Source organism: Nonomuraea sp. NBC_00507 (genome assembly GCF_036013525.1).
Lineage (GTDB): Bacteria > Actinomycetota > Actinomycetes > Streptosporangiales > Streptosporangiaceae > Nonomuraea.
On the sequence record NZ_CP107853.1, the window covers coordinates 1,513,695 to 1,627,899 of the forward strand.

At 66.9% G+C, this 114,205-nt stretch carries 106 protein-coding genes and 7 pseudogenes (1 of these 113 running past the window's edge); 55 read left to right on the top strand and 58 right to left on the bottom strand.

Translation table 11 applies throughout. The features are described from left to right. The first annotated feature begins 487 nt into the window (after window positions 1-487). From OHA25_RS07755 to OHA25_RS07790, 8 genes are all read left to right on the top strand, one after another. A complete protein-coding gene (locus tag OHA25_RS07755; RefSeq protein ID WP_327586898.1) occupies window positions 488-1,147 on the top strand; it encodes an NAD(P)-dependent oxidoreductase in 660 nt (219 codons plus the stop codon). Window positions 1,148-1,217: 70 nt separating this feature from the next. Beyond that, window positions 1,218-1,820 (top strand): PadR family transcriptional regulator, encoded by a 603-nt coding sequence (locus tag OHA25_RS07760; protein ID WP_327586899.1) that lies wholly within the window; start codon window positions 1,218-1,220, stop codon window positions 1,818-1,820. Between the two features lie 305 nt (window positions 1,821-2,125). Next, window positions 2,126-3,094 carry a hypothetical protein gene (locus OHA25_RS07765; RefSeq protein ID WP_327586900.1) on the top strand — a complete coding sequence of 323 codons (969 nt, stop codon included), beginning with the start codon at window positions 2,126-2,128 and terminating at the stop codon, window positions 3,092-3,094. A gap of 912 nt (window positions 3,095-4,006) precedes the next feature. Next, a complete protein-coding gene (locus tag OHA25_RS07770) occupies window positions 4,007-5,530 on the top strand; it encodes a hypothetical protein (RefSeq protein ID WP_327586901.1) in 1,524 nt (507 codons plus the stop codon). 353 nt (window positions 5,531-5,883) lie between these two features. Beyond that, window positions 5,884-7,623, top strand: coding sequence for a histidinol-phosphate aminotransferase family protein (locus OHA25_RS07775; protein ID WP_327586902.1), 1,740 nt, complete (start codon window positions 5,884-5,886; stop codon window positions 7,621-7,623). Beyond that, on the top strand, window positions 7,620-8,423 hold the full coding sequence (locus tag OHA25_RS07780; protein ID WP_327586903.1) for a phosphatidate cytidylyltransferase: 804 nt from the start codon (window positions 7,620-7,622) through the stop codon (window positions 8,421-8,423). Before OHA25_RS07775 ends, OHA25_RS07780 begins: the two co-directional genes overlap by 4 nt. Window positions 8,424-9,123: 700 nt before the next feature. After that, the gene (locus tag OHA25_RS07785; protein WP_327586904.1) at window positions 9,124-9,495 is read left to right on the top strand and encodes a transposase; all 372 of its coding nucleotides are present in this window, start codon (window positions 9,124-9,126) and stop codon (window positions 9,493-9,495) included. 5 nt (window positions 9,496-9,500) lie between these two features. Next, window positions 9,501-10,403 carry an IS3 family transposase gene (locus OHA25_RS07790; RefSeq protein WP_327586905.1) on the top strand — a complete coding sequence of 301 codons (903 nt, stop codon included), beginning with the start codon at window positions 9,501-9,503 and terminating at the stop codon, window positions 10,401-10,403. Here OHA25_RS07790 and OHA25_RS61185 read toward each other — a convergent pair. From OHA25_RS61185 to OHA25_RS07815, 6 genes are all read right to left on the bottom strand, one after another. Continuing rightward, window positions 10,333-10,833 carry a GNAT family N-acetyltransferase gene (locus OHA25_RS61185; RefSeq protein WP_442942075.1) on the bottom strand — a complete coding sequence of 167 codons (501 nt, stop codon included), beginning with the start codon at window positions 10,831-10,833 and terminating at the stop codon, window positions 10,333-10,335. The genes OHA25_RS07790 and OHA25_RS61185 overlap by 71 nt on opposite strands. Then, a complete protein-coding gene (locus OHA25_RS07795) occupies window positions 10,722-11,156 on the bottom strand; it encodes a VOC family protein (RefSeq protein ID WP_327586906.1) in 435 nt (144 codons plus the stop codon). Before OHA25_RS07795 ends, OHA25_RS61185 begins: the two co-directional genes overlap by 112 nt. A 123-nt stretch (window positions 11,157-11,279) precedes the next feature. Next, complete coding sequence (locus tag OHA25_RS07800) at window positions 11,280-13,037, bottom strand: ABC transporter ATP-binding protein (protein ID WP_327586907.1); 1,758 nt, start codon at window positions 13,035-13,037, stop codon at window positions 11,280-11,282. Further along, the gene (locus tag OHA25_RS07805) at window positions 13,034-14,863 is read right to left on the bottom strand and encodes an ABC transporter ATP-binding protein (RefSeq protein ID WP_327586908.1); all 1,830 of its coding nucleotides are present in this window, start codon (window positions 14,861-14,863) and stop codon (window positions 13,034-13,036) included. The genes OHA25_RS07800 and OHA25_RS07805 overlap by 4 nt, the downstream gene beginning before the upstream one ends. Window positions 14,864-15,055: 192 nt before the next feature. Beyond that, window positions 15,056-15,418, bottom strand: a complete 363-nt coding sequence (locus OHA25_RS07810) for a hypothetical protein (RefSeq protein ID WP_327586909.1) — start codon at window positions 15,416-15,418, stop codon at window positions 15,056-15,058. A gap of 599 nt (window positions 15,419-16,017) precedes the next feature. Further along, on the bottom strand, window positions 16,018-16,590 hold the full coding sequence (locus OHA25_RS07815) for a CGNR zinc finger domain-containing protein (RefSeq protein ID WP_327586910.1): 573 nt from the start codon (window positions 16,588-16,590) through the stop codon (window positions 16,018-16,020). Window positions 16,591-16,643: 53 nt separating this feature from the next. Between OHA25_RS07815 and OHA25_RS07820 the strand changes: the two genes are divergently transcribed. Next, complete coding sequence (locus OHA25_RS07820; RefSeq protein ID WP_327586911.1) at window positions 16,644-17,873, top strand: MFS transporter; 1,230 nt, start codon at window positions 16,644-16,646, stop codon at window positions 17,871-17,873. A gap of 168 nt (window positions 17,874-18,041) precedes the next feature. Here the strand turns inward: OHA25_RS07820 and OHA25_RS07825 are convergent, their stop codons facing one another. From OHA25_RS07825 to OHA25_RS07850, 6 genes are all read right to left on the bottom strand, one after another. Continuing rightward, window positions 18,042-18,857, bottom strand: coding sequence for a helix-turn-helix domain-containing protein (locus OHA25_RS07825; RefSeq protein WP_327586912.1), 816 nt, complete (start codon window positions 18,855-18,857; stop codon window positions 18,042-18,044). Window positions 18,858-19,148: 291 nt separating this feature from the next. Continuing rightward, a complete protein-coding gene (locus OHA25_RS07830) occupies window positions 19,149-19,496 on the bottom strand; it encodes a DoxX family protein (protein WP_327586913.1) in 348 nt (115 codons plus the stop codon). Between the two features lie 307 nt (window positions 19,497-19,803). Then, window positions 19,804-20,091 carry a hypothetical protein gene (locus OHA25_RS07835; protein ID WP_327586914.1) on the bottom strand — a complete coding sequence of 96 codons (288 nt, stop codon included), beginning with the start codon at window positions 20,089-20,091 and terminating at the stop codon, window positions 19,804-19,806. A 39-nt stretch (window positions 20,092-20,130) separates the two neighbouring features. Further along, window positions 20,131-20,796, bottom strand: a complete 666-nt coding sequence (locus OHA25_RS07840; RefSeq protein WP_327586915.1) for an RNA polymerase subunit sigma-70 — start codon at window positions 20,794-20,796, stop codon at window positions 20,131-20,133. Then, entirely contained in the window at window positions 20,796-21,149 is a 354-nt protein-coding gene (locus OHA25_RS07845) for a dihydrofolate reductase family protein (RefSeq protein WP_327586916.1), read from the bottom strand. The genes OHA25_RS07840 and OHA25_RS07845 overlap by 1 nt, the downstream gene beginning before the upstream one ends. Window positions 21,150-21,176: 27 nt before the next feature. Next, window positions 21,177-21,395, bottom strand: a complete 219-nt coding sequence (locus OHA25_RS07850; protein ID WP_327586917.1) for a hypothetical protein — start codon at window positions 21,393-21,395, stop codon at window positions 21,177-21,179. Window positions 21,396-21,770: 375 nt separating this feature from the next. Here OHA25_RS07850 and OHA25_RS07855 point away from each other — a divergent pair, with 375 nt between their 5' ends. The 5 genes from OHA25_RS07855 to OHA25_RS07875 all read left to right on the top strand — a co-directional run bounded on the left by OHA25_RS07855 (window position 21,771) and on the right by OHA25_RS07875 (window position 29,695). Further along, window positions 21,771-22,187 carry a nuclear transport factor 2 family protein gene (locus tag OHA25_RS07855; RefSeq protein ID WP_327586918.1) on the top strand — a complete coding sequence of 139 codons (417 nt, stop codon included), beginning with the start codon at window positions 21,771-21,773 and terminating at the stop codon, window positions 22,185-22,187. A gap of 474 nt (window positions 22,188-22,661) precedes the next feature. Beyond that, complete coding sequence (locus tag OHA25_RS07860; protein ID WP_327586919.1) at window positions 22,662-23,891, top strand: metal-dependent hydrolase family protein; 1,230 nt, start codon at window positions 22,662-22,664, stop codon at window positions 23,889-23,891. After that, entirely contained in the window at window positions 23,891-25,960 is a 2,070-nt protein-coding gene (locus tag OHA25_RS07865) for a prolyl oligopeptidase family serine peptidase (RefSeq protein ID WP_327586920.1), read from the top strand. Before OHA25_RS07860 ends, OHA25_RS07865 begins: the two co-directional genes overlap by 1 nt. Further along, window positions 25,960-27,909, top strand: coding sequence for a S9 family peptidase (locus tag OHA25_RS07870; protein WP_327586921.1), 1,950 nt, complete (start codon window positions 25,960-25,962; stop codon window positions 27,907-27,909). Before OHA25_RS07865 ends, OHA25_RS07870 begins: the two co-directional genes overlap by 1 nt. 484 nt (window positions 27,910-28,393) lie before the next feature. Beyond that, the gene (locus OHA25_RS07875; protein WP_327586922.1) at window positions 28,394-29,695 is read left to right on the top strand and encodes an NAD(P)/FAD-dependent oxidoreductase; all 1,302 of its coding nucleotides are present in this window, start codon (window positions 28,394-28,396) and stop codon (window positions 29,693-29,695) included. Here OHA25_RS07875 and OHA25_RS07880 read toward each other — a convergent pair. Beyond that, entirely contained in the window at window positions 29,692-30,906 is a 1,215-nt protein-coding gene (locus OHA25_RS07880) for a PucR family transcriptional regulator (protein WP_327586923.1), read from the bottom strand. The genes OHA25_RS07875 and OHA25_RS07880 overlap by 4 nt on opposite strands. Before the next feature lie 542 nt (window positions 30,907-31,448). Between OHA25_RS07880 and OHA25_RS07885 the strand changes: the two genes are divergently transcribed. From OHA25_RS07885 to OHA25_RS07910, 6 genes and pseudogenes are all read left to right on the top strand, one after another. Then, a complete protein-coding gene (locus tag OHA25_RS07885) occupies window positions 31,449-32,435 on the top strand; it encodes a hypothetical protein (protein ID WP_327586873.1) in 987 nt (328 codons plus the stop codon). A 1,540-nt stretch (window positions 32,436-33,975) separates the two neighbouring features. After that, window positions 33,976-34,131: a hypothetical protein gene (locus tag OHA25_RS07890; RefSeq protein ID WP_327586924.1), complete on the top strand. Its 156-nt coding sequence runs from the start codon at window positions 33,976-33,978 to the stop codon at window positions 34,129-34,131. 881 nt (window positions 34,132-35,012) lie between these two features. Further along, a complete protein-coding gene (locus OHA25_RS07895; protein WP_327586925.1) occupies window positions 35,013-35,570 on the top strand; it encodes an RNA polymerase sigma factor in 558 nt (185 codons plus the stop codon). Window positions 35,571-35,971: 401 nt separating this feature from the next. Further along, window positions 35,972-36,147: pseudogene (locus OHA25_RS07900) on the top strand (transposase); the annotation flags it as partial. Between the two features lie 253 nt (window positions 36,148-36,400). Next, window positions 36,401-36,691, top strand: coding sequence for a hypothetical protein (locus OHA25_RS07905; RefSeq protein ID WP_327586926.1), 291 nt, complete (start codon window positions 36,401-36,403; stop codon window positions 36,689-36,691). A gap of 1 nt (window position 36,692) precedes the next feature. Further along, a complete protein-coding gene (locus OHA25_RS07910) occupies window positions 36,693-37,355 on the top strand; it encodes a hypothetical protein (RefSeq protein WP_327586927.1) in 663 nt (220 codons plus the stop codon). A gap of 845 nt (window positions 37,356-38,200) precedes the next feature. Here the strand turns inward: OHA25_RS07910 and OHA25_RS07915 are convergent. Together OHA25_RS07915 and OHA25_RS07920 are read right to left on the bottom strand one after the other, a co-directional pair. Beyond that, complete coding sequence (locus tag OHA25_RS07915; protein ID WP_327586928.1) at window positions 38,201-38,407, bottom strand: hypothetical protein; 207 nt, start codon at window positions 38,405-38,407, stop codon at window positions 38,201-38,203. A gap of 245 nt (window positions 38,408-38,652) precedes the next feature. Continuing rightward, window positions 38,653-38,898 carry a hypothetical protein gene (locus OHA25_RS07920; RefSeq protein WP_327586929.1) on the bottom strand — a complete coding sequence of 82 codons (246 nt, stop codon included), beginning with the start codon at window positions 38,896-38,898 and terminating at the stop codon, window positions 38,653-38,655. 1,984 nt (window positions 38,899-40,882) lie between these two features. On the opposite strand from OHA25_RS07920, the gene OHA25_RS61190 reads away from it, so the two are divergent. Next, a complete protein-coding gene (locus tag OHA25_RS61190) occupies window positions 40,883-41,671 on the top strand; it encodes a transposase (RefSeq protein WP_442942174.1) in 789 nt (262 codons plus the stop codon). A 460-nt stretch (window positions 41,672-42,131) separates the two neighbouring features. Here OHA25_RS61190 and OHA25_RS61195 read toward each other — a convergent pair. Continuing rightward, window positions 42,132-42,944, bottom strand: a pseudogene (locus OHA25_RS61195) (ISL3 family transposase); the annotation flags it as partial. Here OHA25_RS61195 and OHA25_RS61200 point away from each other — a divergent pair. Continuing rightward, the gene (locus tag OHA25_RS61200; protein ID WP_442942076.1) at window positions 42,922-43,335 is read left to right on the top strand and encodes a hypothetical protein; all 414 of its coding nucleotides are present in this window, start codon (window positions 42,922-42,924) and stop codon (window positions 43,333-43,335) included. The pseudogene OHA25_RS61195 and the gene OHA25_RS61200 sit on opposite strands and share 23 nt — an antisense overlap. A 25-nt stretch (window positions 43,336-43,360) precedes the next feature. On the opposite strand, the gene OHA25_RS07945 is transcribed toward OHA25_RS61200, so the two are convergent. Continuing rightward, window positions 43,361-43,756, bottom strand: coding sequence for a hypothetical protein (locus tag OHA25_RS07945; RefSeq protein ID WP_327586933.1), 396 nt, complete (start codon window positions 43,754-43,756; stop codon window positions 43,361-43,363). Window positions 43,757-43,869: 113 nt separating this feature from the next. Between OHA25_RS07945 and OHA25_RS07950 the strand changes: the two genes are divergently transcribed. After that, a complete protein-coding gene (locus OHA25_RS07950) occupies window positions 43,870-44,502 on the top strand; it encodes a TetR/AcrR family transcriptional regulator (protein WP_327586934.1) in 633 nt (210 codons plus the stop codon). Here OHA25_RS07950 and OHA25_RS07955 read toward each other — a convergent pair. From OHA25_RS07955 to OHA25_RS07980, 6 genes are all read right to left on the bottom strand, one after another. Further along, window positions 44,472-45,167, bottom strand: a complete 696-nt coding sequence (locus OHA25_RS07955) for a hypothetical protein (RefSeq protein WP_327586935.1) — start codon at window positions 45,165-45,167, stop codon at window positions 44,472-44,474. The two genes, OHA25_RS07950 and OHA25_RS07955, sit on opposite strands and share 31 nt — an antisense overlap. Then, a complete protein-coding gene (locus OHA25_RS07960; RefSeq protein ID WP_327586936.1) occupies window positions 45,164-47,584 on the bottom strand; it encodes a hypothetical protein in 2,421 nt (806 codons plus the stop codon). Before OHA25_RS07960 ends, OHA25_RS07955 begins: the two co-directional genes overlap by 4 nt. Continuing rightward, window positions 47,581-47,922 (bottom strand): helix-turn-helix domain-containing protein, encoded by a 342-nt coding sequence (locus OHA25_RS07965; RefSeq protein WP_327586937.1) that lies wholly within the window; start codon window positions 47,920-47,922, stop codon window positions 47,581-47,583. Before OHA25_RS07965 ends, OHA25_RS07960 begins: the two co-directional genes overlap by 4 nt. After that, the gene (locus OHA25_RS07970; protein WP_327586938.1) at window positions 47,922-49,043 is read right to left on the bottom strand and encodes a tyrosine-type recombinase/integrase; all 1,122 of its coding nucleotides are present in this window, start codon (window positions 49,041-49,043) and stop codon (window positions 47,922-47,924) included. Before OHA25_RS07970 ends, OHA25_RS07965 begins: the two co-directional genes overlap by 1 nt. Before the next feature lie 61 nt (window positions 49,044-49,104). Next, the gene (locus tag OHA25_RS07975) at window positions 49,105-50,043 is read right to left on the bottom strand and encodes a tyrosine-type recombinase/integrase (protein ID WP_327586939.1); all 939 of its coding nucleotides are present in this window, start codon (window positions 50,041-50,043) and stop codon (window positions 49,105-49,107) included. After that, the gene (locus tag OHA25_RS07980; RefSeq protein WP_327586940.1) at window positions 50,040-51,269 is read right to left on the bottom strand and encodes a site-specific integrase; all 1,230 of its coding nucleotides are present in this window, start codon (window positions 51,267-51,269) and stop codon (window positions 50,040-50,042) included. Before OHA25_RS07980 ends, OHA25_RS07975 begins: the two co-directional genes overlap by 4 nt. Window positions 51,270-51,733: 464 nt before the next feature. Between OHA25_RS07980 and OHA25_RS07985 the strand changes: the two are divergent. Further along, a pseudogene (locus tag OHA25_RS07985) lies at window positions 51,734-51,949 on the top strand (IS256 family transposase); the annotation flags it as partial. Window positions 51,950-51,982: 33 nt separating this feature from the next. On the opposite strand, the gene OHA25_RS07990 reads toward OHA25_RS07985, so the two are convergent. Beyond that, the gene (locus OHA25_RS07990) at window positions 51,983-52,387 is read right to left on the bottom strand and encodes a pyridoxamine 5'-phosphate oxidase family protein (RefSeq protein ID WP_327586941.1); all 405 of its coding nucleotides are present in this window, start codon (window positions 52,385-52,387) and stop codon (window positions 51,983-51,985) included. Window positions 52,388-53,025: 638 nt separating this feature from the next. Then, window positions 53,026-54,132 carry an IS110 family transposase gene (locus OHA25_RS07995; protein ID WP_327586942.1) on the bottom strand — a complete coding sequence of 369 codons (1,107 nt, stop codon included), beginning with the start codon at window positions 54,130-54,132 and terminating at the stop codon, window positions 53,026-53,028. A gap of 621 nt (window positions 54,133-54,753) precedes the next feature. Here OHA25_RS07995 and OHA25_RS08000 point away from each other — a divergent pair. Next, window positions 54,754-54,876 carry a hypothetical protein gene (locus OHA25_RS08000; RefSeq protein ID WP_327586943.1) on the top strand — a complete coding sequence of 41 codons (123 nt, stop codon included), beginning with the start codon at window positions 54,754-54,756 and terminating at the stop codon, window positions 54,874-54,876. 849 nt (window positions 54,877-55,725) lie between these two features. On the opposite strand, the gene OHA25_RS08005 is transcribed toward OHA25_RS08000, so the two are convergent. Then, a complete protein-coding gene (locus OHA25_RS08005) occupies window positions 55,726-57,096 on the bottom strand; it encodes a DHA2 family efflux MFS transporter permease subunit (protein ID WP_327586944.1) in 1,371 nt (456 codons plus the stop codon). Between the two features lie 219 nt (window positions 57,097-57,315). Here OHA25_RS08005 and OHA25_RS08010 point away from each other — a divergent pair, with 219 nt between their 5' ends. Next, window positions 57,316-57,891: a TetR/AcrR family transcriptional regulator gene (locus tag OHA25_RS08010; RefSeq protein WP_327586945.1), complete on the top strand. Its 576-nt coding sequence runs from the start codon at window positions 57,316-57,318 to the stop codon at window positions 57,889-57,891. 438 nt (window positions 57,892-58,329) lie between these two features. Here OHA25_RS08010 and OHA25_RS08015 read toward each other — a convergent pair whose 3' ends face one another. The 5 genes from OHA25_RS08015 to OHA25_RS61205 all read right to left on the bottom strand — a co-directional run bounded on the left by OHA25_RS08015 (window position 58,330) and on the right by OHA25_RS61205 (window position 60,664). Next, entirely contained in the window at window positions 58,330-58,560 is a 231-nt protein-coding gene (locus OHA25_RS08015) for a hypothetical protein (RefSeq protein ID WP_327586946.1), read from the bottom strand. Between the two features lie 112 nt (window positions 58,561-58,672). After that, a complete protein-coding gene (locus tag OHA25_RS08020; RefSeq protein ID WP_327586947.1) occupies window positions 58,673-59,662 on the bottom strand; it encodes a tyrosine-type recombinase/integrase in 990 nt (329 codons plus the stop codon). Further along, a complete protein-coding gene (locus tag OHA25_RS08025) occupies window positions 59,659-60,258 on the bottom strand; it encodes a tyrosine-type recombinase/integrase (protein ID WP_327590945.1) in 600 nt (199 codons plus the stop codon). The genes OHA25_RS08020 and OHA25_RS08025 overlap by 4 nt, the downstream gene beginning before the upstream one ends. Then, the gene (locus tag OHA25_RS08030; protein WP_327591240.1) at window positions 60,189-60,440 is read right to left on the bottom strand and encodes a hypothetical protein; all 252 of its coding nucleotides are present in this window, start codon (window positions 60,438-60,440) and stop codon (window positions 60,189-60,191) included. Before OHA25_RS08030 ends, OHA25_RS08025 begins: the two co-directional genes overlap by 70 nt. Further along, the gene (locus OHA25_RS61205; protein WP_442942175.1) at window positions 60,437-60,664 is read right to left on the bottom strand and encodes a tyrosine-type recombinase/integrase; all 228 of its coding nucleotides are present in this window, start codon (window positions 60,662-60,664) and stop codon (window positions 60,437-60,439) included. The genes OHA25_RS08030 and OHA25_RS61205 overlap by 4 nt, the downstream gene beginning before the upstream one ends. Here OHA25_RS61205 and OHA25_RS08035 point away from each other — a divergent pair. The 4 genes and pseudogenes from OHA25_RS08035 to OHA25_RS08045 all read left to right on the top strand — a co-directional run. After that, window positions 60,588-61,034 (top strand): hypothetical protein, encoded by a 447-nt coding sequence (locus tag OHA25_RS08035; protein ID WP_327586948.1) that lies wholly within the window; start codon window positions 60,588-60,590, stop codon window positions 61,032-61,034. The genes OHA25_RS61205 and OHA25_RS08035 overlap by 77 nt on opposite strands. Window positions 61,035-61,662: 628 nt before the next feature. Then, the gene (locus OHA25_RS08040; RefSeq protein WP_327586949.1) at window positions 61,663-62,007 is read left to right on the top strand and encodes a hypothetical protein; all 345 of its coding nucleotides are present in this window, start codon (window positions 61,663-61,665) and stop codon (window positions 62,005-62,007) included. A 146-nt stretch (window positions 62,008-62,153) separates the two neighbouring features. Then, window positions 62,154-62,429: a DUF6355 family natural product biosynthesis protein gene (locus tag OHA25_RS61210; RefSeq protein WP_442942176.1), complete on the top strand. Its 276-nt coding sequence runs from the start codon at window positions 62,154-62,156 to the stop codon at window positions 62,427-62,429. Window positions 62,430-62,720: 291 nt separating this feature from the next. Continuing rightward, window positions 62,721-63,201 (top strand): annotated as a pseudogene (locus tag OHA25_RS08045) (IS256 family transposase); the annotation flags it as partial. 783 nt (window positions 63,202-63,984) lie between these two features. Here the strand turns inward: OHA25_RS08045 and OHA25_RS08050 are convergent. Next, window positions 63,985-65,335: pseudogene (locus OHA25_RS08050) on the bottom strand (ISAzo13 family transposase); the annotation flags it as partial. A 50-nt stretch (window positions 65,336-65,385) separates the two neighbouring features. Between OHA25_RS08050 and OHA25_RS08055 the strand changes: the two are divergent. Both OHA25_RS08055 and OHA25_RS08060 read left to right on the top strand, forming a co-directional pair. Next, window positions 65,386-65,520: pseudogene (locus OHA25_RS08055) on the top strand (transposase); the annotation flags it as partial. 587 nt (window positions 65,521-66,107) lie between these two features. Continuing rightward, window positions 66,108-66,935 (top strand): alpha/beta hydrolase, encoded by an 828-nt coding sequence (locus OHA25_RS08060; protein ID WP_327586950.1) that lies wholly within the window; start codon window positions 66,108-66,110, stop codon window positions 66,933-66,935. On the opposite strand, the gene OHA25_RS08065 is transcribed toward OHA25_RS08060, so the two are convergent. Beyond that, entirely contained in the window at window positions 66,932-68,110 is a 1,179-nt protein-coding gene (locus tag OHA25_RS08065; RefSeq protein WP_327586951.1) for a helix-turn-helix domain-containing protein, read from the bottom strand. The two genes, OHA25_RS08060 and OHA25_RS08065, sit on opposite strands and share 4 nt — an antisense overlap. A gap of 263 nt (window positions 68,111-68,373) precedes the next feature. Between OHA25_RS08065 and OHA25_RS08070 the strand changes: the two genes are divergently transcribed. The 8 genes and pseudogenes from OHA25_RS08070 to OHA25_RS61215 form a co-directional block, all read left to right on the top strand. Beyond that, a complete protein-coding gene (locus OHA25_RS08070; RefSeq protein WP_327586952.1) occupies window positions 68,374-68,691 on the top strand; it encodes a hypothetical protein in 318 nt (105 codons plus the stop codon). Window positions 68,692-68,942: 251 nt separating this feature from the next. After that, a complete protein-coding gene (locus OHA25_RS08075; protein ID WP_327586953.1) occupies window positions 68,943-69,221 on the top strand; it encodes a hypothetical protein in 279 nt (92 codons plus the stop codon). A gap of 353 nt (window positions 69,222-69,574) precedes the next feature. Then, window positions 69,575-69,727 carry an FxLD family lanthipeptide gene (fxlA, locus tag OHA25_RS08080; protein WP_327586954.1) on the top strand — a complete coding sequence of 51 codons (153 nt, stop codon included), beginning with the start codon at window positions 69,575-69,577 and terminating at the stop codon, window positions 69,725-69,727. Between the two features lie 95 nt (window positions 69,728-69,822). Beyond that, window positions 69,823-72,924 (top strand): lantibiotic dehydratase, encoded by a 3,102-nt coding sequence (locus OHA25_RS08085; RefSeq protein ID WP_327586955.1) that lies wholly within the window; start codon window positions 69,823-69,825, stop codon window positions 72,922-72,924. After that, window positions 72,921-74,195: a lanthionine synthetase C family protein gene (locus tag OHA25_RS08090; protein ID WP_327586956.1), complete on the top strand. Its 1,275-nt coding sequence runs from the start codon at window positions 72,921-72,923 to the stop codon at window positions 74,193-74,195. Before OHA25_RS08085 ends, OHA25_RS08090 begins: the two co-directional genes overlap by 4 nt. A gap of 25 nt (window positions 74,196-74,220) precedes the next feature. Then, on the top strand, window positions 74,221-76,308 hold the full coding sequence (fxlM, locus tag OHA25_RS08095) for a methyltransferase, FxLD system (protein WP_327586957.1): 2,088 nt from the start codon (window positions 74,221-74,223) through the stop codon (window positions 76,306-76,308). A 5-nt stretch (window positions 76,309-76,313) separates the two neighbouring features. Next, entirely contained in the window at window positions 76,314-77,459 is a 1,146-nt protein-coding gene (locus OHA25_RS08100; protein WP_327586958.1) for a hypothetical protein, read from the top strand. Further along, a pseudogene (locus OHA25_RS61215) lies at window positions 77,456-77,818 on the top strand (hypothetical protein); the annotation flags it as partial. The gene OHA25_RS08100 and the pseudogene OHA25_RS61215, both read left to right, overlap by 4 nt. A 28-nt stretch (window positions 77,819-77,846) precedes the next feature. On the opposite strand, the gene OHA25_RS08110 reads toward OHA25_RS61215, so the two are convergent. The 22 genes from OHA25_RS08110 to OHA25_RS08215 form a co-directional block, all read right to left on the bottom strand. Then, window positions 77,847-78,170: a hypothetical protein gene (locus OHA25_RS08110; RefSeq protein ID WP_327586960.1), complete on the bottom strand. Its 324-nt coding sequence runs from the start codon at window positions 78,168-78,170 to the stop codon at window positions 77,847-77,849. A 298-nt stretch (window positions 78,171-78,468) separates the two neighbouring features. Next, on the bottom strand, window positions 78,469-78,756 hold the full coding sequence (locus OHA25_RS08115) for a hypothetical protein (protein WP_327586961.1): 288 nt from the start codon (window positions 78,754-78,756) through the stop codon (window positions 78,469-78,471). Window positions 78,757-78,975: 219 nt separating this feature from the next. Next, entirely contained in the window at window positions 78,976-79,362 is a 387-nt protein-coding gene (locus OHA25_RS08120) for a hypothetical protein (RefSeq protein ID WP_327586962.1), read from the bottom strand. Window positions 79,363-79,568: 206 nt separating this feature from the next. Continuing rightward, a complete protein-coding gene (locus OHA25_RS08125) occupies window positions 79,569-79,940 on the bottom strand; it encodes a hypothetical protein (RefSeq protein WP_327586963.1) in 372 nt (123 codons plus the stop codon). Window positions 79,941-80,486: 546 nt separating this feature from the next. Then, on the bottom strand, window positions 80,487-80,717 hold the full coding sequence (locus OHA25_RS08130; RefSeq protein WP_327586964.1) for a DUF3040 domain-containing protein: 231 nt from the start codon (window positions 80,715-80,717) through the stop codon (window positions 80,487-80,489). 14 nt (window positions 80,718-80,731) lie between these two features. Beyond that, the gene (locus tag OHA25_RS08135) at window positions 80,732-81,421 is read right to left on the bottom strand and encodes a zf-HC2 domain-containing protein (protein WP_327586965.1); all 690 of its coding nucleotides are present in this window, start codon (window positions 81,419-81,421) and stop codon (window positions 80,732-80,734) included. Then, window positions 81,405-81,917 (bottom strand): RNA polymerase sigma factor, encoded by a 513-nt coding sequence (locus OHA25_RS08140; protein ID WP_327586966.1) that lies wholly within the window; start codon window positions 81,915-81,917, stop codon window positions 81,405-81,407. The genes OHA25_RS08135 and OHA25_RS08140 overlap by 17 nt, the downstream gene beginning before the upstream one ends. 24 nt (window positions 81,918-81,941) lie before the next feature. Beyond that, window positions 81,942-82,460, bottom strand: a complete 519-nt coding sequence (locus tag OHA25_RS08145; protein ID WP_327586967.1) for a hypothetical protein — start codon at window positions 82,458-82,460, stop codon at window positions 81,942-81,944. Between the two features lie 27 nt (window positions 82,461-82,487). Then, on the bottom strand, window positions 82,488-82,850 hold the full coding sequence (locus OHA25_RS08150) for a hypothetical protein (RefSeq protein WP_327586968.1): 363 nt from the start codon (window positions 82,848-82,850) through the stop codon (window positions 82,488-82,490). Between the two features lie 142 nt (window positions 82,851-82,992). Next, window positions 82,993-84,153: an RCC1 domain-containing protein gene (locus OHA25_RS08155; protein WP_327586969.1), complete on the bottom strand. Its 1,161-nt coding sequence runs from the start codon at window positions 84,151-84,153 to the stop codon at window positions 82,993-82,995. A 641-nt stretch (window positions 84,154-84,794) separates the two neighbouring features. After that, window positions 84,795-86,963: a BTAD domain-containing putative transcriptional regulator gene (locus tag OHA25_RS08160; RefSeq protein WP_327586970.1), complete on the bottom strand. Its 2,169-nt coding sequence runs from the start codon at window positions 86,961-86,963 to the stop codon at window positions 84,795-84,797. Next, the gene (locus OHA25_RS08165; protein ID WP_327586971.1) at window positions 86,960-87,409 is read right to left on the bottom strand and encodes a pilus assembly protein TadG-related protein; all 450 of its coding nucleotides are present in this window, start codon (window positions 87,407-87,409) and stop codon (window positions 86,960-86,962) included. The genes OHA25_RS08160 and OHA25_RS08165 overlap by 4 nt, the downstream gene beginning before the upstream one ends. Then, window positions 87,406-87,828: a TadE/TadG family type IV pilus assembly protein gene (locus OHA25_RS08170; RefSeq protein ID WP_327586972.1), complete on the bottom strand. Its 423-nt coding sequence runs from the start codon at window positions 87,826-87,828 to the stop codon at window positions 87,406-87,408. Before OHA25_RS08170 ends, OHA25_RS08165 begins: the two co-directional genes overlap by 4 nt. Continuing rightward, window positions 87,825-88,232, bottom strand: a complete 408-nt coding sequence (locus tag OHA25_RS08175; RefSeq protein ID WP_327586973.1) for a TadE/TadG family type IV pilus assembly protein — start codon at window positions 88,230-88,232, stop codon at window positions 87,825-87,827. The genes OHA25_RS08170 and OHA25_RS08175 overlap by 4 nt, the downstream gene beginning before the upstream one ends. Window positions 88,233-88,237: 5 nt before the next feature. After that, window positions 88,238-88,429, bottom strand: a complete 192-nt coding sequence (locus OHA25_RS08180; RefSeq protein ID WP_327586974.1) for a hypothetical protein — start codon at window positions 88,427-88,429, stop codon at window positions 88,238-88,240. Between the two features lie 24 nt (window positions 88,430-88,453). Beyond that, window positions 88,454-89,344, bottom strand: a complete 891-nt coding sequence (locus OHA25_RS08185; RefSeq protein WP_327586975.1) for a type II secretion system F family protein — start codon at window positions 89,342-89,344, stop codon at window positions 88,454-88,456. Beyond that, window positions 89,341-90,216, bottom strand: coding sequence for a type II secretion system F family protein (locus OHA25_RS08190; RefSeq protein WP_327586976.1), 876 nt, complete (start codon window positions 90,214-90,216; stop codon window positions 89,341-89,343). The genes OHA25_RS08185 and OHA25_RS08190 overlap by 4 nt, the downstream gene beginning before the upstream one ends. Beyond that, window positions 90,213-91,367, bottom strand: a complete 1,155-nt coding sequence (locus OHA25_RS08195) for a CpaF family protein (protein WP_327586977.1) — start codon at window positions 91,365-91,367, stop codon at window positions 90,213-90,215. The genes OHA25_RS08190 and OHA25_RS08195 overlap by 4 nt, the downstream gene beginning before the upstream one ends. A gap of 257 nt (window positions 91,368-91,624) precedes the next feature. Beyond that, window positions 91,625-92,299 (bottom strand): hypothetical protein, encoded by a 675-nt coding sequence (locus OHA25_RS08200; protein ID WP_327586978.1) that lies wholly within the window; start codon window positions 92,297-92,299, stop codon window positions 91,625-91,627. A gap of 38 nt (window positions 92,300-92,337) precedes the next feature. Beyond that, window positions 92,338-92,952, bottom strand: coding sequence for an SAF domain-containing protein (locus tag OHA25_RS08205; protein WP_327586979.1), 615 nt, complete (start codon window positions 92,950-92,952; stop codon window positions 92,338-92,340). 80 nt (window positions 92,953-93,032) lie between these two features. Continuing rightward, on the bottom strand, window positions 93,033-93,365 hold the full coding sequence (locus OHA25_RS08210) for a hypothetical protein (RefSeq protein WP_327586980.1): 333 nt from the start codon (window positions 93,363-93,365) through the stop codon (window positions 93,033-93,035). A gap of 524 nt (window positions 93,366-93,889) precedes the next feature. After that, complete coding sequence (locus OHA25_RS08215; protein ID WP_327586981.1) at window positions 93,890-94,387, bottom strand: hypothetical protein; 498 nt, start codon at window positions 94,385-94,387, stop codon at window positions 93,890-93,892. 999 nt (window positions 94,388-95,386) lie between these two features. On the opposite strand from OHA25_RS08215, the gene OHA25_RS08220 reads away from it, so the two are divergent. The 8 genes from OHA25_RS08220 (at window position 95,387) to OHA25_RS08255 (ending at window position 106,149) form a co-directional block, all read left to right on the top strand. Beyond that, window positions 95,387-97,777, top strand: a complete 2,391-nt coding sequence (locus OHA25_RS08220) for a BTAD domain-containing putative transcriptional regulator (RefSeq protein WP_327586982.1) — start codon at window positions 95,387-95,389, stop codon at window positions 97,775-97,777. A 350-nt stretch (window positions 97,778-98,127) separates the two neighbouring features. After that, window positions 98,128-98,538, top strand: coding sequence for a hypothetical protein (locus OHA25_RS08225; protein ID WP_327586983.1), 411 nt, complete (start codon window positions 98,128-98,130; stop codon window positions 98,536-98,538). A gap of 88 nt (window positions 98,539-98,626) precedes the next feature. Then, window positions 98,627-100,219: an outer membrane protein assembly factor BamB family protein gene (locus tag OHA25_RS08230; RefSeq protein WP_327586984.1), complete on the top strand. Its 1,593-nt coding sequence runs from the start codon at window positions 98,627-98,629 to the stop codon at window positions 100,217-100,219. Then, entirely contained in the window at window positions 100,216-101,088 is an 873-nt protein-coding gene (locus OHA25_RS08235) for a hypothetical protein (RefSeq protein ID WP_327586985.1), read from the top strand. Before OHA25_RS08230 ends, OHA25_RS08235 begins: the two co-directional genes overlap by 4 nt. A 248-nt stretch (window positions 101,089-101,336) precedes the next feature. Further along, on the top strand, window positions 101,337-101,645 hold the full coding sequence (locus tag OHA25_RS08240; RefSeq protein WP_327586986.1) for a hypothetical protein: 309 nt from the start codon (window positions 101,337-101,339) through the stop codon (window positions 101,643-101,645). Between the two features lie 574 nt (window positions 101,646-102,219). Continuing rightward, a complete protein-coding gene (locus OHA25_RS08245; RefSeq protein WP_442942078.1) occupies window positions 102,220-103,191 on the top strand; it encodes a tyrosine-type recombinase/integrase in 972 nt (323 codons plus the stop codon). Between the two features lie 258 nt (window positions 103,192-103,449). Continuing rightward, window positions 103,450-104,712 (top strand): AlbA family DNA-binding domain-containing protein, encoded by a 1,263-nt coding sequence (locus OHA25_RS08250; RefSeq protein WP_327586987.1) that lies wholly within the window; start codon window positions 103,450-103,452, stop codon window positions 104,710-104,712. A gap of 111 nt (window positions 104,713-104,823) precedes the next feature. Next, window positions 104,824-106,149 carry a pentapeptide repeat-containing protein gene (locus OHA25_RS08255; RefSeq protein ID WP_327586988.1) on the top strand — a complete coding sequence of 442 codons (1,326 nt, stop codon included), beginning with the start codon at window positions 104,824-104,826 and terminating at the stop codon, window positions 106,147-106,149. Here OHA25_RS08255 and OHA25_RS61220 read toward each other — a convergent pair. Continuing rightward, on the bottom strand, window positions 106,118-106,297 hold the full coding sequence (locus OHA25_RS61220) for a transposase (protein ID WP_442942079.1): 180 nt from the start codon (window positions 106,295-106,297) through the stop codon (window positions 106,118-106,120). The two genes, OHA25_RS08255 and OHA25_RS61220, sit on opposite strands and share 32 nt — an antisense overlap. Before the next feature lie 764 nt (window positions 106,298-107,061). On the opposite strand from OHA25_RS61220, the gene OHA25_RS08260 reads away from it, so the two are divergent. From OHA25_RS08260 to OHA25_RS08290, 7 genes are all read left to right on the top strand, one after another. Further along, window positions 107,062-107,865 carry a hypothetical protein gene (locus OHA25_RS08260; protein WP_327586989.1) on the top strand — a complete coding sequence of 268 codons (804 nt, stop codon included), beginning with the start codon at window positions 107,062-107,064 and terminating at the stop codon, window positions 107,863-107,865. Between the two features lie 205 nt (window positions 107,866-108,070). Continuing rightward, window positions 108,071-108,301, top strand: coding sequence for a hypothetical protein (locus tag OHA25_RS08265; protein WP_327586990.1), 231 nt, complete (start codon window positions 108,071-108,073; stop codon window positions 108,299-108,301). Between the two features lie 592 nt (window positions 108,302-108,893). Beyond that, on the top strand, window positions 108,894-109,508 hold the full coding sequence (locus tag OHA25_RS08270; RefSeq protein WP_327586991.1) for a DUF4192 family protein: 615 nt from the start codon (window positions 108,894-108,896) through the stop codon (window positions 109,506-109,508). 89 nt (window positions 109,509-109,597) lie between these two features. Next, entirely contained in the window at window positions 109,598-110,722 is a 1,125-nt protein-coding gene (locus tag OHA25_RS08275; RefSeq protein ID WP_327586992.1) for a DUF932 domain-containing protein, read from the top strand. A gap of 141 nt (window positions 110,723-110,863) precedes the next feature. Beyond that, complete coding sequence (locus tag OHA25_RS08280) at window positions 110,864-112,009, top strand: FAD-dependent monooxygenase (RefSeq protein WP_327586993.1); 1,146 nt, start codon at window positions 110,864-110,866, stop codon at window positions 112,007-112,009. After that, window positions 112,006-112,260 carry a hypothetical protein gene (locus tag OHA25_RS08285; protein ID WP_327586994.1) on the top strand — a complete coding sequence of 85 codons (255 nt, stop codon included), beginning with the start codon at window positions 112,006-112,008 and terminating at the stop codon, window positions 112,258-112,260. Before OHA25_RS08280 ends, OHA25_RS08285 begins: the two co-directional genes overlap by 4 nt. A 136-nt stretch (window positions 112,261-112,396) precedes the next feature. After that, window positions 112,397-112,879 (top strand): hypothetical protein, encoded by a 483-nt coding sequence (locus OHA25_RS08290; RefSeq protein WP_327586995.1) that lies wholly within the window; start codon window positions 112,397-112,399, stop codon window positions 112,877-112,879. A gap of 206 nt (window positions 112,880-113,085) precedes the next feature. Here the strand turns inward: OHA25_RS08290 and OHA25_RS08295 are convergent, their stop codons facing one another. Together OHA25_RS08295 and OHA25_RS08300 are read right to left on the bottom strand one after the other, a co-directional pair. Then, window positions 113,086-113,997: a C40 family peptidase gene (locus OHA25_RS08295; protein ID WP_327586996.1), complete on the bottom strand. Its 912-nt coding sequence runs from the start codon at window positions 113,995-113,997 to the stop codon at window positions 113,086-113,088. Next, on the bottom strand, window positions 113,994-114,205 hold the end of the coding sequence (locus OHA25_RS08300) for a replication-relaxation family protein (protein WP_327586997.1). Its footprint extends 697 nt past the window's final position; only the last 212 of its 909 coding nucleotides appear in the window; the start codon falls outside the window, past its right edge; its stop codon occupies window positions 113,994-113,996. The genes OHA25_RS08295 and OHA25_RS08300 overlap by 4 nt, the downstream gene beginning before the upstream one ends.

Here is a 114,205-nt window from a genome sequence, read left to right on the forward strand (position 1 = left end):
TCAGGGGCCCTTGGTACATCTGGACCGACGGGCCCTGAACCCTCGATGCATGACCTCCCGGTTCCACGTAGCAGCGCGCCCTTACCCGCCTTGTCCAGGCGGTCGTACTCCTCCAGGATCCGGGCCTTGTAGGCGGCGGAGTAGGAACGCGGACGCCCACGTTCACGCACCTGAGGATCAGGGACCTCCGGATCCGGCTTGTCTGCTCCCACGAAGGGATGTCTCCTTCCCCACCGTCAGCACAGAGTTTCATGCCTATTTGTTGCCTATGTCCATTTTGACAGGGAGGGTGGCGAGACCGACTCAGCTGGATCCTCCACGAGTACTCACATGCATCTTGAACTGCGTGGATGAGGTTTTCGACAGGCGCGCCGCTGTGCTCTGACGACCTTGGGGCGTCTGGACTGCCCCGGCTCTTTCTGCTCCCGATGCATCGGAGAGTTGCTTGCTGCTATAGTGCGTAATGCAATATAGGAGGAGGCAATAAATGAGGATCTTGTTAATCGGTTCGACCGGTCGCACCGGCAGGCACGTGTTGGCGCAGGGCATCGAGCGCGGGCATGAGATCACAGCCTTCGCCCGCCGCCCGGAACTCCTGCCTCACATGCCGAAACTGGCCGGCGTGCAGCAAGGTGACGCGCATGATCTGGAGGCGGTGCGCACAGCCGTGTCTGGCCAGGACGCGGTGATCGCCGCCGTCGGGGGCAGTCGCATCGCGGACAACCTCATCACGGCTATGCCGGAAGCCGGGGTGTCGCGATTGGTGATGACCAGCAGTCGGTCGGTGCCCGCCACCCGCCCTCGTCTCGCGGTGACGCTGGCATGGCTGTTCTTCCGGCAGGCGTACGTGGACCTCGCTCGGGCCGAAGGCATGCTACAGGTCAGCGGCCTGGACTGGACTATCGCCCGCGCCACCATGCTCACCGACAAGCCGGCGGCCGGGCGGGTGCACGTCGACTTCGAGGACAACGCGACAGGCGGCGCGATGCAACTGTCCCGCGCCGACTACGCGATGACGCTGCTCGACGTCGTCGAGGACTCCGAGCTGATCGGCAAGGCGCTGGGAATCTGCGGGCCGAAGGGGAAGGTGTCCCCCGCTCGGCGTACCCTCAGAGGTTCGACGGTGGACGTCGACGATTCGGGGTGAGGGTTCGGCCGGCGGGTCGGTCGTGTGATCCTTCCGATATAGTGCGAGCCGCACTATGGAGGAGGTTTTCGTGGCGCGACGTCCTGATCTGGCTGGTTTGACCGTGCTGGCCATGCTCACGGTGCGTGCCGCCCATCCGTACGAGCTCCATCGTTTCATCGTCGACACGCACAAGGATTATGTGACGGGTTTGCCCAGGAGCCTGTATCACGCGGTCGAGAAGCTCGCTGGCGAGGACCTGATCGTCCCGGTAGAAACCACGAGGGAGGGGCGCCGGCCGGAGCGAACGGTTTACGAGATCACTGACGAGGGGCGTAAGGAACTGTCGACGCGGCTCCGCGCGCTCCTGGAAACTCCTCACCCCGACCGCCGTACCTTCACTGCGGCCATCTCTCTCATCGGCGCCTTGCCGATGTCCGACGCGCTGGCCGCCCTGCGAACCAGGGCGGCGGCGATCGAGGGGCAACTGGCCGGGATGGACGCTCATCTGCGTGCCCTGAAGGAAAACGGCCTGCCCGAGATTTTGATGATCGAGGTGGACTACGAGCGATCGATGAATCAGGCAGACCTGGAATGGGTTCGTGGTCTGATCGTGCGCCTGGAATCGAAGAAACTCGACTGGAGCGATACCGGTAATCAGGGCCTACTCTCACAGGTGCTCGACCAACCGTGACCGAACGTCAGCGGTGCGCTCCCACGAGCACCGGAATCACCGGTCTGCTCGCTGCTCTCCCTGAGGCGTAATCGCGGGCACCACAGCCGCAAACTCCCCTCGGCACGCCGATCGCTTTCGCCATCAAGGGCGGACACGGCGAAGGGCGAGCGGCCACCACCCCTTCGCAGCCGCCGACTCCTTGCACCTGTAGAGCCTTTCTCGTTTTCCTGCCGTTTCGGCAGCGAACCTCTTGCTCCAGCCGAGAGCTGTATCTCGCTTCGCCCTGTGAACACAGGCAGCCCACACCGAAGAAAGGGAGATTCATGAATTACGGGATCAACTATGACACCGGGTTCTTGCCGGGACCGCAGCAGACACGCAAAACGTTCGACGTCGAGACCGTCAAGCGTGACATGCGCGCGATGGCCGATGACCTGCACTGCACCGTGGTACGCGTTTCGGGCAGCAACCCTGTGCGGCTGAGCGTGGCGGCCGAGCAGGCGGCCGCCGTCGGTCTGGGCGTCTGGTTCTCGCCGTTCCCCGTAGACCTGACGCCCGAGGAGACCATGGGCTGCCTGATCGAGTCCGCCGAGCGGGCCGAAGCGTTGCGGAGGAGCGGGGCTGAGGTGATCCTCGTCGCCGGCTGCGAGATGAGCGCCTACTGCGGTGGCTACCTACCGGGCGAGACATTTCTGGATCGATTCCATGCCATGAGCGGTGGTGTGGAGTTCTGGGAGTCGATCGGTCCGATCATGCAGCGGTTCAACGCCTGGCTGGGCGAGGTGGTCGAGACCGTCAGGAAGCGTTTCGGGGGACGCATCACCTATGCCTCCGGCCAGTGGGAGGTGATCGACTGGACGCCGTTCGACCTGGTAGGGGTGGGCGCCTACCGTGCCGCGTACAACGCCCATGGGTTCCGCGAGGAACTACGCGAGCACTTCAGGCACGGCAAGCCGGTCGCCGTAACCGAGTTCGGCACCTGCGCCTACACCGGCGCGGGCGAACGCGGTGCCATGGCGTGGCAGCCCCCAGCGGGGGCCGCCCGCGACGAGGGCGAGCAGGTGCGTTACTTCACCGAACTGCTTGACCTCTTCCACGAGGAGGGTGTGGATACCGCGTTGTGGTTCACTTTCGCGGGCTTCGCGCTGCAAGGGGAGCAGGATCTCAGCTCCTATGGCGTTGTGAGGATGCTCGACGAGACCCGGTGGACGCCCAAGGAAGTCTTCCGCACCATGGCCGCCAGATATGCACACGCGAAGGGGGACGCTACCGGCGCCAGCGAGTGCCGGTAGGGATCGACCACAGCAAGACAGCACGAAGACCTGGCCACCAGGCGGACTGGCCGCCGCGTCCCCGATGATGATCGTTACCGATCAGCGATGGCGCTTGCAGCTTGGTTTCTCGGAAGGCGGCGATGACGGCGGGGGTGCGCAGGTGTCCGCCGTTGATGAGGCCGTTGACCAGCGCTTCGCGCAGCTCAGCAGGGTCGGTGGTAGGAGTCGACGCGGTCTCCCTTCGAGTGAGGGTTGGGACTGGTGCGGATCGGCGGGTAGACGCGTCGGCTGTTTCTCGGTTGTGGACGCTCACGGCAAACGATGAGGGTCTTGCATCGTCGCATGCCCATGAGGTGTTTCCGGGGCGGGATGGGCTCGCCGTCCAGGCTGGTTGAGGTCGGCGAGTTCGCGGATGTGGGGGACCTCCGGGCCCTCCGTGGAGTCGCGGCGGCGATGGTGGCGCGGGCAGTGCCCGGCTGGCGGCCCGCGTTGGATTATGCGTGGCCAAGGACACCTCGCTGCGGCTGGTCCGCGCGGCGCATCGACCGGCCAGGTCTCGAGTGCGGTCCCTGCATCGCGCCAGGAGTGCGACAGCGAAACGACAGTGGAGCCTGTCAGGCTCTGGTCCTGCGCGGGTCAGCCGTCCAGCCCGTCGAGCGTGCAACCCCCACTGCACAAGGTAACGGAGGGCTGGCCCGCGTTTTCCGACAGATCCGAATCGGAGTTCCATGAGTGCCGGTTCGGTCTTTTGACTACCCGCGGTGGCGCTTCGCCACAGACCTGATTTTCGAACGAAATAAGCCGGTCTAAGCGCTGACCGATTGAGGCTTATGGCAAGCAGTGTCCGAGAAGGATGTGCGGTGGATGTTTAGGTGGATGGGCTCGCGGGGGCGAAGGACGACTTGCGCGTTCATAGTGGCGGTAGCGCTAATGGTCGGCAGCACGGTCGTGGCCTCTGCGCCGCTGCCTGCTGCTGCGGCGGGGCGGGTGCCGGCGCAGTTCATCGCCAAAATGTACAGCGAGGCGCTGGGCCGGATGCCTGACGCGGGCGGGTGGGCCGCCATGGTGGCGGACTTCTCGGCTCACGGTTGCTCGACCGAGCGCATCAGAGAGCGGGTGCGCGCCTTTTACACCTCGTCGGAATTCGTGCAGTTGCCGTACGACGCTCAATCCAGGGTCTTGACCCTCTACCGCGGCGCGCTCAACCGCGAACCCGATCAGAATGGCTTTGATCACCACGTCGGCCTGCTCATGACCGATAAGCGCAACTGGTCCCAGACGGTGGAAAGCTTCGCTGCCGGCGACGAGTTGGGCTCCGTGGCGAAGACGATCTGCGGCTCTGCCACCTACCATTACGGCACGGTGCCGGCTCCCACTCTCACCGCGGTGGGGACGGGATTCGCTGGAGGCACCGGACAGGCGTTGCAGAGCTTGTTGGACGCCGCTCCCGACAACAGCACCGTTTACCTGGCGCAAAAGGCCGTGGTACGACTCCAGGAAACGCTGGTCATCCCACCAGGTCGGACACTCGTCACGACCGGAGCCCCGCCGGTGCACCAATACGCGCGGCAGGCCCGGCTGGTGCGTGCGGGCAGTTTCAGTGCGCCGATGGTCCGAGTCCAGGGAGGGGGACGGCTGCTGAATGTCTGGGTGGACGGCCAGCGCGGTGCCCCGACGAACTATGTAGGGAAAGCGACCAATGTCCAGGTCATGGGCGGCAACGGGACACAGGTGAGCAGGTCCAAGATCTCCAACAGCCTCGGCTGGACCAGCCTGGAAGCCTTCGGCAGCTATGAGAATTTTCCCTGCCAGAGCACGATGATCAGCGACAATCTGGTGACCGCCTACTCCTCCGACCACTATGGCGGGCGTTTGACCGATGGTCTCTCGGTGGCCTGCGAGAACGCCACTATCGAAGGCAATCGCATTATCGACGCCACCGACGTGGGGATCGTGGTGTATCGGTCGAGTCCCGCGGTGCAGCGCTCCTCTATCCGCGCCAACATGGTGCTGAACGCCGGCAACTCCGCCTATGGTGCCATCGCTTTCGATGGCCTCCACAGCCAGAACACGACGCACGATTTCACCGGCGCCTCGATGAGCGCGAATTCGTTCTGGACCGGACCCGACGCGCACGTGGAGATTGGTCTGGTCGTGGGCAGCCGGTCCTGGTTCGGCGTCCTCTCGGACGCGGGCACCGGCGCAGCCGTACGCGACAACTCCACGAACGGGTTGACAGCGGTCGTGGGTACTGGGATCGCCGTCACCGGCATGCACCGCGGCACCGTGCAAGGCAATGATCTACGGCTTTCGGTGGAGCCGATCGGCCGGTGCCCGCATGTCAACTTCGGTGTGGACGCCGACGGCCATGCCGACGACGGTGACTATCAACCTGGATGGACCAAGGTGAGCTTCACCGACAGCCAAGGACGCGGCTGCCTCACCGCCCACTGAGCCGCCAAAGGAAGAAGGGCTCAGCACCGAGAGCAGTCTCGATTCTCTCGTGCTGGATGGAGCGGTGGCCTCTCTGACGCGACGCGCCGGTGTCGCGACAGATCACCGGTCTTGATCGGCGGCTCTGCTAGTTCAGACGCGGACGCCTTGTGATCATGCCATGGCGGATGCTTGGCCATCTCTGCCGAGGTATCGGACCAAGTTCGAAGCCGCGTGTGGAGCCCCCTGTCACCGCGCGGCGTCGATGGACAGAGACCGCGGGACATGGCGTATTTCCAGCAGCCGCACCCAAGATCCGCGACACCCAAAGATTTGCATGATCATCATTTGGGAGAGTTGAGAGAGGTGAGATCATGACCGCGGTTACCGATGGACTGGTACTGCGGTTGGCATCGCATGCCGACCATGAATGGATCTACCGCCTACGGCATGAGGTGTACGCGCCGGAGCTCGGCCAGCACGCGCCCAATGCGGCTGGATGGCTCACCGACGACCTCGACAAGGACAACGTCTACATCGTGGCAGCCGACCAGGACCGGCCTGTCGGATTCATCAGCATCACGCCTGCCTGGGCAAGCCGCTATTCGATCGACAAATATCTGCACCGGCAGGAGCACCCGACGCTGCGCGAGGACGAGAGTGGCCTGTTCGAGATCCGCATCCTGACCGTCGATCCGAGTCGACGAGGTGTGATGACCGGCAAGCTCTTGATGTACGCGGCGCTGCGGTGGGTGATGGCGCAGGGCGGTCGGACCATCGTGGCCTTGGGCCGTGTCGAACTCCTTCCGATGTACCTGGCCCTGGGGCTGACCTCCACCGGGGTGCCCGTGTGTTCCGGCGCTGTCGACTTCGAGCTCCTGACCGGTGAGGTCGCCGATCTAACCGACCGGACACTGCGCAAGTACGGCCCACTGCTGCGTGATGTACGGCCGAGGCTGCGCTGGGAGTTAGAGGTGCCCTTCTGGCCCGAGATGGAGTCCTGCGACCACGGCGGCGCTTCCATCGAGGCCCTGGGGCGCCGATTCGACACCCTGACAGCGCACCGCGACATTGTGCCCGCCGACGTGCTCGACGCTTGGTTCCCCCCTGCTCCTGCCGTCCTCGCGGCATTGACCGATGATCAGGAGTGGATCCTACGGACCTCGCCGCCCGCGCGGGCGACTGGGTTGATCGAGGAGATCGCGGTTCGCCGGAACCTGCCGCAAGGCGCGGTCACTGTCGGCGCGGGATCCTCCGATCTGATCTACCGCACGTTCGGCAGCTGGCTGGACACCTCTTCACGGGTGCTGCTCGTTGACCCCTCCTATGGCGAATATGCCCATGTCGTTGAGCGGGTGATCGGCTGCCGTGCCGATCGGTTCTGCCTCCGTCGTGAGCAGGGGTGGCGGGTCGACCTGGACCGCTTCGCCGACCGCCTGCGTGGACGCTACGACCTGGTCGTCATCGTCAACCCCAACAACCCCACCGGCGTGCACCTCGACGCAGGCGAGCTACGCGAAGTGCTGACACAGGCACCGGGCGGAACGCGGTTCTGGATCGATGAGGCCTACGTCGGCTACAGCGGGCTCGGGCAATCGCTGGAGCGTTACGCGGCGAACTCGGGCAACACCGTCGTGTGCACGTCCCTGTCGAAGATGTACGCGCTGTCGGGCCTGCGAGCGGCCTACCTTACCGCGCCACCGCAGATCGCGGCCGGGCTACGCCGCTGGACCGCACCGTGGGTGGTGAGCCTGCCCGCGCAGATCGCCGCAGTGCGCGCCCTGCGTGATCCCGACTACTACACCGCCCGCTGGGCGCAGACCGTGCTGCTGCGCGCCGAGCTGGCGGCATCACTTGCCACGATCGATGAGGACCTGCAGGTACACGAGTCGGTGGCGAACTTCGTCCTGCTGACGCTGCCCCGCGGTGGTCCCAGCGCCACCCGCCTGGTCGAACAATGTCGGCGCCATGGGGTGTTTCTGCGCGACCTGTCTCCGTTGTCAGCGGCGTTCGAGGGCAGGACGCTGAGGATCGCGGTACGCGACGCCTCGGCCAATGCCCGCACCGCTGCCACCGTCGCCGACGCGTTACGTGGCCTGCAGCGGACGCCGTGACCGGTGTCGGTGATCTCATCCCGTATCTCGCCGGCATGTTGGCCGCCGGCGGGATCGCCGTGGCTGTGTCGCGGCGGCGAGAGTACATCCTGCGGTGGTGCGCCTGGGCGGTGGCCGTACCTGTCGTGGTCGTCGCCCTGTATCTCGGCCCTGGTGGTGCGGCCGTTCTGGCCGCGACGGCGGGGGTGGGATGCGCCGTCGAGTACGGTCGTCTGACCGGCCTGCCACGACCCGACCGTGTGGTGCTCACCCTCGCCACGACCGCGATGCCTCTGGCGGCCTGGCTGTTCCCCGCGCAGTTGCCTCAAGTGCTCGCCTCCGCCCTCCTGGCCGTCGTTTTGGTCCCGCTGTTAGCCGGGGACGCGACCGCTGGACTGAAACGGCTGTGCCTGGGCGTGTTCGGTGTCGTGTGGTTCGCGCCGCTGATCGGCGTGGTGCTGCTCGGTCCGGCCGTCCTGGCGTTGTTCGCCGCAGTGTCGGTCACCGATATCACCGCCTCACTCGTCGGCCGGCTCCTGGGCGGGCCACCGTTGTCGCCGCTGTCACCGGACAAGCATTGGAGCGGCCTACTGGCTGGTGCCGTTGCCGGTCTGGTGATGCTGACCCTGCTGGGCGCGTTCACCCTCCCGTCGGTCGTCGCCGTGACGGTCGGCGCTCCCCTGGGGGACCTCCTGGAGTCGGTGATCAAGCGAGGCGTTCAGGCCAAGGATTCCGCATCCTGGCTGGCAGGCGCCGGTGGACTGCTGGACCGGCTGGACTCCCTGCTGTTCGCCCTCGTCCTGGCCTTGTTGCTCGGCTGATGCGTTGAGCAACAACCTGGAGGAGAAGCCCGTGCATCGCGAGCGACGTTGCTGCCGTTGATCCGTGGGCATCATCGGCGCGGACGAGTTCGGGCTGGGTGCGGGGCCGACCGATCCGAGCCGGGGCAGGATGGCGGCGATCATCGCGTGAATGCGCCGCATGGATCCCGTACGGGACGGCTGAAGGGGATGTGGCTGCTCAGCCGCGCGCGGTCTCCCCAGCAGGGCCAGGGCGATGCCGCCATCATCCATCAACGCCATGGCGCTGCGCAGGCCGAGACTCGCCGGTAGTGAAAGTGGCCTCCCGCGCGGCGATCATCGTGCTGGCGTATCTTCGCAGCACGCTTCCTGGCAGCCCCGGCGACCACGTGGCGCCCAGCCAGCCAGCATTCCCCCCGGCACCTTGCCCCCGCGGCCGCGCCATCAGACACGTACGGAGTCACTCCGAGCGCCTCGGGACCGTTGCCCGCCCGAAGCAGAGTATTCATCCAGGCCAGCTCACCAGGGGCTAAGGCTGTTCACTCGTCCTTGGGACGAAGCATTAGCCAACTGATGTCGTCGGCGCGAGTGCCATCACGGTAGGGGAGCGGCTCGCAATGCCTGCACTCTTGCACGAAGCCCGTCCGCTCCAGTACCCGGTGCGAGGTCGTGTTTGGGCTTCCCCTCGTAGCGTGGAGACCGAACCAAGAGAGGTTTGGTCGTGGCAGGAACCACGAGGCGTCGCTTTGATCCGGAGTTCCGGGCTGGGGCGGTGAGGATCGTCAAGGAGACCGGCAAACCCGTCGCGCACATAGCGCAGGATCTGGGTATCAACGAGTACACGCTGTACAACTGGGTGCAGATGGACCGGCACTCAACAGGGCAGGTCGGGCGCGACGGCAACGGAGGCGGCAAGCTGAAGGAGTCCGAGCAGGAGGAACTGGCGCGACTGCGGCGGGAGAAAGCCGAGCTGGTCAAGCAGCACGCCAAGGACAAGGCCGCCTGGGAGAAGGAGCGCGCCGAGTTGGAGGACGAGCGTGATGTCCTCAAACGATCCGTGGTCCTATGGGTCAAGGACTCGCTGAACCGATAACTGTGGTGGAGTTCATCGAGTCCCAAAGGGCCGAGTTTGGTGTCCCCCACACGATCTGCTTCCGTGCGCTGGGAGTATCGCCCTCGTGGTTCTACAAATGGAAGAACCGCAGGCCAACAGCTCGGGAAGAGCGGCGCGTCCATCTGGACGAGGAGATCAACCGGCATTTCGCCGCCTCCGGTGGCACCTACGGGTCGCCGCGCATCACCCAGGACCTGAGGTCCGAGGGCTGGAAGCTGTCGGAGAACACCGTGGCCAAGCGGATGGCCGAACTCGGCTTGGCCGGGCGGAGGCCGAAGAAGCCGCGCTCGCTGACCCGTCAGGGCAAGCGGCCGGCCGCGCCGGATCTGGTGCGGCGGAAGTTCACCGCGGTCGCTGCGGATGTGCTGTGGGTCGGCGACGTCACGATGATCCGCACCGATGAGGGGCCGCTGTACTTGGCCTCGGTCGAAGACCTGTTCTCCCGCCGGCTGCTCGGCTACGCCATGTCCGAGCACCATGACGCGGCGCTGACGGTCGCCTCACTGCAGATGGCCGTGGTCACGCGCGGTGGTGACGTGGACGGGGTGATCTTCCACTCGGATCGTGGATCGGAGTACACCGCTGCCCGCTACCAGGCCGAATGCCGGAAGCACAAAGTGGTGCAGTCCATGGGCCGGGTCGGGTGCGCGCTCGACAACGGAGCCGCCGAGTCGCTCAACAGCACGCTGAAGGTCGAGTTCGTATACCGGCACCGCTTCCGCACCCGGGCGGAGGCCCGGCTGAAGATTGCGACCTGGATCGCAGACTTCTACAACGTCAAGCGCAGGCACAGTGCCAACGACGGGCTGCCGCCTGTCACATTCGAGCATCAGATGATCGAGAAGCGGCAAGCGTCAACGGGCCTGTTGAGGGCCGCTGTGGCATAGAACCGTCTCCACGGTTTGAGGGGATTGACATGTTAGCCACATCGGTGCTGGCGATGACCCGGTGCAGCTTGGTGTTGGCGAACGCCCAGTTCACGAGCAGGTTCACCGCTCGGGTCACGAGGCCCTTGCCACGGTGGGCCTCCAGCAACGAGTAGCCGACCATGGCTTGGCCGAGCCGAGGCTCCATCTGCATGCGCTGAAAGTGCCCGGCGAACTCCCCTCTCGCGTCGCGTACGGCCAGCTGCCGGGCAGTGTGAGCGTGGAGCCGATTGACTATGGGCCGCGGAGTGTGATCGGCGCAGCTGGCGGCCACACCCTTCAAGGGGTCCTTTCGAACAGACAGAAGGGATGTCCGTCGGGGTCGAAGAGGACTCGGACGTGTTCTTGAGGTTGCACCGCGGCGAGGGCGGCGCCGCGATCGACAGCCCACTGTACGGCGACGTCAAGGTCATCGACGGCGATGTCGAGATGCTGGGTGGCATTCTGTCCGCCGGCAACGCTCGGCCAGGTCGGCCGGATGAACTGTTGTTCGTACTCGAAGTTCAGGACCGGCCCGGCCTCGGGAGATGGAGGGCGGATCTGGGCCCATCCGCCGCGAGTAGGGTCACCCGCAACAGGCGGTTCGTCAGCGGTTACCGTCAAGCCCAGCAATGCGGCGTAGAAGTGCGCGAGGTCATGCGGCTGGGAAGTGCCGATCGTGATGGAGGTGACCTGCAAACGTGCTTGTGAACGGTTTGACTCTGTGGCGTCCATACGATCGATCCTTCCAGTCATGCGACATCCAAAACCCGTGACCGTAGTTGACGCTGGGGGTCTTCGGACACTACGGAGAAAGGGCTGCCCCGCGACGGGTCTTTAACTCGTGCTCCAGGTCTTTCAACTTCTGCTTGCCGGCGCATGAAGGTCCCCGGTCAGGCGCCAGCCTCGCCCGCTCGACTGCGCCTGCCATAGCCTCGCGTAGGCCCCGCCGGCGGCGAGGAGGGACTGGTGCGTTCCGGTCTCGGCTACGCGACCGTCGTGGACCACGACGATCTGGTCGGCGTCGACGACGTTGTTCAGCCGGTGTGCGATGAGCAGTATGGTGCTGTGCTGGGCGAGTTGGCGGATGGAGCGCCGCAGGTAGCGTTCGTTTTCCGGGTCGAGAGCGGCGGTGGCCTCGTCCAGCAACACGATTGGCGCGCGCTTGAGCAGGGCCCGCGCGATCGAGACTCGTTGGCGCTCGCCACCGGACAGGGATATCCCGCCTTCGCCGACTCGGGTGTGCCAGCCGCGCGGGAGACGGGCGACGATCTCGTCCACCCCCGCGAGCTGGGCAGCTTCGGCCAGTTCCGTGTCGGTGGCCTCGGGCCGGCCGAGTCGGATGTTGGCCTCCAGGGTGTCGTCGAACAGGTAGACGTCCTGGAAGACCAGAGCGAGCTGGCGGGTCAGGTCCTCGGTGCGCAGGTCGCGCACGTCGACACCGCCGACCCGTACGGTGCCGTGCTGGGCGTCCCAGAATCTGCTTATGAGCCGGATGACGGTCGTCTTGCCGGAACCCGACGGCCCGACCAGCGCGGTCACCGAGCCGGGCGGCACATTGAGCGAGAAGTCGCGTAGGACCGGCGTCTCCGGCAGGTAGCCGAAGGTGACGTGGTCGAGCTCGAGCTGTCCCGGCCGGCGCAGCGGCGCGGAAACCTCCGGTTCCGGCATCCCCTGTTCCCGGAGCACGTCGGTGAGCCGGCGAAGGTCGTTCCCGGCGATCCGAATGGCGCCGGCGTACTCGCTGACGTCGGCGAGCGGGCCAGCGAAGCGGAACGCGAGCGCGACCAGCGCGACCGCGGCCGCGGGGGTGACGGCTCCATCGAGCGCCAGCCAGACCACAACCAGGATGAGCACGGTCACCGCGAGCTGCACTGCGAGCCCGCCCATGGTCAGGCCCACCACCCCCTGGCCGAGGGTGCGGCGGCGGGTTCGCTGCTGCTCCTCGATGGCCTCCTCCAGCGGCTGGTAGCCGTGGATGCTCCGGCCGAACGCACGCAGCACCCGCTGGTGCCGGCCGAACTCGATGACCCGGCTGCCGGCCTCGACGTCGGCGGCGTGGTTGCGTGCCTCTCCGCGGGCCAGGCTCGCGCCGGCGAAGCGGAACGCGAACGCGAGGACGGGAATGGACAGCGCAGTGGCGATCCCGAGGCGCCAGTCGTACCAGAACAGCGCGATCGTCACGGTGGTCGGCGCCGCGACGGCGATGACCAGAGGCGCCAGCAGATGGGCGAAGATTCCGGTGATCATCATGGTGCCGTCGGTGGCCACGCGGGTCAGCCGTCCGGTGCGGTCGGAGTCGAACCATCCGAGAGGGAGGCTCACTAGGTGGTCGCCGAGCCGCTGGTGCGTCGACGACATCGTCTCCAGTGCCGCGGCGGAGCCACGCATGGTCTGCACGTACCGCACGACGCCGGCTGCCACGGTCACGACCGCGAGGGTCAGCAGGTGTATACCGATGGCGTCCCGTTCACCGGAGGCGAGGTCCTCCACCACCGGCACGAGCAGGGCCGCGGCGACACCGCTGAGCACCCCGTAGACGACGGTCCAGGCCACGTAGCCGGTCAGGATGTGTGCTCTGGACGGCCCCAGCAACAGCCGCAGATCGCTGATCATGCCGGAACCTCCTCGTGCGGCGCCCACATGCGCGTGTACTGCCCTCGCGCGGTGAGCAACTCGGTGTGGGTGCCGGTCTCGACAATCCGTCCGCGGTCGAGGACGACGATCCGGTCGGCGCCGGTGATGGTGGAGAGCCGGTGCGCGATCACCAGCACCGTACGCCCGCTGGCCAGGCGGGAGAGCGCGTCCTGAATTGCAGCCTCCGATTCCGGATCGGCGAAGGCGGTGGCTTCGTCGAGCACCAGGATGGGTGTGTCGGCGAGCAGTGCCCGGGCGATGCTGACCCGCTGTGCTTCCCCGCCGGAGAGGCGGACGTCCTGCCCGACGACGGAGTCGTAGCCGCGCGGGAGAGCGGTGACCCGGTCGTGGATCAGTGCCGCCTGACACGCTTTGCGGATTTCGGCATCGGTCGCTTCCGGGCGGCCTAGCGCGACGTTGTCCCGGATGGAGCCGTTCAGCAGCTGCACGTCCTGCAGCACGAATCCTATGTGGCGGTAGAGCTCGGCCGGGTCGATGTGCCGGACGTCGACGCCGCCGATGCGGATCGCACCGGCGGTCACATCGTGGAACCGGGGCAGCAGGGTGGCCAGCGTCGACTTTCCGGAACCGGATGGTCCCACCAGCGCCGTGACCGACCCCGGCTCACACGTGAAGCTCACTCCGTGCAGGACGTCATGGCGATCATCGGCGCCGTAGGCGAACCGGACGTCGTCATACTCGACCCGGTGGCCTGCCGGTCGCCCCGGCGACGTCGGCACCGGCAGCGGCGCGACCTCCAGCAGCCGCTGGATGCGCAGCGCGGCGGCCGCGGCCGTGCGCTGGTTCAGCGCGCCGAAGCCGAGCGGCTCGATCGTGACCGGGATCACGCACGCCAGCAGCACACCGGCCAGCGCCTCACCGGGAGTGACCCAGCCCTGATCGACGAACCATGCGCCGCCGGCGATGGTGACCAGGCCGATCACGGGTGCGGACACCAGCAGTCCTGCCAGCGCTTCGATGCGGTTCATCGGCCGGACCCAGGCGGCGAAGAAGTCCGTGTACTCGGCGGCGGCCTGCCGGTAGGCGGAGTGCGCCTTGCGGGCCCGGCCGAAGGCTTTCACCACCGCGATGCCCGAGATGAACTCGACCACAGCATCGCTTAGCCGTGCGTTACTTTCGTCGATTTTAGCCATGACCTCGTTGGAGCCGCGCTCCATCCAGGCGTAGGCGGCCGCGTACAGCGGGAGTGTCGCCACCGCGAGCAGGGCCAGGCGCCAGTCCAGGACCAGGAGGTAGGTCAGCGCGCCGAGCGGCGTTACGACCGCCGCAGTCATCTCGACCGCCTGGTGGGCCACCAGCTGGTGCAGCGCGTCGACGTCGCCCATCGCAGTCTTGCGCAACCGTCCGGAAGAGTTGTGGGCGAACCAGCCGAGCGGGACCCTGCCGAGGTGGGCGATCATCCGGCGGCGCAGGATCGCCTGCAGCCGCACATCCGCCACATGTGTAATCGTCAACGCCGCACTCATGAACCCGCCGCGCAGCAGCAGCCCGAGGATGATCAACACCACCACCAGGACCACCCGGTCCCGGTCCAGCGGTGTTGCCAGCAGTGCGCCCGCCAGCTCGACCAAACCTACGAACGGCGCCAGCCCGGCCAACGCACCCAGCGCGCTGAGCACGCACGCCAGCCGGACGCGGCCGGCGACGGGACGGCGCACGTGTCTGAGCGCCCGTGCCGCCTCCCGCGAATCCTCCTCGCCCGGGCTCGCGCCGGCCGTACTCGCAGACACGACACTGTCGATACTGTCGTCGAGGGTCTGCCCGATCATGAGGTCATCTGCCATCGCTCGTGAACCATGTCTACGACCTTGGCGCGGCTCACCTGGCGGCGTCTTGAAGGAATGTTCCCTGACTGCCTCCCTGTCGTGGCCACCCTCGTGCCAGGCGCGATACAGCGCCGCAGGGGTGCATCCCGCCAGTTCCGCAGGTCGCGAGTGAGATGAGACTGATCAGCATACCCAAACTGCGCCGCGACGTCAGCGGCCGCCGCCCCTGCCATGATGGCCTCGATCGCGGGCGAAAGACGTACGATCATCGCCGCCCGCTTGGGCGTCACCCCAATCTGGGCCGTGAACCGCGACCACAGTCCCGGCCAGCCCGGCAACCGCCCCGTCCAGGACGGAGTACGCCGCCAGCGGCGAGAGATGGATGTCCACACAGGATACATCCCGCCCAGGCACCCGCACCGAGTTGACCCCCACCTCACTCAAGATCCCGGCCGCCACGGGCCCCGTTCGATCAATCCGCAGCTCACCATCGAGCACCAGCACGATCGTCAGCCCCGGCTGAGGCAGCACCCGCATGTTCAGGCCCCGCCCGGCACGGTCGTGGTAGCCCACCAACTCCACACCGTCGTACTCGGATCGGCCGACCGCCCGGACGACCCCCCATCCACCACCCTGCTCAGCGGAGCTTGTTACTTGAAGAGTGGCTCTGCCAAGATTCCTGTGGTAACTAACTGTGGTGCTTCTGGGCGAGGAGTATCCGTTTTGGGAGCAGCGATAACCCGGCCTTGCCGTACGTCTGCCGCTTCAGGAGCTTGATCTTTATGTTAACCACGCCCTCGGTTGGCCCGTTGCTGTAGGGCAGGGCAGGGCCAAGGATCTTGACGCCCTGCCTTGTCGTCGCAGGAAGGTGGAGTGGCCGGATCAGGCGTGTTCCTCAAAGCGTGTGGGATCGCCTCTGACTGGAGGTCTGAGCGGGCGCATCGTGCATGGCCGGAGGATTCCGCCATGCCGAATCTGCTGTTGCGCGAGATCCGCGCGACGAAGAGGAAGAGCGCGATGTCCGTCGGCTGGCCGGTGCCCGCCACGCAGCGCGTCGAGCAGAGCACGGGCACGCGCCAGCAGTGGGCCGACCATGCGATTGAGAGTTCTGTTTGTTCTTGTCCGTTCTACGCCGGTGGACGAGGTGTTGGGTGGCGAGTCTGGCCGTGTCGTCATCCGTCATCTTGCGATGAGGTCCCGGCTTCCCTGCGTGCTTTAACCCGCTGGTAGTGTCTGGCCGCCTTGGCGCGGTTGCCGCAGCCCTCCTTGGTGCACCAGCGGCGCAAGTGGCGGCGGTCTAGGAAGAGCCAGCCGCAGTTGTCCGCCTGGCAGACGGATACCGCCCGCAGATCGGGTGAGGCGAGGAGGTCGGCGCCCTGCCGCGCGATGGTCCAAAGCACCACGTCGGGAGAGCTTTCGTCGTCCCACCCCCACGCCAGGTCGGGGGTCAGCTGGGCGTGGCCCATAGCGACCCGTAGGTGACCGTTGACGAGCTCCAGGTCGCCTGATTCCGGAGAGCTCTCGTTCGCGACGGCCAGGAATGTGCAGAACAGGGCCTCCCGCAGCGCCCGCGCCGCAGCCAGCGTGTCGGGTGTGCCAACGGGCGCCGGGATCGCCGCCTGCCCAGCCCAGTCCGCGAGGTCCTGAGCCGTCTGTAGGTGATCGTATGGCTCCGGCCCGGTGTGCCAGCTCACGGTGTTGGTGAAGTCGAGCGGGAGCGAACCTGCGATGAACATGAACGGCATGACTCTAACTATAAAGGTTGACACAGGGGGTTAGATGCCACGACTCTAACCCTATGTTGCTTCTCAAGAGGGTAGAAGGTCACGACTTCCGGTCGCTCTGGGCCGCGCAGTCCATCTCCCAGGTGGGATCCCAGATCACCACTGTGGCGCTGCCGTTGGCCGCCGTCTCGCTATTCGACGCGGGTCCCGCCCAGATGGGCTTGCTGAACGCCGCCGGCTACCTGCCCGCGCTCCTGCTCACGCTGCTGGCGGGCGTGTGGATCGACCGCAGCCGTCGCAGACCGCTGCTGCTCGGCGCCGATCTCGGGCGAGCGGTTATGATCGGTCTGATCCCGGTAACGGCGCTGGCCGGAGCGCTGGGGATCGGTGGCCTCTACCTGATCGTCCTGATCAGCGGGGCGCTGACGGTGCTGTTCGACACGGCCTACCACGCGTACGTGCCCACACTCGTTCCGAGCCAGAGTCTGGTGCGGGCCAACAGCCGCCTGCAGTTCAGCGCCTCACTCGCCCAACTGGCCGGACCCGGGCTGGGCGGCCTGTTGGTCCAACTGCTCAGCGCGCCGGTGGCGCTGGCCTTCGACGCGCTCTCCTTCCTGGCCTCCGCTCTCTTCCTGTTCCGCATACGGCACCGCGAGCAGCCACCGGTCCAGTGCGGGAGCAGACGGCTCCGGCAGGAGATCGCCGAAGGGCTACGTGCCACGTTCGGCAACCGCTACGTCCGTCCGGTCGCACTGGAAGCGGCCACGTTCAACTTCTTCGGTCAGTTCATCGCGGCCCTGTACGTGCTCTATGCCGTTCTCGACCTCCGGCTCTCCGCCGGCGTCATCGGCGCCATCGCCTCGACGGCGGCGGGCGGCGCCGTGCTGGGCGCGCTCGCCGCCGAGCCTCTCGTTCGCAGGCTGGGCTTCGGCCCCGCCCTCATCGCCACCATGATCCTCGCGTCCACACCGCTCATCGCCATCCCCCTCACGTCCAGCCCTATCGTGCTGGCCGCCGCCTACTTCATCGAGGGCTTCGGCCTGGCCGTGTCTAGCTCGCAAGCGGTCACCCTGCGGCAGGTCGCCGTCCCCGCCGCAGTGGTCGGCCGCGCCAACGCCGCCTACCGCACGCTGTCGTACGGCGTCCTCCCGCTCGGCGCCCTTGCCGGCGGCCTGCTGGGCGACCTGATCGGCCTACGCCCCGCCCTGCTGGTCGGCACGCTCGGCCTCGCCCTCGCTCCGCTGCCGGCGTTGCTATCCACGGTGCGTCATCTACGCACGGCAGAGGACGCCCGACCTGCATGAGAGGGCGGTCCGCAGGTCTATGCGGCCGGCGACGGGACGGCGCACGTGTCTGAGCGCCCGCGCCGCCTCCCGCTGGTCACCGTCGTCGACGGTCTGCCCGGTCATGAGGTCATCTGCCATCGGTCGTGAACATGTCCACGACCCTGGCGCGGCTCACTCGGCGATGTCTTAAACGAATGTTCCGCTGTCGTGGTCGCTCTCATGCCATGCGCGATACAGCGCCGCGGGGGTAAAACCTGCCAGTTCGCGCAGGTCCCGGGTGAGATGAGATTGGTCGGCATACCCGAAGCGCGCCGCGACCTCGGAGAACGCCGTCCCTGCCACGATGGCCTCGATCGCGGGGGCGAGGCGCACGATCATCGCGGCCCTCTTGGGGGTCACCCCGATCTGGGCGGTGAACCGCGACCACAGGCGCTTGCGGCTCCACCCCGTCTCGGCCGCGAGGGCACCTGTCCGGCGCCGCCCACCGCTGGCCACGAGTCCGCGCCAGACAAAGGCCACCTCCGGGTCGACGGAACGGTTCGTGTGCAGCCTGTCGGCGAGCGCCGCGCGGAGTTCGCCGAACCGCTCCTCCCATCGGCCGGTGCCCGCGAGCGCCGCACGGAGCCGACGAGCTTCGGAACCCCACAGGTCCTCGAAGCTGACGACTGTGCCGGCCAGCTCGGCGACTGCCCCGTCAAGGACGGAGTACGCCGCGAGCGGCGAGAGGTGGATGTCCACACAGGCCACATCCCGGCCGCACACCCGCACCGAGTTGACCCCCACCCCACTCACGATGCCGGCCGCTACCGGTCGCGTCGGGTCGATCCATAGCTCACCGTCGAGCACCAGCACGATCGTCAACCCCGGCTCGGGCAGCACCCGCATGTCCAGGCCTTGCCCGGCACGGTCGTGGTAGCCCACCAACTCCACGCCGTCGTATTCGGGCTGGCCGGCCGGCCGGACGACCTCCCAGCCGCCGCCCTGCTCAGCGCGCAGAACCATGGCGAAGACGGGCCTTGGTGATGCCGGTGTCGACGAGATCGATGGATGATCCCGCAGGGCAGTTTCCGTACATACTTCGACAGTATCGCCGCGAAGAGCTCTTCCCACATCGGGACCAGGATCACCCGCGGCGTCACCTTTACCATCTTCTGTCCCAGCCCCGTCAAAAGCGGCGTCGCCCGCCGGGTGGCCAGGCGGCGAAACTCCTCCGGGCCACCCGGCGGGGTTCCGCCCCGGAATGTGGCCAGCGCAGGAGCGTCCGCGGTGTGACCGCCGTTCTGACCGACTACGCTAACGCGCCCGACCAGAGCGCCCGATGAGTTGATTTCCGGGCCACCTCGCCCATCCGATCACCGCGCATGCGATCGCCGGGATAGTCGGTCCGAGTAGTCCGTTGTGCAGGATGAAGGCTTGGGTGGCGATGGCGCAGATCATGAGGGCGGTTAGCGCGAGCGCAGCCAGGCCGCACAGGCGGGGAATCAGCAGTCCGATCGCGCCCGCGATCTCTAGCCCACCAGTCAAATATCGGAACCACTGACCGAGTCCGATGATGCTGAACATCTCGGTCGTGCCGTTGATGCCTGCGAGCTTCGGATATGCCGCGGCGACGAAGTACACCGCCACCAGCACCTGAACCACCCATAGGGCTGTTACGAAGGTCCGACGGCCGCTGAACGGTCGCACTCGCGGCGGAGGCGTAGCACCACTGCTGGTCATGATTCGTTCCTTCCAGATCGCTCACGGAGGACGAACCGCCGAATCCGTTCCCCGGCCAATGACCAGCGAGCTCAAGGGCTCGTTGCCCCTTCTCGGGGACTTCCCGATGGGCGGCTTGGCGGTCAGGCGTTTCGGCGGGTCATCGGTGAACGGGCATCGGCATGTGCCTCGGCGGGTGCCGGACATGCTTCCGAGCGCAAACCGCAACAAGGTCTCGGGCTGTCGTTGATCAGGTCAGACGGGGCGGGAGCCCGAAGGTGGGTAACAGGTCCGCGTCGAAGGTGGTGATCTCCGCAATGACGCCTGCCTCGACGCGTAGCACATCGATTTTGAACGGCCGCCATGTGGTTTCTCCGGGCCGTCTGAGGTAATTGGCAGCCGCCAATTGACGGTTGGCCCGGGTTGCGACGAGCCGCCAACTGGCGACGAACGCCGGATCGAACGCGAGATCGTACAGCGGTGCCAGCGACTCTCGTCCCTGATAGATGGTGGGCTCAGGTGGCATGGTGAGCCGCACCTCCTCAGACACCAATGCTGCCAGCGCGTTAACGTCGGCTCATTGCATGGCGTCCACATAGCGCTCCAGCAGCGCGCGTTCCTGCGTGCTCGGTGTGGTGGCGGACCGCTCGGGGCGGGGCATTGGCAACTGTTCCTGCAGCGTGGTGCGGGCTCGCTGCAGCGCACTGTTCGCCGCCGCTACGGTGGTCTCCAGCATCGCGGCGGCCTCGGCCGCGGACCAGTCAAGGACATCGCGCAGGATCAATACGGCTCGCTGCCGTGGTGGCAGGAGCTGGATGGTCATCAGAAACGCGAGCGAGATTGTCTCTCGCCCTATGACCACGGTCTCAGGCTCCGTGTCGCTGGGCGCGATCTCGTTCAACAGATGATCCGAATACGGCTGCAGCCATGGCACGTCGGCAACGGAGCCCTGCGATGAAGCCCGCCGTGACCGGCGTCTGAGCGCGTCCAGGCAGATGTTGGTCGCGATCCCGTACAGCCAGGCACGAGGCCCAGCGCTGCTCGTAACGGTGTCGCGATGTTGCCAGGCACGTAGGAACGTCTCCTGCACCAGGTCCTCTGCCTCGGTGAACGAGCCCAGCATCCGGTAGCAATGCACGTGCAGCTCACGACGGTGCCGCTCCACCAGCGCGGCGAACACCGATTCAGCGTCTTCGCCCGTCCCGGACAGTGCGGGCACGGAATACGAGGCCACCGTCGACATTACGGTGCCTTCCAGTCGCCGGCACCCTTCCTTTTGACCTTGTACCGTAGGTGTGTCACATCCGGCGCGTCGATGAGTTGCGTACGCTCCAGGTGCACTTGGGTGTCACCCAAATTCTCGAAGAGCCGACGACCGGCACCGAGCAGTACCGGCACGAGGTGGATGGTCAACTCATCGAGCAGCCCGGCCCGAAGTGCCTGCTGTACGGGTGTAGCTCCGTGTAGCCCGACGTCTTTGGGCCCAGCGACCTTCATCGCTTGCTTGATGGCGGATTCGAAGCCATCGGTGACAAAGGAGTACGTCGTAGCGCCCCGGCGGCGGGGTGGCCCGCCGCGATGGGTGAGGACGAACACCGGACAGCGAAACGGCGCCTCCGCACCTCAGGCTTTCTCGGAGATGTCGAAGCCGCGCCGGCCGACGACGAGGGCTCCGAGCCGATCGAAGAGCTCAGCCAGGATACCGACCTGGCGACGATCGCCGCTGCCCATCCAGCGATGCAAAACCTCTCCGCCATGCCCGAGCTGTCGCTCAGCGCAGTCACCCGGTGCGGCGATGAAGCCGTCCAATGACATGCTGATCGCCGCGTACACGTCACTCACGAATTTCCTCCAGGTCTCCAGCGACCCCCGGTAGCGGCTCACGACGTCCGCCCACCACATAAGACGACAACCATCTCTGGAACTCATCGGTGGCGCGACGACCAACTGAAAATCCACTGGGGCACACCACGGCGAGCGGCCGTACCTGTGCGACTGCAGACGCGCATCCCCCGACTACGACACGCACTCGCTGTTCTCGCCTCGCACGTGAACAGCGCCGTGAAACAACTCAGCGACAAGGCTTCCCGCTGCTGCCGACCGGTGGCGGCATCCACGACGAGCGGGCCCGGTGGATCGCATGACCCCATGCAAGGAGGAGATCGACGGGAACATTCGTTCAAGACATCGGCGCGCAGGGGCGGTGACATTGGAGCTATGAGTTACAGCGTCATCCAAACCGCCTTTCAGGCGCTGGCCAGCTATGACCCCGATCGGATCTCCGCGATCTTCGCCGAAGACGCCGAATGGCTGTCACCCCCTGGTAACGCCGTTGCCGTCGCGCTTGAGGCGACCCACCACATGGTGGGCAGAAAGGCGATCGTGCACTTTTTCGCCGAAGATTTTCCCCGCTTGTTCGTGCGCGACGTCATCCTCACCTTCCACGGGTTCCACGCCGCCGGCGAGCGAATGATCGTGGAGGCGACCCTGGCGGCGAAGCTCGCCGACGGCAAGCACTACATCAACGACTACTGCTTCGTCTTCGAGCTCCGGGACGGGCTGATCCATCGGGCCCGCGAATACGTGGACACGGCCCGCGGGCATCGCATGATCTTCGGCGAAGTCCTACAGTAACCATCCCCGGCTGGCCATGGCCCCGGTCGCCCCGACGAACCGGCAGGCCAGGGCGGCGGACCTGCCTCGGCGGCTCTGGTGCACGAGCGGGAGGCCGCTCACCATCGACACCGCCGCGCTGAGTGATCAGCGAACCTCTTTCAGGCTCACGTGGCCTGAGCGGCGACGCGGGGATGCAGGCGGGCTTCTCCCTTCTCCGAGCGGATCACAGTGAACACGGAACCATCCGGACCCGCCCCTTGGAAACGGTGGCCAGCCAGGTTGCTGACGGGGAGCCGGCTCGCCAAGGGTGTGGGCGCCTGGTCACGCGAGGGTAAGGGGCGCTTTGCCAGCCTGTCTCTCGGAGGCGCGGTTCAAGCGCGCGACGTTTGTGTGAAGGCGCCTGCATGCTTTGCGGCAATGGTCGCAAGACCTCGTGGCAGAGCGGCTTCTAGCCTGGAACGGCATCAGAGGCAACGGGATGAGTGTGAAGCCATGAGCGAGTTCTGTCTGATGGGTGCGCGGCTGGTGGACGGCCTGGGCGGTGAGCCGGTCGTGGACATGTCGATTCATGTCGCCGATGGACGTGTCGCTGGCTTGGGCCCTCCGCCGCGGGGGGTGGAGATGATCGACTGCACAGGGCTGACGATCACTCCAGGTCTGATCGACGCGCACGTACATCTGGGACTGTCGAGCGATATCGGCGCGACTTTCCATCAGGAGCTGTCCGTGGCCGAGTTGGCCGCTGACATGTTCGGCAATTGCGCCCACACTCTGGATGCTGGGTTCACGACCGTACGTGACACCGGGGGCGTCGACGCGGGCCTCGCCAGGGTCGTTGCGGCGGGAAAGGTTCCTGGCCCGCGGATCCTGCAATGTGGTCCGCTGCTGTGCCAGACGGGCGGGCACGGTCACCTCGGGGCCGCATGGGAGCCGTCGGCGGATTGGTGTCGGCACGACATTCCGGGCCTGCGCAGCCTGTCGCTGCTGTGCGACGGCGTGGAGGAGGTCAGGAAGAACGCGCGTGAGGCGTTCCGGCGAGGCGCGGACTTCCTGAAGCTGTGCGTCACCGGCGGTGTCGTCTCCCTGCACGACCGGCTGACCGACACCCAGTTCGCCGTGGAGGAGATCGCGGTCGCCGTCCAGGAGGCCACCGCGAGGGGAACCTACGTGACGGCACACGCCCACAACAACGACGGTGTCCGCAACGCCGTGGCGGCGGGGGTGAAATGCATCGAGCACGGCTCGTCCATCGACGAGGCCACGGCGGCGCTGATGGCCGAGCACGATGTCGCTCTGGTGCCCACGCTGGCCGTGGTACGCGCGCTGGAGTCGGACTCGCAGGCCACGGGGCTGCCCGCGGCGATCGCCGACCGCATCGGCATCGTCCGGCAGGGGCAGGTCGATGGCCTGCTGGCCGCGCGCGCCGCCGGGGTGCGGGTCGGTCTGGGCTCGGATCTCATCGGGCCCGATCAGAGCGGCCGGGGGCAGGAACTCGTACTGCGGGCGGAGACCGAAGGCCCCATGGCGGCGCTGGTGTCGGCGACCAGCGGAAACGCCGACATCATCGGCATCGCTGACGAGGTCGGCTCGATCGAAGTGGGGAAGCAGGCCGACCTGGTGGGCTTCGCCGCCGATCCACTTGCCGATCCCAAGGTCTTCGCCGATCGTGACCAGGTGGTGCTCGTCGTCCAGCGTGGCCGCGTCGTCAAGGATCGCCGCTGATGCGCCCCTACTACCCCGAGGCCCGCGTCGTCGAGGCGCAGGAAGAGCTTGCCGGTGTGCGGATTGCCGATCCGTACCGGTGGCTGGAGGGCGACACCGACGAGGTCCGGTCGTGGCAGCACCGGCAGGGCGAACTGGTCGAGTCCTTCGTCAAGGACTGGCCGGGGGCCGCCTGGCTGCGGGAACAGGTGGACCGCTGCACCGTTGCGCGGATGGGCGCGGTTCCCCGATACGCGGGAGGGCAATGGTTCCGCACCCAGCAGGTGGAAGGCCCGTCACGCGTTCAGGCCGTGGTGTCCCAGGCGCCGTTCGGGCCGGGGCGCGTGGTGTTCGACCCCCGCACCGACAATGCTGGCCGGCCGCCGTACGTGTCCTGGATCTCACCCTCGCCGGACGGGAGAACGCTGGCTCTGGGCGTCTGCCGCGATGGCAGCGAACGCAACACCATCCGGCTGGTGGACGTGGACTCGGGGCGCGAGCTGGCGGACGCGCCAGCCGCTGAGCTCATGGACGCCTGGTCGGGCGGCGCGCATTGGCTGCCGGATTCGCGAGGCTTTTTCTTCAGCGCCGCCGACGGCGGCCCGACCAGCGGTGTTCAGCGCGTGCTGCTCCACGTACGCGTACCGGAACCGGCTACCACGGTCGTCGACGTGCCATGGCTTGGTGAGCAGGACTACCGGATGGTCCTGGTCGCATCGGATGGCCGGAATGCCGTCGCGATGGAGCGGATCATGAACCCGGTCCCGGTCGCCGTCGCCGAACTGCCGGGTACGGCCACGCTGAAGTGGCGGCCGTTCATCACCGAGATCGAGGGGACTGTCGCTGGGCATCCGATCGGCGACCACCTGGTCGCCGTCACCGACGTGGACGCGCCGCGCGGACGGGTTGTGGCGATTCCCCTGGACAGCCCCACACCGAACGATCCGTCCACGTGGCAGGAACTGGTGGCGGAGTCGGACGCTATTGTCCGTGGCGTCGTGCCGGTGGGCGACCTGCTGTACGTCAACGAGTTCGCCGACACCTACGCGCGGGTGCGCATCGTGGACCGGACCGGCGCCCCACGAGGCGAGGTTCCGCTTCCGGGCAGGGGCGCGCTCGACCAACAGCCGTTCCCGTTCATGGCACTGTCGCCGCGCGGGCATCCCGAGGAGTTCGTCTTCGCCTACTCGACGTTGACCGAGTCGTCAGGCGTCTACCGGCACCTGCCGGCCTCGGACGCAGTCGAAGTGCTGGCCGAGCCGGCGGTCCGGCTGGAGGGAGCCGTCACCGAGGACAGGTGGGCGACCTCCGCCGATGGCACCTCGGTGCCCTACCATGTGGTCCGCCGCGCCGACGCGGATGCCGACCAGGTCCTGCCCACCCTCATCAACGCCTACGGCGGCTACAACGTGCCGTGGGTCCCTTCCTTTCCGGGCCCCATGGCGGCGTTCGTCGCCGCAGGCGGGGTGCTGGTCCACGCACACCTGCGCGGCGGCGCCGAGTTCGGCCGCGCCTGGTGGCAGGCGGGCCGGATGCGAAACAAGCAGAACTGCTACGCCGACCTGTACGCGATCGCCGAGGACCTCATCGGTACCGGAACGACCACGCCCGAACTGCTGGCCGTCACCGGCGGCTCCAACGGTGGCCTGATGTCGGGAGTGGCGCTGACCCAGCGGCCCGGCCTGTGGTCGGTCGTGGTGCCGCGGGTTCCGTTCCTGGACGTGCTGGGCGCGTGCCGGGAGGGATACGGGCGGATGGCCGTGTCCCTGGAACTCGGCGACATCACCGATCCCGAGGACGTGCTCCGGCTGGCCGCCCTGTCGCCCTATCACGCCATCCGCCCGGGAACGTCGTATCCCGCGGTCTTCGTCGTCGCAGGGGACACCGATCCCCGATGTCCGCCGTGGCACGCGCGCAAATTCGTCGCGCGCCTGCAGGCCGCCCAGACCGGCGACGCGCCGATCCTGCTCCGAGTATGGGAGAACGCGGGACACGGCTGGGCCACCGACCGCGCCATCTCGATCGAGGAGAACACCGAATGGCTCTCCTTCGTGATGCGCTGGCTGAACCTGACCCCTGAGGAGACCTGATGGATGTCCCCGCCATCGCACCGGCCGACGTACTCACGCTCTCACACCTGGTCGAAGCCTGCTTGTCGCCCGACGGCGAACAGGCGGCCTACATCGTGGCGGCCACGGCGACCGACACTATGACCGATTACACCTGCTTGTGGATCGCCGACGTGGACACGGCGCAGGCGCGGCGGCTCACACAACCCGGAGACGTGGTGACCGGGCCCTCGTGGTCGCCGGACGGCGACAGAATCGCCTACCGCTCGCACGCGTCCGGCACGCCGCAGATCCACGTCATCGATGTCGCTGGAGGCTCCACCAGGCAGATGACGAGCGCCACGCCGGGTGTGGCCGCCACCGGGCCGTTCTGGTCACCATCCGGCGAACACATCGCCTACACCGCGCCGGTGAAGCCCCCGCGCGACTCGAGCCGACCGTACCGGGTGACCCGGCAGTTCTGGCGGCTCGACGGGGCAGGGCTGATCGACGACGTCACACACGAGTTGTTCCTCATCGGCGTCGACGGTGGCGAGCCGCGACAGTTGACCGAGGAGGATGGGCTGATCATGTCGGCCCAATGGTCCGCGAAGGGGGACCGGCTGCTGTACGTCGCGTTCGTCGAACATGACACACCGAGGTGCGTGGTGCGCTCGTGCGACGCGATGGGCGGTGATGTGCGCACCCACTATGAAGAGGACAACTACGGCTTCTGGCCGACGGTGGCGTGGTTGCCCGACGGCCGGATCGTGCGCTCCACGACCAACCTGGTCGCCAAGGGGATGCCGCCGGTCGCGATCGTCATCGACGGCGGCGTCGCGGAGCCGGAGCTCCGCAGCGGACCGGTGGACGGCTGGATCTATGGGCTGGTCGTCGGAGACCTGCCGCTGGCGCCGTTCGTGACACCACGGCTGCTGGTGTCGCCTGACGGCGAATCTGCCTACGTGCCCGTGCAACGCGGCGGTTCCAGGCACGTCTGGGAGATCGCGCTCACCGGAAAGCCGTCGGCGCGTCCGCTGGAGAAGAGCGACAGTGTCAGCGTGGCCTTTGACGTACGGATGGGCCGAGTGCTGGTCGGTACGATGTCGATGCACGAGCCACCGGACCTCGCCGTAGTGGACCTTGCCGGCGGTGAGAAGCGCCGGCTGGGGAGGCTCAACGGCAACGCCTTTCGTGCCGGCGAGCGCTTCGAGATCGAACCGCTGGCGTTCGGCGACGCAGACGGCGCTGCGCTGGAAGGGTGGTTCCTGCGCCCCCGGCACGCTCGCGGCCCGGTGCCCACCATCGTGCAGTGCCATGGCGGCCCCCACGCCGCGTGGGGGCACGCGTTCTCCTTCGACAACGAGTTCCTGCTCGCCGCAGGCTACGGAGTGCTGCTGGTCAACCAGCGCGGCTCCACGGGTTACGACCGTGAGTTCGCTACCGATCTGCACGGTGACTGGGGCCATCACGACGTCGGCGACATCCTCGCGGGGCTCGACCTGGTCGTCGACCGCGGGCTCGCCGACCCCGAGCGGCTCGGGATCTTCGGCATCTCCGCAGGCGCGTTCCTGGCCGCCTGGATCACGGCCCACGATCACCGCTTCCGTGCCGGGATCGTCGAGAGCCCTGCCATCAGCTGGACGGCCATGAGCGGCGGCGACGTCGGCCACCACTACTGGCGCTGGCTCGGCGGCAAGAACGGCCTCGGCGTGGAGGCGGCCGAGCCCTACGTACGGTTCTCGCCGACCACCTACGCCGGGGCCTGCAAGACCCCCATGCTGATCATCCAGCATGAGGGCGATCTGCGGACGCCACCGGCGACGAGCGAGGAGTACTACAGCTTGCTGCGCATGCACGGCTGCACCACCGAGATGCTGCGCATGCCGGTGACTCCGCACAGCGGCTCACTCGAGTTGGGCAGCCCCATCACACGGGTCGCCCAGAACGAGGCAGTCCTGGAGTGGCTGAACCGCTTCGTTCTGGCCTGACGGTTGTTGGCGCGATGCGGGGCCGCGAACGGTGTCGTTCGTTCCCCGCGCAGTGTGCTTGCTCTACCGTCGAGGAAGGCGCCTGCCAGGGCGACGACCATCCCGAGAATCGCGAAGGGCACGACGACGTCGAACGTGCCCGCCGGTGCTCCCTGTGCGGCCGGACCTGTTGGGAGCGAGAGCGTCGGCAGGGCGGCCGCCGCCAGGCCCGCCACCGCGGCCATCCAGAGATACTGGGAGAACGCGGTGGTGTCCACCGGCCGGGAGGCGTTGCTGCGCGCGTTGAGAACCGCGGCGAAGATCGCGATGGCGATTCTGCCGGCCATCACTCGGGTGAGCAAAGGCTGTGGCGAGGCCAACGGCTCCCCAGCATCCGTCGCAGATGTCGTTCCCCGATTTCAACATTCGTCGGTCGTCAGCCTCCGGCTGCGGCGGGCGCGCTGGTCGAACACCGCATCGAAGGGTGAAGACAGGAGCAGCCATCGTGAATACGGACGCGGTAGTCATCGGTGCGGGGGTGATCGGTTCGTCGATCGCGCTGGAGCTGGCGCGTGGCGGCTGGAACGTCGTCGTCGCGGACCGTGCGGGCGGGCCGGGGCATGGATCGACGAGTGCCTCCAGCGCCATCGTGCGCTTCAACTTCTCGACCCATGACGGAGTGGCGATGGCCTGGGAGGCCCGGCACTGCTGGGAGGCATGGCGAGATCACCTCGCCTCCAGCCATCTGACGAACCTCGCGCGCTTTCACCGGACCGGGTTGGTTCTGCTCGATGTGGACGCGTTCCCGAGGCAGGTTTTCCTGCCCTTGTTCGACCGGGTCGGCGTTCCATATGAGGAGTGGGACGACACAGCGCTCGCCGATCATGTCCCGGGCATCGACACAGGCCGCTACTGGCCGCCCGCCCACCTCACCGATGAACGGTTCTGGGCCGAGGCCCGCGGTTCCCTGGGAGCCGTGTTCACGCCGGACGCGGGTTTTGTCGACGATCCACGGCTGGCCGCCGAGAACCTCGCCACGGCCGCGGCCGGGCACGGTGCCACGTTCGTGTTCAACGCCGAGGTCGTGGACGTGCTGCGCCGGCGTGACCGCGTGCACGGCGTACGGCTCGGCGACGGACGCGTGATCCGCTCAGCCGTCGTGGTGAACGCGGCAGGACCCTGGTCCGCTCAGCTGAACCGGCTCGCCGGAGTCGGTGCCGAGTTCTCGGTCCGCGTCCGGCCGCTGCGTCAGGAGGTCCATCGTGTCGCTGCACCGCCCGGTCCCGGTGGAGAGATGGCTCTCGGGGTGATCATCGCCGACATGGATCTCGGCATCTACCTGCGGGCCGATCACGGTGGCGGATTGCTCGTCGGCGGGACCGAGCCGGAGTGTGATCTCCTGCACTGGCTCGACGACCCCGATGAGGCCGGGATCCACCCGACCAAGCAGGTCTTCGACGCACAGGTCACCAGGGCGGCCCGACGACTGCCCGGTCTCGGCGTGCCGGATCGCCCCAGCGGAATCGTGGGTGTCTACGACGTCGCCGACGACTGGACGCCCATCTACGACCGTACGGATCTGCCGGGCTTCTACGTCGCCATCGGCACCAGCGGCAACCAGTTCAAGAACGCCCCGGTCGTCGGCCGGCTCATGGCGGCCATCATCGAGGGTGTCGAGAACGGCGCCGATCACGACACGCATCCGGTGCCGTTCACAGCAGAGCACACGGGTGAGGCCATCGACCCGCGGGCGTTCTCCCGCAGGCGCCCGCGCAACGAGCGCAGCTCCGGAACCGTTCTCGGCTAATGCAGCTCGATCAGCCGCGCCACCTTGAGAGCCAGGTGCACCGCGAGTCGGTCGTCCCCGCTGGACAGCCGGATGCCGGCGATCTCCTCGATCCGGCGCAGCCGGTAGTACAGGCTCGCACGGTGGATACGCAGGTGCTCCGATGTCCGCTTCACGTCGCCGGCGTTGTCGAGGAAGGTCTCGAGGGTGCGGACCAGCCCTTCGTTACCGCCATCGTGGTCCAGCAGCGCTCGCAGCCCGGGGTGCAGGCTCCGGGCGAGCCGGTTGGGCGGGAGCTCGGCAAGCAGGCCGTAGACCCCGAGGCGGGAGTACCGGACGACCGGCCCGAGCACACGGACGACCCGTGCCACGTTCGTCGCGGCCCGTGCCTCGCGATACGACTCGTACGCGGACACCAGGGCGCTGCGCGGCTCGCCGATCCCGATCCAGCATTCGTCGCGCGCCCGGCCGGACTCCGCGATGACCTGCTCGCGGATCGCCTCGGCCAGCTCCTCCATGTCGCCTGGTACCGGACGGCCGGCGTGAACGACGATGAGAATGCCGTGGTCCGGACGAGCCAGCTGGATACCGTTTCCCGGCGCGAGCCTGCGCCGCCCACGATCCAGCCCCGCCGCGAGCGCGAGCCTGTCCCGCTCGGCGAGCGGTTCGTCCATCGTGTGGGTCACGGTCACCATGAGCGCGGTCACGTATCCCGCGACGACGAGTTCCTCCTCGATCAATCGTCCCGCCGCGTCGGCCCGCAGATCCGAGTCGTCTGAGAGTAGGTCGCGCGCCAGCTCACGCTGCCGGCCCCGGCTTAGTTCACCCAGCAGGTACTCCCGGTGCATGATCAGCGCCGCCTGCTCACCTGCCTGCCGCACGGCTCGTACGTGAGCGTCGGTCACCGGGCCGTCGGTGAGCAGCAACCACAGGAAGCCGAGCAGCTTGTCCTCATGACGGATGGGCATGACCATCCGGTCCGCGTCGAGGCCCAGATCGGGCCGGGCCGGCACCATGACAAGGTCACGCGACTCCAGCAGGCCGAGACCGTGCACGTAGGTCACGATGGCGTCGGACACCCTCCTTCGCATGATGGACTCCAGGCGCGCGGAGTCGAAGCCGCCGGCGTGGCTGCTGTAGGCGAGAAGCCGGATGCCCGGGTCGTCGATTGCCACCGAACGACCAAGGCGGTCCCCCAGGCTGTCGATGAGACGCTGCAGGGCGGAGGCCATGGCGCCAAGCGTAGGCGCCAGACGAACGCATCGCCGCCGCGGTGCTCACGCGTGGTCGGCGGGCGGCGCCGCGGTAACTATCTCGTCCTGTCCCGCCCGGAAACTCGATCTCGTGCTGTGAGCTGGAGTTTTGCTGCGTGATCAGGGCGACTGCGACCATTGCGAGTGTTGTCGCTGGTCTATTGGTTGGTGAGGTGCTCGTTCGGCGTGCTGGCGGTGCTCACCTTCAGGGAGGTCTTCACAGCTGAAGGGGCTGCGGGCCATCGCCATACTGCCGCGGACGCCGAGGATGAACGCCATCTGCGAGCCGGTCATGGGCTCCCTGCGCCGCGAACTCCTGGATTGGATCCTGATCCTCAACGAACGCCACTGTTCGCCGACGTCCCCAACCACGTGTGGGCCAGGGACATCACCCGGACATCACCAAACTCCGCGGTTCGGACAAGGGCGTCTGCCCACCCGCTCCGAAGCGACTTTGGTCGGGATTGCACCGCTACCTTTGCCCGATGTGGGCGGCGCGCGGCCCCACGTAGCGTTCGTCTATGCGTCGTGTCGCTCCCGCTCTGGGACTGTTCCTGCTAGCGCCGTTCGTCGGCGAGTACCTGCTGGGCAACATCGCCCTCGACGGGCTGTGGCTCGGGCTGTTCTTGGCGCCCCTGTACGGCTTCGGAGCGCTGCTGATCCGGGAGACGACACGCCGAGCCGGGGGCGGGTGGCCCACAATGGCCCTGCTGGCGGCGGCTTACGCGCTGATCGAGGAGGGACCGGTGGACCAGTTGCTGTGGAACGCCTCCTACGCGGGTCACGATTATCTACATGGTCCGACCTACCTTCCGGCGCTGGGGATGAGCGTGGAGCTCACGCTGAGCGTGGTGGCGCTGCACGGGGTGTGGAGCATCTGTGTGCCCATAGCCCTGATGGAGTCTTTCGTGCTCCGGCGCAGGACCGAACCGTGGCTGGGCCGTACCGGTCTGGCGGTGACCACCGTGGGCTACGTGCTGGGGGCGGCGCTGGTGTTCTGGGGAAACTACAGTGAGGAGCGGTTCATGGCCTCGCCCGGCCAGTTCCTCGGGGTGGGGGTGGTGATCGTCGGGCTGGTGACGCTGGCCTTCGCCGTGCGATCGCGGCGGCGGCCGCCGGTGGCGGGGCGGGCGCCCTCACCGCTGGCCACAGGGGCGGCGGCGCTCATCGGGACCAGCCTCTATTGGGGGCCGTCGGTGCTTGTTACGGCCGAGTGGTATGAGTGGGTCGGGGTGGCGGTGTGGTGTGTCATCGCGGTGGGTGGGATGCTGCTCCTGCTCCGGTGGTCGCGGCAGGAGGGGTGGGACGCGCGGCACCGGTACGCGCTGGCGGCGGGGGCGACGCTGACTTACATCTGGGCCGCGTTCCCGGTACGGCCGGAGCTGGGGACAACGCCCACGCTCGAACTCGTCAGCGACCTGGTGTTCGGCACGGTCGGCCTGATCGTCGTGGCGTTCGCGGGGCGGGTGGTCTGGAGCGCGTCGCGGGTCAGCTCCACATGTACGTGAGACCACGTGGCTTGGTCAGGCCGGCTGTCGATCTTTGTCCGGGTATCTCTGCATCGCCCATACAAGGCCATGAATACAAGCTCGGCCTACATCACCCCGCCTCCTCAAGGGCATGATCGTCGCTGTCAGGCCGGACAGCCTACGCCGACGGGCTGTCAACGAGGGGCCATGTTGGGGCGGGCAAAGACCGAGCCGATCGGCGCCTGCCTTCGATACTTACCGACTAGACCCGAGTGCAGCAAAATGGCGATGGGACTCAGCTCCTCTCGGCGGCATCGCAAGACTCGGCCGGGCACGCCCAGGTCGTGACGAAGCCCCATACCGAAGCTGAAAGGGCGTGTTCGTCCGCTCTCGTCCGCCGAGGACGTGTTCCGACCTTTACCGTACGCCGGTGCTCGAAGGGGCCGCCGTGTGACGCACGCTGGCCAAGGAGGTGCTCATCTTGATCCAGGAGACCGCGTTGGCCGCCGCGCAGGACGACTGGCAGGGTGTGGGCACCGCCAACATCCGCTTCCACCAGATCTGAAACTTCTAGAACGGCAGCCCCAGGATCGACAAGGCTGCCGGTGATGTCGCAGACCACGGTGTGGAGGCGGTCCAGGCCGCGGCCGACGGCTGAGGTATTAGCTCGCTGGTTCAGCGAACAGCATTCGCACGGTCGCGGAAGGAGGTGCGGCTATACAGGAGCCGGTTGCGCTCGGGCATGGGTGTGAATCCTGCCTGGTTCCGAGTGGCGGATGAACCGGACGAGTGAGGCATGATCAGGAAGAGAGTCATCCCGGCCGCTTCTGGAAGCCGTCGAGCCATGCTGTGCACATCCCGATCACGCGCCCGCGTTCGGCTCGGATTCGTACCAGCCATCCCATGGTCGTCACGTTGCGAACGTATGGGACACAAGGCGTGTCCTCGCCGTCTTCGATCGTCCCTCTCCACCGGTGCTCGGCCACCCATACGTCGACCAGCCCCGCGTCCCGGTCGGAATCCGTCCATGCTGACACCGATCAGCCGGCTGAGCCCAGCGGGATCGTGACGTGGTCACAGCCCCTCTGCTCCTGCACGGGAGATCGCACGGCCACGTTCTATGAGGGACTCGATCGGAAGATTTATCCAGGACGCCAGCGCGCAGGGCCGCTGACAGTGGGTTCTTGAGCAGCAGCATCATCATCCAGAACGCGTTTCGGACGCTCGCCGGTCATGACCTGACCAGATCTCCGCGTCCTCACCAAGCGACTTCCCCGCTCGTTCGTGCACGATATCACCGCCGCCTTCCACGAGTTCCAGGCCGACGGCGAGCGGGTGATCGTGGAGGCGACTCTAACGGAGACCGTCGCCAACGGCAGTCATTCTCTCAACGACTACTGGTTCGTGTTCGAACCCCCACCCCAAGACAGGCTGGTCCAACGGGTCCGCGAGTATGTGGACACAGCCCGTGAGCACCACATGATCTTCGTCGAAGTTCCGAAAGAGTTCGTTCTGACTGAGAATCCAGACGACAGCTCGCGGGCGGTTGAAAGACAGGGCAGTTGGCTATCGTCGGGCCATGTCGAAGAAACTCGCTGGAACGGTTCTCACTGTGATGATCAGCCTCACCGGCTGGACGCTCGCCAGCGCGGCTGCCGCCGACAGTACGTCCCACCCTGCTTCGGGTACAGACTCCCAGCATGTCACAACCGTGAACTACTGGCCCTTCGACTGACCTCGGCCACGACAGGCATCAACCACACCATTACAAGGTCCTGCACTACTTCTGGGTCGGATGGTGATTCGCGCGGGTGTGAAGGGCGATCGAGTGGGCGCGGCAGGTGACGCTCAGCATAGCCGTCGTCCTCGCCATCGAAGCGGACCTTGCTCGCCGGAGTCGGTGGATGGCTGAATCGTCAATCGGCCGTCGGCAGCCTCGTGCCAACCGTGGTCGCCAGCGTTGTTCATCTGTGTTCGGTGGTATTGCGTCCACCTCGGCACTTCAACCAATATTGAGGTCAAGGGGATACGACGCTCATGACCTGCTGCTGGGCAGCGGCCAGAGTGGCACGCGATGCATCCCTGCGACCGCTGGCCCGACAGCGCGTGCAGTTGTTCATTCTCCGCCCGCTGCACTCCCTGACCGTAACCACCAGTCCGGCTGCCGACGGCTATGCCCGGTAGCTGGATGCGCTCCTTGGGCATGTGCACCCCGCACTCGGTCGAACTGTGCCCCCATGGGTCTTCGATCGAGGCCTGGGCTCGGGCCGCCATGTGCTGGCGCATTTCCGTCTTGCAAGGGCCGAATCGCGGTAGCCGATCAGTTCGCTTATCTGACAGGGAGGGCATCGGTGCAGGTGCCGTCGTGGTGATTGGGATGGTGACGGTACCGCCCGTGGCGATCGGGCAGAAGACGGCGGTGTTGCCGCGGGCGTGAGAACGATCATTCCTGAGAAGAGCATGAATCCTTTTGGTGTGTTGATTGCTCTTATGACAAACGGCCGTTGGGGCCAGTGTTCCAAGGAGGTTCGATGGAGATCATCGTCGTTGCCGTGGTCATCGCTGCGGTGTTGGTGTGTGGCTGCGTGCTGTACTTGCGGAAGAGGGCGCGCTCGCGTGGCTGACTCCCTTACGTCCTCGTGGGCGGGAAACCAACTCGTCGCGGCGGCCCAGCGTGGTGACGAGGCTTCGATCGCCTTGTTGGTCTCGGGTGCGTACCCGCACGTCCGGCGTTTTGCGTTCTCGCTCTGTGCGAGCAGCCAGGACGCGGAAGACGCGGCGCAGGAGGCCATGATCGTCCTGTTTCGCAAGATCGGGACACTGCGAGCGGCCGCGGCGCTCGCCTCCTGGATGTTCCAGATCGTGCGCAACGAATGTCTGCGGCGAGCGCGGGCGGTGCTACGCCGGAATGAAACGATCAGCGAAGTGGCCATCCCCTCGGCTGAGGACGACGTGCTGGACAGGCTGGAGGTCGAGCGCGTGGCTGCGGCGATCGCTTCATTGCCTGACGACCAGCGCCGCGTGCTGATCATGCGCGATGTCCAGGGTCTGCCGGGAAGCACGGTGGCCAGGTCCCTCGGGCTGAGTACGGCGGCGATGAAGTCCCGGCTGCACCGCGGACGCGTAGCCGTGCGAGCCCGCTTGAACGATCTCGACGGGGGCACACCAGCATGAAGGATCAAGTGATGCGGGGCGAGAGATCGTTTGCAAGCACATCTGTACCGATTCACCTGGTACGGGGCATCATCGGATTCGGACTGCTCTCCGGGTCGATCGCCTTGGTCCCAGTCGTCGGCCTCTTCAGCTTGCTTCTCCTGCCGGCGGGTGTCGTAGCGCTACGTGGCTGCCCGGCTTGCTGGTTCCTCGGGCTGGTGCAGACCATATCCCGCGGACGCGTGGAGCGATCCTGCGTGGATGGCCGCTGTCACCTGACCTCACAGCGCGCTACTTAGTCCACAACGCTGCCCGGGGGCTGTTGTGTGATCTCGACGAACTGCGACCTGGAGTCAGAGGTGGGCACGACGCTCGGGCGCCACGCGGATGGTGCTGATGTCGATGGCATGGTCTCTTGCCTGGAATGCCGCCGCCGCACCGACGTAGTCGGGACCTTCCCCCCAACCGCGAATCGATCATCCGGTTCGTCGGCGCGGTACTGGCCGAACAGAGCGACGAATGGACCGAGCAGCGCCGCTACATGGACCAGGAGATGCTCGCTGAATGCCGAAAGAAGACGGACACGGAAATGATATAAAAGAGGCTAAAGTGAACGTTGAGGCCATTATGACGTAATAATCCATCGGATCATAGAGTGGCCTTCGCAAACACTACCTCCCTGGGCGCGGGCCCCGTGGAGGTCGGTCCAGTAGGAGGCGAGCATGCCAACTGGCGAGCTGAGGATATCGAAGCGTTCTCGGCTGGTGGGGCAGACGGGCTCGACGAGATCGGGTGGCTGAGGGCACCAGGGGTGGGGCGGGTTTCGAGTGGCCGGGATTGGGGCGGCGCACGTGCGGGCCAAGGTGCGCTTCGAGAAGAACATTCGCGCGCTGGTCAAAGCGACGATCGCATCGGGCGTGTGCATGGCGCCGCTCGGCGCCGACACCACCGTGATTCCCCGGTCGCCCGAGGCTACATGGCTGGGTCGACGCCGGTGTGCTCAGTGCCGCGGACGTGCCCACGGGCCTACTAGTGATCGGCCAGGTCCTGACGGGCAGGAGATCGTCGCCGCCCTGGTATGCGGGTTCGGCCGGCCGATCACCTACCAAGACGTGTCCGAGGCATCCCTCGAACGGGAGTGACATGAACGAGAACACATTCCAACGGATAGCGGGTTCCAGCGGCATCGCTGTTGGTCTGCTGGCCACCTCCAGTGTTCCGCTCTATTTCCTGTATTCGGGAGCACCGCCCGCTGGCAACGTCCTCACAAGGATCTTGCTGAACATCCTGGCGGGTGCAGCGACCCTGATCTTTCTGGCGGGGCTACGTCAGCTGATCCGCAACGCGGGAAGCGACCTGGAGTGGCTGGCGAGCCTGGCGTTCGGCGCCGGACTGGCGTACGTCACCATCACCCTGGTCGCCGCATCGATCGAAGCCGGAGTGGTCCTGGAACATTCAGGGGGCGGGGTCGATCCCACTATCCACGGACCGCTCGCGCACGCGAACATGCTCATGCATGGCTCGATCTCTCGGCTGCTCACGGCGATCCTACTAACCGCCGTCGGGTACGCGATCACACGGGGCGGATTCCTGCCCTCCTGGACGGGACGCAGTGCCTACATGATCGCCGCAGCCAACCTCGTCTTTGTACCGTCCCTGTTCTTTGGCACGGACGCCTCCCAATTTTATAGCGCCGTCGGCTGGGGAAACAGTGCACTCACCGCCGCTCTCATCGGCTATTGGGCACTGGCCGTCGGCATCGTGATGGTGAAGCGGAATGTACCAAGTCAACCGAGACAGGGATAGCGGTAACCATCGGTAGTTGGTTTGTGATCCGTTGCGGCAGTAGGTAGAGGTTGACGCCGATGCCCTTGGTGAGGCCGGCGAGTTCGGGCGCGCAGAGGTTGAGGGCGCCGTTGCGGGCCAGGCGGTCAGGCTGCCCAGCAGGGTCAAATAGGCGCGAATTCGGCGGAGGCGTTCGGGCCAGAGTCCGGGGTGAATGTGGGTGCTGGAGTGCTGTTGTCTGGCGGTGAGGTGTTAGGGGTCGGAGTTTCGCGTTGGTCGGGGTCGTCTTCTGGTTGCTGTCGGCAGAAGCTGAAGGCCAAGTTGACCAGGGCCCAGTGACGCCTAACAGCTGGGGCCGTAGAAGCAGTCTGACGACCAGCGCCCGAAACGCGATGCCCGCCGTGCGGGCCTTGTTCACCAGAGGTGACGAGCTGGCCTTGGTGCGAAACGCGGGTCTTACGCCCCTTCGACCAGGGCGGGCGAACCGATGTACTGGCGCAACACGTATGCGGTCGCATGCCCGGACTTACGATCGCCCGAGTCGTCCAAGAGCAGCGCCCCAGCAGTGATTTGAACAGCGTGCGGCGCGGTTGCCAGCGCCGTCAAGAGCAGTCAATTCGCCGATCGTTGAGCGGCTCGTGCTCCTGTTGCCGGACACCCGTTGTGTCCATGGCGGCGCCACTTGTGATGTCCATGTAGATTCCGGCATTTCGGACAGTGGTCGGAGGTGTGCGCGTGAGTTCGTGGACACGCTGTCGCCCTGATGCTCACGACAGAGAACACGTCCTCACGCGGGTGAGGCTCACGATCATCAGGAAGATTCGTGGACATGCTGTCGTCGGCTTGCGGGCAGGAGGGCGGGATGATCAGCTTCCGCGAGGGGCAATGAGCAAGTGGCCGCCCGCGATCATGGCCATAATCGACCAGAATGGCGTCTCATGCAGGCTCAAAACGCGGGCCGCGCCGATCGCGCCAGCGACCAGTGTGTTGAGGGCTTCGGCCAGGCGGGAGCCGCAAGGCTTGAGGGCGCACGCATCCGGGGTGAACCGGACCAGCGCGATGTTCGCCCACACCCGCAAGATGCTCGGCCAGACGCCGCGCCCGGCGTAGCCAGCCGCGGACGGTGCCCTCTGGGACGTCCAGGTCGGCGGCGATGCGCCGGTGGCCGTGACCGTGCGCGCCGGCGGCGAGCAGGGCCTGGCCGAGTAGTTCCAGGGGTGGGTGTCCCGCCGAGTGGTGGATCAACGATCTCGCCGCGCGCCGCCTACCTGGGCAAACAGGGCTGAGTCGGGAAGGAACTACACCACTCTGTGGGACGTCACCGTTCGAGGCCATAGGCGCTGCGCGGCGGGCAGTGGACGGGCACCAGCACGTGGCTCGCTCCGCACCCGCCGCAGTGTGCACGAGCCGGGCGTAGCACCTCGCCGCGACCGCCCGGCTGGCGGACGGTCCGAACCTGCGCATACCCCCACCGGCACAGGGGCACGGCCCGGCAGGACGGGCAGTCCAGCCGACCGGCTGTCAGCGCGGCACGCACGGCCTCGGCGTCCAGAACCACGATCACAGCGGCGAGTCGTCCTCATCCGATCAGCCTCGCCCGGGCACTCGGTCGGGCGACAGGGGGAACCGGTGTTGCGGTCGGCCTAACCCTACCCACCGCGCATGATCGACTGGCCGGAACGAGCGGAACCGACAGCATGTCAATGACGACGAACGCCCACATGGTCCCCTACCGGGCCGTACGCCGCTCGTGCTCACCCCCGTGTCGCGACACCATGTCCACGAACTCGCCAGACATCCGGAGGGCGATGCTCACGCTGGATGACGAGAGAGGGCTCTCACGGACTCAGGAGAAGTGACGGCTAACAGTGCTCCCATGACCTTCCGCGTCAGAGTTCATGGGTTCTGATCCACTTCTTTTGACGGCGTCGAAGTCCTGGCGCGAGCCGCGAGCCAGGCTGCGGAGCGGCTTGAAGCCGGTGGCTTCGGCCTGGTGGAGCCACCGGGCAGCAGATGGCCGTGCCGGTTGGCCATCGTCGCGGCGAAGGTGGTCACGCAGTCAGCTACGGCGTCCAGCTCGGAGCAGCGTGTCCGTAGCTGCTCCACGACGGTCTTGCGCGGGCACTCGTGCGCCCGGCACACGAACCGGCCCTACGAGTACGAACACTTGTCACCTACGATCAGCACCGCGCCCACCAACCCCTGAACCAAGCTGCCCGCTGCGTCCCGTCCCGGACCCGATCAGAAACCCCGACGAATCAACGACCTGAACATACGCCACGGGACCAGCTTGGCGGCGTCCTCCACGATTGTTCACATGCCGCTTGAACAGATGGATGGAATTTTCGGCAGGCGCAATGTCCGGCTGCGTCGCGCCATGGACGATTGTCTCGCAAGAGAGAGACAGTGGGACGAAAGATCCACGACAGCTGCGAAGATTACTGTGTTCTTCGTTATCCGCCTCCTCCAGAAAGCGAGACTCCTGTGAGATTCGCCAACCAAGCAGTGGCACTGACACTTGCTACTGCTGCCGTTTTAGGCGGCGGCAACACAGCATTGGCTGCCTCCCAGCCTGAGATCAAGTCGTCGTGGCCGATGCCGTCCACCTCTACTCAAGTCATAGCATCCACCCTTCTAGTAGCGCCAACGAGAAGTCGCTACTATTCCGAATTGGCGACGTGTGAAATCGCCAGAAAGGCAGTAGAATGGTATCTTAACGTAAGTAACAAATGTTATCGATATACCTACCAGGAGTGGTATTACCTGATCTTGGATTGACTGAATACCCGCAGCCGCTATCAACTTGGCAGCGGGCTACGGGTCTGCTGACGAGATTACCTGCGTGTGGGCGGCAGTGGTTCCAGCGTCCATCTGCACTGACCCCCGTGTTGGTCGGGACTCCACCTCCAGGGATGTCACGAGTACAACCGTCTCGAGGCCGAGTTGAGATGGTGCGTGGTTTATGCAAGATGTGAGGCCATCAGGGCTCGAACCCGCCAAACACATAGCTTGGCTGGTAGCACAGATAGGAGTATCTTGAGATCTCTCAGACAGTTCATGATTGGCATCGCCATCTTCTCCGCGATGGTCATTCCCGCAGGGGCAGCAAACGCGGTCAGCGCAGGTGAAGCGCAGACAACAGCACACTCGATCACCGTGGGCTACGCTCCCGTTGTGATGGACGGCTATGGTACTCAAGCGGACTGCGAAAGAGACAGGCGGTGGTGGGAGGGAATCTATAAATGGCTCGGTTATGTGAGCATTGATGGTGACTGTAGGTACGACATAATACACGGCTGGTGGGAGTTTTCCCTATATCCTCCCCTTTAAGGGGCAAGCGTCGGCCGTGCTGCCCCCACTCCAGTCGCGGCTGGCTCCGGATAAGACCCACCGTCAAGAAGTACGCCACCGCCGAGCACGCCGAGCAGCTGATCCACGGGCCGAAGTACGCCACCACCCTGGTCGACCCGTTCCGCGACTACCTGCGCAAACGCCGCGCCATCGAGCCCGGCGTGGCCACCTGGACTCTGCTCGGCGAGATCAAGGCGATGGGATATCAGGGCGGTTCCACCCTGCTCTACCGCTACCTCGGACAGGGCCGCGCCGACGGTGAACACCCGCAGCCGTCGCCCCGCCGCCTCACCACCAACCCGGCCAAACTCACCCCCACCCAACAGACCCATCTGGAACACACCCTCAATCTCAAACGCTGCCCCGAACTACAGGCCGTCGTCGGCCACGTGCGCTCCTTCGCCGCCCTGCTCACCGCAGATCACGATGGCAACCTCGACGAGCACACCGCACACCTGGACGCCTGGATCGACCAGGTCCGCGCCGACCAGCAGGCTCCCGCGCTGCGTTCCTTCGCCGAAGGCCTGCTCATCGGCCACGACGCCGTGGCCGCCGCACTCGCCCTGCCCTACAGCAACGGATCCACCGAGGGCATCGTCGACAAGATCATTATGTTGACGAGGCCCTCGACGGGGCCGGAATTGTGCGCCAAGGTGAGCCCGTTGACGACGGCGTCCATGTCGCGACGAAGCCCGTTGGTGAAAGAGTGCAGGTGGGGCAGTTCGTCGGCGTCGACGGCGGCCATCCAGGCGGTGAGGCTCTCCAGGGTGCCGGTGCGGTTGGTGAGCATCGTGGCGAAGGCGGCCACGTGCCCGGCCGTGGCGGCCAGCGGATCCGAGCGAGCCAAGATCTCCTGGAGCTTTGCCTGGTCGCCGGGGTCGAGCCGGTCGGGGTGCGTGCAGATCCACTGGGTGACCTGCCGGACCGAGGGCGCCGCCGACGTCGCGGGGAGGTCGGTGCCGGTCGTGCGGAAGGTGTGCAGGTAGCGGCGGACGGTTTGCGGGCTGCCGCGGTAGCCCAAGGCGATGATCTCTTCGGTGAGGCGGGCAGCGTTATGGCAGCCCTGGTTCCAGCGGTGGTGCAGGTAGTCGGTGTAGCCGTCCAGCGGTGAGGGGCGAATGCCCGGGGCGGAGCGGACCAGCAGTTCCCCGGGATCGGCTGCGCGGGCGAACCTGCGCACCGTGGCGCGGTCGATGCCCAGGTCGCGGGCGATCTGCGAGTGGCTGTGCCCCACGCGAGCCGCTCGTGAACGGCCCGATGCCGCTCGAGGGTCCGGGGTACGATCCTGCCGTTGTTCCGGCGGGCGGCGATCGAGGCCTCGGCACTGGCCTCGGGCGCAGCCGAGCCGTCCGGCCGCTGCTCGGACGCACCCTGCTCATCGGGAGGTTCGCGCAGCTCGGCACGGTATTGAGCGACGGTCTTGTCGACGTAGTCGATGAGGTTCTTCCACAGATGGAAGCGGTCAGCGACCTGGGTGGCCTGCGGTGCTCCCGTACGGGCGCCGTCGGCGTAGGCGCCGGCACGATCCCTGCAGATCACTTCCACCTCGGGATGTTCGGCCAGCCAGGCGGCCAGCGTGCCCGATTCCCGGTCGGCCAGCAGGTCGATCACCGTGCCGGTGTCCATGTCCACCAGCACGGTGCCGTAGGTTCGCCCCTTGCGGGTGGCAAAGTCGTCCACGCCGAGCGTGCGCACCTCACCGGGCGCGCCGGTGGGTAAGGCGCGCAGCAGCCGGATCAGGCTGATACGGGAGGCGGTCGCGGCGATGCCCGACTCGGCGGCCACCCGGCTGCCCGGACGGCCCCCACTCGCGCGTGCCACCAGCTCCAGCATGGCCCGCAACGTCGGGGTACGGCGCGCTCGCCGGGGCACCAGGAGGGACACGTCCGCGGAGAAGGTGCCCAGGTCACGGCCGGGATTATCACAGCGGAAACGGGTCACCTCGATGTCGATCACTAGCGGACGGCCCTCAACGGGGCCGTGATGGACGCGACGCCGGTAGCTGCCATGCCGCCGCACCGCCACCATGCCACAGGAGCGGCAGACCGCCTGCTGGACAGCATCGCGCGCGCTGATCAGCACGCTGTCATCGTCCTGGCGGGCGACGTGGGTGATCTCGGCACTCGCTAGAGAGGGGAAGACCAGGGCAAGGCAGCACGCTTCCCCGCAGGCGCATTCATGCACCATGATGGCCTCGCGATCGTTTTGCAAGATCGGTTCGTGACAAAACCGGATCATGGCAAGACGACCGCATCTCATGCGCGGAGAGTTATCGAAGCGCGATCATCCGCACCAACCGCTACGCGCCACCTCGGTCCACGAGATCACCTTCCGTAGCGGCTCCACAGGGAATGTGCCAGAGCCGAATTTCGTGATCGTCGACACCTATCTGGGTGAACACAAGATTCAGGCGGTCATCCCGATCAAGGAGGACCAGAAGGCCAACCGGTTCAAGCGTGGTTCGTCCGGCGGCCGTCCGCCCAACTTCGACGCCGAGCAGTACAAGGAGCGCAACACCGTCGAGCGCTGCTTCAACAAGCTGCGGCAGTTCCGGGTCGTAGCCACGCGCTTTGACAAGCGCGAGGTCATCTACCCGGGCACCATCGACGTCGCCTCCATCAAGATCTGGCTCCGCGACCCGGTTCCGTGATCGGTGGCACGTGTCCTGGTCCGTTCTAGGATCCGGGCAGCACGTCTTTTCCGGACGGGCGGATCGCCCAGGCATATTGCGTAGTGGCGAGTATGCCGAGCAGGACGGCGGTCGCTGCCAGCAGGATGCGCAGCTGGATGCCGGCGCCCAGACCGATGATCGCCCAGGCGAGGAAGGCCAGAGCCGTGACACCGTTGGCGACGGCGACCGCGCGGACGACGACAGGGTCGGGTCGTCCGCTCAGCCACCACAACATCACGGCCGCCAGGAGCAGGACGAGTGCGACCACCAGCAACACCGGTGTGGACAGCCAGGACGGCATACGCCATCGGCCGGTACCCAGCAGTCCATACGCCAGGACCACGCACACCACCGTCAATACCGTCTCCAGCCCGGCATCCAGGCGCAGCAGCCAACGCACGCCAGAAGTCGTAGTGAATGTTGTTGTGGACGCCTCCATCGTGATTCCTCCCTTCCCGCTCGCAGTGTAGCGACTGCTACATGCAGCGTAAAGCGGTCGTTACACTGCCGTGCGTGGACCGCCGCACCGAACTCACCGCGAAAGCCCTCGACCATGTGCTCACTCACGGCCTGATCGGCCTTTCGCTGCGCCCCCTCGCCGCCGCTCTGGGCACTAGCGACCGCATGTTGATCTATCATTTCGGCAGCAAGGACGGACTGATCACCGCCGTGCTCGCACTGGCGAACCAACGATTCGCCGCATCCTTCCAGTCCATGGCTAAGGGCGCTCCGCCCGCCCGAAGCCCCGATGAATTCGTCCGCTACGCCTGGCGGGTACTGGCCGGCTCTGCCGCCACCGGCGCCATCCGGCTCTACCTGGAGATGTGTGTCCTAACGCTGCGCGAGCCAGAGCGCTGGAGCACCGCCCAACAACAGATACGCGAGCCGTGGCTGGCCATGCTGCGGGAAACCCTCACAGACCTCAACACACCGCAGGCACAGGTTCCCGCCCTCGCCGACCTCATCCTCGACACCCTGGACGGGCTCCTACTCGACCGACTCATCAGCACCGACCCTGCCCGCGCCGACGACGCCGCCGACGCCTTCGCCGACCTTCTGAGAGGTTTCCGTAATGGTGACGTCGGGTATTGGAGCCCTCTGAATGCCTCCGGTGATCAAGCCTTGCGGCCTTGCTCTGGGAGGTAGGGGCTGAAATGGTCGGCGACTATCTCCGCGATCGCAGCGGCGTCGCGCGAACCGTCGACTTCGATCACGCGGATGCCGAGCTGGTGGGCGGTGCGGACGGCGTCCTCTGCGACGAGGCGATCGCGGGTGAGGCGGTTGGCCTGTGCTCGAGCCGGATCGCTGACGCGGTGCCCGAGCGAGGCGGCTCGGGGTAGGTCGTGGAGCTGGTGTTGGCGGAACTCCGGCGTGGGCACCATTATGACCATCCGACGCGGTGAGTCGATGATGGGTGCGACGAGTTCGGGGCGGAGTCCCCAGCCTTCGGCGATGATCGGGTGGCCCGAGACGAGCGCGCGCAGGTCGTCCAGGGCCCACTCGAACCGGTCCGGGAAGCCGGCCAGGGTCTCGGTGGCCATCTCTTCTGGGGTGGCGTGGACCCACACCTTGTCCGGGTCGGGACCGGTGGCGGGCTCGCCGAGGCCGACGCGACGGGCGATTCGGCGATCATTGTGACCGCGCGCGTCGTGGTAGTCGTAGTGATAGACGGTGATGCAGTGTTGGACGGCCAAGAGCCGGGCCACGGTCGACTTTCCGGCCCATTGGCCGCCGCCAATCCACAATGCGCGGTGCAACGTGCCGAAGGGATCCCAGTTTTCGCTGTCGGCAAGGGAGTTATGGCTGGTCATCTGGTGTCCTCCTGCGTTGAGGCGCGGCGGCTGACTTCGGCGGCGTAGTTGGCCCAGTCGCCTGCGGAGAGTCGTTGCCAGGCGACGGCGACGTCGGTGTGGATGCCCAGGGTGCGGGCGAGGATCGCGGCGGGAATCTCGGTGGCGAGCTGGAAGAGCGCGGTGCTGCGGGCCTGGTTGGGCCGAATCCCGAGCTGGTTCAGCCGCTGCGTCAGCTGCGCGGTGCTGATCGGCCGTCCCGGCTGGCCTCCGGGGAAGAGCCAGGGAGACGGGTCCAGGGCTCCGATGGTCGCGTGCCCCTTGCGGTTGGCGGCGACGCTCCGGGCCAGAGCGGCGATGGGCTCGGGCAGATGGACGGGCGCATCGCCGAGGTGGAGGCGCACTCCCTGGTCGCTGACCTCGACGTCCTTGATGGTCAGGCGGCTGATCGCCGCTGCCCCTTGGGCATAGAGGAGGAGAAGCAGGCCAGCGAGGCGGTCTTCAGCCTTGAGGGTGTCGTCGTGCAGGAGCCGACGTGCGACGTTCCAGCGGTGCTCATCATCGAGCGGTTGGGTGGGGCCGTTCCAGCGGATGGCGGGGGCGTGGATGGTGGTGAGCTTGTTGGCGTGGGCCCAGCGGATGAAGTGTCCGGCTGTCTGGCGGTAGGTGGCGGAGTCGTCGGTGAGCCACTGGTCGAGGTCGGCCTGTCGGCAGGTGCGCAGGGTGAGGTCGTGGGCCCTGAGCCAGTTCAGGAAGGCGACGGCCGCGTGGGTGCGTTGGCGGACGGCGATGAACTGCTGGGGGGTAACAGGGCGGCCGTTGTTGCGTCGGCGAAGGCGCCTGACGAGATGCCAGATCGTGTATTGGTGCATAAGTTGGCGCTGGTCGGGGTCCTGTTGGGTCGTGAGGAGGTCGGTGACGAAGCGTTCGAGGCGGGCCATGTACTCGTCGCGCTCGGGAAGGGCTCCAACGCCGACGAGCACTTGGCGGAGGTGGGCGAGAGGTGGGCTGTCGGGCAGTTCGTCGAGAGCCTCGTGCGTCAGTGTCCGTCGTCCGGCCGCGAGGTCGGACAGCACGGGTGCGATGGACGGTTTGTTCAGCCAGCGCCAGGCGGTGATGGGATGTTCGGTGGTGGCGATATTGCGCCGGAGGGCTTCGAGCCTGGGATGGGAGGAGTCGGAGGAAGGGCCCAGCAGCTCGTTGAGGCGTTGGTTGATCAGGCACCGGACGCACTGGCCGGGGTTCGGATAATCAGGGTCGCTGCAGGTGGGGCAGGTGTGCCAGACCTCCGGGGCGGTGCAGTCAGTGCAGAGGGGCCGGGCGAGGGTGCCGGAGACGATCGCCGCGTCGCGTCCGCAGGTGGAGCACGGTGCCGAGCGGTGCTGGCAGGAGGGGCACCAGGGTCGACCCGTGACGCGGGAAGTCCCGCATGGCTTTTCCTGGCCGCAGATGCTGCAGGTCATCGTGGGGAGGGCAGGACAGCTTGGGCAGAGCGGGCCATCTGGTGTGCGGGTGCCCACGGCCCGTCGTCGCCCGCAGTTGATGCAGGTTTCCAGGTTCGCCGGATCGGTGATCAGGCAGTTCGGACATAGCGGTCGGCCCGCATTGTCGCGCGTGGCGGGCTCGCGTCGGGCTCCGCAGCGTGAGCACTCCTCGATGCGGGAGTGGGCGATGCAGGTGCGGCAGACCCGCTGTCCGCCGAGCGGCTGGTCGATGCGTACGACTCTGTGGCAGCGAGGGCAGGACGGCCGGACGATCCCGGCGACGCCGGCCGCGTGCAGCAGGTCGATCAACCGGAGGATCGCGCGCAGGGGCGCGAGGTGGCCGTCCCCGGTCAGCAGGGCGGGGTTGGCTTCCAGCGCCCAGGCGAGTTTCTGCTGATAGGAGGGGCGGGGGGCGGACCTGCGGACCGCGTCGGCGAGCACTTCTCGCCCGGCCTTCGGGTCCAGTTCGGTGATCAGGGCGCTGATCACCGTGATGGGGTCGCGTCCGTCAGCGTCCGGGCACTGAGCGCATCGTGGTCGCCCGGCCCGATCGCGTGAAGCGACCCGACGGGTGTTAGCGCAGATGGCGCAAGACTCGGGCTGTGGTCCGCAGTTCCAGCAGTACCAGTCCTGGCCGCGACGCTGGAGGGTTCGCAGCTGTCTGCCGCACTCGGCGCAACACGGCGGCGAGACCGCCTCGGCTCCAGCTTCACGGAGGGCGATGAGCAGGTCGCCGACGGCCCTGGGAGCCGGCGAGCGGCCGTCGGTCAGCACGTTCGGATGCAAGGCCAGGTGCGAGGCGAGGCGGCGTGACTTCGCACGGCCGCCCGCAACGCTGGTGACCACGCTGCGGATCCGGTCGTGCTCCAACTGACGTTCGACGGCTGCCACCAGCTCGACGACCAGCCCGATCGGGTCGGAGACAGCTCGATCGAGGTGTCCGGGCGTGGTCACGACCGTTCGACGCCGCGGATGCGAGCTCGCTTGGGTCGCAGGTCCCCAACACTGGTCTCGGCGCCAACGGCTTTCTTGCTCCGGGTAGTTGATCCAGCTCCGGCTGCTGCCACGGGCTCGATGAGGTCGTCCATGGTGCAGTCGAGGATGTCGAGCAGGGCCATGAGGATCTTCAGGCTGAGCCGCTCCGGGCGCTCGATGACGAGCCGGTAGGCCTGGCTGGTGGACATGGAGATGCTGCGTTCGTCTAGCAGCGGGATGAGGTCGGTAGTAGAGAACAGCCCGCGGTCGGCCATGACCTTGCGCAGGTGCCAGCGGTAGTCGAGCTTCGCGGCCATCAGTGGTCCTTCCCTGTGGCGGTCGGGTCGAGTGCGGGCGCAAGCGCCTTATGCAGCATGGTGTTCATGAAGTCGTCGCTGACGTGGGTGTAGATGGCGGTGGAGCTGTCATTCTCGTGACCGATTTGCTGCTGGAGAAATCGCCGGTCAACCCTGTCCTCAGTGAGGTGGGTGACGTATGCGTGACGAGCGGAGTGGACGACTAACTCCTTCGGCAGCTTCAGCGCGTCGCGGTAGGCGACGAACCGAGCGTTGATCTCCGCCGGTTTGATCCGGCCGCCCCGCTCGGTCACCCACAACGCGGGATGGTCCTCGCAGCCGAACCGCGGCCGGACGTTCTCGACGTAGTCGGCGACCGCCTCCACCGCCCAGTCCATCACCGACAGCACGTTCCGGCGCCGGGGCGGCTGGCCCTTCTTCGCCTTGCCGTAGCGGACGTTGAGCGTGCCGTACCGGCCGAGCTGGGGGGCCGAAGGGTTGCGGCCGAAGTCCACCAGATCGAGCATGGCCGCCTCGGTCCGGCGCAGTCCCCACCCGTAGATGACCTTGAAGAGGGTGGCGTCTCGGTAAGCAGCCAGCGCCCCCTTGCGCTTGGCCCGCACGGCTCGGTCGACCTGCTCGTCGGCGTAGTCGAGGAAGCGCTGCATCTCCTCACGGGTGAACGGCCTGGCCTCGGGCCGGCCCTCGTAGTCGCTCAGGTGGGCGATGGTGTTCCACTCGTGACAGACGGCCACCGGGTGGGTGCCGAAGGCCTCCTCACAGGCCACCGCCCAGCCGTAGCGGCCGTCGATCAGGAACTCGCTGAACAGGCGCAGGCTGCCCTGGTAGCTGCGGATCGTAGACGGCGCGAGTCGTTTTTCGCTGGTCAGCCACAGCGACCACTCATCCACGTGTCCCGGCGTCCAGACCCACGGGTATTCGTTGGTGTACTCCAGAAACCGGCGCACGAGCCTTTCCCGGGCAGTGACCGTCTCCTCGCGAAGTCCGCGGGCGGCCTGCTGGGCCCGCCAGCCCCGCAGCATCGCCTCAACCATCGCGTCCTGCGGACGCAGCTGCACCACACCGGAAACCAGCTCCAGATGAGCCGCCCCAGCCAGGTCGACACGTCGCTGAAGACCCACTCGCCCTCCCTTTAAAGGGCGAATCCTGCATCAGATGGGATCTGGTCGTCAAACTCCCAGCTCAAGCCGCCAAGTTGTAGGCAGATGGAGCCTTGGTTGGATGCCGCTCTGACCTCGCGGCCTGCCGCTTTTCGCCCGTCTGATGCAATTCCTGAGGGTTACCATAGGTGTCGATCGTCGTGGTGATCGAGGCATGGCCGAGGAGTTCCTTCACGCTCTCCATCCCGGTGCCCCGGCGCAGCCGGGTCGCATATGTATGCCGCCACCAGTGCGGGTCGAAGTCGATGCCGGTGCGTCGGCGAAGCCGCCGTACCAGATCGTAGACGGCGGCGTAGGTGAGTGCTTGGCCGCGCGGGTGGCTCCAGAGACTGACGAAGACGTAGTCGGAGTCCAGGTCGCCGTACTCGTCATGCAGGTAATCCGCCAGCAGCCGCACGAGTTCGGCACTGATCGGGATCGTTCGCCCGGTGGCCGACATGGTGCGCGCGCCGTTGGCGTTCAGGCGGGGGCGGATGGTCACCGTCATGGCGGCCGCGGCGATGTCCTCATGTCGTAGTCCAAGCGCCTCGCCGATGCGCATGCCGGTCACGGCCAGCAGGCTGATGAGTGCCTGGTAGGTGGCGGCCAGCAGCGGCCGCCTGAGAGCCCCGGCGGCGTGGATGAGCGCCGCGATCTCCTGCGGCGAGAACAAGTACGGGGTGATCCGGTCCGAGTGGGACGGCAGCAGGGCGGTGGGTGGGACCTGGCAGGCGGGGTCGAGTGTCTTGAGGTGACGGGCGAAGCCGCGGACCACCGTCAACCGGCGCTTCCACCAGATCAGCGCGGCGCCGACCGGCTGGGTGGCCCAGGCCACCGCCGTCTCAATCGTGACCGTGCCGGCGCTGACGCGCTCGAGGTAGCCGATGAAGTCCATCAACATCGGGCCCTGCCGCAGCAGCTTGTAGCCGAGCGCCCTGCGCATCTGCAGGTACTCCTCGGCCCTTCGGCGCAGCGCGCTCATAGCGCGCCCACCGGCGGACACGGCCGGGCCAGGGCACGCAACGCATCCAGGTCCACCTTCGCGTAGATCGCGGTAGTCCGTTCGTCGCGGTGCCGAAGGACTTGTCCGACCTCGGCCAGCGACGCGCCCTTGCGGAGCAGGTCGCAGGCCACCGAATGACGTAGCCGGTGCGCACCGAACTTCGGTAGCCCGGCCCGCTGGCAGGCGCGGTGCACCACGGTCAGCACGTGCGAGCGGTTCAGCCCGGTGTAAGGGGCATGCAGGATGACCAGCAGCGTGCGGCCCGCGCAGCGAGGTCTGCCGTGCTGCACGTAGTCGGCCAGCGCTTCGCCGACATCGACCGGAAGGGGCAGGTGCTCCCGGCGGCTTCCCTTGCCACGCACCAGCAGTTCACCGGCCCGCCAGTCGACATCGCCCAACTCGATCGCTGCCACCTCGCCCGCGCGCAGGCCTAGCCGCGACAGCAACATCAAGATTGCGTAATCGCGGCGCCCACCTGCGCTGCGGCGATCACAGCTGGCCAGCAGCGCCGCCACGTGATCGGGATTCACATCAGCCGGCAGCGGGGCCAGCCTCCAGCCCGCCACTGACGGCACGGCCGTCGCCAGCGAATGCGGCGCCCGCCCCGTAGCGTGCAGGAACCGCAGCAGCGACCGCAGCGCGGTCACTGTGGCCTTGGCCGTCCCTGTGCCCCACTGGCCACGGTGATTGACCATGAACGCCGTGACCTCCGCCGCTGACAGCTCCGCCAACGCCGTATCGAGCGGTGGCGTGAGCCCGGCCAGGAACGGACGGGCATGGTGCTGGTAGCTGGTCACTGAAGCGGCCGAAAGGCCACGCTCGCGCACCAGGTAGTCGGCGAACCCCGCCAACAACCTGTCCAGCGGCGCAGACGGAACCTGTGCTTCGGCCGCGGGCGCGGCTGCCAGCCTGCGCAGATACCCCAGCAGCGGAGCCACCGCCACGGCCGAGACAAGATCCCGGAGCCCGGCGGCACGTCTCGCTCGCAAGTACTCCTGGACCACCTCGGCGACCAGCGCGTCAGCGGACAGCTGCTGATCTTCCAGCCACCGGCTCAAATCCGCCATCAGCCCCACGTGACGGCCGATCACCTGGGGGTGGTAGCCCTTGCCGGCCAGATCCTCGCGAAAACCGTTGGCATACGGTGCCAACGGCCCGGTCACCGCCGTTCGGGTCGGATGGCCGGCCTGTTGCCTGCTGTCCATGGTCGCCTCCTCGACAGCGGTCGACAAGGCGAGAATCACGCACAGAAATCAATCAGTCACTATATGTAGTAGACCGAATATTATGCCGATACTGCAAGGCATGACAGACCATCCAGCCAGCAATTTCACCCCCAGCAGCGGCATATCCGGAGGCTCGGCATAAGGCATGTTATGCCGAGAGCGGCATAAGTGGGCATACGCCTTGACGGTGTTCGGCGACCGCTCGATGTCGCTGAGAAAGGCCAGATAGCTCTCGATCGGGGCGACCGGCGCGTCGTCGTCTCCGAGTACGGTCCACGATTCCCGCCCCGACGCGGGTAAGACCACCCGTTGCACCAGCACCATTCCTCCAGCCCCTCTGTGTTGTGGACGGCGGTAGATAACCACATCCATGACAGCTGGAACTGGCCCTCACCCGGCCATGCTGGACATGCCAGACACATTGAGGAGCACTCAAGATAACCATCGAGTCCACGTTCTCCACCGTGAGGCTGCGGACCAAGGTCACCCGCGGCGCCGGCTCCCGCACCGCCGCCCTGGCCATGGTCTTCAAACTCGTCGAGTCCGCCCAGCAGCGGTGGCGGGCGGTCAACGCACCCCACCTCGTCGCCCTCGTCCGCGCCGGAGCCCGCTTCGAACGTGGCGAGCTCGTTGAACGGCCCGAGGTCCGAGTCGCCTGATCACGGTCAGCGTGTCGCTCCACGCTCGACTGCCTAAGCGGATGGGCTGACGCCCTCAGCCCGCCAACGTTTACGAGTCGGCTTTCCTTGTGACCATCGGGCCCATCCCACCTCAAGCAGATCGACCTCGAACAGAGCCAAAGCACTGGACAGCTGCGCGCCACCCCGTGCCCCGACTGCAGCAGCCTGACGTGCGCCGGCATCCTCGACCTCGCGGACGACCCCACGCACCGAGAACTCCTCGTCATCCGGTGGCAGCACGGTGGAATGCAGCGCTATTCGCGGATCACTGCGCAGATCGACCAACTTCGGGGAGCGACGTTGTACAGCGACGAACAACCCACGATCCCCCAGAATGGGAGCCACGGGATGAAGCCGGGGGCCACCCTCCACGGTCACGGTCGACAGATAGACATAACCGTGTTCCTCGGCGAGCAACAGCCGTCCTCGCTCAGCGAGATCAGGCTCTTGCTCAGCGAACTTCGTCCATAACACGGGCCCACCCTACCCGGACCTGATCCGAGCCGGAGCCCGGCTCCAGGACGGCAACCCTGGTCCAGCGGCCAGAGGCGCCCTCGCAGCCTGAGGGCCTGACCCGAACCACAGGTCTGATATGAAACGGCCCGTCAAGGCTTTGCAGCCACACCGGCCCGAATACTGATGGTTTGGTGTCGTTTTTCCTGTGTGTCCTCCTGGCCTATGAGCAGGAGAGATCGACCTGGCGGGTCTAGACGGAGCGCCCGCAGCGTAGCGAGGACGAACGGTCTTGAGGCGCCGGGGAGATCCCTCCACACTCGGCAGCCGGGTGGAGGACGCGCAAGGTGGGGGTGGTGGATCAGGGCGGGGCCGTGGCCTTCGCCACTGCCATTCTGATATTCGCGTGTCGAGATCGCAGGTCTGCTGTGCGCAGGACGGGGCCCCTTACTTGAGACGAGCGTTGGGTAGCTCAAAGATCTGCCGGGGTTCACGCCTGCCGCGGCGTGCGTCCCGATCCACCACCGGTCAGGGCGGCACGACACCCACCGACGGCGTGGGGCGCCGGGCGAAGGAGGTGCCGTGCCGAAGGTCATGAGCGCCTACTCGCTGGTCATCTCGGCCCAGACGAACCCGGCAAGTTCCCGGGCGACCGCCGTCACGGCGACCGGGCTGGGCCGCTTGCCGGGTCCGGTCATCTGACGGAACTTTGCGCACAACCTCTGCTGGGCGCTCCAGGCGCGAGCCACGGTGGCCGGCGATGCGCCTGCCTGACGGCGGCGCAGCGGCGCGCCAACGGCGGGACGGAACTGATCCGCCCACGCCGCTTCGGTCAGCGCGGTGCGCACATCGGCCGGTCCCGCCTTGGTGATGTGGCCACGCCGGGAGCGCTCGCCGCTGGAGTACTCACTCGGGGTCAGCCCGGTGAAGCCCATGAAGGCCCTCGCCGACGGGAAGCGCCGCCAGTCGACCACCTCGCTGGCCAGGGTGAGCGCGGTCAGCTCGGCGATGCCGCGATAGGCGATCAGCCGATGGACCGCACCGGCCAGCGGCTCGCGCCCGGCCCAGGGCAACAGCACCTTCTCCAGCGCCGCCAGTTCGGCCTCGCGCGCCTGCAGCGCCGCCAGGTAGTGCTGGTAGGTCGAGCTCAGCGCGGGCTCCTCGAAGCGCTGAGCCTGGACCCACTGCCGATGCACGGCCGTCCACTTGACGCCCTGACGCCAGATGCGTCCGTGCCGCATCAGCAGCGAGGTGATCCGCTGCTTGGCCCGCTTACGATCGGCCAGCAAGTCCGCCCGAGCCCGGACCAGATCGCGCACGGCCTCCTCAGCCGGAGAAGGCACCCGGATCGGGGTCAGCTCCCCAGCCCGATGCAGCCGCGCCAGGCGCATCGCGTCGCGCCGGTCGGTCTTGACCCGATCAGCCGCCCCCTTGGGCACCAGCGCCGGGGCGACCACGTCGCAGGCCACCTTCATCGAGATCAGCAGCCGATACAGCTCAAAGCCACCGGGACCCGCCTCATAGCAGGTCCGCAGCGCGCCCCGATCGGGGAAGCGGCCGATCAACCGCCGGATGGAGGGCTCGTCGTTGAAGATCCGATCAACGACCGGGATCTCTTCACCCGGCCGCAGGATGCCCACCACGATGGCGTCCTTGGAGGTGTCCATCCCCAGATGGATCGGCCCCGGAGAAAGTGTCAGACTCTTCATGACGGTCGGCTCCCTTCTGTGTGTGGCTCCGGCCCCGCTGTCTCCAGCGTGAGCCGATCCACGGAAGCTAGGAAGCGACTACGGACAGAACCGGAGCCGGCCGTTTCATGCTGACTTGACAATAGCTCGTTCGGGCGCGCAGAGGTTGAGGCCGCCGTTGAGGGTCAGGCGGATCAGGTCGCGTAGCGAGGTCAGGTAGACACAGATTCGGCGGAGGCGTTCGGGCCGGAGTTCGGGGTGGGTGTGGCTGCTGGAGCGCTCTCTGGCGGTGAGGTGTCAGGGGTCGGAGTTTCGCGTTGGGCGGGGTCGTCTTCTGCTGCTGCCGGCAGAAGCTGAAGGTCAAGTTGACCAGGGTCCAGTGACGCATGATGGTCTGGCCGGAGCGGACATGGAAGTCGGCCCGGCCCATGTTTGACCTGTTTGTAGTCCTGCTCGATCCAGCCGTGCAGCCCGCACAATGCGACGATCTCCGGCAGTCTGGCCGCCGAGCGGCTGGTGGTGCTGGTGCGTCGGGACAGGTTGGTGGTCAGGTAGCAGGTAATGGTGCCGGGCAGAATGACCGGGTGGTGGCGACCATGAACCGGCGGGGCGGGTGGTCCGTACCAGTCCACGGTGGGGTCGATGGCCCACCAGCTCTGGGTGTGCCCGTCGCGGCAGTGGCGGAAGACCGGCCGCCACCGGCCCGGATGCCGGGTCGAGAGCTATTCGGCCTGGCGGAGCCGCGCGGCCGGGGTGAGCGTGTGACCGGTGCTGGTCATGATGGAGGTGTAGCCTGACGGCCACTACATACGGATGTGGGTGGCGTCCAGGTCGGCGATGAAGTGCGGGCTCTCTCTGGGGCCGTAGAAGCAGTTGGCGACCAGCGCCGAAACGCGATGCCCGCCGTACGGTCCTTGTTCACCAGGGGTGCGAGCTGGCCTTTGGTGCGAAACGCGGGGTTCTTACGCCCTTCGGCCAGGGTGGGGGCGGACTGGCGCGAACTGGCGCGGACTGGTAGGGCAGGATGTGCAGCGGATAGCACAGGCGCCCATCAGCCCAGGCGCTGGTGACCGAGACGATGGCGTTCTCGATTTGCGCGCGAACCGATGTACTGGAGCAACACTTATGCGGTCGCATGCTCGGACTTAGGATCGCCCGAGTCGCGCGAGCCAGGCCGCGGAGCGGCTTGAAGCCGGTGGCCTCGGCCTGGTGGAGCCATGCGGGCAGCAGGTGGCCGTGCCGGTTGGTCCTCATCGCTCCGAAGGCGGTCACGCAGTCAGCGACGGCGTCCAGCTCGGGGCAGCGTGTCCGTAGCTGCTTCAGGCGGAGGACCCGGCCTCGTCGAGATGATCCGGGTGCCTGATGAGCAGATGCGTGGCACGGCGGACGGTGAGTTCGTCGGCGCTGGCGCGCCGCTGGCCCGAAGAGCCTGGAAATGGCGGCGCCGGGTGCGCTTGCTTCCCCGCGACAGAGCCGCATTCGTTCATGGCTGCTGTCAAGAAGCAGACGAGTCGGCTAATTCGTTCTGTAGCATGAGAAAGTCTCGGCCTGCGCCGCCATATCGCTAGTGTGGACTGCGGCTGCCGTGCTGGGACTGCCTTCTGGCCCATCCGATCAATCAGCTGCTCCAAGTTGCTGGGATCGTCGTGACGATGGGAAGAGCGCCACAGGAACGAGAGCGACGAGGCATAGGCCGAAGGCCCACCAGAATGTGGTTGCGTAAGCCGCCGCCGGGGCAGCGCCCTGGCGTAGTCGGCTGTCCAGCACGGTTGTGAGAATTGCGGTACCTATCGAACCGCCGAGCCGGTAGAGCACATTCAGCGCGCCGGCGGCGTGCGGTGTCTGGCGCTTTTCGACGGAGCTATAGGCGGCCGTCATGGTAGTCGTGGACACGCCGCCGATGCCCAGCCCGTACAGGACGAGGCATAGGGTAAGCAGTCCGATCCCCGGCTCGGCAGGGGCCTGGGTAAAGGCGAGGAGGCCAGCGAGCGAGAGGACGAGGCCGCTGGCAACGACGGCGCGTGGCCCGTAGCGGTCGGTCAGTCGACCCGCGACATACGAGCCGGCGGCGGCCCCGAGCGCCTGCGGGGTTAGTAGTAGACCCGTCGACAACGTGCTTGCGTGCTGGACGTGTTGGAAAAACAGCGGCAACAAGATCATGGAACTGTAGAGCGAAGCGCCGAGCAGGAAGAAGGTCGCGCAGGCGGCGGTGAAGCCGCGCCCGGCGAACAGGCGCACGTCGATCAGCGGCTGTATGTGGGTGCGCAAGGCGTGTAGGAGGTAGGCGGCGATCAACAACAGTCCAGCGACGAGGGCGATGACCACATTGGGTGAAACGCTCCCGCCGTGGCCGCCGATCATGGTCAATGCGTAGACCACGAGTGCCAACCCGGGGGACAGCAGTGCGAGGCCGAGGACGTCGAGTCGCGACGTGGTCTGCGGTTGGTCTTCATCACGGGGCAGGAGACGGGCCGCGAACGGCAGGACAACCAGGCAGATCGGCAAGTTGAGGTAGAAAATCCAGCGCCAGTCCAGCTGCTGAACGACCACACCACCGACGATCGGCCCCAGGACCGGGGCGAACATAACAGGGACCATCAGTACGGTCATGGCCCGGCCGATCCGGGAAGGACCAGCCGCCTGAGCCAGGATCGACTGCGCTATGGGGTTCATCAGGCCACCGCCGATAGCCTGTACGAGCCGGAAGGCGACGAGGGCCGGCAGCGACCAGGCCAGGCCGCACAGGGCTGAGCCTGCCGTGAAGACCACCACGGCAATGATCCACATCCGCTTGGCGCCGTATCGCTCGCTCAGCCATCCCGACAAAGGCATGACCACCGCAATTGCAAGCAGGTAGGCGGTAGCCACCCACTGCACGTCGGTAAGTGGGGCGCGGAAGTGCGCTGCCATCGCGTCGGCTGCGATACCAACGGCCGTAGCGTCAATCGTGGCCAGGACGGGGGTGGCAATTAGGACGATCCCCATGCGAAGGAGGCGGGGATCGAGTCGCTCCCTGGCGGAACCGAGTGCAGGGACAGTCATCGCAGGACCCTTAGGGTCAGTCCATAAGACATGCGTAGATGCTAGGTGCGACCTAATGAACATGTCAAACCTAATGACTAGGCTAGACCTATTGAAGGAGGGGGGCTCGTGACAGAACGGCCGGAGAGCCTACGTACGCGACAGAAGCGGGAGACACGGCAGATGATCTCGGATGTCGCGACTCGCTTGTTCGTGGAGCGGGGGTATGACGACGTCACCATCGCCGACGTGGCGGCCGCCGCGGGGGTGGCCAAGATGACTGTCACCAACCACTTTCCGCTTAAGGAAGATCTCGTCCTGGATCTGCACGAGGACCTAGTCAACCGCCTGGCACGTGCGGTGTCGGCGCGTGCGACCGGCGAGTCGGCCCTAGACGCGGTCCGCCATGACTATGCCGAGCGGATACGCCGCCGAGACCCTGCCATCCCCGACGAGGACGCCGACTGGCAGCGATTGGTGCTGAACACGCCGGTCCTGCAGGCGCGCCTGCATCAGTTGTACGGCTATGCCGAGGCCAGGCTCGCCGCCGTCCTTATCGAAGAGACCGGAGACAGCGGGATCGCGCCTCGCCTTGTCGCTGCAGCGCTCGCCGACGTGGAGCGGTTGCTGTTCGACGAAGGCCAGCGTCGGATTCTCGGCGGCGAAGACTCTGCGCAGATCTTTGCTGCCCTCGCCCAAGCGGCCCGGCAGGCATTCGACCTACTGGAACCTGCCATCGGCAACTACGCCCGCCGATAGTGGCGTTATGGGCAGGTCTGGCTCGGGACGCTGGAAAGGGATAAGAAGATCGATTCCCACGACGGCACTGATTGTTTCCCAAGTTCACCGTGTATTCTCACGAAGGTGATGGGTAGGTTTACCGGCTTCCTCAACCGGAAGGCCACCGGAGAACATCGTCGGCCTGGAGGGCATTGCGCTGATGCGATCCTTCGCCGACGAGCACAACCGCGGCTTCGTCGAGGCATGCCTAGCCGAGATCCGCGAGTTCCTCGCGACGACTCCCTGCCTTACGTGGCCTTCGAAGTTGCTCAGCCTGAGACCGTAGAGGGTTCCCGGGTCCGGGAGCGTCCTGAAGATCTTGGTGGGGTGGGTCTGGATGAGCTGGCTCACCCTCTTGTCCTAGGGTGATCGGGGCGAGAGTCCAGATGCCGCTGGTGTGGGTGAGTCCGAGGTTGATCAGGCGGCGAAGGTTGAGGGCGGCGGCGCGGTGGTGGAGCCAGCGGTCGCTGGCAGCACCGCGTGCAGCGTGCCCAGTCGGGCGAAGGAGGAAAAGATTAGCCGGACCACGTGCTGAGCCTGCTCATCGGGATCGAAGACGGCCTCTCCCGACGGGCGGCGCACGTACTCTATCGGCAGCTGGAAGCTCAGCTCACCGCGCTCGGCCTTGGCGAGCTTGCCCGCCAGCATCCGCTGCCGGATCAGGTACAGCTCCGCCTCTTATGCGGACATCGCGGTTGTGCCGACCATGCGGCGGGAGCGGGCGGTGGCCCGCGTCGGCGGGCGTGAATGTTCGGCATAATCACAGTTCGTCGAGGAACGCGAGCACGTCGTCGGGCGGCTGGTGGCGGCCGTGCGTCGTGTTCTGGGGTGCGGTTCGGGCGATCGTCCGTTCCTTGAGCGCCAGGTCGGCATGGATGTAGACCTGCGTAGTGGCGGTATTTTCGTGCCCCATCCACAGCGCGATGACCGAGGTGTCGACGCCGGCGTTGAGCAGCCTCATGGCCGCGGAGTGACGCAGGACGTGGGGCGATACCTTCTTCTCGCGCAGGGCCGGGCACGACTCCGCGGCGGTGGCGGTGTACTTGGCGATCCGCCGTTCCAGGGCATCGCGGCTGAGCGGGGTGCCGCGGCGGGTGATGAACAGTGGGTCGGCGGGTTGCCCGCCGCGCTCGGCGAGCCAGGCGCGCAGGACCGTCACGGTGGCGGGGGTGAGCGGGGTGATGCGCTGCTTGCGGCCCTTGCCCAGGTAGCTGACGGGCGCGCCGGCGCCCAGATGGACGTCGCTGATAGTCAGGCTGGTGAGCTCGGTGGCGCGCAGCCCGGTCTGGCAGGCAAGCATCAGCAGGGCCTGGTCGCGCCGTCCGGTCCAGGTGGCCAGGTCGGGAGCGGCCAGCAGGGCCGTGATCTCTTCCTCGGTGAGGAAGGTGATCAGGGCCTTGTTGTAGCGCTTGGGCGAGATGGTCAGGACCCGCTGGATGTCCGCGGCGTGCTCGGGGTGGCGCAGCGCGGCGTACTGGAACAGGGAGTGGATCGCTGCCAGCCGGGCGTTGCGGGTCCGGACGCTGTTGCCGCGGTCGTTTTCCAAGTGGTTCAGGAACGCGCCGATCACCGGCGCGTCCAGGTCGGTGATGTCCAGCCGGGACGGGGTCTTGCCCGCCTGCCCGGCGGAGAAGACGATCAGCATTTTGATGGCGTCCCGGTAGGCGGCGATCGTGTAGCCGCTGGCCTGGCGCTGCAGCGCCAGCCGTTCGGTGAAGAACGCCTGGAGAGTGGGAGCGAGGGCGGTCACGGTTGTCCTTGCAGGTGCGCGTGCAGCCTGTCGCCGGCCAGCGCCATCAGCTCGGGGGCGGCCGACAGGTGCCAGTACGTGTGCTTTGGGTCGGCGTGGCCCAGGTAGGTGGACAGCCGCGGCATCATTGCCGCGACGTCGGCGCCGTCGCGGTACCAGCCGAGCACGGTAGCGACGGCAAAGGAGTGCCTCACGTCATGGATCCGGGGCCGGCAGGCTGCCGAGCGGCGGGTCAGTCCGGCCTGGGCCGTGAGCTGCGTGAACGTGAGGCCGACGTTGCTGTGCAGCAGCTGTGTCCCGGCCGTGGACAACAACAGCGCCGGGGCGGCCGGGCGCGGATGATGCTCCTCCCGCAGTTCCGCGTACCGAGTCAGCGCGGCGGTCGTGCTGGGGTGCAGTGGGACCAGCCGGGTCTTCCCGAATTTCGCGTCCCGCACGATGAGCATGCCGTCGTCGGCGTCGAGGTCATCGCGGTCGAGGGCGAGTGCTTCGCCGATCCTGATGCCGCTGACCGTCAGCAGGCTGATCAGGGCCTGGTAGGTGGCCGCCCGGAACCGGGGCCGCAGGGCGCCGGCTGCAGTGATGATCGCGCTGATCTCGGCGTCGGAGTAGAGGTAGGGGGTCGCGCGATGGTGATCGTGCTGGCACTGCGTGCTTCGAGGTAGCCGACGAACTGGCCAAGCAGCCGGGCGGGTGCGGCGAGCCTGAAACCCAGCGCGCGGCGCAGCGCCAGGTAGTCTTCCAGCGCGTCCCGCAGCGATCGTCCGGAGTCCGTCATGCGGTCTCCTGCTGCCCAGGCCAAGGGCGGCCCAGCGGCCGCAGCGTATCGATGTCGACCTTGGCGTAGATCGCGGTCGTTGCCGGGCGGGCATGGCGAAGGGCCTGCCCGATCTCGGTCAGCGACCCGCCGCCGCGAAGCATCGCGGTGGCCGTCGAGTGCCGCAGCCTATGGGCGTGGACCCGGCCGGGGATCCCGGCGCGCCGGGCGGCGTCCGCGACGATCCCCGAACTGGTCTGCCAGGAACTGTTCGCGCTGCTCGCCGTCTACCAAGCGCTGTGCTCGCTGAAGTGCGAAGCGGCCCTGGCCGTCGGCATCGACCCGGACCGTGTTTCCTTCACTGTGACGGTCCGCGTCGCTCGCGACCACGCGGCCAGTGCATCAGCAGAACCCGCCCAAGCCCGCCGCAACGCCGTCCGCGACATTCTCGACGACCTGCTTCCACGTCGTCGCGACCGTCAGTGCGAGCGCGTCAAGAAGCCGGCCAAGAACACCTTCCCGACCAAGAAGCGTGACACTGCGCAACCGGCCACCAGGGCCAGCTACAAGATCAAAATCTTAAGAAAGGCACCTTCACCAGCGCAAATGTCTTAACTCACCGGCATTGCAGTTCAGGGGCACCTTTTCTCATGTTCTAGAGCACAGCTACCGCCCCGGTTGAATAGCTGAGGTTAGTGGCTCTCGATGATCCTTCTTGTTGTTGAGATAGGAAGATCACGTCAGAGAAGCCGCGAGCTTGTCAACGATACGGCGCTGCTGCTCGGCCGGGATGGGATGAGTGTCGCGAAGGTCGTCGCCGCAGGTGACAGAGTGCAGGACGGGCCGGTGGTGCACCTGGCCACCGCGGATGAACGGGCCAGATGTGGCCCGCAGTGCGGAGTTGCCGCGGTGCGGATGAAGGAATGGGTGAGCACCCGCCCGCGGACCTGCCGGGCGGCGGGCGGCGGTGTGCGTTGCGCTGGCGCAAGCGTCGCTGGTGCTGTGACCAGGCGTCCTGCCCGCGTCAGACGTTCACCGAACAGGCGCCGCAGATCCCGGCACGCTCCCGGCTGACCCGGCGATTACGCCAAGCCGCCGGCACCGTCGTGGGAGATGGCGGGCCGACGGTGATCCCATCGGCCCAGGATCACGAGATGTCCTGGCCGATCGTCTCGGCGCTTTCACCGCGCACGCCGCCGGGCGCCGCCCGCCCAGCCCGAGCCGGTCGCCGTTCCGAGCATCGATGAAGGCCCGCCGCGGCCGGCCGCGGCGGATGCTGGAAGAGGCCACCGGCACGTGGACGACGGCGCTGAAGCGCCGGCACACCGGGTTCGTCGATCTGTCCGGCGAACAGGGCCTGCTCGGCCAGGTCGAAGGCCGCACCATCGCCGCCGTCACCGGCTGCTCAGCGATCGACTTGCCGGTCTCCTCCACGATCCGGACCGCGCCGTCCCGGAAATCCGGATCGAACCTCCGCCGTGTCTCTGCCATCGCCCGTCCTCCTTATAGGCGATACCTCAACGATACGAGGGGAAACCCACCAACCCCACTTAACCCCGAAGAGTTACGATTTCTTGACGACACATAACGTGGTGACAGAAAGAAGACAGGACGCTGAAAGGGCGATAGTGCAACATTGATGCAGGAGTCACTATTAGGTTGGACGAATGAGAAAGGATTCGCATGTCCGGATGGAATTGGAAGACTTTGGCCGCTGTGACAATCGCTGCCGGAATGCTCACCATAGCTGGTACTCCCGCGCAGGCCTCTATCTCGTCGACCGCAGCTTCTCCATCCCCTCAAGCCCCGTGCGGCTACTACCCCGAGGGAACGCAGGCTTATTACCAGCACTGTGACAGTAGGACTCGGGTCGTTATCCGGGTGGAGATGGTATTCGCCGACGATTACGACCGGTGTGTCGGACCCGGAATCACCCACCTTGGTCCTAAGAGTCTATCTGGCATTACCCCCGGCGTCACGGGCGCCTATTACGTCGGCAGGACATGCTGAGCAAGGTACCCACATAACTATAGCCGGCTGATGATGACGGCTGCGGTGTACCACTGACCCTTTTCATCCTCGGGCCGCCCGGCCTTATCCATTCCTATGCTGTGGCAAGCTGGCTCGCCGGAGACGGACAGGCGCCGATCGGCTGAGGTCCTTCAGGCGGTCATCTGGATGGCCGTCGTGTAGCCAGCAGAGGCTGAAGGCCAGGTTGACCAGAGCCCAATGGTATGGGATCGCCTGGCCGGAGCGGACTTGGAAGTCGGCAAGCGGGCCGGCCGGGTCTCCGGCCGCCTGGACGACATGATCATCAGCCTGTACGCGCACGGCATGAGCGTGCGCGACATCCAGCACCACCTGCTGCAGATCTACGACACCGAACTGTCCCACGAGCAGGTCTCCCGCATCACCGACCAGGTGCTGGAGGAGGTCAAGGCCTGGCAGGCGCGGCCACTGGACCCGTGTTACCCGGTGGTGTTCCTGGACGCCATCGTGGTCAAGGTCAGAGACAACCACACCGTGCAGGCCAAGCCCGCCTATGTCGCGATCGGCATCGACACCGACGGCGACAAGCACGTGCTCGGCATCTGGCTGGCCAAAACCCCGCTCGATACCGCCACCGCCGGCGAATCGGCCCGGTTCTGGAGTGCGGTGATGACCGATCTGCAACCGGGGCGTGCGCGACATCCTCATCGCCTGCACCGACGGCCTGCCCGGCTTCGAAGAGGCCATCCACGCGGCGTTCCCGCACACTACGGTTCAGCGCTGCGTGGTGCACCGTGGCTGCCAAGAATCAACATGCTGGTTTCCCGGGGGCGGGGTGTTCTTGTGGCGCCTGGATCGAGGCGAGAAGGTCGGCGGCCGTGGCGTAGCGGTGCTCTGCGGGGGTGATCGGGGCGTGGTGGGTGTCGAGGACGGGCAAGACGTCGTTGATCGCGTTCCAGAGGGTGCCTTTGCTGATGTCGAAGAGTTCTGCGAGAACGTTGAGGGTGCAGACGCCGCGTTGGTAGAGAATCGTGGCGAGGATCCGATCACCGTCGGTGATCTTCTGGCGGAAGACGCCGCCACGGGTGCCGGGGCGGCGGTTGCCTCCGCGTTGGCGGTGGCGGCGCTGTTCGATCGCGGCGGCGTAGGGCACGATCAGCTTCTCGAGCAGGCTGTCCAACTGGTCGCGGTTCATGCCGGTCAAGTGCGGGGCGGTCAGTGCGCGGAGGGTCGGGTGCGCCGGAGTATGCGCGGCGGGGTGGGTGCTGGTGGCCCAGGCGCGTAGGTCGTCGGCTCGGGTGAAGTAGCGGACGACGGTCGGGGTAATGCTGAGCTTCTGCTCGTCCAGGAGCTGCCGGGTGGCTTTGATCGCCTGGCCGATGGTGACCGGGTTGATCCCAAGCAGGTCACACAGCACTTTTTGCGGGCAGACCTGCCGCAGATAGATGACGGTGATCAGGACCTCGTCTGAGCTGGAGAGCAGGGCGCGGCTGCGGCCGGTGGTGGCCACCCGTCGGCCGCCGCGCAGCACGAACCGGCGTTGCTCAGCTCGAGCCTCCTGGGCCGGAGCAAGCCGGGCCCGCAATGCGTTGAGTTCGTCACTGCTCATGCCGGTCAGGCGGGGGTCGGTGAGCAATCGCAGGGTCTGCGTTCGAGCTGCGGCCCGCTGATCGGCGCGCGGTGGGGCGGCCGTCGTTGACAGCCGTGCCGCTGGCTGGGGCGATGCTGTAGTTCCAGGCGCCGTGTTCGGTATGCGCGGTGATCGGCAGGGCTTGGAGCTGGTCGCGGCTGACCGCGATCCCGGTCGGATAGGAGCCGGGATCCAGAGCGGCTTCGACCTTCAGCCCGGTCGAGGTCGTGGTGGCCGCGATCGTGTTGAGGACGACCTGGTGGCTGGTCAATGGCCGTCCGCGCCAGTTCATAGTGATGTGGGAGAACAACCGGTGCTCGATCTTGTTCCATTTCGAGGTGCCCGGCGGGAAATGGCAGACCGTGACGGTCAACCCGGCCTCGGCGGCGAACGCGGCCAGCTCGGCCTTCCAGAGCCGGTAGCGGTAGCTGTTCGACCCGCCCGCGTCCGCAGTGATCAGCAGACGGGACGCATCCGGGTAGTCCAGACGACCGCGCGCCTGCCACCAGCGGCGGAGCGAGGCGACCGCGAAGGCTGCGGTGTCGTGGTCGACCCCGACGTTCACCCACCCGGTGTTCGCTGTCATGTCGTAGATCCCGTAAGGGACGACCGTCTCGACGTTCGGGCCGGCCCAGAAGCTGTGGTCCTCGACCTGCACCGGGTCACCGCGAGACCGCCATTCCCGCCCGGCCATCGGCAGCAACCCCACTTGCTCCTTCTTCTTCGCATCCACACTGACCACCGGCTCGCCCGCCGCCTGATGATCCTTGACCTGCGCGTTGATGTAACGGAACTGCGCCTCCCGGTCAGGATGCTGATCGCCCTCCAAGACCTTGGCGGTGCCCTGCAGGCTGAACCCGTTCTCCTTCAACAGCCGGCCCACCGTCGGCGCGGTCACCCGATGCCCCTGACGCGTGAGTTCGTCGGCCAGGTGCCGCAGCGACTTCGTCGTCCACCGCAACGGGGACTCTGGGTCACCTCGCTGGTCCGGCTCGACCAGCCCCATCAACGCCGGTAGCAGAAGCCGATCAACCGCCTCGGCCCTCAACCGGCCCCCACCCGAGCGCCGGACGCGCCCATCAGGCAGCGGTTCAACCCCGGCCTCGAGCTCGAACACGCCCTTGCGAACGGTGCTCTCGCTGACCCCTGCCACCCGCGCGACCAGCCGAACACCCCCATGCCCCAGCAACCGGGCCTCGGTCGCCAACGCCAACCGCCGCTGACGCTCGTTCAGATGCGGCAACAACACCGCGAACCGCAACGTGAGCTGATCGCGGACCTCGCCCGGGATGGCCATACCGCCCCATCGAACCGGAAACCAAGAAGCACCGTGTTGTTTCCTTACAACTCCACCTGGTGCGTAACGCGCTGCGCCCGGTGGCCCGCCGCGACCGCACCGCGGTCGCCGCCGAACTGCGCAAGATCTATACCGCGCCTACCATCGAGGCCGCCTTCGACGCCCTGGCCGAGTGGGGATCCCAGTCATCCAGCGGCTAGCTGCACTGGCTGTGACACGTGCGCTGGCCAGGGCAAGCTTCAAGCGTGATCACGTGGGCAGAGAGTCTAGGGGATCTTGATCCAGAAGCCTGCGCAGCCGATTCTCCGGTGCGCAGCGAGGACAGTTGTGGGTCCGGATGGGCTTGGGCGAGCGCGTGCGCGGTCAGGGCAACTCGGGTACGAAAGACTGCCGTGAGCGGCCCCACCGGAAACGCGCGGTGGGGTACGCGTGCACCTGTCGGCCACCCTCACCAACACCGACGGGCACGACGATGCCGGCCACGCCGCTTTCCGGCGTACTCCAACTCCAAATAACGTGGAAGACCTGCAATGATCACGTAGTCGACGTGCCGGACGGTCGCAATGATGGATGTTGAGACTCTTAAGCAGTACGCGGCGATCATCTTCGACTGGGATGGCACGATCGTCGATAGCCAGCCGGCGGTCTATGCGGCGCTGCTGCTGAGCATCTGATCTACGTCGCCAGGCCGCGGTAGGTCTGCCTCAGGCAGGTGGCGGTGTGCCCGCGCCAACGCTTCCGCGAGTCCAGGGCCGTGCCTATGCTGCTGTAAGTGACTTCAACCGAGCATGAGATCACCTTCCGTACGCTCGACGGCCTCAACCTTGCCGGAACACTCGTCACACCAGCTGAACCACCTGGTCACGCCGTCGTCCTGGTCCACGGCGGCGGCGTGACGCGCGAGGAGGGTGGGTTCTTCAAGCGACTGGCAGCCGGTCTGAGCGAGTTCGGTTTGGCGTCCCTGCGTTTCGACCTGCGCGGCCACGGGGAGAGCGAGGGCCGACAAGAAGAACTAACTCTCTCGGCCATCCTCAACGACATCCGCGTAGCGCTACGGCGTGTCAGTGACGCGACCGGCGCGGCAAACCTCAGCCTGCTCGGTACCAGCTTCACCGGCGGGATCACGGCCTACTACGCCGCCAAGTGCCCGGACGACATCTCTCGCCTAGTGCTGCTCAACCCCCGGTTGAACTACAAAGAGCGCACGATCGATAGCCGTCCCTTCTGGCAGAACGACTATCTGACCGACGAGGCAGCGGCGGAGCTCCGTACTCAGGGCTACCTCTTCCACTCGTCGACTCTCAGACACGGACGGGCCATCTACAACGAGGTGTTCTGGCTGCGTCCCCACGAAGCACTTGGGGAAGTGGCTGCGCCGACGCTCATCGTGCACGGCACCAAGGACACCTTCGTGCCCGTGGAAGCGTCCAGAGCAGCGGTCCCGCAGTTCCAGGCGCCGTGCCAACTGGTCGAGATCGACGGTGCCCAGCACGGCTTCGCCGTACACGATGACCCGCGCTATCTCGACCCGCAGAGCCAGGAGTGGCAAGCCTTCGTCATCCGGACGGTGGCCGAGTGGCTGACGCAGGAGAAGCGCTAAGCACGTAGTGCCTCATCCAGCTCTCTTGGTCCGGGCCGTGCGGCCCACGGCCCGAGGGCACGAACGGCGCGCCCCAGTTCACGTTTGGTACGCAGGGAGCTGGTGGCGTTGGCAAGTTGCACCGACACCAGGCCAACGGTAGCGGCTTCATCGGGCTGGCCAGCTAGGGCCAGAGAGAAGGCTCGGCGAGCCAGAAAGTATCCCTCGTCCCGGCGAGATAGCGACTTGCTCTGCAACACCTCCTGGTACAGCCCAGCCGCCCGCGCTGGCTGTCCGGCCTCGATGTAGCAGCTGGCGGTTCGCAGAGTCAGGTCGGCACGACTGTACTTACCGCTGAGCTGTGTGCCGCTGTCGTCGCGGCCGCTCTCGAACTCGTCAAGCCACTGGAGGGCTTCGCCGAGCGCCCGCTCCACCCTGTCCATAGGTTCACCGACCATGGCATAACCGCGGGCTTGCTGTTGCGCGACCTCGGCTCTGACCTTCGCCGGCAACTGCCAGCGCTCAAGTCCAGCGGCTTCAGCCAAGGTGAGCACCTTCAATGCATCGCGCCGGTCATAGGCGAGTTGAGATTTGCGCAGCAACACGTAGCCCTGCATGGGGCCGTCGTCGGCTTCTTGCGCCCATTCGATTGCCCGGTCGTACCAGTACGTTGCCGTAGGCAAATCACCTAGATCACGGTACAACCAGCCCACGAACTCCGCAGCATCAGCTCCCACACCCAGCAGTTGCCGTCGAATCTGGGGCCGAACTTCGCGGACGGAGTGCTGCGTGACCGCGATCAAGGCCTGCACTTTGGGCAGAGCCGCTGACGGACCGAGGATGCCATCATCTGCCTTGCTCGCGTCGAGCTGGACGCGCAGTTCCCCCACTACGGAACCATCCATATAGCGGCGAGGATCTGCAAGGATCGCCGCGACAGGCGGCAGCGCGTCCACACTCGCCGCTGGCCAGACAACAGCGCGCTTCCTGTCATCGGCCAGGGCCAAGAGGTAACCGCCCGCTCCGAGCGCCTCATCGAGTGCCGTTGCGATAGGCGCGGTTGGCGGCCGTCGTCCGCTTTCGAGATCGGCGACGTGGGTCTTGCTGCAATGAGCCAGAGCGGCCAGTTCGCGAAAGGACATACCGGCGCCCAGACGTAGGCGCCGTAGCGCCTCACCGAACGTCTCCATGCCCATGCGGCGCTCCCTGTCACGTCCGCAAGTGTGTCCGCAAATTCGCGGACGCTGCTGCGGACAGTCCACCCCTAGACCATGACTCGCGGTACTGACAACGCTACTACCGAGGGCCGCAGCCACCAGCAGCCTTCACCACGAAAGGGCGGCCCCGGCCTCGGTGCGTGAACACCGGGGAAACCCGGGGCCTAGATCAGGAATCGAGGTCCTGACCCATGAAAAAGCGTAGAGCCGCTAGACGCCGATCGCACAGGGATCGCTCCGACATGGCTGCCAGCGAGACCGAGACCTTGAGCCCCGAGATGGCGCGGCGGCTGGCCGCGCAGTTGCAGGAGTCGTGGGCCGGCCGTTGGCAGGTCATGTGGGAGCCCTGGAGCCGTAAGTTCCGGGCGTTCCCGGCTTACGCCATGGAGGCCAATACCCCGGTGACGGGCGACAACCTCCGAGAGCTGTGGCGCAACGTCCTCAACGCAGACCCGGTGCTGTTGCAGGCCGCCACCCAGGCCATTCCGGCGCACCCGTTCATAGCCGTCCAGGTGCCGGTTTCCGCCGAACTCTTCCAGCTCCTGGAGGTATCCAGGTGATCAGACGAGACGTGGCTGGGCAGGCTGCCCCGTGCGCACCCTCGCCAAGTCTTGGCGCGGGCCGGCGCGCGGATAGGGGAGCTGCCCCTTTGCCGGCCGCACACCACAGCGCGGGCCGACATTCCCGATTCCATTCCCTCGGGCCCGCGCCGACTCGACTCGCAGCCCACGACGGGAACCAGCACGGCCGTGGGCTGCGAGATCCAACTCTCGGCCGCCTTCTTCCCCACAGTGCAACACGGTGATCATCAATGAACCCCACAACAGTTGCCCACCTGCAACTTTCCGCTCTCCGCAGCACCTATCCGGCCTACGAGTTCATCCGCGGCACGGATGAATCCGGCCAGGAGTGCTGGCAGGCGCGCCTGTGCGTGGAGATCACCCGAGCCATGAGGAACGCCGGGATTGTGGAGGTTGTGCAGCGGCCGAACCACGACTTGCTCCTCTACGAGCTCCACCGCCAAGAGGGGATCCTTCGCCCCTTCCACGCCACCCACTTGAATCCACTGCCCCGCACATACGCGATGTGAGAGGAGTCCGGATGGATCTCATCATCCTCGTATACGGCGACCCCTGGACGCCCAACGTGCCTAGCGACGCGATGATCCGACCGGAGCTCGCACGGCTGTTCACCGTTGTGCGCAGGTCCCTGCGCATGCTGTTCGACCGCACGTCTCAGTCGTCCCTCCCATATCCCCAACGGCGCCCATCTCCGGACACCAGACCAGGCGCCAAGGGACCGCCACGTCGGTCCCAGCGATCCGCTCGGTATCCAAGCTCCGCCCCTAGCGGCGGGACAAGGCGGTTCCGCCGTACGTGCGGGCCGCCGCTAGCAAGACCCTGGGCCGGAGCGGTCTGGGGAGGTTCAACGATGGAGGACGTGATGTCATCCAGAACCAGCACGCCGACGCGTGCCCTCGAGTTCGACCTGGATGCCCGAACTGTGGAGGTGGCCGACCCCGGAGGGCTGATCAACGTCACGGACGACGGCTGCACCAGCACCTGTGGCGCCTGCGTCACGGACGGCGGCTCCTGATCTAGGACCTGCACCCTCCTGTTTTCGGCGTGCCGCCGGCCGCGAGTGTTCGCGGCCGGCGGCACCGCCCGCCCCTCACTTCGCCCGGAGGTATCGTGCGTTCCCACGCTCACCCCCCAGGTTTCCGGCTCACCGGAGCGACGCTCATCCGTGCCGTGGCCCACGTCGAACTCGACCTGCCGCCATGGCCGGACCTGACCGATTCATCGCCCGAGCAGGCCGCGTGCTGGCTGGCCTGGCTGCGGGAGGTCTGGAAGGTCGGCGATATCGCCGAGGCGGTGCAGCACGCCAGCCCGGTGCTGGCCCAACAGGTGCAGGGGCTGTGTGGCGGGCTCGAGGCCGACGTGCGGGAGATGCGGCGCGCGGTGCTCGCTGTTTCCCGCTATCTCCTGCGCATGACCGGCCGTGCCATGCCCTTCGGTCTCCTCGCCGGGGTGGCCCCGGCGAGGTTCGCCGCGCAGTCGGCATCGCGTTGGGGGAACGCGCATCAAGTGCTCGCGTCCGCGGAGGCGGGCTGGCTGGCCGAGGTCATCGCCAGGTTGGAAGACAATCGGGCGCTGCTGCCCCGGCTGCCGGTGGTCGCCAACAACACCACGATGGTGCGCGGGGACCGTCTGATCGTGCCCTACCTGCCGCAGCCGCGTGAGAAGGGGACGGCGGCGGTGGAGGTGTCGCTGCGCTACACCGCGGCGGTGCGCACCGTCATGCAGGCAGCCCGTACGCCGATCCCCATGGGGGAGGTGGCCGCCAAGCTACGGGCGGAGTTCCCCGACACGCCCCCGAGCGTGATCACGGGCATGCTCGGCGAGCTGGTCGCCCGCCGCGCGCTCCTCACCAGCTTGCACGCACCCGCGACAGAGCTTGACGCGCTGAGCCACCTGGTGCGCGAACTGGAGAAGGCCTGCGCGCTGGCGGTGCCGTCGCTGGCCGGGATGGCGGAGATGCTGGCAGACATTCACGCCCGGATCGAGCAGCACAACAGCACGCCCACCTCAGAGGACCGCGCGGTGCGGGCTGAGCTGGCCGAGCGGATGCGGAAGGTGGCGCCGGCCAAGCGGCACCCGCTGGCGCTCGATCTGCGGCTGGACGCCGAGGTGATCCTGCCTAAGCAGGTCGCCACAGAAGTGGCACAGGCTGCGCTGGTGCTGACCCGGTTGAGCGCCTACCCCGTGGGCACGCCCGCATGGCGCGCCTACCACCAGCGCTTCTACGAGAGGTACGGCATCGGGTCACTGGTGCCCGTGCTGGACGTCGTCGCCGACAGCGGCATCGGATGGCCGGACGGCTACCCCGGCACGGTGACACGGGAGCGGCCCTCGCCGCTGTCGAGCCGCGACGAACACCTGCTCGCCCTCGCCCAGGCCGCAGCGTTGGACGGCTGCGACGAGATCGTCCTGGACGAGCCGCTGATCCAGAATCTGATGCTCGGGTCCGAGCGTCTGCGCCCGCCGTCCCATCTGGAGGTAGGGGTTCGCGTGCACGCCGCCCACGAGCGGGCGCTCGACCGGGGGGACTTCACCGTGCACGTGGTGACCGTCTCGCGGGCTGCCGGCGTGCTGACCGGCCGCTTCCTGCATGTGCTCCCGCCTGACGGCGGTGCTCGGCTGGCGGGCGCGCTGGCGGACCTGCCTGGCGGCGACGAGCACACGGTGGCGGCGCAGTTGTCGTTCCCGCCGCTGGACCCTGCCACCACGCACGTGACCCGCGCCCCGCGCACCTGGCCCACCCTGATCAGCCTGGGCGAGCACCGCGCCGCAGGCGAGGACGTCTTGGGCGTGGAAGACCTGTACGTCGGCTGCGACGGCCGCCGCCTGTATCTGGCCGCGCCCCGGCTCGGCAAACGACTGGAAGCCGCCGCGCTGCACGCGCTGAACCTGCGCGCCCACACACCGCCGCTGGCCCGGTTCCTGACCGAGCTGAGCCGCGCCCAGACTGCCCAGGTCGGCATGTTCTCCTGGGGGGCCACCGAGCACCTTCCGTTCCTGCCCCGCGTACGGCACGGCCGCACCGTCTTGGCCCCGGCCAAGTGGCGGCTGCACGCCACCGAACTGCCCGGTCGCGCAGAGCCGTGGGCGGTGTGGGACGACGCGTTGACCGGCTGGCGGGCCTGCCGCCGCCTGCCCCGCCGGGTGCACCTGATCCAGGGAGATCGGCTGCTGCCGCTCGACCTCGACCACGCCGGGCACCGGGTCCTGCTGCGCACCCATCTGGACCATGCCTCCCATGCCGTGCTCGCCGAAGCGCCGGCGCCGGAGGATCTCGGCTGGTGCGGCGGCCGACCCCACGAACTGGTCGTGCCGGTGGCCGCCGTCGAACCGCCGCCGTGGCCGCCCGTTCCCGCCCCGAGGCGGGCGCGGATCGTCGGCCGCGACCGCGGCAACCTGCCTGCACGCTCGCCGGTGCTGCTCGCTCACTTGTACGGCGACCTGCACCGCCAGGACGTCCTGCTCGCCGAACATCTGCCGGACCTGCTGGACCGGGTCGGCTACCCCCGCTGGTGGTTCATACGCTACCGCGACCCCGACCACCACCTGCGCCTGCGCGTCGCCCTGCCGGGTCCGTCCGCGTTCGGCGAGACGGCCCTGACGGTGGCCACCTGGGCCGACGAACTGCGCCAGGCGGGCCTGCTGCGCGAGCTCGTGCTGCCCACGTCGTACCCCGAGACCGGCCGGTGGGGTGGCGGGCCCGCGATGGCCGCAGCCGAGGCGGTGTTCGCCGCCGACTCGGCTGCGGTGCTTGACCAACTGCGCCTGCCGGAACGGCCCCACCGGCAGGCGCTCGTGGCTGCACACACCGTGGCCATCGCCACCGCGTTCACCGGCAGCACATCGGCGGGCATGTGGTGGCTGATCGACCACATCCCCGCCGCCGCCCCGCGCCAAGTGCCGCGCCCGATCTTCACCGAGGCCGTCCGCATTGCCGACCCACGCGACGACTGGGCGGCGCTGCGTGCCCGTGAGGGCGGTGAGGCGATCGTCGCCGCGTGGCAGCTCCGTGAGCAGGCCATGGCCGACTACCGGGCCCACTTCCCCGGCCCGGACACCGAAGGGATCGCCTTCGACGACGTGCTCAGCTCGCTACTGCACGTTCACTTCGTGCGCGCCTGCGGCATCGACTTCGACGACGAGGCCATCGCGCTGTACCTGGCGCGCTGCGCCGCGCTGTCCTGGCGGGCCCACATCGGAAGCCAGTCGTGACCGGCCGGCACCTGGCCACCGAGTTGGCCGTCGCGGTGGCCGACAGGATGGCCCGTTCGAATGACGCACCTGCGGCGTTGGCGTCCCGGCCGTGGTGGCGGCAGTCGCTCGCGCACGGGGCGCCCGGCATCGCCCTGCTGCACATCGAGCTAGCCGCCGCCGAGTTGCGCCCGTGGCAGCGCGCCCACGAGTGGCTGGCCTCCATCACCAGCGCGCCGCTCACCTCGGGCCCGGATAGCCACCTGTTCTACGGCGCGCCCGCCGCCGCTCACGCCATCGCGTGCGCCGCCGGCCGGATGCCCAGCTCCTACCAGCGGGCGCTGGAGAACCTGGACGCGACGATCGCCGGCGACGTCCGCCGCCGCGTCCAGTCAGCCCACGCCCGCATCGACGCCGGGCACCTGCCCGCCGTGGCGGAGTTCGACGTCATCCGCGGTCTGACCGGGCTCGGCGCCTACCTGCTGCGCCGCGAACCGGACGGCGAGACCATGCGTGCGGTGCTGGAGTACCTGGTGCGGCTCACCGAACCCGTGAAGGACGACGGGGAGACCCTGCCCGGCTGGTGGAGCCCATCCAGCCCGGACGGGCACCCCCACCCGGACTTCCCCGGCGGGCACGCCAACTTCGGGCTGGCCCACGGCATCGGCGGACCGCTGGCCCTACTGGCGCTCGCGGCCCGGCGCGGCATCACCGCGGCCGGCCACCTCAAGGCGATGCTGCGCATCCTGGAGTGGTTCGACCAGTGGCGTAACGACACCGGCCCCGGCCCGTGCTGGCCGTACTGGATCAACCGGGACCACCTGCGCGCCGGACGCCGAGAACTGTACGGCCCACAGCGGCCAGGCTGGTGCTACGGCACCGCAGGTCTGGCCCGCGCCCAGCAGCTCGCCGCCTTGGCGATGGGCGACAACCGGCGCCTGAACATGGCAGGGCACGCCCTGGCCCAGGCAATGGCAGACCCGGCGCACCGCGCCCCGACCGCCGATGCTTCGCTATGCCACGGCTATGCGGGAATGGCCCACCTGATCACCCGCGTGATCGCCAACGCCCACCCGGCCACTGCTTCCCGCCTGCGCGATCTGATGCCTGTCGTGCTGGACGAAGTCCTGCCACCCGGGGCCGACCCGCAGGATGTGGCGGCCTCCCTGCTCGGCGGCCCAGCAGGGCCCGCCCTGCTGGAAGGAGCCGCCGGAATCGCCTTGGCCGTGCTCGCCCCCGCCACCGGGGCACCCCCTCATTCCGGGTGGGACTCCTGCCTGCTCATCACCTGAACACCGCCGGAAGGACCATCACCCGATGCCGACCCCCACCTGGCGCCAGTACAACATCCGATTCCCGGATCGGCAGACCGCCGAACAGGTCGCCGCCCGCGCGCTGCTGCCCGCGCTCACCGCCCTCGAGGACGAGGGCATCGTTCAGGGCTGGTGGTATGTCCGCAAGAAGCCGTGGAAGCTGCGCATGCGGGCCAGCAGCGCCCCCGCCGCAGTGGCCGAGCTGCTGGACACGCTGGCCGGAGAAGGCCGGATCGAGGGTTGGGCGCACGGCCGCTACGAGCCGGAGATCCACGCATTCGGCGGCGGAGCGGCGATGGAGACCGCCCACGAGCTGTTCCACCACGACAGCCGCCACCTGCTCACCCGCGCCGCGGAAACCGACCCCTTGCGGTTGGGTGTGCGGGAGACCAGCGTCGTGCTGTGCTACGCGATGCTGCGCGCCGCCGTACTCGACCGGTACGAGCAAGGCGACGTGTGGGCCAAGGTGGCGGAGCTCCGCCCGGCCGGGCAGGAGCTCGTCCCGGCAGCGCGCGCCGCCAAACTCGGCGCGGCGATGGAGCGGCTCATGGCCGCCGACACCCGGCGCCTGTGTGACCCCGCCCGTGGTGGAGCTCTCGCCGGCTACGACCAGTGGGTGGCCGCGTTCGAGCGCGCCGGACGGGCCCTGGCCGAGCTGGCAGCCGAGGGACGGCTGACGCGCGGGCTGCGGGCGGTACTCGCTCACCACATCATCTTCCACGCCAACCGCGCTGGCCTGCTGATCCAGGATCAGGCTGCGCTGGCCGCGCTGGCGGTGGACACCGTGTTCCACCGAGGCGATGACTTCGTGTCGTCGCCTCCCATCACTCATCCGATAACTAAGGTGAATCCAGTGACTACTATCAGCGACGACCGGTCGGCTGCCTCCGCCGACCAACTCCGCGACGAGCTCACCCGCCGACTCCTCAAGCACAAGGTGATCCGCACCGCCGCCGTCGAAGCCGCCTTCCGCAGCACCCCACGCCACCTGTTTCTGCCCGACATCTCCCTCGAGCAGGCGTACGCCGACACCCCCGTCTACATCAAGCAGGACGACGCCGGCGTCAATATCAGCGCCGCCTCCCAGCCATGGACCGTGGCCACGATGCTCGAACAGCTCGCCACCCAGCCCGGCGACCGCATCATGGAGGCCGGAGCGGGCACCGGCTACAACGCCGCCCTGATGGCCGCCATCGTCGGCGACACCGGCCACGTCACCACCATCGACGTGGACAACGACCTCGTCACCGGCGCCCGCGCCCACCTCGCGGCCGCCGGCGCCGGCAACGTCGATGTCGTCCTCGGCGACGGCGCGCTCGGCCACCCAGCCGGCGCCCCCTACCAGCGCATCATCGCCACCGTGGGCGCCTACGAGATCCCAGACGCCTGGCTGGAGCAGCTCGCCCCGGGCGGGCGGCTCGTAGTGCCGCTGCGGCTGCGCGGCACCAGCTCGCGCAGCATCGTCTTCGAGCGAAACGACAACTGCTGGCACAGCCTCGACAGCAGGCAGACCGTGTTCATGCCGCTGCGCGGGATCGGCGACGACGCCCGCCGCTACATCCACCTCACCCCCGAGCAGGACGTGACCCTTCAAGTCCACCAAGACCAGACCGTCGAACCGGCAGCGTTGGATGGTGTCCTGACCAGCGAACGCCACGAGGACTGGACGGGCGTGCACTTCCCCGCCGAGGTGTCGCTGGAGTGGCTCGACCTGTGGCTGTGCCTGCGTCTGGACAACGCCCTCATGCGGATGAACACCTCGCCCGACGCCAAGGAGCGCGGCGTGGTCACGCCCATGTTCCCGTGGGGCTCCATGGCTACGGTCCAGGATCGCGACCTCGTCTATCTCGCCATCCGACCTACGCAACCCGAGGACGGCCAGAAGCTGTATGAGATCGGCGTCGTCGGCCACGGCCCCTCCGCCACCAGACTCATGGATCAGGTGGCCGAGGAAATCTGCCTGTGGGATAGCGACTGGCGAGGCCTGACTGCCCGCTTCACGATCCCCGACGACACCGCTTTCAGCGACCCGGCGGCCGGCCGGTTCGCGCTCGACCGGGACCACCACCAGATCATGGTCATCTGGGAATAGCCGGCATGGACCCCACCGGGCCACTGGCACGCCGCTTCCCCCTCGTCGCGCGCCCGCGTCCAGGCTGCCCTCCGCTCGACGACCGCATCAGCGCACTGCGCGCCCTCGCAGAGTCGGCCGTGACCATGGGGGACCAGAAGTCCGCGTCCGCCGTCTGGAATCAGGCGGCTCTGCTGGCCTCCGACGTGGGGTTACCGGATCTGGCCAGGCAAATGTGTCACCGCCACGCCGCCACGTATCTGCGCGCCCGCCCCTTGGGCGCGCAGGCCGCGCGCTGCGCCCTGGAACCCCTCGTCAACCTGGCACGGCTGGCCATCCGAGACGGCGACAGCGATTCCGCATTCCAGCTCCTGACCGACCTCTTCGACGCCACCGCGTCACGGCGGGACACCGTCATCGACGGCATGACCATCCCGGCAGCGAACCTCACAGCGACCGCCGACGACCACGCACGCGTGTGCGAATGGCTGTGGAGCGTGCTCCTCGCGGACGGCACCCGCGCGCTGACCAGCGCGGGCCGCTGGAAGGATGCGCACGAGCACCTGCGCCGTCGACGCGGTATCGGGATGCGCCTCCTGGACGGCCGGCAGGTGGCCATCCTGTCGCACTGCGCAACGGGCGACGCGAGCTCCGCCTTGGCGCTGCTGCAAGAGAGCACCCTGACCGAGGCGTGGGAGAAAGCCGTCGCCGCCTGCCTGACCCTCCTATGCCTCCAGCAGGACGGGCACGCAACCGACACCCCGACCGATGCCATGTATGAGCGCTACCTGGCGCTCGAGCCCGCACCCGGGCTACTGGCCTTCCGCGTGCGACTGGGCCTGACGATCCTCGACCTGGCAGGCGCCGAGCAGGGCGCAACCGCAGGCGTAGCCGCTCGACTGGTGAAGGAGACGATCCACGCGGCAGACGGCTATGCCGCGCGAGACATCCTCGAGCACAAGGCGTGCGCAGGGCTGATGAGCGAACGTGAGCGGGCGACATTGGCCAGCGCTGTGCACTTGTCGAGTCTCGGGCGCGGTGTCCTGTCCGTGCACCTCATGGCCGACCTATGCGCGGCGGTGCAGCGGAGCGAGAACACGATCAAGGAGAGCTGGGAGGCGGCCATGACGCAGCAGCGTGACGTCGGAGGAGGGACATCCCCTACTCCATGAAGCTTCAACGTCTCGCGCCCCCCGTCGAGCTTCTGCGCACCAATGCCGGCTATCGCCGATATGCGCTGGCGAGGATCTCCTCGACCATCAGGACCACCGTTGCACCGCTTGGTCTTGCGTTCGCCATCATCGAGTCCGGCGGCGGGGCCGCCGCGCTGGGGTTCGTGTTGATGGGGGGCCTGATCACCTTCATCGTGGTCACCCCCGCCGCTGGCGTGGTGGCCGACCGGCTGCCGCGGCTATCCGTCATCGTGACGTGCCAGCTCGTATGCGGGGTGAGCCAGCTCATCACGGCCACGCTGGTACTGACCGGGACAGCATCAGTTTGGTCGCTCGTGGGCCTGGAGATGGTGACCGGCGCGGCAGGAGCGTTCTTCCAGCCGGCGGTCAAGGGACTGGTACCTCAACTGGTCCCGCCGGGCCCAATGCTGAGCCAGGCGTCCACGAGCTCCACGTCCACCCGGTCGAGGTGGCGGCGGGGATCCGCAGAGTGGCCTTCCCCGCGGCCGCGTCCGTGACGGTGAGCCCGCCGCCGGTGGCCAGGTCGTACAGCAGCAGAGCGTCGGCGCCGTGGTGGGCGCGGACGTGCCCGCGCAGGGTGCAGCCGGTCAGGTCGAGCGGCGGACGCCCTTCGGCTTGGGAGCGGAGCGTGAGGACACGGTCGTAGTCGGTGCCCTGCTCGATGAGCAGGTAGTAGGATGCCGCCGCCATGAGCGCATGGTGTCGCGGGATGCGCGCTTGTGTCCCTGCTCAGTGCGGCCCGCCATACCGTGACTTTCGTGGACGGTCCGTCCTTCTCCTGATCAGCAGGCTGAGCAGGTCATACGGTTGGTCACATGGCGCAACTCGGAAGAAGGGCGCGCAGCAGGAAGGCCCGCCCTTTGAGGGTTCGGGCCCTTCTCCGTCTCTACAGCCGGACCACGGTGTGCGGACCCGCCCCCACCGCATGAGCCCGCCGGTGACCAAACCATCCTTTCGGGCGGTTGCCAGTACGGGCTCGCCCTGATGGCTAGTGCCGATCGGGCGACTCGCGCACACCGAGGCGTGGGCCGTGTAGCACCAGCACCCAGTTGTAGTGCTGTGCTGCGGCGATCCATTTCGGGTCGAGGTCGCACAGTGCGTACACGAAGAGATTCCCGTCGGGTTGTTGCAGTTGGAGTCCGCCGCCATCGCGCGGCCACTCCGCGATCAGCCACCCGTCCAGGTTGTGCAACTGGTGCACCCCGCGCACCGGCGTGCCGGGTTGCTGTGGTGGCGGCGCCCGCTGCCGGCGGTGGCGTGGGCTGTGCCCACCCATCCCCAGTCTGGCTACGCGCCGGTATCTGCGACGTCGCGCATGCCCGCGCTGCACACACAGCGTGAAAGCTATCTGACGAGCGGGTTGCTCGAGTCTCCCGCGCTACCCACCCTCGTCGTGAGTCCACGCGTGGCCGTGCCCCTGCAGTCGCAGAAAAGACCGAATAGAGAGGTCAGCCGCGACCGAGCAGGGGCACGGGATGTTCGGGTCCGTCTATTGTCACTCGGAGAACCACGCGGTGGCGGCTGTGGTGCACAGCTGCCACAGCGTGAGGGTCGCGAGGGCCAGGGCGAACACCATCGGCATGGACGGGCACTGCAGCAGGCCCAAGCCAGATACGACGATGAGCACGGTCTGCAAGATGCACGCGGTGACCCGCACCCAATGGCGGCGGGTGGAGAACATCCAGGTCAGCATCGTGACCGCCACGGCGTACAGGGCGATTCCCGTGGTCAGCGCGACGACGGCGGCAGGATGCCTGCCGACATCGTCCATGATCCAGACGAAGAGTCCGGCGACCGTGAGGGCCAACGCCGTCTCGGCCCACATGAACGCTTGGGCGGCCCGGGCGGCTGAGGGCATGGTGGGTGCGCTTACTCGTTGCATGGCGTCTCCATGAGCTGCGTGGCTGCGTTGTTTCGATCCGGGCATTTCGCCCGTTCTGTCGATGGCGGCCGTGTGCGCAATTTGGGCGACTCTGATGAAGGGGTGCGAGATGGCCGGGAATGCCCGTCGAGTCCCGGCCAGCGGACGCGGCATCGCCGTTGAATCGGGCGTGTAGGTGGAGCGGGGAGTCTGCTCTGCTAGTGGATCTAGATTTTTGTGAGCTCGCGGCAGTCGTTGTATCCGTTCGGCAGCAGGAAGATGCCGTGGCAGAAGGCGGCGGCGGTGACGGTGCCGAGCCAGAGCGTGTCGTCGATGCAGCCCTTCCTGGGGCCGATCTTGAGGAAGCCGATCCGGCGGAAGAGACGGTCGTAGGACACCTCGTATCGGATGGCTACTTCCTCGGTATCGGTGGCGTCGTCGCAGAGGAAGATGGTCTTGCGGTCGGGGCCGATGTTGACCTGTCCGACTCCGGTGTAGGCGTCGGTCCATGGCTGGGGTGCGGCGGCGACGGCCGGTGAGAGCGCGAGGAGGGACGCGGCGGCGATTCCGGCGATGAGGCGGATGCGGTTGGCGGTCATGAGTTGGCTCCTGTTCGTTGGCAGGGATGTCGTGGACGTCTCTCGCGGTCTGGCCCGCCGAAGCAGGCTTTCTCTGGGAGAGGGGTCGTTGTGGAGCCAGTCAGCCAGGCGTCCATTGCACGGGGTGTGACATGGCAATGAACTGGGCATTCGCGCGGCCGTCGACGGGCTTCGTACGCCGTGAAGCCCGTCGACGGCCGCGAGCAGGAGTGCGACGAGCCGTCCTGCCCGGGGGAATGCCTTGGCATCAGGCCATGTGACGACACGTTCCTGTGTGATCAAAAGTGAAGGGCGTCCTCACCGCACCGATCGTCGTGACGACGGAGGACGACGGCTGCTCTCTTGCCCGCGGCGGCAAATCGCGCCATGCGGCGACAGCGAGACCGCGGCCGAACTCCGCTACCACGCGAACTCGCTTCCGCTGCGGGCGGCGGGCGGCTGAACTCCTCGTTCAGAGCCTGCAAATACGCCGCCCGCCTCGCCGCGCCACACCAAAGTCGGGAATCAACGACCAGTTCAGACCGGACAGGCCATAGCCGCTCGGCTCTAGCCGGGAACGAGTACGGTCATGAGGAGAAGGGCGATGACGCCGAGCGCGACCAGCACCGGCAGCAAGACCCGGAGTTCGATGCGAGGCCAGGAGCGGCCGTGCGAAGGCCCGGCACTGGACTCGATGTTGCAGATCGCCGTCGAGCGCTCGGCCAGCTGAGGATCCTCGCGTGTCAGCGCGTCCTCGATCTCGGCCAGGATGCGGCGTTCTCGCCAGGTCAAGGGCATGGCCATCACCCGGCTCACGTCAGCCCGAGCGCCCGTCCCGCGGTCAGCGCGGTGACCTGGTCGGCGGCGACGGCCAGCCAGGAGGTGCCGTCCTTGTCCGCGCACAGCATGGACGTGCCCTCGACCTCGGCCAGCCAGCTCGGCGCCGGCTTCAGATCGCGGGCGCCTGCCGCGCGGGGGAACGGGCGGGTGGAGGCGATCACCAGGACGCGGCGGCCGTCGGGCGCGGCGTAGCTGTAGACGGTCGCCGCCATCTCGCCCAACTCCTCCTGGGCCGTACCCCGCCAGACGTAGGCACCGATGCGCATCAACGGCGGGCCCGGCTCCTGACCGACGATCAGCGCATCCGCGCGCTGCAGGTCAGCGGCGGCCACGAGCGGGGCCGGCTGCGTCTGGGTCAACCTCGGCGCCACCGCCAGCGCGACGGCGATCACCACCGCCACCGCGGCGGCGAGCAGCAACTGCGGCCAGCGCCGTCGCTGCGGCTCCTCGGCCAGCTCCGCCACGTCCCGGATACGCTCGCGGGTGGATGGCGGTGCCACCTCGCGCAGGGATTCGGCCAGCATCCGCCCCTGCCGCGCGGTGGTGGCCTCGGCCCAGCAGTCTCGGCACTCCAGCAGGTGCCGCTCGAACCGCAGGCGGCGCAGCGCGTGGAGCTCGCCGGCCAGGTAGGCGGCGGCGTCTCGCTCAGGATCGTGGCGCACCGTGCTTCACCTCCGCTACGGTTTGGGCCAGCTTCTTGCGCCCGCGATGGACCCGGGTTAGGACGGTGCCGCGCGGCGACCCGGTGATGGCCGCGGCCTCGGCCGCGGTAAACCCGCACAGATCCATCAAGATCACCGCGATGCGCTGCTCCTCGGGCAGGCGGTGCAGGGCCGCCTCGATCACACAGTGGGTGATCGCCTCGCCTGCCACGTCGACCCGCCCGGGCGGGTCGAAGCCGGGCGGCAACGGCACCTCCGCGTGGGTGGCGCGGCGGCGCAGCCGGTCGCGGCCCAGGTTGAGGCAAATGGTGGCCAGCCACGGGGCGGCGCGGCGGGGGCGACGACCGTCGATCCAGGCCGCCCACGCCCGGGCGTAGGTCTCCTGCACCAGGTCCTCGGCATCGGCTGCCGACGGCGTCAGCCTGCGGGCCAGGTTGAAGACCACATCCGCCGCGGGCATGGTCGCTCGCAGGAACCGCTCCTGCCCGCCGCTCATGTCACCGGCCTCATGCCAGCGGGCTTACCTCAGCGGGCGGGCCGGAGCACGCTCGGGCGGGCCGATGGACAGGAAGCCCTCGCCGCGGCGTACGCCGGATCCGTAGAAGAAGAACGCCAGCACCGTGCCGAACACCACGTGGGCGAACAGCTCGAACGGCTGGTTGGCGTCCTGGAAGACTGGGAACAGCAGCGGTGAGAGCACGAGGAAGTTGACCACGTACAGCAGCGCGCCGTACACGGTGCCGACCAGGGCGGCGGTGCCGTTGCTGCGCAGCAGCGGCGCGATCAGCGCGAACACGATGCCGAAGGCCGCCGACAGCACTAGGTGCACAGCCAGGCCGACCCCGATGCTGGTCTGACCGGCCATGATCGCTTCCTTGCCCCCTTGCACGATACTGGCGATCATGTGTAGGGGCATCTCGGCCTTGCCGGGCGGCTGGGTCGAGGCGAACCACATGGTCACCCCGGCGAAGATCATTCCAGACACTACGCCGCCTATGACGCCGCGGATCAGCCGGCCGAATAGAGGTTCAGCAGCCATGACGCTGCTCCTTACGACCTCGTCTTGTCATCTTGCTACCCCTACGGACGGATGACAGGCGGCGCTGATTGCACCCATCACCGAGATCGATTCCTCAAGTCTGGGTGAGCGCACGGCCTCGCCGATTCGGTGATCTTGTACGCGAGCGAACGAGGCCGCGTACGGAGGGTTCGACGATGAGCAGGTCGAGCATGTCGCCTGCAAGCAGGAGTGGCGATCAATCGACCTGGCGGTGCAGGTGAAGAGGGCAATCAGCAGGCCCACGGGTATCCCGGCCTCGGCGGGATGACGCAGGTGCAGTTCGAGGTTGAGGCTGTAGCGATTGCGCCGGTCGATGCGCTCGCGGGTCAGATGGCCCGCCCGGCGTAGGTCGGCGACGATGGTCTGCACCGTCCGTTCGGTGATGGCCCACCCTGGCGGCGATTCGAGTCGGCGACCCCTCGAAGCACTCGGGCGCCTGAGCACACCTCCCGGACGGGCTGCAGCTGCCCCCCCCGCAGGCGCTTGCCTCGGGGCCAGCCGACGGGCCGAGTCACTCGGTGGTCGTCAAAGCGATGCTGAACGCGCTCAGCGCCGATCCCGCCGCGACCGCTTGCACCCCGGACAGGCCAACTACCAGCACGGGCGTGCTGCTGTTGGCGAACGTGCCGTTGCCGAGCTGGCCGTGATGGTTCAGCCCCCAGGCCAGCGCAAAACCCTGTGTGGTGGCCGCGATGCTGTGGTTGAGGCTGGCGTTGATGTCGACCACGGCGGACAGTCCGCGGACCCGCACGGGCAAGTTCTGGTCGGTGGTCGTGCCGTCGCCCAGTTGGCCGTACCGGTTGAACCCCCACGCTCGCGCGCTGCCGTCGGCCAGGACCGCCAGGCCGTGGGCGCCGCCAGCGGCGATATCGACGGCGTTCGTCAGCCCGGTGACCGGCCTCGGGTCGGAGCGGGTGGTGTTGGTGCCGTCGCCCAGCTGACCGGACTTATTCCGGCCCCACGCGCTGACCGTCCCGTCGGCGTGCAGCGCCATGCTGAACTCGCTGCCGGCGGCCACGCCGGTGACGTTCGTCAGGCCCCTGACCGGCGCCGGGACCCGGCGTACCTCGGTGGTGTCGCTGCTGCCGAGTTGCCCGCCGTTGTTGGATCCCCAGGCCATGACCGTGCCGTTCGCGGTGACCGCGAGGCTGTGCCGGTTGTTGGCGGACACCGCCTTGGCGTTGGTCAGGCCCTGCACCCGGACCGGGGAGGTCTGCACGGTGACGTTCGTGCCGTCGCCGAGCTCGCCGGAGCCGTTCCAGCCCCAGGCCAGCACGGTGCCGTCCGAACGCACCGCGAGGCTGTGGTCGCTGCCGGCCGCGACCGCCACCACGCCGGAGACCCCGGGGACCGGCGCCGGCGTGCCGCGGTTGGTGCGGGTGCCGTCGCCGAGCTGGCCGAATCCGTTGCTGCCCCAGGTCACGACCGTACCGTCGGACTTAAGCGCGATCACATGGCCGCGCCCGGAGTCGACCGCGACGACGTCGATCAGCCCCGGAACCGGAGCCGCCAGGAGCCGTTCCGAGGTGGACCCGTCGCCGAGCTCACCGTAGCCGCCGCTACCCCAGGCCGAGACGCCGCCAGGCGTCGTGGCGGCGCCGGCCGACCCGGTCAGCCCAAGCCCACCAACCACGATCGCCGCCGCGACAGCACTTAGCACGCTACGTAACACGGTGATCCCCTTCTCTTGGACGTGAGGAGTGAGCAAGGTCACCATAGAAGCGCCGACGCTCAGTGCTCGGATTCGGTAAGGAATCGGTAATCAGCCACCGCGACGGAAATCGCGACACAGGGTTGATCCGCTCCACAACTCGACGCTCGGACCGCGACTGCCGCGGCGTGACGCCAGTTCACCTGATGGTGCCAGCAGCAGCCGCGGGGATTCTGGCGGGGGACGAGCCAGGGAGCCAGGCGGCGGATCCGGCGCCGTATCCAGAGCTTCGGACCGATCATGCAGGCCGGATCCCGGATCTCATTGGGGACGGGCAGGCGGGCGACTTTGACCACCTCATACGCCCAGTGCTTGATCCACTCACTTCGTGCCGGCATGAAACGCCTCCGTGGCCTTGTCTGTCTGCCCTGGTCAGGCGCGGAGAACGGTGAGAGGCCACCGGTTGCCGCGACGGCCGTGTCGATGACGGTCCTGGCGTCGTGTTCTCGCGCAGTATGCGCAGGAATCCAAGAGTCGCTGCTAGGGATGCTGCCCTTCGCGACTTGCCTGTGGCATGGCTAGGCGGGAGGCGATATTGCGGGGCTTATCCCCTGGTCGTGTAGGTGCAGGGCCATGGACAGCATGGCTTCGTCGGTGAGAACTTATGCACGCATGGCGTCGACGCGCCGGCTGGTGAGTTGGTGATACAGCTTGGTGGTCTCAGGGTGCGGCTGGCCGTCGAGGCTGACCTCTTCTATGTGGCGTAGGCATTGCTGCCAGGCGGCGTGGACGGCGGCGAGGTTGCCTGCGGCGTGTTCGGCGCGTAGCAGCGCCCGCCACAGTTGTTCGGCGGAAGGGTCGGCGGCCAGTCCGTTTCGGGCGGCCCGGGCGGCGGCTGCGGGGTCGTCGGCGATGAGTTCGAGGTCGGCAAGTTCGGCGGCGGTGTCGACGATGGCGGCGCGGATGGATTCCAGCAGCGCGGTCTCCAGCCACCAGTAGTCGCACCCGGCCAGGGCAGGGCCGCGTACCAGACCCAGGGCGGTGCGGAGTTTGTCCCGGTCGGCGGCTTCGGCGAGTTGCTGGAACTCGGCCCAGTCCAAGGTGACCTCGTGTAGGCGATACAGGCCGTTTCCGGTATGGAGGATGTGTTCTTGCCCGTCGTGGGCGGGCCCGAGGCGGCGGCGGGTGCGGGTGATGTACTGGCGGACGCTGTCGGGTGGTTTGGGGGTGTCTTCGTCGGGGCCGAGGTAGGTGCCGAGTTGATGGTTGAGCAAGCCGTGGGGTTCGTGCAGGGTCAGGACGAGAACGAGTTCGGCCTGTTTTGGCTGCAGGGGTTCTCGCGTGCCGACGATGGTGAACGGCCCGAGGATGCGCACGTCGATGGTGGTGTGGCCGTGCTCCGGTGGGGGTGAGGTGTGGTTTTCGGTGTACGGCGGGGTGTCGGGTTCGACGTCGTCGACGCGGGTGGCGATGCCCAGAAGCATGGAAATGTCATGGAACGTCTCGGCGGGAAGCATCGGTGGTCGGACCGCCGGACCATCGGGGCGGATGTGCATGGTGGATGGGCGGGCTGTGGTGTCGAAGACCAAGTGGGGCAACGCTCCGCTGGGTACATCGGCTGGCAGGAGCGCGGCGCTTGGTCGGTCGCGAAGAAGGCGGCGGAGTTGCTCCAGTTGGTCGTCGGCGGCTGCGTGAACGCTGATGAGCAGCGTGGGCTCGAGGGCGTTGCCCTCGGCCAGTAGGTCCAGGGCGTCGTGAACGGTGGTGCAGCTCAGGGTCGGGCGGATGTAACTGGAAATCTCGGGCAGGCCGATGAGGATGATGCGGGCCCAGGGCGCCCAGGTGCTGGTGGTCGCCTCGATGGCGACCCCGCGAAGGTAGGCGGCGATGCTTTCGGCGTGGCCGTGGCAGGTGATGACGCCGCTGACCTGGACTAGCAGTCGTCCGCCGTCGTCGGTGAATCCAGCCGTCACCAGGGGTGGCGCTGCCGCCCGTCGTTGTGTCGGCACAGCATTGGCGGGGTGATCGTGGAATCGCCAGCGTCCCTCGCCGATGTGGGTGAACGCTGCGCGCAGGTCGGCGGTGGGGTCGGTGAGGACGTCGAGGGTGTCCTGGGTGAGGTGGATCCCGGTGATCTGTGTTGGAGCCGCGTGCCTGCCCTGCGATTCGGACAGGGCGTTCAGCGCTGCGGCCAGGCGGGCGTCCGCTCGGGTGGCCGGGATGCTGATGCGGCGCAGATCACGTTCCAGGCGTTGCACGGTCGGGTCGGTGGGCAGTGGAATGCGCTGGCCGGGACGCCGGTGCTGGCGTTGCTTGTGGCGCAGGTGCGCCAAGGTGACGAACGCGCCGCCGACGAGCGCGCCGGTCCCGAACGCGACCGGCATCTCGACCGGCAGAGGACTGGACGGCTGTGCGTCCACCGTCACCGGATCGTCATGCACGTGGACGACGACTGCCGCAGGTGCAGGGGTGGCGGCGAGTGCTGTGGTGGAGGAACTGCCGATGAGCACCACCGCGGTCACCAGGTTGGCTACCAGCCGCTGCACGCCCGCCAGGCCGGGCACGCCCGGCGTCCGCCGTCCGGTCATCCGGGCGAAAGTCTCCAGTACGGTGGCCAGGGCAAAACAGGCCCAGCCTCCCCAGCCCATCAGCCGGACGACGAGCAGGAGCAGACTGCCGTCGTCGCGCGCCAGCAGCCGCTCGATCAACGCGGGCAGACTGGGCAGGTGCGCCGGCCATGGCGGCCCCGCCACCACATGCAGCGCGATCGGTATCCCGATCAGGAGCACCAGCAGAATCACCAGAGCGGCCAGGCCGCGTACGATCCTCACGGCCGATTCCCTTCTTCCACCCCGGATACCAACTGCGCCCGCGCGGTGCCGGACACCTCCAGGGAGGTCACCCCGAACGCAGACAGGAACAGCGTGGGTGCCTGGATCCGCACGGTGACCTCGATCGCGGTGGGCGAGACCGCCCGGACGGTGCCGCGTTGTCCGGCCGTGGTGAGGTAGTTCTGTGCGGCGCGGATCGCCGTAGCCTGGTCCACGGTGAATCCGTTGTCTCGGGTGCGGCCTGCCAGCGCGGCACCGACGTCGACCTGGCCGGCGGCGGCGCGTGCGGCCTCCTCGGCTATGGCGGTGGCCTGTCGAGCGGTGCGGAACTTGGCGCCGCCATCGATCACCAGCCCGACCAGCGCGGTCAAGGCGATCATGAAGATCACCGCAGCGAGCGTGATCGATCCCCGCTGGCCCGTTTCGCGATAGCGGCTGCGTCTCATGGAGTGCCCCGGAATGGATCGACGGGCGAGGCAAAGGTTGCGGTGACGGTCACCGTGCCCGGCATGCCGGGTAGCAGGAGGCCACTGAGCGCGACGTCACAGGTGACGTCGGCGTTCACGGTCGCGTTGGTGCCGATGGCGCGCGACAGGCCGGAGGCGTCTACCTGCACTGTCGGTGAACAGTCCAGTCCTTGCTGGACCAGCGTGTCGGTGGCGCTGGCGGTGGCCGCGGCCTGCGCCTGGGCGGGGTCGCGGGCGATGGAGGCTTGGCGAGCGGCATCACGCGCCGCCGCTTCCACCGCGCTGTGCGCGAGACCCACCCGGCCGGCCGCGATGGCGAGGGCGAGGATCGCGACGAGCGCGGGAGCGAGCATCACGGCTTCGAGAGTTGCGTTTCCACGTTCCCGATGGCTGGTCATGGCCGCTCCTGTGGGGTGGTGAACTGCTCTCGTGCGCCTCGCGCGGTCTGCGAGATGGACAAGCGCAGCGTCGGTACGAAGGACGGCACGCTGCCCTCCACGCGAACCTCGATGTCGGTGGCTGTGGCGTTGACCGTGGCGGTGGGTTGGTTCAGGAAGCCTTGTCCGGTGGTGCGGGCGAAGGCGAGCGCGGCCTCGCGGGCCGCCGAGGGGCTGGCCTGATGGGTGCGCGCCGCGCGGACTCCCTCCTGGGCTGAGGACAGCGCAGCGTCGCGGGCTAGGAACCACAGGCATGCTTGCGTCACAAGGGCGAGGACCAGCAGCACCGCCGGGAACATGATGACCATTTGGAGGGTGACGCTCCCGCGCTCACGCTCGCACGGGAGCGGTCGTGTGGCGGACATGGCCGTTACTGGATTTGGCTGGAGAATCGCTCGATCGCGGCGATGATGATGGCGATCGCGGCGGTGGCGGCGCCGAAGATCAGCGCGGCCCAGACGATCTGCTCCAGCGTGACGTTGCCCTTGTCGGAATGGCTGCGGGCCTTGGCCAGCCGGTCCTTCAGCAACGCGACCACGGTGGTCCAGTACTGGTGGTTCATCGTTGTTTCCTCTCTTGTCGGGATCTAAGGGGCGATCAGGCGGAACGCGACGGGGAAGGCGAGCAGCAGCAGGAAGGCGCTACCGAGCAGGGCGATGGGGATGACCATGGTGGTGGTGCGGGAGTTGGCGTGGGCACGGGCCTCGCTGAGGGCGGCGGCGCGCATGGATTCGGCCTTGGCGGTGAGAGTGTCGAGGATCCGGGCGCCCTCGTTGCCGGCGAGCTCGGCGATGTCGGCCAGGTCGGCCAGTTCCGGGACGCCGATCTGGTCGGCCAGGCGTGCCAGCCCGTTCCAGGGCGGTGTCTGGGCGCGACGTGCCTGGTCCAGGACACTGGCGATGCGGGTGAATGCCCATCCCTGGGAGAGACGGGCGGCGCTTTCCAGCGCCTGATTAGGCGCGGCGCCGGCAGCGCGTTCGAGGGTGACCAGGTCCAGGTAGGCCGCGATGGCGTGGCGAAACTGCTTGCGCCGCCGTGCAGCCTCGGCACGGACGACGTAATCAGGCGCGAACGACAACGCGAGTCCGAACAGCAGGCTGCCCACTGCAGGGAACGTCCAGGACAGGTCGGGGATCAAGAGGAAGACAATCAAGCCGAGCAGTTGCGGGATGGCCAGCCCTACCAGCAGGCAGAGCAGCTTCTGCGACAGGAAGTAACCGGGGGTGCGCCTCAGCAGGTCCAGGTCTCGGGTGGGCACCGGGATCCGGCCTGCAAGCTGAGTTGTCAGCCAGCGCGCCAGCTTCGTGCGCTCTTCACCGTCGGTTTGCGGGCGGGGAAGTCCGCTGATCCGATCGGTGATGTCGTCCAATTGGGCAAGTGCGGCATCCAGGCGCGGCGGCGCGGGCAACATCTCGCGCGCCAGCAGCGCCACGCCCAGCCCCGCGAGCGCCCCGGCCAAGATGACGGCTGGATTCACCGACCCTCCCTCTTCCCTTCGGGATTCCCGTCGGAGAGGAACCGGCCGGACAAGGTGTTGGTGGCGCCCAGGCGGTGAATCCATCGCAGCCCTGCCGCGTACATAGCGAGCACCGCCGCGAGCACCAGCTGGCCGACCAGCGTGGAGTAGGGGGCGACGTAGTCGCGAGACAGCACGGCAAAGCCGGTGAAGGCGATCAGGAACACGGTGATCCAGCGGACGGTGGTGCGGCACTGAGCGCGTTCGGCTTCGATCTGTCGGCGATTGGCGACCTCGGTGGCGACCATGCCGGCCAGCCCCGTCAGCACCTGGCGAAGGCCCTGGCCACGGCGTTCGGCGGCAAGGATCAACGCTGCGGCGATCCGGTCGCCGATCGGGTCGTTGAGATCGTCGGCGAACAGGCGGAGCGCCTCGCCCAGCTCTACGCGCATTTCCACCCGCCGCCCGAGAGCTCGTACCTCGGCGGCGATGGGATCGGGGGCGTTGCGGGTGCCGCTCATCAGCGCGTGTTCCAGGCCACGCCCCGCGGCCAGGACGTCAGACAACCGGCGGGTCCACCGCTCCAGCGCGTCCATCCGGTCGATCACCGCACGAGAGCTGCGGCCCGACAGCAGCGCAGGCAAGGTCATCGTGCCGATACCCGCGCCGATCCCGGCCACGGGCCAACGGGTCAAGGCAAGCACTATGACTCCCATCCCTGCCGCGATCAACAGGCGTCGCCGCAGGTGCGGGGCAGCCAACCGGCGAAGCCGCTCGGCCAGGGGCGAGGGTGGTAGACCGGGGCGCGGCGTCCGGCCTACCACCCCCACGACCAGCGCGACCAGGCCGCCGATCAAGGCGGCACCGGCGAGTGCGGCCAGCAGCGCGGTCATGACCGACCTGCCGGAAGTTGATAGACGGGCGGCCACATCTCCAGCGCGCTGGCGTCGAACCCGGCCGCGATCAGCTCGCCCAGGCACTGCGGCGTCGTCGCCGGCACGGCGCGCCCGTCAGGTCCGGGACGGTAGATGAGATTGTGAGCAGGCAGGATCGTGTCAGCTGGCTCCATCACCTCCATGACCTCGGAGACATAGCGCTGATTGGTGCGCCGATCACGGCGCATGTGCACGACGAAGTCCAGCGCCATCCCAGTCAGCAGGTGGACGGTCTCCGGCGGCATGGATAGACCACCACGCAGGGCCAGGATGAGGATCCGATTGAAGATCTCCTGAGGACTGTTGGCGTGGATGGTGGTCAGCGAGCCTTCCTGCCCCATGTTCATCGCCTCCAGCATGGGAATGATCTCGGTCGAGCGGACCTCGCCCACAACCACCCGCATGATGTTCATCCGCAGCGACTGGGGGATGAGATCCATCAAGGTGATCGCGCCATGCCCCTCGCTGTTGGCTGCGCGAGACTCCAGCGGCACGACGTCGCGGTGTCGGTCGGGAAGCTGGTGGAAGTACAGCTCGTACTCGCTTTCCAGGGTGGCGATCCGCTCGTCGGGCGGGATCTCGGCGGCCAGCGCACGCAGCATCGTGGTCTTGCCGGCATTCACGCCGCCGGTGACCACGATGTTCTTGCGCGCCCGCACGGCAGCGGCGAGGAACGATTGGAGCCTGTGGTCGATGGAGCCGAGGTGGCGCAGCTGGGTGAGGGTGACGTCTTTTAGGCCGTGCCTGCGCAGCGACAGGTGCGGTCTCGTGCTGACCGACATCACCGCGCTGACGCGGATGTTGTCGCCGAGCGTGCTGTTCAACAAGGGTGAGGAGGCGGAGAACTCGCGGGCGGTCATGCCACCGTGAATTGCCCACAGCCGGATCTTCTCGATGAGCTCTTCGTCGGAGTTCGCGATGGGCGGGCCGGCGACTTTGGAGCCGTCGGCGTAGGTGATCCAAATCTGATCACAGCCGTTGACGTCGATATTCTCCACGTTTTCGTCGGCCAAGTAGTCGGTGAGCACGCCGAGCCCGAACCGTTCGTCCACCACCGCCTTGACCAGCCGCTGTTGCTCGCTCACCGACGGCGCGGCGAGGCCCAGCACGACCTGGTCCTGCGCCCACCGGCTTACCCCGGCCTGGATGAGCCGCATCGCCTCGTCGCGGTCGATGGCCTCGTTCAGCTGCTCCGACAGCTGACCGCTGATCCGGCTGACCGCAGCGCGAAAGGCATCGTCGTCCATCGTGTGGGGCTCGGCTCGGTAGCCCAGTCCGTCCGGGAGCGTGGTGCGGTGCGGCTTCTGGGCCCACACTTGCTCGGCATGATGCTTGCCGCGGCTCGGCCATCCCCCCGTATCGGCCCTCATGCCGGGCTCCCCTCCAAGACGGGTTGCCTCATCTGCTTGACCAGCCGAGCAGCGCCGTACATCAACGGCGAGCGGCCGAAATCACGACGAGCCGGACGTCCATCGGACAGCACGCCAGCGGCTGTGTGATCCTCCCTGATCTCCGCCAGCACCGGCAGCCCCAACACGCTGCTGACCGTGCGCTTGTTGTACGGCCCCTCACCGACCAGGCACAACCCGACCGGCGCTTGAACGTTCGCGCGCAGCAACGCATGCAGCCGAGGGCGCGCGGCGGCGATCGAGCGGAACGTCGGACGCAACACCATGACGACGAACGCGGCCTCGGTGAGCAGTGGATACGGCGTGTCCTTGCCGCCGATCCGCCCGATATCGGCGATCACGTCAAACGGGGCGTGCGTGAACAGATCCCGGATCACGCCCCACGCGCCGTCCAAGTGCACGGCCTGACCAGGATCGGACAAGCCGGGTAGCAAACGCCGTTGACCGCCGGCGTCGAGCGGGATGAGCTGCTCCCACACGATCTCCGTCGCCTGAAGCAGCCCCACCGACCCCACCAGGTCCGGCCTGCCGGCCAGCATCCCCGACAGCACCACGCCGCCCGCCGGGTCACACTCGGCCATGACCACGGGCACCGGCCAGCACAGCGTCGCCGCCAGCGCGGTCGTCGTCACACCCGGCGAGCCGCCAGGAGAGATCAACGTATACAGCGTCATCTGGTCCTCCGTGAGGTCAGCACCAGGGCGATGCGTCCAGCCGCCGCCTGCTTGGCCATCTGCGGGCCGCCACTTTCGGCCATGATCAGATCAACCACCACCAGCCCATCGGTGGCATTGGAGGCGCCGACCCGGTCGACGACCGCGCTCAGGGGAGCGTCAGTGAGGCTGGGGTCTTGGTCGGATACGGCCTGACCGTCGCCGTTCTGGGGAGGGCGGGCCGGGTCCGGAACGACGATCATCTGGACGCGGTCCCCCGTACGCAACCCGCGGGCGGGCAATTGGGAGGGCTTGAACGCCACCGGTACCAGTGCCTCGCCGCGCTTCGGCGACAGCTGAGTGGTCACCGAGGCAGGCCCGAGGAGGCTGCCCTTGGGCAGGTCGACCGCCGCGACGCGGCCCACCAACTGCTGCAGCTGGCGCGAGGGAACCGTGGCTATACCGGGCTCGGCGGAGATCTTGGCCTCGGTCAGGTCGGCCTGGCCAAGTTGCTCGCCAATCGCGATGTTGCGGGCCGCCACCAGCACGGATGCGCGAGTGTCCAGCGAGGTCACCAGGTAAGCGGCTAGCAGGGCACCGAGCGCGATCAGCGCGATGGCGAGGGCGATCATGCCGCGGCGGCGTTGGCGCGGCAGCCGTGGCGGCGCAGGCGTGGCGGATCGTTGACGAGATTGCGTAGCCATCGCTGGCGTCACTTTCCAGGAGTGGGAACGGTGACCAGGGCCTGGCCCTCAGCGACACGCACGCTGACGCTGGTCGTGACGGTGACCGGCGGGAGTTGACCACCAGTGCCGCCGGATCCGGTCCACGAGGCGTACCAGATCACCGAAGCGGTCACCTTGTAGGCTTGATTCGCGAGTCCGGCCGAGGAGCGCGGGTAGGTGACGAAGCAATCGCTGTTCTGGCCGTCGGCCGCAAGAGCAGGGTTGAAAGGGGTCCCGAGGCTCGCGCAGGAGCGCTGCCGATCGCCATTTCCGGGCTCCAACCGGATCTCCCGCGGAGTAGCGACGACCTGCGCGAACACTGGGCCAGCCTGGACACGGCGCGTGATCGGGCGGCGCTGAGAGGGCGCAACCCAAAACCACACCGGACGCCCGACCAGTGCATCGGATCCCTGCGGCGGGGCCGTCTCGATCTGCGGTGTCGGAGGCCGTAGCTCACGCATGGCCCGCTGAGCGAGCTGCTCCGGGGTGACGGCAGGCTGTGCCTGCTGGTCGCCGTCCCCCGCGTCAGGCGTGGGGACGAACTCGACCCGCGGCGCCTGTCCAGGGCATTCCACCCGGAACCAGGAACCGTTTGCCGCTCCTGCCCGCACCGGTTGATTTGCGGTGTTGGTGACCTCAGTACGCGTGCAGGCGGTTCCCGGCCTGGCTGGCTGTGCCGGCCGCTCCTGCCGCCGACCCGGACTGCCGGGTCTCTGGTCACGGAACCCAGCGCGGACGTCCCATCCCCACGGCAGCGCTTTGGCGCCTGTCTCAGCGCGTGGAGATGGCGTAGGACTCGCCGTCGCCGTACCAGCACTACCAAAGGCGACGAACGCGGCGGCGATTACTGCTGCGACGAAGCGGGGCTGCATGGTTCCTCCAGCTGCATCACAGAGGTCAGACGCCAACGACCGTCGGAGCCGCGCTTGAAGTCTGCGGCCACGTGCGTGCGGGAACTGCCGAGAGTCCCGGGGATGAGTTGGTGCGTTCTCCGGTCGGCCAGGCCCGCTTTCGAGAAGTCCAGGCAGTCGTGCAGGGAGGCCGTGTTCCCGGGGCCCAGCGTGACGCGCATGATGTGGACGGTGGGCTGGCCGTACGGCTCCTGATTCTCGGCCTGGTAGGTGCCGATCTTCTGCACCTGCTCGTCGAGGAACTCGCCGGCAACGTATGGGGCGAGGAGCTTGCGTGCTTGGGCTGCGGGGGCCTTCGCTGCCTCTGCCGACACGGGCCAGAAGTCCGTGTAGACCTCGGCGATCGCGGCCTTGATGTCGGAGGTCTTGGAGGACGGGACCTTCGTCGTCAGAGGCGGAGCAGTTGGTGGTTGGGACGTTGGGAGGTCCACCTGGCCGTTACCGGCGGAACAGCCGACGATTGATACGGCCAAAAGGGCTGTTGTTGACATGGTTAAGAGCTTTATGCTGGGCCTCGCATTCATTTGTACTCCCGAGAGAAGAGGCGGGGAGCTAACTAAGGCCGATTTTGGAAGCATCGTATAGCCAGCTCCAAAATGAGTTGAACGTCCGAATGCCGTCGGGGAATTCAGCTTTCTCTTCCTGAGGGCAATAGTGCTATGTCGATTCCGTCAAGGCATCACCTCACTTATGCCGGGCACCCATTGCACGAGGTGTGACACCGGGTTGACCTGCATAAATAAAGGGCCCTTTCGTAATCCATGAGAACTTCGTACAGGCGGCCATTCACCAACAACGCGGATCCTCCGTCAGGTCCGTCGACATTCTCCGATGGCCGCATTCACGCGCTCCTGAGCAGCCGCCGCACATACGGCCAGCCAACTCCTTGCCTTGCATCACCACCGCTCAGGGCGCTTCTGAAGCTCGATGGGCTCGCCCTGGTCGACCACGGCCTTCGGTCTTGGGTCGAGAAATGATGCCCTCCGGAACGCGTACGGTGAGGACCGGCTGGTATGCAACGGATGGGTCATGACTATCTCCCGGCGCGAGAAAAAGGGATCGCCCGGATGTACGACTCCTCTCGGCGAAGGGTTCGGTCGCCGAGGAAATCATGCCCATCTGTTCTAGATCGGCAGCAGGGCGACGACGCTCTTGGTCGGCCGGTTGTCGCCGATGTCACAGGTCATGCAATCGTCGTGCCCGAGCATCGGGCGTATCCAGATCCACTGTTGGACACGAGAGGATGACCAGTGAGAGACCTATACTCGCTCTTTTCGGATGAGATGTGGCGGATAGAGCAGGATCGTAATGATCGGCTATTGCCGGACGCGCCCCAACAGTGTCTTCAATGCCGATCTCGTAACCGGTTTCGAAGCACCAGACCGATGATCCTCCTCCGCCGTCTGTTCGCTCTCGTAGCACTAGTCGCCATGATCGTAGGACTGCCGCTGCTGCTCTACTCCATGGCCGGATCGCCGATACCCGACCGTCTTCCCGAACCGGACCAACTGCTCGATACGCTGGCTAGAAGGGACGACGGCTCGCTCCTGATCGGCGCGTTGAAGTACCTCGCGTGGGGTGCATGGGTCTCGCTCATGCTGAGCACGTTCGCCGAGGTCATCGCCCGGATACGGGGCTTCTCCCCCGTACGCTCCCGCCTTGGAATGCGGCGACTGGCCGCCTACCTGATCACTGCGGCGACGGCTACCCTCAGCACCTCGCCCGCCATGGCGGCACCAACGGCGCCATCGACGGTGGTGGCGACCGCGCCACACCACCCCCCGACACCCGACGTCTACACGGTCAGGCCTGGTGACACCCTGCGGGAGATCGCAGATAAGGAACTGGGCAGCGCGTACCGATGGTCACAGATCTGGAAACTCAACGCTCACCATCGCCAGGTGGACGGTCGCGTGTTTTCCGATCCCGACCTGATCCGCCCCGGGTGGAAGCTTCGCCTCCCACTCGCCAAGAAGCCCGAACAGCCTCGTCGTACGGTGACGCCTACCCCCAGCGATCGCCCCCAGCCCCGCACGGAGCGCACTCCCCCAGCCTCGGCACCTGCCATCGGGGACGACTCGCAGGCAGGCACCATGATCCGTCTTCCCTCTGGCTCCCTCGTAACGCTGGCTTACCTAGCCGGAATCGGCACCGCGTTGGCGGCCTCCAGACTGCGACGTCGCCGCACGCGCCGCCGCCCAGCACCGACAACTGAGCCAGCCGCCCAACCGAGGCCGGAGCCAACAGGAGGCGAGAGCCGCCAAGCGTACGCAAAGCACAACCAGCCTGTCCCCAACGACCGCGGCTTCCTCAGCCAACAGAACGTAGGTCTTGAGGCCGCCCCCCATCACCTGATCCTTGGTTATACCCCTGAAGGAACTCCGGTTCGAGCTCCGCTATCGAGCCTGAGCCTTGGGCTCACCGGGCACGGCATCCACGACGTAGCCGGGTACTTGGTCAACGACCTCCTCCGACAGGCATCTACCTCCCGGACCGAAGTGGTCATGTGTACCGGTGTCGCCGAGTCCTTGTACGGACCGCAGTCAGCCCTCGCCAATGAATCGCTCCCTGGCCTGATCCTCACTGAGACGCCTGCAGCAGCCTTCAGGAAATTTCAGGAGAAGTTGTTCACGCATCGCCGCACGATGCTGGAACGCGAAGTGGATGCTCCGGCTGCAATTCCCGAACGGGATCCCGGCGAAGCGTTACCGAGCGTGGTGCTGGTCACGGAGCCCGACAACGAGCTGTACACGAGCGTCGGAGCGCTGCTGGTGTCCAATCCCAGGGCCCGCTGCGGCGTGATCGTCCTTGGCGAGTGGCCACCCGGAACTACCTGCCGGCTCGGACCGGGGTTCAAGGTGATCAGCGCTGAGGGACCCCTTGCCGAGGACTTAACCGGCGTGGAGCTGTGCCATCTGACGAGCGCGGAAGCCGTTGAGCACCTTGGCCAACTCGCCGAGCCACGGTCAACACCCGCCGGGGAAGGACTCCCGGTAGCACAGAAGGTGTGGAAAGGACCGGAGCTGATACGGCTCTCGATTCTCGGACCGCCACTCGTCCAGGTTCGCGATCGAGCTCAACCGCTGGAGTTGAGCTGGTTGCAGCTCAACGTGCTCGCTTACCTGGCCCTCCACCCCGAGGGAGCCACCAACGCCCAGCTGACCACCGCACTATGGCCCGACGAAGTAGGCAAGGATCTCCACAATGCCCTGCGCCACCTTCGGGAAACACTGGTCAGCGCCACGAGATACGAGAACGCCTGCGCCAAGACCGCGCCCTTCATCAGCGCGTCGACTACCAAAAGAACCGCGGTCTACCGCATCGACATGCGACTGATCAGCGTCGATCTCCGCGACTATCAGGCCGCCCTGAACGAACTCAAGGCGGCGCGAGACGACGAGAGCCGGCTGGCCATCCTGACCAGAGCCGCGGAGCTCTGCCGCGGTGAGTTGTTGAGCGGCGTGGACGCGGAATGGGTCGATGAGCACCGATACGCCCTGACCCGTTCACAGGCAGACACCCTCACCCGCCTGGCAGCCCTTTGCGAACACGACGATCCGGAACGCGCCTTGGACGCCTTGGAACGTATCCGCGTCCTGGAGCCGGGCGTCGAAGAGAACTACCTGAAGATCGTCCGGATCCAGCTCCGCCTGGGACGTGATGGCGATGCCCGCCGTACGGTCGAGTTACTCCGACAAAGCCTCCACGAGCTCGGGCTTAGGTCCAGTCCCGCGACCGAACGAGAAACAGCCCGACTCCTGGACGTCACCCCTACGGGAACGACACCCGAAGGTGGGCCAGTTCGGCGCCGACGACGTTGAGGTTGTCTCTCGGCTGCTGCGCGCAGCCCTTGCGTCGGCTGCGCTCGTCGCATCCGCCGTCGCAGGCGCCGCGCTGGCCTCCACCCGGACCGCGGCGTCGGCTCCGCAGCGGACACGGACGCCGGCCTCCGCGCCCTGTCCCCCTCAGAAGGAATCCTCCCGAGCGGCTGGTGTGGCTGCCCCCGGCGACCTGCACGATCCTCTGGCACGTGATCACCCGCCCGTACTCGCCGAAATCCCGGCGCACCTACCGCCGCGACTTACAGCGTTTCCACACCATCGCGACCATGGCCCTGCGAACCTGCCCGTGCAGACAATTAGTGTCCATACGCTGGCGTGAGGAGTACTCGATGGACATACCTGCATTAGTCGGCCAGATGATGCCGTACGTCATGACGGCGATCGGTGCGTACGGCGGCGCGGTCTTGACCAAAGCGCAGGACCTGGCGGCGGACGAGTCAGTGAGCCTCGGTCGGAGGCTCCTCCAACGCCTGCTCAAGCGCGAGGAGAACCGCCCCGGGATCGAGGCGGCCATCCGTGACGCCGTGGAATTCCCCGAGGACGAGGACTTTCAGTCTGCGCTCCGGGGCCAGCTCAAGAAGGCGTTGACGGCGGACTCGGCGCTGGCGGCCGACCTGGCCCGCATGCTGGCCTCATCGATCGCTGGAAGCGCGGGCGGCCAGACCGTCTCGGGCAGCTTCATCGGCGGGGACAACATCCAGATCGGCCAGGCCCGTGACGTCACCATCGACCGCCGCTGACCCATCGGCCGTGGTTGTGCCAACACGTCGCAACCAGCCGGTTGTCTGGTTTGCAGTATTGTGCGTCGCTTGCGTCGCGCTTCTATCCGTGCCCGTCGAGGAGCCCAGGGTCGCCGGGCCGACGCCCGTCCCGACGGGGATGCGCTCAGAACTGTGGCGACAGCCCCTCGACGGCCGACACGAGACCCTGCTCCTGGACGACATGGTGGTCCTTGCCCAGGGTATGGATATCGGCGCCAGGGACGCGTTCACCGGCAGGACGTTGTGGACGTTCGACGTCTCTTCCCTCGCCGACTACGAGCCGTCGGAGCAACCCTCCGGGAACGGGATCGACCTGGCCAGGACCGGTGACGTGGTGGTGGCGGGCGCATACGGCAGGAGGACGGACGGCACCAGGCCGCACGTCTCCCTGCTGGGCTTGGACAGCCGCACCGGCGCTCTTCTGTGGAGCCTGGCCTCGGGCATTCACCTACCGTACTTCTCCCACCTCGCCACCGGCGGCGGGCAGGTGCTGATCCATATCCCCGCGCTGGGCGTGGTAAGAGCCTTGGACGCGACGAGGGGGACACGTCGTTGGGATGCCCGCCTGCCCCCTGGGTGTCGCCTGGAGGATGACGGGGCCGCAGATAACCGGGTGCTGGCCCTGTTGATGGCCTGCGGTGATCGGTCTCGGCTGCACATCCTCGCGGTCTCCACCGGACGATTGCTGTGGGAGCGGATGGTCTCTCCCCTGGGACCGGCGGGCGTCGAGGTCCAGCATGGAGTGATCGGCGTGGAGAGCGCCAACGCGTTGAGCGTGTACGACATCGACGGGCGGCAGCTTTACGACCGCGTCGCGGAGGGGATCTGCGACTGTGGCTTCGCGGTCACGGCCGACGACGTGCTCATCTCCCGCGTCGACGACGCGGTGTTCTGGCGCGTGAGCGAGATGATCGATAGGAGGTCGGGGCGGGTTAGGCAGGTAAGCGGTGGTCCGGATGAAAGCTTCCAGGTCCTCGCCGCCGGAGAACGACTCTATCTGAAGAGGGAATTCATCCACGGGCTCCGCGGCACCCTCATCGAGACCGTGGATCCGGTGACCGGGATCGTGACACCTGTGGTCGCGCTGCCATACACATCCGTGGTGATAGGCGTGAACCAGCGGTTAATCCTGGCCGACGAGTATGAACTCGAGGGCTCCGGGCTCACCGCGTATCGAATTGCCGCCCCGCCTCTGGCCGAACCCGGCATAGTGGCCAGAGGGGGCGTGGACCGGAGCCGGTGGCCGGACGCGTGCGCCCTGATTCCCCGGCAGACGTTGAGAAGTGAGTTCCCGGACACGCGCTACACCCTGATCCCTCGGCCCGCCCCGCCGGAGCTGGCGTTGTCCACTCCTGTCGGCTGTGACCTTGTCCCCACCGCCAGCAGAGGGGACGCCTCCACAATTTCCGTCAGCGTGTTGTGGGTGGGGCTGACGTCAGAGGAGGCAGGCGGTCTCATCGCGATCGAGACTTCTGGCTGCTTTGGCCGGCGGGTGCGTAGCCCCGCCCCGGCCGATGACATGTCCACCTGCCCTGATCTCGTGGACGCGGTGCTGATCCGCGTCGGAAACGCCGTTGTACGCATGGACGGCGCTGGCGATTCCGATCGTGCCGTACGGCTGGCCCGCTCTGCGGCCCGAACCCTCAGGAGCATGCCGTGACGCCGGCGGACCCGGCCGGCCAGGCCGAAGGCGAGGGCCCGTCCCTGCGCGAGTCATCGGTGGGCGGCCACAACATCCAGATCGGCTCGGCCGGGAACATCTCCATCCAGCTGAGTAGGCACGCGGGTCGGCCATTGCTGGCCGATCCGCGAAGATGGCTGTTCGGCCTGGGATCCGCAATCGTGATCGTGGCAGCGGTGCTCCTCTGGAGGTCCGATTTCGGCAAAGACATGACCGGCAGCCCGCCCCTCCACGCGAGGACTTCGTCCAGGATCAACGTGGGGGACCGACTGGCGCTGCCCGACAAGGTGGCGTCCGGCAGCGACCAAGCGCTGCTTCTTCGCAATCCGGATGATATGGAACTGCTTGGCCTGCTCCAGCGGCACAAGGGCGCCCGCGTCGGCACGATGAACGTTGTCATCATCATTCAAGGCCTGCGCGACAGCGGCATCCGGCTCATCGACGTGAGGCCACGAGTCATCGCCTCCGGTCGCTCTTTCACGGGCACCTGCATCCAGGTTCCCGCGCAGGGCGAGGTTGACGAATACCAGATCAAGGTTGACCTCGATGTGCAACGCCCCGAGGGCCACCCGTCGCGTTACCTCCCCAAGAGCATCGACCTAGCCAGCGGCGAACGGGTGACCATCGAGTTCACGGTGACAGCCGAGGACAAGTCGTATGAGTGGGATATCGAAGTGGTCTATGACTACGGTGGCCGGCTGCGACGGGCGTACTTCCGCGGCCCGGACAACGAACCCTTCCGGATCACCGGCCCAGCGACACGCTACGAAATCACCTACCATGCCCCCACGGCGCTCCCCAACGGATACCGCGAAACACAACAAGACCCGGTATGCCAGGACAGGTGACGGGCGGCGGGCGCCTTCCTCCGTGGGTGGGCGGCCCCCACGATGTACCGGCCAGCCGCGGGCGCCAAGGTGGCCCCGACGGGCGGCACGGGCGGCTGGGCTCCGGGGAGCGTTACCGGCGGCTGCACCACTTGGGCGGCTGGTAGGAGCCCCATACCGGCATAAACCAGGGCCCGACCCGGCAGGGGTTTGGGCCTTTCCGTAGTTCTGGCCTCGGATCGGGACGCAAGCACGTCAGCACCGCCACCATGCCGCCCACGACCGATCCGCTCACGAAGACGCGCCGGCCGCCCGACGACCTGGAGGCTTACGTGGCGCTGCCCCCGTCCTACAACCTGTGCACTCTGCGGGGAAACTTCGTTGACCTGCTAGGAAACCCCGCCACAGGGCAGATCACGTTCACAGCACCCACCACCACGGTCTCCATCGGAGATGGCATCACGGTGCTGCCGTCCCCGCTGATTGTCATGCTGGTCAACGGCAAGTTCCAGGTGCAGCTACCAGCCACCGACGACGCCAACATGACCCCGCACGGCTGGACCTGCCCTGGACGGTGAGCTGGACATCGCCTCGGCCCCCGCCTGGTGGCCACCGTCGCGCGGGTAGTTTCGGAGGAGCGGCGGCCTGGTGGTGGGCATGGCCAGCGACTCCTCCGGTATGGCGGAGGGTCTCGATGATGGCCCAGGCCCAGAAGGTTTCGTCCTCCTCGGTGGTCAGGTCGCGGCGGCTCCCGGTGGTCGGGTCGACGGCCCATACCAGAGGCGTTAGCCGACGTTCTTTGGCCGGGACGGGGCGGTGCCAGCGCTGGCCATCGACCTCGAAGTCCTGGCCCGCCTTGACCATGCTGGCCGCTTGCAGGCGGCGGCTGGCCGCGTTCAGCCGGTCTTTCGCAATCTTGACCAGGAGTGGAAGCACGGGGCAGGCGTTCGCGGGTGCGTTGGTCCATGCGGGCCTTGCGGTGCTTGTTGACCTTGCTCTGCCGGACCATGAGGTCGCTGTCGCGGATGGGACAGGGTGCAACCCACGGTCCCCAGCGGGTGGGTTCCTCCAGCGCCCACTGGGCGATGTCCTGATAGAACGCTCTGACCGTGGTCAACTCGTTGTCTGAGAGCCTTCTGGTGCGCTCCTCGGGTGCGGGTGGAGGAACTGCTGGAGCTGACCCATCACGCCATCACCGAGTACAGGCTGCCCTCAACCGGCGAACTCGTCCCGCTGCTACAGATCGCGCCGTCGAAGTCCGACGCGGAACGCCTGCTGCTGATCAGTCCCGAACTCGCTGACGTGCTCAGCGCGGTGGTCATGCGCGTTCGCGGTGCAACTGGCGTGATCCCGCTGGTCACCGCCTACGACCGGCACGAGCGCACCTGGTCATCCCCCATGCCGCTGCTTTTCCAGCGACGGACGGGCAGCGAGATCAGAGGCATCGCCCCCGCAGCGGTCAAAGCGCTGCTGAACAAGACCCTGGCCGCCACCGGGCTGACCGACGACTCCGGTCTGCCCCTGCGCTTCACCCCTCACGACTTTCGCCGAATCTTCATCACCGACGCCATCATGAACGGCCTCCCACCGCATATCGCCCAGGTCATCGCGGGCCACGAGAGCATCGAGACCACGATGCGTTACAAGGCCGCCTACCCCGAGGAAGCAATCGAGGCCTACCGCGCGTTCATCGCCCGGCGCCGCTCGGCACGCCCCAGTGCCGAGTACCGCACCCCCACCGAGGAGGAATGGGACGAGTTCCTCGCCCACTTCGAGAAGCGCAAGCTGTCCATCGGCATCTGCGGCCGTGCCTTTTCGACCCCATGTGTTCACGAGCACGCTTGTGTCCGTTGCTCACTTCTCCGGCCGGATCCAGCCCAGCGCCCCCGCCTGCAAGAGATCCGCGACAACCTCCTCGCCCGCATCGCCGAGGCCGAACGCGAAGGATGGCTCGGAGAGATCGAAGGACTTCGCGTCAGCCTCGCCGGCGCCGAAGACAAGCTCGCCCAGCTCGACGAGCGGGCCCGCCTCGCGACCACGATCCACCTCGGCATGCCCGTTTTCCCCAACGCCGCTGGCCGCACCGCTATCCTCCCCACCGGCCATCCAGGAGGCACATCATGACTATGGGAGGAGGTCGATCCTGATCGGCATCTGACGGTGTGGGAAGCGCCTGAGCCCTGGGCTACTTGAACGGTGATCGCCAAGGACTCCGGCATCGGGTCGATCGCGCCGCGCCCCCGCAATTCGCGATATGTGATGGAACGCGACACACCGCAGTGATCAACCGTGATAGGCGCCTATGTCCGGTCATACTTGCTGATGCCCGTCCTGTCTCGGGGCGGCCGACATAGCCCCCGATGTTCGCATGAGGGATCGCCAATGACGCCGATCTATCTGTCCGCCCAGCACTCCCGCTGGACCCCCAAGACTGAAACCGACCTCCAGGACGCCATCGACGGCGGCCTGCTGGAGGAATCGCACTACGTCGACCTGAAGGAAGTCCCCAGCAGCAAGAACGGCAACAAGGAATCCGCCCGGGACATGGCCTCGTTCGCCATCGACTCCGGCACCCTGATCATCGGAATCGCCGAGGACAAGACCAACCGAGCTTTCACCCTCGCTCCCCAGCCGCTGAGCGGGCTGGCCGAGAAGATGGAGCAGATCGCTCGCTCCCTCTGCGACCCCGCGCTGACCATCCTCACTTCAGAGATTCCCAGCGACGCCGACGCCACCCAGGGCTACCTGGTCATTCACATCCCGGCGAGCCCGGTCGCCCCGCACATGGTCGACGGGAAGTACTACGGCCGCGGCGACAAGACCAAGCACGTCCTGTCCGACGCCGACGTGGTCGGGCTGCACGAACACCGCCGCTCTACCGACCGCGACACGCTGGCCCTACTTCAAGAAGAGATCGACAACGATCCGATCACTGGCGAGTACCGCCGCCAGGCCCACCTATTCCTGCTGGCGCACCCTCTTGCCGGGCCCTCGGACATGCTCGTCGATCTGGCCAGCGGGAACAACTGGAACCAGAACCTCGCGATCTTCATCAACCAGGCGTTCACCATCGAACTCAATACCCTCCTAGAGGGCACTGATGTCAGCCCATCCTTGCAGGAAGCCGGCAACGGCTTCCGTCGCGGCGCCGGCGCCGCACGCGCCAGCAGCAACCTCGGCCACGGCCGTATCTTCACCCCTAACAACGAGATCTTCCCCGAAGACGCCATCGAACTGCAGGTCCACGAAGACGGTGGACTGCGCCTGTTCACCAGTCGCTTCTCCAGCGCAACCCGAGATGGCTCGGAGGAACAGTTGATTCTGCCGGCAGCGGCCGTCAACCACACCCACCGGTTCCTTGCCCTGATCAAGATCGCGTCCGAACACGCTGGCTACTTCGGCAACTGGGCCCTCGCCATCGGCGCCACCGGCCTACGCGGCCTGCGTGTTCACAGCAATGCCAACCCCAACTTCGGTTTCGGTCCTCAAGCACGCTACGACAAGGACACCTACACCCGAACTACCAGCGTGAGCTGGGCAGAGCTCAACAACGCCCCGGCGGCCACCACCCAACGCCTGGTGGGACCGCTTCTGCGCGCCCTGGAGATCGAACGCGCCTACAAGCATCTGCTGGCTGACTCCTAGCGTTGGCCGGGCGCGCTGGGCGAGCTTATGCATGCCTCGCACGCTGCACTCAGTTCGCTCAGCATTCGCGTTGAGAACCGACAGAGGGTCGAGTTTGTCCGAGAGGATGCCATGAAGCCTCTTTCGATCATAGTCACCATGGTCGCCGGGGTACTCGTCGTTGTGATCGGCTGGATGCTCGGACCCGGCGCCGCTTGGTGGCTGGAGCACGTCGACGGCGTGACGGGCCTGCAGGGAGAAAAACTCGCAGCCGCCGTCGATATGGTCCGCGGTCGCGCTCTGGCAGTCGCCACCGGCTTGGCCGCGCTGCTCGCGGTCTACTACACCGCTCGCAACGCCGACACCGCCCGGCGCACCTTCCAGCTCGGCGAACGCGGCCACGACACCGACCGCTACGGCAAGGCCGCTGAGCAGCTCGGCCACGACAAGGCGCCGGTCCGGCTGGCTGGCCTCTACGCGCTGGAGCAGCTGGCCCAGAACAACCCTTCACTGCGGCAACGAATCGTGGACCTGATCAGCGCTTACCTCCGCATGCCCTACAGTCCGCCGAGAGATGATGATCAAAACGATGCGTGGTCTGCTGTTCCCCGCGCGGCACTCGGCGGCAGGAGAGATGAGACCGGCGGCCGGGATCCACACGAGGAGCGGCAGGTCCGATTGACCGCCCAACGTGTTCTATCCGCGCACCTGCGTCGGCCCCCTTCGGAGAAGCGACGCCGGTGGCAACCCGACCCGCCGCTCCCTAACGATTTCTGGCCTGGCATCAGAATCGACCTGAGCGGTGCTCTACTCATCGATCTTGACTTACGAGAGTGCCAGATACACGCCGCTCGCTTCAACCATGTCGTCTTCGCCGGCGACACGCACTTCGACCAGGCCATCTTCGCGGGTGACGCCGACTTCAGCGGAGCGGCTTTCGCTGGCGAGGCCGGGTTTCGCAGCACCACCTTTACCGACGACGCCGAGTTCGACGGGTCCACCTTTGTCGGCGACGCTGACTTCAGCGGGGCAAAGTTCACTGACACTGTCGGATTTCATGGGGTCACCTTCACCCGCACGGCGGACTTCGGCGGGGCCTCCTTCGCCAGCGGCGTCTGGTTCAACCGAGCCGTATTCACCGGCGACGCCAAGTTCGGCGGTGCCTCTTGCGATGAGGAAAAGATCGATTGTGACGGCGCTACCTTCGCGGGCAGTGCCTGGTTTGGCGGGCTCATTCGTGACACCGAGGTCTCGTTGCAGGACGCGGTGGTCACACCTGAAGCGATGCGCTGCGTGAACGCGTGGCCTCTTGGTTGGGGAGTGGAACCACACCAGCAAGGGGGCGGAATGTTGCGGCGCCAAGCGGTGAGTGAGGAGCGGCAGCAACATGAACTGCGCGTCCAGCAGTGGGCTCAGAACATTCGTGTTAAACGACGCATGTTCTCACGCTTCCGCTGATCCTCGGTAGTTCAGAGAAGTCGACCACGTACCGGATGGCATCCATGATCCGGCGACGGCAGTACTTCTCGGGTCGTCCCCCGTTGCCGTATAACCAGGCCGGCCAGGGCATCAACGGCTTGATGACCTGCCATTCCGCGTCACTCATGTCGGTGGTGTAGCGGGGCGCCCGGATCGGGTGATCGGCTCCGCGACCGTACCGGCAGGCCACGCATGAGCAGGCAGTTTCTTCGTTACGGGAGACAGCGATGAGAGCGGTGGCGTACAACGGCGGCAGACCTTCCGGTTGGTGACGGGGCTTCGATAACCACCGTTGCTACCGGAAGGTCACTTTATGTCGCAGGAGATTCGCTCTACGTCACAGTTTCGCCCGATATCGACCCCACGTAGCAAGCACGGGGATCAGTTTGTACACGGGCACTTAGGCAGTGGCGTGCGGTATCGGGGCGCAGATGAATGTCGGCGAATCCTGCCACGCCCTGGCTCGCCGAGTCAGGTCCAGCACCCCTCACATTACCCTTCCGATCAGCCGTGCGAGTACCCCTCCTAATTAAATCGCATGGGCGAGAGGACGGATACGACCAGGACACCGCGGGGGTGATGTGTCCCGCAGTACCCCGACTTGGAGACGGGAACGACCCTTAGAGGGGCGGAACGAGCTTGAAGGGCAGACGCGAAATACAGAGGCTAGCATAGGCGTGGGCGAGAATTGAATTAAGAAATAGGAATAATGGGGAGTGAATTTCGGAACCAATATTTCACCACTCGTACACAATCAGGCACCTAGAACATCGGGTGCCCCCATACCTTTTCGTCGAATTCTATTGCCTCGATCTCCATTTTGCGGTTCAATTGAATTAGCCAAGAAAGGCGGCATCCCGGACGGGGAGCCGAAAAGGATCGGAGTAGGTCATGACGCAATTCGACTTTGGAAAGGCCGCACCCACGCGCGTACCCGGGGCAACGCTCACGCCGGAAGACCTCGCCCGCGTGACATCGGAGGACTGGGCGCAGATCCAAAAGCTCGCGCGCGGCTACTGTCGTACGGTCGACGCCACACGATCACGGAAGCGCATGGACGGGAGCGCGACGATCGTCAAGGGCGGATACGCACCTTACGGCACCGACGACATCTCCGACGATGTAACCCAGGACGCGATTCTCCTCTTCGCGCAACGTCTCCGGAACGTTCTGAGCACATGCGAGACCGCTTCCGACGGCGACGGGTGGATCTACATACGACGCGACGGGGCAGAAATGACAATCACGCGCCTGACGCTCCAGAGATGGGCCGTCCGTGACGCGGCAGCGCGCAACGGCTACCGCATCGACGTCCCTCCGGAGGAGATGGACGCGACTCCAGGCGCCCAGCTCATTCGTGGGCTTCCGCACATGGAGCACGTGGCGCGCGTGGCGGTCGCGTTCTCCGTGGCTCAGCACAGCGCGGAGATCTTCCGGCAAGCGTTCGGTGAGGGGGAGGAGTTCCCGACCCTTCGCCGGATTCTCCGCAAAGCAGAGGCAGCGGAGGATCTCGGGCGCGCCGGCATCCTGGCCACCGTAGCTCAGGAACAGCACGGCGGCGCGTACGGCTCCCGCCGCGCGGTAATCCGGGTGCGGGACGCCGCACGCGCGGAGCTTCGGGAGCTCTCAGAGCGCCTTGACGACGCCCGGAACGCCATGGTCTGCACGGGTACCGAGACTTCCATGAGCGACTGACACGGAGCCTATGAGAGCCCCGGCCGAATTCGGTCGGGGCTCTTACATTTCCGAAGAAAACTGTAAATCTGTGGACGGTTGGGCGGGCTGGCCGTCCGTATTTAAGTGAGAGCGAAAAACACGCGGTAAGCCTGCCGTGCGGCAAAGCGTGGCGCCTTGCTTTCCCGTGCGGCAATCCCGAACGACCCGAAGAGAGGTAGTTCGCATGTCCGTGCCCACACTGTCGTGCATTCCTCGGTTCTGCCTCGCGCCGGTCGCGCGCGGTGTACAACGCTACGCAGCTGCTCGTAAGGCGACGCATATGGCGGTAACAGCCGTCATCGCTCTCGCCGAGATCGTGGCTATCTGCCTGATCCATGAACTCGCAGTCCACGTCACTCTCACCACGTCCGCCGTGGCCTGGGAAATGCTCGTAATCACTTACAGCGAATCGTAGTTCTGGCTGCGACATCTGGACTTGGTTCCGAAACGGGAACCAAGTCCAGATCCCTCACAACCCACACTTACACACCAAACGCGTGGAGGTCTGCCATGCAGTTCTTGAGCTTCATGTGGCCCGGACTTTGGGTGGCATTCGTCATGTACGTGATCATCTCAAGCCTTAAGGACTCTGACGCTTGATCGGCAAGCATTGAATCAGGACCTTGAAGCAGCTCGACGGTTTTTCGCTGCACTGGACGGTTGGGCGGGCCGGTCGCCCGTATTTAAGTAAGAGCGAAAGCGGTCGCCGCCCACGCGCTGCCGTCTGGTCACTGGTGTTCGGGCCGTTCCCCGAATGGGCCGAACGGTCAACGCTTCCCAGCCCATTTACAACGGCATTCGCGTTCGCGCACCGGTGAACGCGTCTGTGCGTTCACCCCGTGCGTGAGAGACGACTGCGAGATCCGTCCCTACCACTCTTGCAACTTGGGTGAGTGGCGTGAGATGCGGATCTTCCTCGGGACCCACGGCGGCGTTCGCTCAGAGCCCTGTTGATTTTCTCGCCCCGGCCCTAGGGGCCGGGGCTTCATCGTGTCTGGAGGACACCCATGCATGCTTCCCCTGACGCCTACGCTGGCGTGTTCCTGCGCGGCCGGTGCCACGACGCCGGTTCCGGGAGAGACGCGGTCAAAGCCGCGACCAGAGCCGCGCGCGACCGTATGGCAAAGTCGAGCAACACCACGGACTGGTTTGCGGAAGGACTCCATCGGATCAGAGAGTGCTTCGATCACGTCCAGGCCGGACGCGTCATCCCTGTGGATGAGCTCGCTTGGCTGGGAGTGCTGTTGACGAGCGTACTGATCCGCGACATCGCCTTCACCTTCTGCCGCGCGTATGGCGACGACGTCGCCCGGCGGCTCTGGACCGAGGTGGCTTGCAGGGTGGAGCCAGAGTTCGTCCCCGCCCCCGCCGCCAACCTCGCGTTCCTGGCAGCGCGATCAGATGACCTTGCGCTGGCCCGTGCCGCAGCGGAGCGGGCACTCACGATTGACCCGGAGTACTCGTTCGCCAACCTGATCATGCACGGGCTGAACATGGGCGTGCCGCCCGCACGGCTGCGCGACATAGATCTTGACGACCTAGCCGCCCAGATCACCGAACGGGCGATGGAGCATCCGGCAGAAACGCGCCCGGTGCTTCCTCCTGCTCCCGACCCAAGCTGACCGTCCCCCACACCGCGGCGCCGGACACTACCCGGCGCCGCGCTCATGTCTTGCCCTCACAATCCCCGACACGATCTGAGGAGATCACGATGACCATCGACGTCAATCAGCAGCTCTACAACGAGCGTCGCGCTGCAATCGAGTCCGGCCAGTGGATCCGCCGTGACGATGGCACCTATGTTGCCTACGACAAGGCCGAAGTAATGGGCCGCGACGGGCTCGACATGACTACCGGTCAGGCCGCTCTCTACACCTCGACCCCGGCCTGGCATGGGCTGGGCAACGTCATCCCCGGCGGTATCACCGACATCGACGAGGTTCTCCGTCTCGGCGGGATCGACTTCGAGGTCGAGAAGCGAGCCGTCCGCTACAGCGTCATGGCTGACACCGAGTCGATGCCGGCGCTGCGCATCGACCCTGACCACTTCGTCACCATCCGTAGCGATACGGGCGCGCCGCTCGGCGTCGTCGGTCGAAAGTACGAGGTCATCCCAAACCGCAGCGTCTTCACCTTCCTTGAGGAGCTGGTGGGCGAGCACGGCGTGGTGTGGGAGTCGGCCGGGGCGCTGCGCGGCGGGCGCAAGGTCTTCGTCACGATGCGCATCCCCGACAACGTGATCGTGGACCAAGGCGGCCTGAATGACGAGATCGCGCTGTTCATCGCCGCGATCAACTCGCATGATGGCACGAGCAAGGCGGAAACCGTCGTCACGCCCTGGCGGATCGTATGCGCGAATACTGAGCGGTTCGCCCTTCGCGACTCGGCATCCCGCTGGGGCATCCGGCACACCGCCGGCGCACTCGACCGCATCATGGAGGCGCGTCGCACCCTGGGGCTGACCGTGAAGTACGCCGAGTCGTTCGCGGCCGAGGAAACCGCGCTCGCCCGTACGAGCCTGGCCCTGGACGAGTTCCACAAGGTGATCGCCGACCTGTGGCCGGTCGAGCAGGAGGCCACCGTCCGCACCGTCAACAAGGCGGAACGCCGCCGCGACACGCTCACCGCGATGTTTGAGGGTGAGTCACAGCGCGTCGGCCGCACCGCCTACGCCGCCGAGAGGACGATCACGGACTACCTCGACCACGTCGCGCCGCGCCGCCCTGGCAAGACCATGACCGAGGAGATCGCCCGCGCGACTGCCCTCCTGGAGGGCACCGACGACGGGATGAAGACGAGGGCGCACAAGCGGCTCATGCTGCTGGTTCGCCGTTGATCATCCCACGGTTCGCTAGGCACGCGGTCAACCCCCGATCCCCTGAGGGCCGGATATGCGACCGGGGCTCCAGTCCCATCGACTCGCTTCCGGCCCTCAGGCCAGCAATCACACGCTCGCAGATCAAGACAGGAGCCCAATATGAAAACGGAGCAGTCCATCGCCATCGTCGGCGGCTCCCTCACCGGACCCGCCCTGGCCTTACTACTACGCCAGGCCGGGTTCGAGGACGTCCACGTCTACGAGGCCATGCCCGAGGCCACCCCACAAGCCGGGGGAGTGATCGGCCTTGACCATCACTCACTCGGCGTGCTGGACACGATCGGCGTTCCCCAGGAGGAGATCGTGCCGTTCCCCTCCGAGCGCGTCGTGTCCATCAAGGTCGCCGACGGCCACGAGGCCGGGCGCGTCCGCACCATTTACCCGGGACGCAACACCTCTTGGACGCTCGCCCACCAGGCACTTGCTGACCGTCTCCCGACCGGAACCCTCCACGCCGGGAAGCGGGTCGTCGCCCTCGACGACAACAGCGGTCCCATCGAGCTGCAGTTTGCCGACGGCGACCACGTCACAGCCGATCTCGTCGCCTTCGCCGACGGGCGCCGCTCGACCGGGCGCAAGCTGATCGACCCGTCCCGCGCCCTCCACTATGCGGGATATGTCGCCTGGCGCGGCCAGACGCCGTGGTACCCGCCCGGGATCCGCGACTTCACCCGGGTCGAGCCCGCCGGCACCCAATTCACCATGTTCCCCATCATGCGCCCGGACGGGAGCATCGCCACCGACTGGACGTTCTACCTCGACCTGCCAACCGAGGAATTCCGCGACCTCATCGGGGCAGCCCCCACCGCTCGTACCTTCGTGCTCCCCCACCAGATAACCCCCGAGGCCCGCCGACTGGTCCTCAATCAGGCAGAGCACCTGCTCCCACCCGAGGACGCCCACATCGTCGCGGACAGCACGACCTGGATGGCCGCCCCTATCGTGGACATCGACCCGCCCGAGAAGATGGTCCATCGCGTCGGCCGGGCGCATGCTGTACTACTGGGTGACGCGCTTGCCCCGGTGAGGCCGCATACGGCACGCGGGGCGAACAACGGCATCGAGCAGGCGGCCGGGCTCGTTACCGCTTTGCATCAGCACCGCCGGTATGGGGCCGACCTCGCCGCCGCTCTCAGCGGGTGGGAACAGAGGTCCTTGCCCGGCGTCGAGCATTGGATCCGGCTCGGCCCGAAGCTTGGAAGGGCACTGGGCCTCGGCATGGCACAGGAGAGGCAGCGAGCGTGATCGGGCAGTACCGACCCGCCACCGAGATCAATCCCGGCTGGCACATCCGCATCCAAGACCAGGACGAAACCTGGACGTGGCACGAAGTCGCCATGGTCGTGGAGACGGAGACGCCGGCCGGGGAACGCCGGCTCCGTTTCCTATGCAAGGGCGGGCGGGAGGCGGTCGCGCTCAAGACCGATGACGTGATGTGCCGTACGCCAGAGGAGGCGCGCCAAGCGATAAAAGAGGACCCCGGCCGTATCTCTTGACCACACGGGCGCAATCGGTGGTCTCTCCCCGCCCGCGGGGGTGGCAACTCCCTCAGAGAGAGCAAGGGTACGACTTCCGCCGTGGGGCAACCGTACGCCTGGCAGGATCTCACAGTGGCTGATTACGGAGGGCGGCATGAACGACGAAACGGCGGAGTTGCTCTTCGATGTGGTCGGCCGGCTCGAGATAAACATCCTGGCTCGTGAATGCCCGGCGATCGTGGTCCTACAAGGTGAACGTCTGCTGGCACTCAGCGACTACGACTATCTGAGAGACGATCAGACGGCAGCCGCGTTCGAGGAGCGGGCCGCGGCGAAAGCGCGGGAGATCGACGCGACACGCTGGGTACTCGCCGTTCCCCAGGTGTGGATGATCACGTCGGACGCGATCATGAGCCGAGCGGTGTCGAACCACCCGCTTCGAGAGGGCGAGCAGGAAGCGATTACTTGGATGAGCTACGACCGGCAGGACGGCGTCGACTACGGCCGCGTGCCGTACACTCGGCGCCCGAATGGGGAACCGATCTTCGACGAGCCCGAAATCATCACCGTGGGCGTCCAACCGGAAGAGTCGATGCCGGGCCGCACTCTGCTGGAGGAGTTCCAGCGGGATGGATAGCGGAAGGGCCAGCCCACGTGGAGCCAGCCCTTCCTGGGACCTGCTCTTTCCAAACAGCCAAGAAAGGTAGGAGCGGGTCGCCTTTAGCGTACGCCTGGACGATACGCTCCTGCAGCCAGACAATCTTGCTGCGGGCCAGGTCTACGATGGCGATGCCCTCATCGCATGGCCTATATGCCGACTATTGGTTCTGCGCACGCCATCAGTCATCCAGGCCGGGCGGCTCCGACATAGCCTGGGCGATCGATGGGATCGATCCTGACCGTGGCGCCGGTGTAGGGCGCGTTGACCATCTCCTTGTCGTTGATCGCGAGGCCGACGTGGTCGGGGCCGGGCCGGGACGAGTCGGTCTCATAGAAGATCAGGTCGCCGGGCTTGATCTGAGCACGGGAGATGGTGGCTCCGGCTCTGACCTGCTCATAAGTGGTGCTGCCGATGCGGACCCCGGCCCTGGCCCAGGCGTATTCTGTGAGCCCGGAACAGTCGAAGCCCTTCGTGTTCGCGCCCCGCCCTATTCCGTACGACGGTCCGGAAGGTCCGCCTCCTCCCCAGCTATACGGCGTCCCCCGCATCTCTAGTGCCGCGGCAAGGGCAATCGCTCCTCGCCCCATCACGCTGATCGCTGAGTCGGTGACGTTCTCGGCGTTCTTGCTGAGCTCCACACAGAGCGTGTTCGCGATCCTCGTGACAATCTGCTCAGCGGCCTTTGTCGGATCGCCGTTGATCTTGGCGCTGGTTAGTTGGCCGGCCTTGAGTCCCGTCGCTACGTCCGCGACGACCGCGCTCTTGTTGATACCTAAGGAGATCGCGGTCTGCAAGCTGGATTTGATGATCTCGTTATCGCGGGGTGACAGGCTGATCGATTCAGCGGGTTCTGGTCGCTCGCTGGTCTGCGCCCGTCGCGCTCTCGCGGCCGTCGACACTCTCTGGGAGGAGTTGTGCCGTTGATCAGCAGACTGATCGGCGTAGGCGCAGGCAGAGGCCGTGAGGGTGGGCTTGTCCGCCTGGGCAGCGGCGTACTGGCCTCCGCCGGCCATTCCGGCGAGCAGGACGATACCGGTGATGAGACCCCCGCCTGCGGCGATGGTCTTGAAGACGATGCCGTCCCCCGGAGTCATTCCTCGTCATCCTCCGGCGGCTCAGGTGGCTGCTGGGGTCCGAGTCCCGGCCAGTGCTGAGCGAGGTAGGCGAGCCGGTGGCGAGGCCCGTCGGTGTCGGTGGGCAACCACAGAGCGCCAGCGGGGCCGTCGTTGACGAGATGATCGAGGGCGGCGGCATGGCCTGTAGCAACGGGCACGAACATATGCGCCGGGTGCTGCTTGAGCT

Excerpts from the sequence above, each read along its gene's own strand:
- OHA25_RS07755 (WP_327586898.1), top strand. The coding sequence starts at position 488 with ATGAGGATCTTGTTAATCGGTTCGACCGGTCGCACCGGCAGGCACGTG.
- OHA25_RS07765 (WP_327586900.1), top strand. The coding sequence starts at position 2,126 with ATGAATTACGGGATCAACTATGACACCGGGTTCTTGCCGGGACCGCAG.
- OHA25_RS07770 (WP_327586901.1), top strand. The coding sequence starts at position 4,007 with ATGGTCGGCAGCACGGTCGTGGCCTCTGCGCCGCTGCCTGCTGCTGCG.
- OHA25_RS07775 (WP_327586902.1), top strand. The coding sequence starts at position 5,884 with ATGACCGCGGTTACCGATGGACTGGTACTGCGGTTGGCATCGCATGCC.
- OHA25_RS07795 (WP_327586906.1), bottom strand. The coding sequence starts at position 11,156 with ATGGACGCCACAGAGTCAAACCGTTCACAAGCACGTTTGCAGGTCACC.
- OHA25_RS07800 (WP_327586907.1), bottom strand. The coding sequence starts at position 13,037 with ATGATCAGCGATCTGCGGCTGTTGCTGGGGCCGTCCAGAGCACACATC.
- OHA25_RS07805 (WP_327586908.1), bottom strand. The coding sequence starts at position 14,863 with ATGGCAGATGACCTCATGATCGGGCAGACCCTCGACGACAGTATCGAC.
- OHA25_RS07815 (WP_327586910.1), bottom strand. The coding sequence starts at position 16,590 with ATGCCGTTCATGTTCATCGCAGGTTCGCTCCCGCTCGACTTCACCAAC.
- OHA25_RS07820 (WP_327586911.1), top strand. The coding sequence starts at position 16,644 with ATGTTGCTTCTCAAGAGGGTAGAAGGTCACGACTTCCGGTCGCTCTGG.
- OHA25_RS07825 (WP_327586912.1), bottom strand. The coding sequence starts at position 18,857 with ATGGTTCTGCGCGCTGAGCAGGGCGGCGGCTGGGAGGTCGTCCGGCCG.
- OHA25_RS07840 (WP_327586915.1), bottom strand. The coding sequence starts at position 20,796 with ATGTCGACGGTGGCCTCGTATTCCGTGCCCGCACTGTCCGGGACGGGC.
- OHA25_RS07855 (WP_327586918.1), top strand. The coding sequence starts at position 21,771 with ATGAGTTACAGCGTCATCCAAACCGCCTTTCAGGCGCTGGCCAGCTAT.
- OHA25_RS07860 (WP_327586919.1), top strand. The coding sequence starts at position 22,662 with ATGAGCGAGTTCTGTCTGATGGGTGCGCGGCTGGTGGACGGCCTGGGC.
- OHA25_RS07865 (WP_327586920.1), top strand. The coding sequence starts at position 23,891 with ATGCGCCCCTACTACCCCGAGGCCCGCGTCGTCGAGGCGCAGGAAGAG.
- OHA25_RS07870 (WP_327586921.1), top strand. The coding sequence starts at position 25,960 with ATGGATGTCCCCGCCATCGCACCGGCCGACGTACTCACGCTCTCACAC.
- OHA25_RS07880 (WP_327586923.1), bottom strand. The coding sequence starts at position 30,906 with ATGGCCTCCGCCCTGCAGCGTCTCATCGACAGCCTGGGGGACCGCCTT.
- OHA25_RS07885 (WP_327586873.1), top strand. The coding sequence starts at position 31,449 with ATGCGTCGTGTCGCTCCCGCTCTGGGACTGTTCCTGCTAGCGCCGTTC.
- OHA25_RS07890 (WP_327586924.1), top strand. The coding sequence starts at position 33,976 with ATGTCGAAGAAACTCGCTGGAACGGTTCTCACTGTGATGATCAGCCTC.
- OHA25_RS07910 (WP_327586927.1), top strand. The coding sequence starts at position 36,693 with ATGAACGAGAACACATTCCAACGGATAGCGGGTTCCAGCGGCATCGCT.
- OHA25_RS61190 (WP_442942174.1), top strand. The coding sequence starts at position 40,883 with ATGGGATATCAGGGCGGTTCCACCCTGCTCTACCGCTACCTCGGACAG.
- OHA25_RS61200 (WP_442942076.1), top strand. The coding sequence starts at position 42,922 with ATGGCAAGACGACCGCATCTCATGCGCGGAGAGTTATCGAAGCGCGAT.
- OHA25_RS07955 (WP_327586935.1), bottom strand. The coding sequence starts at position 45,167 with ATGACCAGCCATAACTCCCTTGCCGACAGCGAAAACTGGGATCCCTTC.
- OHA25_RS07965 (WP_327586937.1), bottom strand. The coding sequence starts at position 47,922 with ATGGCCGCGAAGCTCGACTACCGCTGGCACCTGCGCAAGGTCATGGCC.
- OHA25_RS07975 (WP_327586939.1), bottom strand. The coding sequence starts at position 50,043 with ATGAGCGCGCTGCGCCGAAGGGCCGAGGAGTACCTGCAGATGCGCAGG.
- OHA25_RS07980 (WP_327586940.1), bottom strand. The coding sequence starts at position 51,269 with ATGGACAGCAGGCAACAGGCCGGCCATCCGACCCGAACGGCGGTGACC.
- OHA25_RS07995 (WP_327586942.1), bottom strand. The coding sequence starts at position 54,132 with ATGAAGAGTCTGACACTTTCTCCGGGGCCGATCCATCTGGGGATGGAC.
- OHA25_RS08000 (WP_327586943.1), top strand. The coding sequence starts at position 54,754 with ATGGCCCACCAGCTCTGGGTGTGCCCGTCGCGGCAGTGGCGGAAGACC.
- OHA25_RS08005 (WP_327586944.1), bottom strand. The coding sequence starts at position 57,096 with ATGGGGATCGTCCTAATTGCCACCCCCGTCCTGGCCACGATTGACGCT.
- OHA25_RS08010 (WP_327586945.1), top strand. The coding sequence starts at position 57,316 with ATGATCTCGGATGTCGCGACTCGCTTGTTCGTGGAGCGGGGGTATGAC.
- OHA25_RS08015 (WP_327586946.1), bottom strand. The coding sequence starts at position 58,560 with ATGCTGGCGGGCAAGCTCGCCAAGGCCGAGCGCGGTGAGCTGAGCTTC.
- OHA25_RS08030 (WP_327591240.1), bottom strand. The coding sequence starts at position 60,440 with ATGACGGACTCCGGACGATCGCTGCGGGACGCGCTGGAAGACTACCTG.
- OHA25_RS08040 (WP_327586949.1), top strand. The coding sequence starts at position 61,663 with ATGAAGGCCCGCCGCGGCCGGCCGCGGCGGATGCTGGAAGAGGCCACC.
- OHA25_RS61210 (WP_442942176.1), top strand. The coding sequence starts at position 62,154 with ATGCTCACCATAGCTGGTACTCCCGCGCAGGCCTCTATCTCGTCGACC.
- OHA25_RS08065 (WP_327586951.1), bottom strand. The coding sequence starts at position 68,110 with ATGGGCATGGAGACGTTCGGTGAGGCGCTACGGCGCCTACGTCTGGGC.
- OHA25_RS08070 (WP_327586952.1), top strand. The coding sequence starts at position 68,374 with ATGGCTGCCAGCGAGACCGAGACCTTGAGCCCCGAGATGGCGCGGCGG.
- OHA25_RS08075 (WP_327586953.1), top strand. The coding sequence starts at position 68,943 with ATGAACCCCACAACAGTTGCCCACCTGCAACTTTCCGCTCTCCGCAGC.
- fxlA (WP_327586954.1), top strand. The coding sequence starts at position 69,575 with ATGTCATCCAGAACCAGCACGCCGACGCGTGCCCTCGAGTTCGACCTG.
- fxlM (WP_327586957.1), top strand. The coding sequence starts at position 74,221 with ATGCCGACCCCCACCTGGCGCCAGTACAACATCCGATTCCCGGATCGG.
- OHA25_RS08100 (WP_327586958.1), top strand. The coding sequence starts at position 76,314 with ATGGACCCCACCGGGCCACTGGCACGCCGCTTCCCCCTCGTCGCGCGC.
- OHA25_RS08110 (WP_327586960.1), bottom strand. The coding sequence starts at position 78,170 with ATGGCGGCGGCATCCTACTACCTGCTCATCGAGCAGGGCACCGACTAC.
- OHA25_RS08115 (WP_327586961.1), bottom strand. The coding sequence starts at position 78,756 with ATGGGTGGGCACAGCCCACGCCACCGCCGGCAGCGGGCGCCGCCACCA.
- OHA25_RS08120 (WP_327586962.1), bottom strand. The coding sequence starts at position 79,362 with ATGCAACGAGTAAGCGCACCCACCATGCCCTCAGCCGCCCGGGCCGCC.
- OHA25_RS08125 (WP_327586963.1), bottom strand. The coding sequence starts at position 79,940 with ATGACCGCCAACCGCATCCGCCTCATCGCCGGAATCGCCGCCGCGTCC.
- OHA25_RS08130 (WP_327586964.1), bottom strand. The coding sequence starts at position 80,717 with ATGCCCTTGACCTGGCGAGAACGCCGCATCCTGGCCGAGATCGAGGAC.
- OHA25_RS08140 (WP_327586966.1), bottom strand. The coding sequence starts at position 81,917 with ATGAGCGGCGGGCAGGAGCGGTTCCTGCGAGCGACCATGCCCGCGGCG.
- OHA25_RS08145 (WP_327586967.1), bottom strand. The coding sequence starts at position 82,460 with ATGGCTGCTGAACCTCTATTCGGCCGGCTGATCCGCGGCGTCATAGGC.
- OHA25_RS08165 (WP_327586971.1), bottom strand. The coding sequence starts at position 87,409 with ATGAGACGCAGCCGCTATCGCGAAACGGGCCAGCGGGGATCGATCACG.
- OHA25_RS08170 (WP_327586972.1), bottom strand. The coding sequence starts at position 87,828 with ATGACCAGCCATCGGGAACGTGGAAACGCAACTCTCGAAGCCGTGATG.
- OHA25_RS08175 (WP_327586973.1), bottom strand. The coding sequence starts at position 88,232 with ATGTCCGCCACACGACCGCTCCCGTGCGAGCGTGAGCGCGGGAGCGTC.
- OHA25_RS08180 (WP_327586974.1), bottom strand. The coding sequence starts at position 88,429 with ATGAACCACCAGTACTGGACCACCGTGGTCGCGTTGCTGAAGGACCGG.
- OHA25_RS08190 (WP_327586976.1), bottom strand. The coding sequence starts at position 90,216 with ATGACCGCGCTGCTGGCCGCACTCGCCGGTGCCGCCTTGATCGGCGGC.
- OHA25_RS08205 (WP_327586979.1), bottom strand. The coding sequence starts at position 92,952 with ATGATCGCCCTCGCCATCGCGCTGATCGCGCTCGGTGCCCTGCTAGCC.
- OHA25_RS08220 (WP_327586982.1), top strand. The coding sequence starts at position 95,387 with ATGATCGTAGGACTGCCGCTGCTGCTCTACTCCATGGCCGGATCGCCG.
- OHA25_RS08225 (WP_327586983.1), top strand. The coding sequence starts at position 98,128 with ATGGACATACCTGCATTAGTCGGCCAGATGATGCCGTACGTCATGACG.
- OHA25_RS08240 (WP_327586986.1), top strand. The coding sequence starts at position 101,337 with ATGCCGCCCACGACCGATCCGCTCACGAAGACGCGCCGGCCGCCCGAC.
- OHA25_RS08250 (WP_327586987.1), top strand. The coding sequence starts at position 103,450 with ATGACGCCGATCTATCTGTCCGCCCAGCACTCCCGCTGGACCCCCAAG.
- OHA25_RS08255 (WP_327586988.1), top strand. The coding sequence starts at position 104,824 with ATGAAGCCTCTTTCGATCATAGTCACCATGGTCGCCGGGGTACTCGTC.
- OHA25_RS61220 (WP_442942079.1), bottom strand. The coding sequence starts at position 106,297 with ATGAGTGACGCGGAATGGCAGGTCATCAAGCCGTTGATGCCCTGGCCG.
- OHA25_RS08260 (WP_327586989.1), top strand. The coding sequence starts at position 107,062 with ATGACGCAATTCGACTTTGGAAAGGCCGCACCCACGCGCGTACCCGGG.
- OHA25_RS08265 (WP_327586990.1), top strand. The coding sequence starts at position 108,071 with ATGTCCGTGCCCACACTGTCGTGCATTCCTCGGTTCTGCCTCGCGCCG.
- OHA25_RS08270 (WP_327586991.1), top strand. The coding sequence starts at position 108,894 with ATGCATGCTTCCCCTGACGCCTACGCTGGCGTGTTCCTGCGCGGCCGG.
- OHA25_RS08275 (WP_327586992.1), top strand. The coding sequence starts at position 109,598 with ATGACCATCGACGTCAATCAGCAGCTCTACAACGAGCGTCGCGCTGCA.
- OHA25_RS08280 (WP_327586993.1), top strand. The coding sequence starts at position 110,864 with ATGAAAACGGAGCAGTCCATCGCCATCGTCGGCGGCTCCCTCACCGGA.
- OHA25_RS08290 (WP_327586995.1), top strand. The coding sequence starts at position 112,397 with ATGAACGACGAAACGGCGGAGTTGCTCTTCGATGTGGTCGGCCGGCTC.
- OHA25_RS08295 (WP_327586996.1), bottom strand. The coding sequence starts at position 113,997 with ATGACTCCGGGGGACGGCATCGTCTTCAAGACCATCGCCGCAGGCGGG.